107 protein-coding genes, 2 tRNA genes, 2 pseudogenes and 1 riboswitch are annotated in these 115,343 nt (G+C 53.0%); of the genes and pseudogenes, 57 read left to right on the top strand and 54 right to left on the bottom strand.

The features are described 5' to 3' along the window. Positions 1-72: 72 nt before the first annotated feature. Together rhaI and BM025_RS06015 are read right to left on the bottom strand one after the other, a co-directional pair. Complete coding sequence (rhaI, locus tag BM025_RS06020) at positions 73-1,347, bottom strand: L-rhamnose catabolism isomerase (protein WP_085848843.1); 1,275 nt, start codon at positions 1,345-1,347, stop codon at positions 73-75. A gap of 12 nt (positions 1,348-1,359) precedes the next feature. Continuing rightward, positions 1,360-3,462, bottom strand: a complete 2,103-nt coding sequence (locus BM025_RS06015) for a bifunctional rhamnulose-1-phosphate aldolase/short-chain dehydrogenase (RefSeq protein ID WP_085848841.1) — start codon at positions 3,460-3,462, stop codon at positions 1,360-1,362. A 186-nt stretch (positions 3,463-3,648) separates the two neighbouring features. Between BM025_RS06015 and BM025_RS06010 the strand changes: the two genes are divergently transcribed. The 8 genes from BM025_RS06010 to BM025_RS19125 all read left to right on the top strand — a co-directional run bounded on the left by BM025_RS06010 (position 3,649) and on the right by BM025_RS19125 (position 11,256). Beyond that, the gene (locus BM025_RS06010; protein ID WP_085848839.1) at positions 3,649-4,452 is read left to right on the top strand and encodes a DeoR/GlpR family DNA-binding transcription regulator; all 804 of its coding nucleotides are present in this window, start codon (positions 3,649-3,651) and stop codon (positions 4,450-4,452) included. A 36-nt stretch (positions 4,453-4,488) separates the two neighbouring features. After that, positions 4,489-5,484: a rhamnose ABC transporter substrate-binding protein gene (rhaS, locus tag BM025_RS06005; RefSeq protein WP_085848837.1), complete on the top strand. Its 996-nt coding sequence runs from the start codon at positions 4,489-4,491 to the stop codon at positions 5,482-5,484. An 80-nt stretch (positions 5,485-5,564) separates the two neighbouring features. Continuing rightward, positions 5,565-7,100 carry a sugar ABC transporter ATP-binding protein gene (locus BM025_RS06000; protein ID WP_085848836.1) on the top strand — a complete coding sequence of 512 codons (1,536 nt, stop codon included), beginning with the start codon at positions 5,565-5,567 and terminating at the stop codon, positions 7,098-7,100. A gap of 3 nt (positions 7,101-7,103) precedes the next feature. Continuing rightward, on the top strand, positions 7,104-8,087 hold the full coding sequence (locus BM025_RS05995; protein ID WP_085848834.1) for an ABC transporter permease: 984 nt from the start codon (positions 7,104-7,106) through the stop codon (positions 8,085-8,087). Next, the gene (locus BM025_RS05990; RefSeq protein WP_085848832.1) at positions 8,084-9,088 is read left to right on the top strand and encodes an ABC transporter permease; all 1,005 of its coding nucleotides are present in this window, start codon (positions 8,084-8,086) and stop codon (positions 9,086-9,088) included. The genes BM025_RS05995 and BM025_RS05990 overlap by 4 nt, the downstream gene beginning before the upstream one ends. Continuing rightward, entirely contained in the window at positions 9,085-9,402 is a 318-nt protein-coding gene (locus BM025_RS05985) for an L-rhamnose mutarotase (RefSeq protein ID WP_085848831.1), read from the top strand. Before BM025_RS05990 ends, BM025_RS05985 begins: the two co-directional genes overlap by 4 nt. Beyond that, positions 9,399-10,775 (top strand): FGGY-family carbohydrate kinase, encoded by a 1,377-nt coding sequence (locus BM025_RS05980; protein WP_085848829.1) that lies wholly within the window; start codon positions 9,399-9,401, stop codon positions 10,773-10,775. Before BM025_RS05985 ends, BM025_RS05980 begins: the two co-directional genes overlap by 4 nt. Positions 10,776-11,100: 325 nt before the next feature. After that, on the top strand, positions 11,101-11,256 hold the full coding sequence (locus BM025_RS19125; RefSeq protein WP_170842129.1) for a hypothetical protein: 156 nt from the start codon (positions 11,101-11,103) through the stop codon (positions 11,254-11,256). Between the two features lie 386 nt (positions 11,257-11,642). Here the strand turns inward: BM025_RS19125 and BM025_RS05970 are convergent, their stop codons facing one another. The 10 genes and pseudogenes from BM025_RS05970 to BM025_RS05930 all read right to left on the bottom strand — a co-directional run bounded on the left by BM025_RS05970 (position 11,643) and on the right by BM025_RS05930 (position 21,015). Beyond that, the gene (locus BM025_RS05970; RefSeq protein WP_085848825.1) at positions 11,643-12,341 is read right to left on the bottom strand and encodes a FadR/GntR family transcriptional regulator; all 699 of its coding nucleotides are present in this window, start codon (positions 12,339-12,341) and stop codon (positions 11,643-11,645) included. Positions 12,342-12,512: 171 nt separating this feature from the next. Next, on the bottom strand, positions 12,513-14,042 hold the full coding sequence (locus BM025_RS05965) for a tripartite tricarboxylate transporter permease (RefSeq protein ID WP_085848823.1): 1,530 nt from the start codon (positions 14,040-14,042) through the stop codon (positions 12,513-12,515). Between the two features lie 3 nt (positions 14,043-14,045). Then, complete coding sequence (locus BM025_RS05960; protein WP_085848820.1) at positions 14,046-14,495, bottom strand: tripartite tricarboxylate transporter TctB family protein; 450 nt, start codon at positions 14,493-14,495, stop codon at positions 14,046-14,048. Between the two features lie 179 nt (positions 14,496-14,674). After that, on the bottom strand, positions 14,675-15,640 hold the full coding sequence (locus tag BM025_RS05955) for a Bug family tripartite tricarboxylate transporter substrate binding protein (RefSeq protein WP_085848816.1): 966 nt from the start codon (positions 15,638-15,640) through the stop codon (positions 14,675-14,677). A 626-nt stretch (positions 15,641-16,266) separates the two neighbouring features. Further along, positions 16,267-16,344, bottom strand: a pseudogene (locus BM025_RS19455) (aldehyde dehydrogenase family protein); the annotation flags it as partial. Positions 16,345-16,355: 11 nt separating this feature from the next. Further along, positions 16,356-17,081: a ribonuclease activity regulator RraA gene (locus tag BM025_RS05950; protein WP_085848814.1), complete on the bottom strand. Its 726-nt coding sequence runs from the start codon at positions 17,079-17,081 to the stop codon at positions 16,356-16,358. Between the two features lie 828 nt (positions 17,082-17,909). Further along, a complete protein-coding gene (locus tag BM025_RS05945) occupies positions 17,910-18,827 on the bottom strand; it encodes an MYG1 family protein (protein WP_085848811.1) in 918 nt (305 codons plus the stop codon). A 387-nt stretch (positions 18,828-19,214) separates the two neighbouring features. Then, entirely contained in the window at positions 19,215-19,760 is a 546-nt protein-coding gene (locus BM025_RS05940) for a YaeQ family protein (protein WP_085848808.1), read from the bottom strand. Between the two features lie 131 nt (positions 19,761-19,891). After that, positions 19,892-19,968 (bottom strand) — tRNA-Arg (locus BM025_RS05935). A 159-nt stretch (positions 19,969-20,127) separates the two neighbouring features. Beyond that, positions 20,128-21,015: a hydrogen peroxide-inducible genes activator gene (locus BM025_RS05930; protein WP_085848806.1), complete on the bottom strand. Its 888-nt coding sequence runs from the start codon at positions 21,013-21,015 to the stop codon at positions 20,128-20,130. 137 nt (positions 21,016-21,152) lie between these two features. On the opposite strand from BM025_RS05930, the gene katG reads away from it, so the two are divergent. From katG to BM025_RS05890, 8 genes are all read left to right on the top strand, one after another. Beyond that, on the top strand, positions 21,153-23,330 hold the full coding sequence (katG, locus tag BM025_RS05925; protein ID WP_085848802.1) for a catalase/peroxidase HPI: 2,178 nt from the start codon (positions 21,153-21,155) through the stop codon (positions 23,328-23,330). Between the two features lie 254 nt (positions 23,331-23,584). Next, positions 23,585-24,928: an ABC transporter substrate-binding protein gene (locus tag BM025_RS05920; RefSeq protein ID WP_085848799.1), complete on the top strand. Its 1,344-nt coding sequence runs from the start codon at positions 23,585-23,587 to the stop codon at positions 24,926-24,928. A gap of 106 nt (positions 24,929-25,034) precedes the next feature. After that, positions 25,035-26,336 (top strand): carbohydrate ABC transporter permease, encoded by a 1,302-nt coding sequence (locus BM025_RS05915; RefSeq protein ID WP_085848796.1) that lies wholly within the window; start codon positions 25,035-25,037, stop codon positions 26,334-26,336. After that, positions 26,333-27,157, top strand: a complete 825-nt coding sequence (locus BM025_RS05910; protein ID WP_085848791.1) for a carbohydrate ABC transporter permease — start codon at positions 26,333-26,335, stop codon at positions 27,155-27,157. The genes BM025_RS05915 and BM025_RS05910 overlap by 4 nt, the downstream gene beginning before the upstream one ends. Next, positions 27,157-28,203 (top strand): ABC transporter ATP-binding protein, encoded by a 1,047-nt coding sequence (locus BM025_RS05905; RefSeq protein ID WP_085848788.1) that lies wholly within the window; start codon positions 27,157-27,159, stop codon positions 28,201-28,203. Before BM025_RS05910 ends, BM025_RS05905 begins: the two co-directional genes overlap by 1 nt. Beyond that, positions 28,200-29,630 (top strand): glycerophosphodiester phosphodiesterase, encoded by a 1,431-nt coding sequence (locus BM025_RS05900; RefSeq protein ID WP_211753570.1) that lies wholly within the window; start codon positions 28,200-28,202, stop codon positions 29,628-29,630. Before BM025_RS05905 ends, BM025_RS05900 begins: the two co-directional genes overlap by 4 nt. Further along, positions 29,623-30,624, top strand: coding sequence for a LacI family DNA-binding transcriptional regulator (locus tag BM025_RS05895; RefSeq protein ID WP_085848782.1), 1,002 nt, complete (start codon positions 29,623-29,625; stop codon positions 30,622-30,624). Before BM025_RS05900 ends, BM025_RS05895 begins: the two co-directional genes overlap by 8 nt. Before the next feature lie 21 nt (positions 30,625-30,645). Then, positions 30,646-31,434 carry an inositol monophosphatase family protein gene (locus tag BM025_RS05890; RefSeq protein WP_085848780.1) on the top strand — a complete coding sequence of 263 codons (789 nt, stop codon included), beginning with the start codon at positions 30,646-30,648 and terminating at the stop codon, positions 31,432-31,434. A gap of 68 nt (positions 31,435-31,502) precedes the next feature. On the opposite strand, the gene arsB is transcribed toward BM025_RS05890, so the two are convergent. The 3 genes from arsB to BM025_RS05875 form a co-directional block, all read right to left on the bottom strand. After that, the gene (arsB, locus tag BM025_RS05885; protein WP_085848777.1) at positions 31,503-32,570 is read right to left on the bottom strand and encodes an ACR3 family arsenite efflux transporter; all 1,068 of its coding nucleotides are present in this window, start codon (positions 32,568-32,570) and stop codon (positions 31,503-31,505) included. Positions 32,571-32,673: 103 nt separating this feature from the next. Continuing rightward, positions 32,674-33,006, bottom strand: a complete 333-nt coding sequence (locus BM025_RS05880) for an ArsR/SmtB family transcription factor (protein ID WP_085848774.1) — start codon at positions 33,004-33,006, stop codon at positions 32,674-32,676. 190 nt (positions 33,007-33,196) lie between these two features. Further along, on the bottom strand, positions 33,197-33,508 hold the full coding sequence (locus BM025_RS05875; RefSeq protein WP_085848771.1) for an ETC complex I subunit: 312 nt from the start codon (positions 33,506-33,508) through the stop codon (positions 33,197-33,199). A 562-nt stretch (positions 33,509-34,070) separates the two neighbouring features. Here BM025_RS05875 and uvrB point away from each other — a divergent pair. Both uvrB and BM025_RS05865 read left to right on the top strand, forming a co-directional pair. Continuing rightward, positions 34,071-36,284: an excinuclease ABC subunit UvrB gene (gene uvrB, locus BM025_RS05870; RefSeq protein WP_085848768.1), complete on the top strand. Its 2,214-nt coding sequence runs from the start codon at positions 34,071-34,073 to the stop codon at positions 36,282-36,284. A 221-nt stretch (positions 36,285-36,505) separates the two neighbouring features. Continuing rightward, positions 36,506-37,186 carry an abortive infection family protein gene (locus tag BM025_RS05865; protein ID WP_139204534.1) on the top strand — a complete coding sequence of 227 codons (681 nt, stop codon included), beginning with the start codon at positions 36,506-36,508 and terminating at the stop codon, positions 37,184-37,186. A 13-nt stretch (positions 37,187-37,199) separates the two neighbouring features. Here the strand turns inward: BM025_RS05865 and BM025_RS05860 are convergent, their stop codons facing one another. After that, positions 37,200-37,811: a rhodanese-like domain-containing protein gene (locus BM025_RS05860; protein ID WP_085848762.1), complete on the bottom strand. Its 612-nt coding sequence runs from the start codon at positions 37,809-37,811 to the stop codon at positions 37,200-37,202. Between the two features lie 183 nt (positions 37,812-37,994). Between BM025_RS05860 and BM025_RS05855 the strand changes: the two genes are divergently transcribed. Further along, entirely contained in the window at positions 37,995-38,495 is a 501-nt protein-coding gene (locus tag BM025_RS05855; protein WP_085848978.1) for a HugZ family pyridoxamine 5'-phosphate oxidase, read from the top strand. A gap of 62 nt (positions 38,496-38,557) precedes the next feature. Here BM025_RS05855 and BM025_RS05850 read toward each other — a convergent pair whose 3' ends face one another. Beyond that, complete coding sequence (locus BM025_RS05850; RefSeq protein ID WP_085848759.1) at positions 38,558-40,849, bottom strand: hypothetical protein; 2,292 nt, start codon at positions 40,847-40,849, stop codon at positions 38,558-38,560. Between the two features lie 297 nt (positions 40,850-41,146). After that, positions 41,147-42,790 (bottom strand): lysine--tRNA ligase, encoded by a 1,644-nt coding sequence (locus tag BM025_RS05845; RefSeq protein WP_085848757.1) that lies wholly within the window; start codon positions 42,788-42,790, stop codon positions 41,147-41,149. A gap of 179 nt (positions 42,791-42,969) precedes the next feature. Between BM025_RS05845 and BM025_RS05840 the strand changes: the two genes are divergently transcribed. Beyond that, positions 42,970-43,392, top strand: coding sequence for a tellurite resistance TerB family protein (locus tag BM025_RS05840; protein WP_085848754.1), 423 nt, complete (start codon positions 42,970-42,972; stop codon positions 43,390-43,392). Between the two features lie 13 nt (positions 43,393-43,405). Here BM025_RS05840 and dacB read toward each other — a convergent pair whose 3' ends face one another. Together dacB and BM025_RS05830 are read right to left on the bottom strand one after the other, a co-directional pair. Continuing rightward, positions 43,406-44,950 carry a D-alanyl-D-alanine carboxypeptidase/D-alanyl-D-alanine endopeptidase gene (gene dacB / locus BM025_RS05835; RefSeq protein WP_085848751.1) on the bottom strand — a complete coding sequence of 515 codons (1,545 nt, stop codon included), beginning with the start codon at positions 44,948-44,950 and terminating at the stop codon, positions 43,406-43,408. 67 nt (positions 44,951-45,017) lie between these two features. Beyond that, the gene (locus tag BM025_RS05830; RefSeq protein ID WP_085848748.1) at positions 45,018-45,623 is read right to left on the bottom strand and encodes a nicotinate-nucleotide adenylyltransferase; all 606 of its coding nucleotides are present in this window, start codon (positions 45,621-45,623) and stop codon (positions 45,018-45,020) included. A 167-nt stretch (positions 45,624-45,790) separates the two neighbouring features. Between BM025_RS05830 and BM025_RS05825 the strand changes: the two genes are divergently transcribed. From BM025_RS05825 to BM025_RS05815, 3 genes are all read left to right on the top strand, one after another. Then, positions 45,791-46,864 (top strand): DUF4062 domain-containing protein, encoded by a 1,074-nt coding sequence (locus tag BM025_RS05825; protein ID WP_085848745.1) that lies wholly within the window; start codon positions 45,791-45,793, stop codon positions 46,862-46,864. Between the two features lie 84 nt (positions 46,865-46,948). Then, positions 46,949-48,607 carry an energy-dependent translational throttle protein EttA gene (ettA, locus tag BM025_RS05820; RefSeq protein ID WP_085848743.1) on the top strand — a complete coding sequence of 553 codons (1,659 nt, stop codon included), beginning with the start codon at positions 46,949-46,951 and terminating at the stop codon, positions 48,605-48,607. 152 nt (positions 48,608-48,759) lie between these two features. Beyond that, a complete protein-coding gene (locus BM025_RS05815; protein ID WP_085848741.1) occupies positions 48,760-49,413 on the top strand; it encodes a hypothetical protein in 654 nt (217 codons plus the stop codon). Positions 49,414-49,530: 117 nt separating this feature from the next. Here the strand turns inward: BM025_RS05815 and BM025_RS05810 are convergent, their stop codons facing one another. Both BM025_RS05810 and BM025_RS05805 read right to left on the bottom strand, forming a co-directional pair. Then, on the bottom strand, positions 49,531-49,917 hold the full coding sequence (locus BM025_RS05810; RefSeq protein ID WP_085848738.1) for a BrnA antitoxin family protein: 387 nt from the start codon (positions 49,915-49,917) through the stop codon (positions 49,531-49,533). Positions 49,918-50,135: 218 nt separating this feature from the next. Beyond that, positions 50,136-50,615, bottom strand: coding sequence for a DUF2938 domain-containing protein (locus BM025_RS05805; RefSeq protein ID WP_085848735.1), 480 nt, complete (start codon positions 50,613-50,615; stop codon positions 50,136-50,138). Between the two features lie 274 nt (positions 50,616-50,889). Between BM025_RS05805 and BM025_RS05800 the strand changes: the two genes are divergently transcribed. Next, positions 50,890-51,096 (top strand): cold-shock protein, encoded by a 207-nt coding sequence (locus BM025_RS05800; protein ID WP_085848732.1) that lies wholly within the window; start codon positions 50,890-50,892, stop codon positions 51,094-51,096. A gap of 131 nt (positions 51,097-51,227) precedes the next feature. Here BM025_RS05800 and BM025_RS05795 read toward each other — a convergent pair whose 3' ends face one another. Further along, positions 51,228-51,737: a PhnA domain-containing protein gene (locus BM025_RS05795; protein WP_085848729.1), complete on the bottom strand. Its 510-nt coding sequence runs from the start codon at positions 51,735-51,737 to the stop codon at positions 51,228-51,230. 150 nt (positions 51,738-51,887) lie between these two features. On the opposite strand from BM025_RS05795, the gene BM025_RS05790 reads away from it, so the two are divergent. Further along, complete coding sequence (locus BM025_RS05790; protein WP_085848727.1) at positions 51,888-53,669, top strand: autotransporter assembly complex protein TamA; 1,782 nt, start codon at positions 51,888-51,890, stop codon at positions 53,667-53,669. Further along, positions 53,666-57,001, top strand: a complete 3,336-nt coding sequence (locus BM025_RS05785) for a translocation/assembly module TamB domain-containing protein (protein WP_085848725.1) — start codon at positions 53,666-53,668, stop codon at positions 56,999-57,001. The genes BM025_RS05790 and BM025_RS05785 overlap by 4 nt, the downstream gene beginning before the upstream one ends. Before the next feature lie 43 nt (positions 57,002-57,044). Here the strand turns inward: BM025_RS05785 and BM025_RS05780 are convergent, their stop codons facing one another. From BM025_RS05780 to gltX, 5 genes are all read right to left on the bottom strand, one after another. Then, positions 57,045-57,491: a thioredoxin family protein gene (locus tag BM025_RS05780; RefSeq protein ID WP_085848723.1), complete on the bottom strand. Its 447-nt coding sequence runs from the start codon at positions 57,489-57,491 to the stop codon at positions 57,045-57,047. Positions 57,492-57,581: 90 nt separating this feature from the next. Further along, on the bottom strand, positions 57,582-60,428 hold the full coding sequence (gcvP, locus tag BM025_RS05775; RefSeq protein ID WP_085848722.1) for an aminomethyl-transferring glycine dehydrogenase: 2,847 nt from the start codon (positions 60,426-60,428) through the stop codon (positions 57,582-57,584). A gap of 80 nt (positions 60,429-60,508) precedes the next feature. After that, on the bottom strand, positions 60,509-60,868 hold the full coding sequence (gcvH, locus tag BM025_RS05770) for a glycine cleavage system protein GcvH (protein WP_085848721.1): 360 nt from the start codon (positions 60,866-60,868) through the stop codon (positions 60,509-60,511). A 21-nt stretch (positions 60,869-60,889) separates the two neighbouring features. Then, complete coding sequence (gcvT, locus tag BM025_RS05765) at positions 60,890-62,017, bottom strand: glycine cleavage system aminomethyltransferase GcvT (RefSeq protein WP_085848975.1); 1,128 nt, start codon at positions 62,015-62,017, stop codon at positions 60,890-60,892. Between the two features lie 158 nt (positions 62,018-62,175). Continuing rightward, positions 62,176-62,273, bottom strand: a riboswitch (glycine riboswitch). Between the two features lie 129 nt (positions 62,274-62,402). Then, a complete protein-coding gene (gltX, locus tag BM025_RS05760) occupies positions 62,403-63,725 on the bottom strand; it encodes a glutamate--tRNA ligase (protein ID WP_085848972.1) in 1,323 nt (440 codons plus the stop codon). A 109-nt stretch (positions 63,726-63,834) separates the two neighbouring features. Between gltX and BM025_RS05755 the strand changes: the two genes are divergently transcribed. Beyond that, the gene (locus BM025_RS05755; RefSeq protein WP_085848720.1) at positions 63,835-64,248 is read left to right on the top strand and encodes a metallopeptidase family protein; all 414 of its coding nucleotides are present in this window, start codon (positions 63,835-63,837) and stop codon (positions 64,246-64,248) included. Here BM025_RS05755 and BM025_RS05750 read toward each other — a convergent pair. Together BM025_RS05750 and BM025_RS05745 are read right to left on the bottom strand one after the other, a co-directional pair. Next, positions 64,245-65,495, bottom strand: coding sequence for an Hsp70 family protein (locus BM025_RS05750; protein WP_085848718.1), 1,251 nt, complete (start codon positions 65,493-65,495; stop codon positions 64,245-64,247). The two genes, BM025_RS05755 and BM025_RS05750, sit on opposite strands and share 4 nt — an antisense overlap. Positions 65,496-65,632: 137 nt before the next feature. Beyond that, complete coding sequence (locus BM025_RS05745) at positions 65,633-67,291, bottom strand: NAD+ synthase (protein WP_085848716.1); 1,659 nt, start codon at positions 67,289-67,291, stop codon at positions 65,633-65,635. A gap of 248 nt (positions 67,292-67,539) precedes the next feature. Between BM025_RS05745 and BM025_RS05740 the strand changes: the two genes are divergently transcribed. Continuing rightward, positions 67,540-68,922, top strand: coding sequence for an MORN repeat-containing protein (locus tag BM025_RS05740; RefSeq protein WP_090875286.1), 1,383 nt, complete (start codon positions 67,540-67,542; stop codon positions 68,920-68,922). 25 nt (positions 68,923-68,947) lie between these two features. On the opposite strand, the gene BM025_RS05735 is transcribed toward BM025_RS05740, so the two are convergent. Then, entirely contained in the window at positions 68,948-69,610 is a 663-nt protein-coding gene (locus BM025_RS05735) for an SDR family NAD(P)-dependent oxidoreductase (RefSeq protein WP_306455983.1), read from the bottom strand. A gap of 268 nt (positions 69,611-69,878) precedes the next feature. Between BM025_RS05735 and BM025_RS05730 the strand changes: the two genes are divergently transcribed. From BM025_RS05730 to BM025_RS05700, 7 genes are all read left to right on the top strand, one after another. Next, complete coding sequence (locus BM025_RS05730) at positions 69,879-71,456, top strand: 2-isopropylmalate synthase (RefSeq protein ID WP_085848710.1); 1,578 nt, start codon at positions 69,879-69,881, stop codon at positions 71,454-71,456. A gap of 289 nt (positions 71,457-71,745) precedes the next feature. Beyond that, positions 71,746-72,783 (top strand): rod shape-determining protein, encoded by a 1,038-nt coding sequence (locus tag BM025_RS05725; RefSeq protein ID WP_085848708.1) that lies wholly within the window; start codon positions 71,746-71,748, stop codon positions 72,781-72,783. A gap of 60 nt (positions 72,784-72,843) precedes the next feature. Continuing rightward, positions 72,844-73,776: a rod shape-determining protein MreC gene (gene mreC / locus BM025_RS05720; RefSeq protein WP_085848706.1), complete on the top strand. Its 933-nt coding sequence runs from the start codon at positions 72,844-72,846 to the stop codon at positions 73,774-73,776. Continuing rightward, entirely contained in the window at positions 73,769-74,308 is a 540-nt protein-coding gene (locus tag BM025_RS05715; protein WP_085848704.1) for a rod shape-determining protein MreD, read from the top strand. Before mreC ends, BM025_RS05715 begins: the two co-directional genes overlap by 8 nt. Continuing rightward, the gene (gene mrdA, locus BM025_RS05710) at positions 74,305-76,224 is read left to right on the top strand and encodes a penicillin-binding protein 2 (protein WP_085848702.1); all 1,920 of its coding nucleotides are present in this window, start codon (positions 74,305-74,307) and stop codon (positions 76,222-76,224) included. Before BM025_RS05715 ends, mrdA begins: the two co-directional genes overlap by 4 nt. Further along, positions 76,221-77,369: a rod shape-determining protein RodA gene (gene rodA, locus BM025_RS05705; RefSeq protein WP_085848699.1), complete on the top strand. Its 1,149-nt coding sequence runs from the start codon at positions 76,221-76,223 to the stop codon at positions 77,367-77,369. The genes mrdA and rodA overlap by 4 nt, the downstream gene beginning before the upstream one ends. Before the next feature lie 15 nt (positions 77,370-77,384). Then, positions 77,385-78,317, top strand: coding sequence for a 2-hydroxyacid dehydrogenase (locus BM025_RS05700; protein WP_085848696.1), 933 nt, complete (start codon positions 77,385-77,387; stop codon positions 78,315-78,317). 49 nt (positions 78,318-78,366) lie between these two features. Here BM025_RS05700 and BM025_RS05695 read toward each other — a convergent pair whose 3' ends face one another. Both BM025_RS05695 and BM025_RS05690 read right to left on the bottom strand, forming a co-directional pair. Next, positions 78,367-79,170 (bottom strand): SseB family protein, encoded by an 804-nt coding sequence (locus BM025_RS05695; protein WP_085848694.1) that lies wholly within the window; start codon positions 79,168-79,170, stop codon positions 78,367-78,369. Then, positions 79,167-79,751 carry a uracil-DNA glycosylase family protein gene (locus BM025_RS05690; RefSeq protein ID WP_085848676.1) on the bottom strand — a complete coding sequence of 195 codons (585 nt, stop codon included), beginning with the start codon at positions 79,749-79,751 and terminating at the stop codon, positions 79,167-79,169. Before BM025_RS05690 ends, BM025_RS05695 begins: the two co-directional genes overlap by 4 nt. Before the next feature lie 154 nt (positions 79,752-79,905). Between BM025_RS05690 and BM025_RS05685 the strand changes: the two genes are divergently transcribed. The 4 genes from BM025_RS05685 (at position 79,906) to BM025_RS05670 (ending at position 84,093) form a co-directional block, all read left to right on the top strand. Then, complete coding sequence (locus BM025_RS05685) at positions 79,906-81,186, top strand: Na+/H+ antiporter NhaA (protein WP_085848673.1); 1,281 nt, start codon at positions 79,906-79,908, stop codon at positions 81,184-81,186. 199 nt (positions 81,187-81,385) lie between these two features. Then, a complete protein-coding gene (locus BM025_RS05680) occupies positions 81,386-82,039 on the top strand; it encodes an ABC transporter ATP-binding protein (RefSeq protein ID WP_085848670.1) in 654 nt (217 codons plus the stop codon). Next, a complete protein-coding gene (locus BM025_RS05675) occupies positions 82,023-83,858 on the top strand; it encodes a KpsE/RkpR family capsule polysaccharide export protein (protein WP_085848667.1) in 1,836 nt (611 codons plus the stop codon). The genes BM025_RS05680 and BM025_RS05675 overlap by 17 nt, the downstream gene beginning before the upstream one ends. A gap of 160 nt (positions 83,859-84,018) precedes the next feature. Further along, a tRNA-Gln gene (locus tag BM025_RS05670) sits at positions 84,019-84,093 on the top strand. Positions 84,094-84,709: 616 nt separating this feature from the next. Here the strand turns inward: BM025_RS05670 and BM025_RS19355 are convergent. From BM025_RS19355 to BM025_RS05630, 10 genes are read right to left on the bottom strand one after another with little or no spacing between them, the layout of a single operon-like run. After that, a complete protein-coding gene (locus tag BM025_RS19355) occupies positions 84,710-85,297 on the bottom strand; it encodes a hypothetical protein (protein WP_211753569.1) in 588 nt (195 codons plus the stop codon). Beyond that, positions 85,279-85,956, bottom strand: coding sequence for a hypothetical protein (locus tag BM025_RS19350; RefSeq protein ID WP_211753568.1), 678 nt, complete (start codon positions 85,954-85,956; stop codon positions 85,279-85,281). The genes BM025_RS19355 and BM025_RS19350 overlap by 19 nt, the downstream gene beginning before the upstream one ends. A gap of 18 nt (positions 85,957-85,974) precedes the next feature. Next, positions 85,975-86,208, bottom strand: coding sequence for a hypothetical protein (locus tag BM025_RS19345; protein ID WP_211753567.1), 234 nt, complete (start codon positions 86,206-86,208; stop codon positions 85,975-85,977). After that, the gene (locus BM025_RS19605) at positions 86,205-86,543 is read right to left on the bottom strand and encodes an FGGY-family carbohydrate kinase (protein WP_342027543.1); all 339 of its coding nucleotides are present in this window, start codon (positions 86,541-86,543) and stop codon (positions 86,205-86,207) included. The genes BM025_RS19345 and BM025_RS19605 overlap by 4 nt, the downstream gene beginning before the upstream one ends. A gap of 20 nt (positions 86,544-86,563) precedes the next feature. Beyond that, complete coding sequence (locus BM025_RS19600) at positions 86,564-87,241, bottom strand: FGGY-family carbohydrate kinase (RefSeq protein ID WP_280139338.1); 678 nt, start codon at positions 87,239-87,241, stop codon at positions 86,564-86,566. 22 nt (positions 87,242-87,263) lie between these two features. Then, entirely contained in the window at positions 87,264-87,647 is a 384-nt protein-coding gene (locus BM025_RS19330) for an FGGY family carbohydrate kinase (protein ID WP_211753565.1), read from the bottom strand. 4 nt (positions 87,648-87,651) lie between these two features. Next, positions 87,652-88,470 carry an SDR family oxidoreductase gene (locus tag BM025_RS05645; RefSeq protein WP_085848654.1) on the bottom strand — a complete coding sequence of 273 codons (819 nt, stop codon included), beginning with the start codon at positions 88,468-88,470 and terminating at the stop codon, positions 87,652-87,654. Then, positions 88,467-90,017, bottom strand: a complete 1,551-nt coding sequence (locus BM025_RS05640) for a tripartite tricarboxylate transporter permease (RefSeq protein WP_085848969.1) — start codon at positions 90,015-90,017, stop codon at positions 88,467-88,469. The genes BM025_RS05645 and BM025_RS05640 overlap by 4 nt, the downstream gene beginning before the upstream one ends. Further along, positions 90,017-90,481, bottom strand: a complete 465-nt coding sequence (locus tag BM025_RS05635; RefSeq protein ID WP_085848653.1) for a tripartite tricarboxylate transporter TctB family protein — start codon at positions 90,479-90,481, stop codon at positions 90,017-90,019. Before BM025_RS05635 ends, BM025_RS05640 begins: the two co-directional genes overlap by 1 nt. A 10-nt stretch (positions 90,482-90,491) precedes the next feature. After that, positions 90,492-91,475, bottom strand: a complete 984-nt coding sequence (locus tag BM025_RS05630; RefSeq protein WP_085848650.1) for a tripartite tricarboxylate transporter substrate binding protein — start codon at positions 91,473-91,475, stop codon at positions 90,492-90,494. A 153-nt stretch (positions 91,476-91,628) separates the two neighbouring features. On the opposite strand from BM025_RS05630, the gene BM025_RS05625 reads away from it, so the two are divergent. The 3 genes from BM025_RS05625 to BM025_RS05615 all read left to right on the top strand — a co-directional run bounded on the left by BM025_RS05625 (position 91,629) and on the right by BM025_RS05615 (position 93,406). Next, a complete protein-coding gene (locus BM025_RS05625) occupies positions 91,629-92,399 on the top strand; it encodes a FadR/GntR family transcriptional regulator (RefSeq protein WP_085848647.1) in 771 nt (256 codons plus the stop codon). Between the two features lie 2 nt (positions 92,400-92,401). After that, complete coding sequence (locus BM025_RS05620; protein WP_085848644.1) at positions 92,402-93,061, top strand: RraA family protein; 660 nt, start codon at positions 92,402-92,404, stop codon at positions 93,059-93,061. Positions 93,062-93,232: 171 nt separating this feature from the next. Then, positions 93,233-93,406 carry a hypothetical protein gene (locus tag BM025_RS05615; RefSeq protein WP_176225708.1) on the top strand — a complete coding sequence of 58 codons (174 nt, stop codon included), beginning with the start codon at positions 93,233-93,235 and terminating at the stop codon, positions 93,404-93,406. A 6-nt stretch (positions 93,407-93,412) separates the two neighbouring features. Here BM025_RS05615 and BM025_RS05610 read toward each other — a convergent pair whose 3' ends face one another. Continuing rightward, positions 93,413-94,306 (bottom strand): LysR family transcriptional regulator, encoded by an 894-nt coding sequence (locus BM025_RS05610; protein WP_085848639.1) that lies wholly within the window; start codon positions 94,304-94,306, stop codon positions 93,413-93,415. A gap of 94 nt (positions 94,307-94,400) precedes the next feature. Here BM025_RS05610 and BM025_RS05605 point away from each other — a divergent pair, with 94 nt between their 5' ends. The 10 genes from BM025_RS05605 to BM025_RS05565 all read left to right on the top strand — a co-directional run bounded on the left by BM025_RS05605 (position 94,401) and on the right by BM025_RS05565 (position 100,885). Continuing rightward, positions 94,401-94,694, top strand: coding sequence for a DUF2218 domain-containing protein (locus BM025_RS05605; protein WP_085848636.1), 294 nt, complete (start codon positions 94,401-94,403; stop codon positions 94,692-94,694). A gap of 38 nt (positions 94,695-94,732) precedes the next feature. Then, positions 94,733-95,203: an ester cyclase gene (locus BM025_RS05600; RefSeq protein WP_085848633.1), complete on the top strand. Its 471-nt coding sequence runs from the start codon at positions 94,733-94,735 to the stop codon at positions 95,201-95,203. A 54-nt stretch (positions 95,204-95,257) separates the two neighbouring features. Beyond that, positions 95,258-95,749 carry a nuclear transport factor 2 family protein gene (locus BM025_RS05595; protein ID WP_170842128.1) on the top strand — a complete coding sequence of 164 codons (492 nt, stop codon included), beginning with the start codon at positions 95,258-95,260 and terminating at the stop codon, positions 95,747-95,749. Positions 95,750-95,806: 57 nt separating this feature from the next. Beyond that, positions 95,807-96,433: an NAD(P)H-binding protein gene (locus tag BM025_RS05590; RefSeq protein WP_244515499.1), complete on the top strand. Its 627-nt coding sequence runs from the start codon at positions 95,807-95,809 to the stop codon at positions 96,431-96,433. Further along, complete coding sequence (locus tag BM025_RS19445) at positions 96,391-96,651, top strand: Rossmann-fold NAD(P)-binding domain-containing protein (RefSeq protein ID WP_244515498.1); 261 nt, start codon at positions 96,391-96,393, stop codon at positions 96,649-96,651. Before BM025_RS05590 ends, BM025_RS19445 begins: the two co-directional genes overlap by 43 nt. Positions 96,652-96,719: 68 nt before the next feature. Continuing rightward, positions 96,720-97,328, top strand: coding sequence for a protein-methionine-sulfoxide reductase heme-binding subunit MsrQ (locus BM025_RS05585; RefSeq protein WP_170842127.1), 609 nt, complete (start codon positions 96,720-96,722; stop codon positions 97,326-97,328). A gap of 107 nt (positions 97,329-97,435) precedes the next feature. Beyond that, positions 97,436-97,714, top strand: coding sequence for a TonB-dependent receptor domain-containing protein (locus BM025_RS05580; RefSeq protein ID WP_085848630.1), 279 nt, complete (start codon positions 97,436-97,438; stop codon positions 97,712-97,714). Between the two features lie 344 nt (positions 97,715-98,058). Next, positions 98,059-99,075, top strand: a complete 1,017-nt coding sequence (locus BM025_RS05575; protein ID WP_085848628.1) for a TRAP transporter substrate-binding protein — start codon at positions 98,059-98,061, stop codon at positions 99,073-99,075. Between the two features lie 79 nt (positions 99,076-99,154). After that, on the top strand, positions 99,155-100,120 hold the full coding sequence (gene denD, locus BM025_RS05570) for a D-erythronate dehydrogenase (RefSeq protein ID WP_085848625.1): 966 nt from the start codon (positions 99,155-99,157) through the stop codon (positions 100,118-100,120). 9 nt (positions 100,121-100,129) lie between these two features. Next, complete coding sequence (locus BM025_RS05565) at positions 100,130-100,885, top strand: FadR/GntR family transcriptional regulator (RefSeq protein ID WP_085848622.1); 756 nt, start codon at positions 100,130-100,132, stop codon at positions 100,883-100,885. Positions 100,886-101,070: 185 nt separating this feature from the next. Here the strand turns inward: BM025_RS05565 and BM025_RS05560 are convergent, their stop codons facing one another. Then, positions 101,071-101,571: an LLM class flavin-dependent oxidoreductase gene (locus BM025_RS05560; protein WP_211753564.1), complete on the bottom strand. Its 501-nt coding sequence runs from the start codon at positions 101,569-101,571 to the stop codon at positions 101,071-101,073. Between the two features lie 98 nt (positions 101,572-101,669). After that, entirely contained in the window at positions 101,670-102,851 is a 1,182-nt protein-coding gene (locus BM025_RS05555) for an MFS transporter (protein ID WP_085848619.1), read from the bottom strand. Between the two features lie 84 nt (positions 102,852-102,935). On the opposite strand from BM025_RS05555, the gene BM025_RS05550 reads away from it, so the two are divergent. Both BM025_RS05550 and BM025_RS05545 read left to right on the top strand, forming a co-directional pair. Continuing rightward, positions 102,936-103,832, top strand: a complete 897-nt coding sequence (locus BM025_RS05550; RefSeq protein WP_085848961.1) for a LysR family transcriptional regulator — start codon at positions 102,936-102,938, stop codon at positions 103,830-103,832. A 395-nt stretch (positions 103,833-104,227) separates the two neighbouring features. Then, entirely contained in the window at positions 104,228-104,467 is a 240-nt protein-coding gene (locus tag BM025_RS05545) for a LysR substrate-binding domain-containing protein (protein ID WP_085848616.1), read from the top strand. 6 nt (positions 104,468-104,473) lie between these two features. On the opposite strand, the gene BM025_RS05540 is transcribed toward BM025_RS05545, so the two are convergent. The 4 genes from BM025_RS05540 to BM025_RS05525 are packed head-to-tail and all read right to left on the bottom strand — an operon-like array spanning position 104,474 to position 107,626. Further along, complete coding sequence (locus BM025_RS05540; protein WP_085848613.1) at positions 104,474-105,265, bottom strand: SDR family NAD(P)-dependent oxidoreductase; 792 nt, start codon at positions 105,263-105,265, stop codon at positions 104,474-104,476. A 10-nt stretch (positions 105,266-105,275) separates the two neighbouring features. Next, positions 105,276-106,238 (bottom strand): LLM class oxidoreductase, encoded by a 963-nt coding sequence (locus BM025_RS05535; RefSeq protein ID WP_085848610.1) that lies wholly within the window; start codon positions 106,236-106,238, stop codon positions 105,276-105,278. 52 nt (positions 106,239-106,290) lie between these two features. Beyond that, entirely contained in the window at positions 106,291-106,593 is a 303-nt protein-coding gene (locus BM025_RS05530) for a DUF1330 domain-containing protein (protein WP_085848608.1), read from the bottom strand. Positions 106,594-106,615: 22 nt separating this feature from the next. Further along, positions 106,616-107,626 carry a zinc-binding alcohol dehydrogenase family protein gene (locus BM025_RS05525; RefSeq protein ID WP_085848606.1) on the bottom strand — a complete coding sequence of 337 codons (1,011 nt, stop codon included), beginning with the start codon at positions 107,624-107,626 and terminating at the stop codon, positions 106,616-106,618. Between the two features lie 108 nt (positions 107,627-107,734). Between BM025_RS05525 and BM025_RS05520 the strand changes: the two genes are divergently transcribed. After that, positions 107,735-108,619, top strand: coding sequence for a LysR family transcriptional regulator (locus BM025_RS05520; RefSeq protein ID WP_085848603.1), 885 nt, complete (start codon positions 107,735-107,737; stop codon positions 108,617-108,619). A gap of 192 nt (positions 108,620-108,811) precedes the next feature. Continuing rightward, positions 108,812-109,153 (top strand): annotated as a pseudogene (locus BM025_RS05515) (transposase); the annotation flags it as partial. Positions 109,154-109,437: 284 nt separating this feature from the next. On the opposite strand, the gene BM025_RS05510 reads toward BM025_RS05515, so the two are convergent. Both BM025_RS05510 and BM025_RS05505 read right to left on the bottom strand, forming a co-directional pair. Further along, positions 109,438-110,331: an MBL fold metallo-hydrolase gene (locus tag BM025_RS05510; RefSeq protein ID WP_085848600.1), complete on the bottom strand. Its 894-nt coding sequence runs from the start codon at positions 110,329-110,331 to the stop codon at positions 109,438-109,440. Positions 110,332-110,352: 21 nt separating this feature from the next. After that, complete coding sequence (locus BM025_RS05505; protein ID WP_085848599.1) at positions 110,353-110,994, bottom strand: DsbA family protein; 642 nt, start codon at positions 110,992-110,994, stop codon at positions 110,353-110,355. Between the two features lie 96 nt (positions 110,995-111,090). On the opposite strand from BM025_RS05505, the gene BM025_RS05500 reads away from it, so the two are divergent. Beyond that, positions 111,091-111,978: a LysR family transcriptional regulator gene (locus BM025_RS05500; protein ID WP_085848959.1), complete on the top strand. Its 888-nt coding sequence runs from the start codon at positions 111,091-111,093 to the stop codon at positions 111,976-111,978. Here the strand turns inward: BM025_RS05500 and BM025_RS05495 are convergent. Next, the gene (locus tag BM025_RS05495; protein ID WP_085848597.1) at positions 111,944-112,678 is read right to left on the bottom strand and encodes a hypothetical protein; all 735 of its coding nucleotides are present in this window, start codon (positions 112,676-112,678) and stop codon (positions 111,944-111,946) included. The genes BM025_RS05500 and BM025_RS05495 overlap by 35 nt on opposite strands. Positions 112,679-113,006: 328 nt before the next feature. Beyond that, positions 113,007-115,283, bottom strand: a complete 2,277-nt coding sequence (locus tag BM025_RS05490; protein WP_085848595.1) for an adenosylcobalamin-dependent ribonucleoside-diphosphate reductase — start codon at positions 115,281-115,283, stop codon at positions 113,007-113,009. Positions 115,284-115,343 lie beyond the last annotated feature (60 nt).

Genomic DNA, 115,343 nt, shown 5'->3' with positions numbered 1-115,343 from the left:
ATCTCACATAAAAGCCGCTGCAAATCCAATGTCTGCAGCGGCTTTATTGTGTCTTAGTCAGGCTAGATCGACTTAAACAATGCCGCCGCCAACGCCGCTCACCGCAGGGCGTTCAGACGCCACTTTGGCACGATAACCTGAGGCGCGGTAAGCTGCGACAGGATCAATCGCACCGCCAGATTCAAACCGTGCCATGGCCAAAATGGGCTCCACATCTGTGCGAAATCCATGCTTTAGCGTTGTTGTCGCCATCAATGCATCATTGGTGTCTTGAAACCCTTCAAGCGCAGTACGGTCGACCAAAAGCGCTTGTGCATAAGCCCGTTGGACTTCGGTCGCGGACACCATCAAGCTTTCAATCGGGTCCGTCACATTATGACTTTGGTCCAACATATGCATTGGATTGAAATCAGGGTTGCTTTCCGCCTCTACCAATTCGTTGAACACCAAGAACAAGCGGTATGGATCAATGCTGCCGGTATCGAGATCATCATCGCCATACTTGCTGTCATTGAAATGAAAGCCGCCAAGTTTGCCGAACTGGGTCAAGCGTGCCACGATCATTTCGATGTTTACATTTGGCGCATGGTGACCCAAATCCACAAGGCATTTCGCCTTGTCGCCCATTTGCTGCGCAATCAACAGGTTTGTGCCCCAGTCTTGGACAACTGTAGAATAAAACGCGGGTTCGTACATCTTATGTTCAGTAAGCAACGTCCAATCGTCAGGCAGAGCAGTGTAGACCTGTTTGGCCGCATCCAAATAGCGTTCAAATTGGCGAGTAAAATTGGTTTGACCCGGAAAATTAGACCCATCGCCCACCCAAATTGTAAGCGCTTTTGATCCAATCGCTTGTCCAAGTTCAATACACGCGATGTTGTGATCCACGGCTTGTTGACGCGTCGCGGCATCGGTGTGTGACAGCGATCCGAATTTGTAGCTATGTTCCTGATCTAACTGATCTTGAAACGTGTTCGAATTCATCGTGTCAAAAACCAATCCGACCTCTTCAGCTTTACTGTTTAGATCGGCTGCGGGCTGCGTGTCCCACGGGATATGCAGCGATACAGACGGCGTGGCACGGGTCAATTGTTGGATCACACCACAGTCGTCAAGCTTGTCGAAAACATGACGCGGTTCGCCCGCACCTGGGAAGCGCGCAAAGCGTGTGCCCCCCGTGCCAACGCCCCAACTGGGCACCGCAACGCCGTATTTGGCAACCTTTGTCTTGATCGCGGCAATGTCGATACCGCGCCGATCCAAATGCGCCCCCAGTTGATCGTAGTCCGCGTTGAGCTTGGCGGATGCGGCATCGTTGGCCTGCGCAATGATGTCAGATTTGATCATGAAACAGATCCTTTAGCGGGTGAACGCTTGGACATTGCCAGCGTCTACGTTGATGATATTGCCTGTCGATTTCGCTGACAGATCAGAGGCCAAGAAATACGCCGCTTCTGCGATGTCTTCGGGCAACACAGAGCGTTTAAGCAAGGAGCGTTCGCGATACATTTCCTCAAGCCCCTCTTTATCGGTGCCATAGGTGCCAGCGCGTTGATCCAACCATTCGCCCTGCCAAATTTTCGACCCCTTGAGCACGGCGTCAGGATTGACCACATTGACCCGCACGCCCATGGGCGCGCCTTCCAAGGCCAAACACCGCGCAAGATGAATTTCAGAAGCCTTTGCTGTGCAATATGCCGATGCATTTGGCGAGGCAGCAAGACCATTTTTAGAGGCAACAAACACAACGGCGCCCCCCATGTCTTGGGTTTTGAACAGCTTGAACGCCTCACGGCTAACCAAGAAATACCCCGTCGACAAAATCGCCATATTTTTGTTCCACAGATCAAGGCTTGTGTCCTCAATCGGGGCCGAACTGGCGATGCCCGCGTTGGACACCAAAATATCCACGCCGCCAAATTCGGCTGCGATGTTGGCGTAAGAAGCGATAACAGCATCTTCATCGGTGACATTCATGTTCACCGTGCGCACCATGTCGGATGAATAGCGCGCGGCAAGGTTTTTGGCAGTCTCAGCCAAAGCCGCATCATCGATATCGGCCAGCATCACACAGGCCCCTTCGCGCAAGTACCGCTCGGCTGTCGCTGACCCAATTCCACCAGCGCCACCTGTGACAAGCGCCACACGACCGGCCATGGATTTAGGTGCAGGCATGCGTTGCAATTTGGCTTCTTCAAGCAACCAGTATTCAATATCGAATGCTTCTTGCTCTGGCAGACCTTGGTACTCAGACACTGCATCCGCACCGCGCATCACGTTGATCGCGTTGACGTAAAATTCGCCAGAAATCCGCGCTGTCGCTTTATCTTTGGCAAAGGTGATCATCCCAACGCCGGGCACCAAATACACCACTGCGTTCGGATCGCGAATGGCGGGACTGTCATCACGTTTGCAACGATCATAGTAAGCTTGGTATCCGGTGCGGTAGGTCGCCACGGCATCGGCCAGTCCCGCCAATGTTGCGTCAACATCAGGGTTTTCAGGATCAAAATCGACCACCAAAGGGCAAATTTTCGTGCGCAAGAAATGGTCTGGACAGGATGTGCCGAGCGCTGCGAGACGCTCCATATCTTTTGCGTTTACAAATTCTAATACCGCGTCGCTGTCGTCAAAATGGCCAACCATATGTTGCTGGCCAGACACCATGCCGCGAATGGCAGGCATCAAACGCGCTGCGGCTGCGCGGCGCGCATCAGCAGGTAAACTGTCATGAACCGCGCCCCCAAATGCAGTTTTACCCGCCGTTTCAGTTGCAAACCAATCCATTGCAGTTTGAATGATCTCAAGTGTCAAAGCATAGCAATCTTCGGCATCGTCGGCCCATGTAAACAAGCCATGACTTTCCAAAACCACACCTTTGGCATCCGGATTTTTGGCACAAAAATCAGACAACCACAGTCCCAGTTCGTACCCCGGTTTTTTCCAAGGCAGCCACCCAATGGTGTCGCCAAAGATTTTCTGCGTCAGCGCTTTGCTGTCTTTAGCGGCTGCGATCGCTATGATTGCATCTGGGTGCATGTGGTCCACATGTTTGGCTGGCACATAGGCGTGCAGCGGCGTGTCGATGCTGGCCGCGCGCGGATTGAGATTAAAGGTGCAATGGGGCAAATAGCCAACCATTTCATCCTCGAATTCTACCCCGCGATAAATCCCGCGCAATGCGTTCAACTTGTCCATATACAGCGTAGAAAAGCCATCCATCTTGATTGAGCCAACGTCCCCGCCAGACCCTTTGACCCAGAGAACGTCGACCATGTTTCCTGTCAGCGGATCTTTTTGCGTCACTTTTGCAGAGGTATTGCCGCCGCCATAATTCGTGATTCTTTTGTCGGACCCCAAAAGATTAGAGCGGTAGAGCAGTTTTTCAGGCTCGTCCATGTCCTGCGCCAAGGCAGAATTCCATTTATTTTCAAGGCGCGCTGCGGCGTTTGCTGTGGTCATTGTGGTCTCCATGGACGACGGATAGATTTAAATTACTCATGCCTAAGCTGCCGTTCTGCATCGCTCAAGTCAATCACTTTCAATCACGTTCAATCATACTGCACTGCAGCATGATTGTTTATGACAATTTATGATTGACAAGAATCAGCAACTTGCGTCATCGTTGGCCAATCAAAAGGGAAAACCATGCACGAGAAAGACCGCCATCGCGTTATTTTGTCAGCCGTTCAGGACCGCTCTGTGGTCACGGTCATCGATCTGTGCGCTCTCACTGGCGCATCAGAGGCGACCGTTCGCCGTGACATCAATACGCTTGACGAACAAAAACGCCTGCGCCGAGTGCGCGGCGGGGCAGAAGCCCTGACCACCGCCCCGTTTGTTGGGTTGTCTGGACGCCCTTTTTCTGTGAATGAAACACTGCACATCGCTGAAAAACAGGCCATTGCCGCCGCAGCCGTGGCCATGTGCCAAGACGGCGAACCGATTATTATCAATGGCGGCACCACGACCTTTCAAATGGTGCACCTTTTGGCCTCGCGCCAATTGCAGGTTTTTACCAACTCGTTTCCCATCGCAGAGCATTTGTTGAAAAACTCCAGCAACACAGTCTTGCTGTCTGGTGGCATCATTTACCGCGAGCAAAACATCGTTTTGTCCCCGTTTGAAAATGATGTAACCCGCAATTTCTATGCAAAACGCGTGTTTATGGGCGCGCAAGGCATCGGTCCGCTGGGTTTGATGGAACAAGACCCGCTGCTGATCCAAGCCGAACAAAAATTGATTGGACAGGCCGAAGAACTCATCGTTCTGGTCGACAGTTCAAAATTTGCAAATCGCTCAAGCTTGATCCTGTGCGCCTTGGACCGGATCGACACAATTATCACCGACGAAGGCATCGATGACCGCACTGCGGCGATGCTTGAGGCGGCCGATATTACGCTGACCGTGGTGCCATCCAGCGCTGCGCCGAAATCAGAGGTGGCATCATAAGCCAGTCAATTCGAAATGCTCGTTAGGGAGGAAACCATGAGTGTATTTACGAAACTACTAGCCACAGCAGCCGTCGCGGGTGCTATGTTTGCAAGCCCCGCGCTTGCCCAAGACAATGTCCGCGTGGCATTGGTCGTCAAGGCGCTGGGGATCGGTTTTTTTGAAGCCGCAGCAAAAGGCGCAGAAGAAGCCGCCGCAGAACTTGGCAACGTCGAAGTGATCTACACAGGTCCGACAGACACCACAGCCGAAGGTCAGATCGAAGTGATCAACGCTTTGATCGCGCAAAAAGTCGACGCAATTGCGATCTCTGCGAATGACACAGACGCCTTGGTGCCAGCGCTAAAACGCGCTATGCAGCGCGGCATTACAGTGATCAGCTGGGATTCCGGCGTGGCCCCCGAAGGGCGTCAATTGCACCTGAACCCATCCTCCAACCCATTGATCGGTAATATGATCATCAAATTGGCGGCAGACCATTTGCCAGATGGCGGTCAGGTGGCTTTGCTGTCCGCGACCACCACATCCACCAACCAGAACATCTGGATGGAAGAGATGAACAAAGTGATGGGCAACTACCCCGGCGTCGAAGTTGTAGCGACTGTTTACGGTGATGATTTGGCAGACAAATCTTACCGCGAAGCCACTGGCTTGATGCAATCATACCCTGATCTTGACGCTATTATTGCCCCAACATCTGTTGGCATCGTGGCAGCGGCACAAGCTGTTGTTGATGCTGGAAAAGTGGGTCAAGTGAATGTCACAGGTCTTGGTTTGCCATCTGAAATGGCAGGCGCGATTGAAAGCGGTGCATCGCAATCCTTTGCGATTTGGAACCCGATTGATCTTGGGTATTCCGCGACAATGCTGGCCTATGAGTTAAGCCAAAATGGAATTGAGGCTGCCCCTGGCGCTGAGATTCCAATGGGTCGCATGGGGACACTGACGCTTGATGAGAAAAACGAGGGCGCGATGGCTGATCCATTCGTCTACGACTCAAGCAACATCGACGCTTTCAAGTCGATTTTCTAAACCTCTCACGCTTGGTCCGGTGCTGCAACGCATCGGGCCAAACGCATGCTTCAATCCCCCCTCATTAAAAGAGCCTTGCGATGCCTCAGTCAGCCACGCCAGTACAAACGCCTGTCGTTTCCATGGATGCCATCACCAAGACCTTTCCTGGGGTGACAGCGCTAGACCAAGTCAAACTTGATCTTTATCCAGGTCAAGTCACTGCTTTGGTTGGGGAAAATGGTGCAGGAAAATCGACCACAGTCAAGGTTTTGACAGGCATTTATCAACCCAACGGCGGCACCATTCGTATCGACGGCACGCCTATTGCCTTTGGCAATCCAAATGCTGCGTCTGACGCGGGCATCACCGCCATTCATCAAGAAACCGTATTATTTGATGAGTTGTGCGTCGCAGAAAACATCTTTATCGGCCACGCCCCACGCAACAAACTGGGACTGATTGACACCCGCGAAATGCACCGCGCCGCACAGGTTTTGCTCGATGAAATCGGCGCGCCCTTTAGCACACACGCCCAACTGCGCGACCTTGGTATTGCCAACAAGCACCTTGTCGCCATCGCCCGCGCTTTGTCTGTTGATGCCCGTGTTGTGATCATGGATGAACCCACTGCAGCGCTGTCTCATAAAGAGATCGAAGAACTTTACACACTGGTCGAAACGCTCAAAGCGCAGGGCAAAGCGATCTTGTTCATCAGCCACAAGTTCGACGAAATCTTTCGGATCGCTGACCGCTATACCGTCTTTCGCGATGGGGCCTTTGTCGGTGATGGTTTGATTGCTGATATAGACGAAAATGCACTGGTGAAAATGATGGTGGGCCGCGCGGTCGATCAAATATTTCCAACACGCACGCCAAACTTGGGCGAAGATGTGTTGCAAGTCGTCGGCTATGATCACCCCACTGAATTCGCCGATATCAACTTTACCTTAAAGCGCGGCGAAATTCTTGGATTTTACGGCCTTGTCGGCGCAGGCAGATCCGAATTTATGCAATCCTTGTTTGGGATAACGAGACCTTCCAAAGGTGCGTGTAAAATCAACGGAAAGATCCGCATCATCCGCTCGCCCGCTGACGCTGTGGCCAATGGTATCGTCTACGTGCCCGAAGACAGAGGCAAACAAGGCGCGGTGATCGGGCTGCCGATTTTCCAAAATATCACCCTGCCCTCGCTCAAACGCACATCGCGCTCTGGCTTTTTACAGTTGGCCGAAGAATTCAAACTGGCGCGTGAATATGCACAGCGCCTTGATTTACGCGCCGCATCGCTGGACCAAGATGTCGGCAACCTGTCTGGCGGCAATCAACAAAAAGTTGTCATCGCCAAATGGTTGGCCACCCAACCGCAAGTGATCATTCTGGACGAACCAACCAAAGGCATCGACATCGGGTCCAAAGCTGCCGTGCATGAATTTATGACCGAACTGGCCAGCCAAGGTCTGTCCGTGATCATGGTCAGTTCAGAAATTCCCGAAGTCATCGGCATGTCCGATCGTGTTATCGTGATGCGCGACGGACGTATCGCAGCCGAATTGTCAGGTGATGACCTGCGCCCAGAAACGCTGGTGCGCCATGCAGCAGATATCACAACCGCCCCCAAACGACAGGAGGCATAAGATATGCTATCCCGATTATTCCCCGCCCGTGAAACCATTTTGGCCAGTGCGATTATGCTGTTGCTTGTGATTGTTGCATCGCGATTTCATGGATTTGTAGCCCCGTCAAACCTTGCAAATGTGTTCAATGACACGGCCCCTTTGATCATCTTGGCCCTTGGCCAAACCGTGGTGATTTTGACGCGTTGTATTGATCTCTCTGTTGCTGCCAATCTGGCGTTGACGGGCATGGCCACCGCCATGATCAATGTCGCACTGCCCGGCTTGCCCATCCCTGTGATCATCGCGATTGCTGTGATGCTTGGGGCGATTATGGGCGCGATCAATGGTGTTTTGGTTTGGAAACTCGCGATCCCGCCTATCGTCGTGACCTTGGGTACAATGACAATTTTTCGCGGCATCATCTTTTTGATTTCCGACGGTAAATGGGTCAACTCACACGAAATGAGTGCGGCCTTTACCGGCTTTCCTCGCGCCGCATTTCTAGGGTTACCAGTGCTGTCATGGACAGCCATCGCTACGGTGATTATTTTCGCAATCATGATGGCCCGCACCCCACTGGGTCGCTCCATTTTCGCAGTGGGCGGCAATCCCCATGCTGCGGTCTACACGGGCATCAATGTCGGCAAAACACAGTTTTTCGCTTTCGTGATTTCCGGCGCATTGGCGGGGTTAACTGGCTATCTTTGGGTGGCACGCTACGCCGTGGCCTATGTTGATATTGCTGGAGGATTTGAGTTGGAAGTCGTAGCGGCATGCGTCATTGGCGGTATTTCTATTGCAGGGGGTGCAGGCTCGGTCGGGGGCGCAGTTTTGGGCGCAATCTTTTTAGGTGTCGTGAAAAATGCTTTGCCCGTCGTCAATATTTCTCCCTTTTGGCAACTTGCGATTTCTGGCAGCGCGATCTTGATCGCTGTCGCCTTTAACGCCCGCGCAGGGCGCGCCAAAGGGCGGATTATTTTGAAAACGACAGAGGCAAACTCATGAGCGATACAGCCGCACAGACCCGCCATATCCCAGATCGGTTGAACAGCCGCGCCTTTCGCATTCTGCGCAGTTGGGAAACGCTTTTGCTTGGGGTCGCCATCGCCATATTCGTCATCAACACGTTCACCTCGCCCTATTTTTTAAACGCGTGGAATCTTAGCGATGCGACGTTTAATTTTACCGAAAAAGCGATGATCGCCTTTGCCATGGCATTGCTGATCATCTCTGGTGAAATCGATTTGTCAGTCGCTTCAATCATCGCGCTGGCCAGCACCGCGATGGGTTTAGCTGTGCAATACGGCGCGGGCACGCCAGAATTGGTTTTGATTGGCCTTGGTGTCGGATTATTGTGCGGGGCATTTAATGCGGTCTTTGTCACCATCTTGGGCCTACCGTCAATCGTGGTGACCATCGGCACCATGAGCCTGTTTCGTGGGATCAGTTACATCATTTTAGGCGACAACGCCTTTCGCGGATACCCCGACAGCTTTGCGTGGTTTGGCCAGGGCTATCTTTACTGGGTGTTCACCGTTGAGATGCTATTTTTCGTTGTGATTGCAATTTTTTATGGTGTTTTACTGCACAAAACCAACTTTGGTCGCGCGGTTTACGCCATCGGCAACAACCCAACGGCAGCGCTGTTCAGCGGCATTCGCGTGCAACGAGTCAAATTCATTTTGTTCTTACTCACAGGCTTGATGTCAGGCGTCGCAGCGATCTGTTTGACCTCACGGTTGGGATCAACACGCCCCAGCATTGCCACAGGGATGGAACTAGAAGTCGTCACGATGGTGGTGCTCGGCGGCATCAACATCTTGGGTGGATCAGGGTCAATTCCTGGCGTGGTTATCGCAGCTTTTGTCATGGGGCTAGTAACATTTGGCTTGGGGCTGTTGAATGTACCGGGGATCGTTATGTCCATTTTCATCGGCTTGCTTTTGATCGGCGTCATCGCACTGCCACGGCTTTGGTCGATGTTTACAGCACGGAGAGCCTCATGACCGAACGCTACGTGTTTCGCATGCAGTTAAACGATGGGATGGCAGAGGAATACCAGCGCCGTCACGATGCGATCTGGCCTGAACTGGCGGCGTTGATCAAAGATGCTGGGGTCAGCGACTATTCAATTCATTTAGACCAAGACACAGGTCTATTGATTGGTATTTTAACCCGCACAAATGATCACGGTATGGATGATCTGCCCGATCATCCCGTGATGCAACGATGGTGGGCGCATATGGCAGATATCATGCAAACCACAGGCGACAACGCACCAGTTGCAGTGCCTTTGCCACGTGTTTTTCATCTGCTATGACACGGACTGTGCCACACCATATTGCCGTCATAGACATCGGTAAAACCAACGCCAAATTGGCATTGGTAGACCGTTCCACATTGACAGAAATTGCAGTTGTGACGCGCCCGAATACAGTCTTACAAGGGCCGCCATGGCCGCATTTTGATCTTGAAGGGCATTGGGCATTTTTGCTGGATGCGTTGGGAAAATTTCACCGCGCGCACCGTGTGGATGCCATTTCAGTGACAACGCATGGGGCCTGCGCGGTTTTGCTAGATGCAAATGAAAAACTGGCAGCGCCGTGTCTTGATTATGAACATATCGGGCCAAATGAAGTCGCCGATCTTTACGATACAATCAGGCCACCTTTTGCCCAAACAGGATCGCCTAGATTGTCGGGTGGTTTGAACCTTGGGGCGCAATTGCACTGGCAGTTTCACCAAGACCCCAGCCTGCGAAAGCGCACTGCACATATCGTCACCTATCCGCAATACTGGGGACACAGATTGACAGGTGCGCTTGCTTGCGACGTAACTTCAATCGGCTGCCACACAGATTTGTGGTGCCCCAACACTGGTACGTTTTCGGACCTCGCTAAGACATTGGGCATCGCAGACAAGCTTGCTCCAGTGCGTAAATCGAATGATATCCTTGGGGTCATTTTACCCGAGATAGCCCAAAGCACAGGCTTGCCCAAAGACACACCTGTGGCGGTCGGAATCCACGATTCCAACGCATCCCTTTACCCGCACATCCTGTCGCAAAAAGGCCCGTTTTCGGTTGTTTCATCAGGCACTTGGGTCATCGTCATGACTGTAGACGGACAAGCCCAAGTATTAGACCCTGCACGCGATACGGTGATGAATGTGAATGCTTTGGGCCACCCTGTGCCATCCGCGCGGTTTATGGGCGGGCGTGAATATGAGATCATCCAAGCGGGACAAGGCATAGACCCCGCGCCCGAAGATGTCGCACATGTTCTTGCAAACTCTTTGATGATTTTGCCCGCCATTGAGCCGCTCACAGGGCCGTTTCAAAACCACACAATGCGCTGGACAGGACAAAAGCCAGCCAAAGGCACAGGTATACGGTCCGCCGCATTGTCATTTTATCTCGCCATGATGACCAGCACCTGCCTAGAGCTTACAGCTGCGGATGGCCCCACAATTGTAGAAGGGCCATTTGCCCGCAATATGCAGTTCATGACGATGCTTTCGGCTGCCACTCAACGCCCAGTGCTGCAAAGCCAAGGGGCCACGGGCACCAGCATTGGCGCGGCTCTTTTGTTTGGCAATGAAAGCTCACTACCAGCGCCCAAAGCAGTTGGTTTTGATGCAAAGGCACATGCGAAAGCCAATTATGCAGCACAGTGGCGGCGCAAGTGTATATAAACAACGATCGATTAAGACTTCGCGCAACCAACAACAAGGCCACAAACCCATTGAAACGGTCAAACACGCGCGAACTTTGATCGTCCTTTACAAGATGTCACGATGTCGTTGTTGCGGCTATGATCGCGCAAATGTGTGTGGCGGCCCAAGAAACCCTTGCCGCAGCTTTGAAATCTGAACGGGCTCCAAAAAACGCCAAAGTGGTGATCAAAACGGGTCCGATCATGGACACTATTGTCGCCTTTGCAAAAAGCATGGGCCCTGATCTTGTCGTGTTAGGCACCCTTAAACCCCGTATTTTTTTGATATGTACACGGGGACAACCGTGGAACGTATCGTGCGCATCTTGGAATATCCCGTGCTTTTGGTTAGTCATCCCGTCACGGGTCCGTATCAATCAATTTTGTGCGGCCTTGATTTATCGCCATCTTGTCTTGCTGCAGGGCGCACTGCGATGAGCCTGAGCCAGATGCACCAGTGACCACATTTCACGCGGTTCACGTCCCTTATCGCGGGATGATCGCGCCTCGCGCATCGACAAAACAGACGCCCCCTTTCCTCAACGCGGCAAACAATCGATTGACGCAGTGGTGGGATAAAAATGACATCCCCAAGGGCATGTCAAAACCTGAGGTAAGCTAACAGTGTGAGTCTGGCATTTGAACACGCGCGCACACCTGTCACAGATGTGTTGATTGTGCGCGACTAATGAACGGCGAAGCACCGAACACACGCGGGTAAAAATATGCTGACAACAGCACTTTTTATATCGTGCACTTGGTCGGTGTCACCCGCTCTTGCCAAGTCTATTTTATCGACAGGATCTGCCGCCTTACGACAGTTCCTGTCCGATAACTGGGGCGAAACTCATTCCTGAGTGCCAACAAACATTCGGTCTTTTGCGGCCGTGATGTGATACCGCATGGTGGCCGCTGCGACCTCGGGTTGCCTCAAACGGATGGCTTCTAACACAGCACGGTGTTCGGCCAACACAAGCTCTTGGCGCGCAGGCGTATCCAATAATGTCAAAGACCGCGACAGCTTGACCCCAAAAGCGATCTGTTCGCCCAGAGATTCAAGCACGGACGCGAAGAATGGATTTTTTGACGCCCGCGCCACAGCGAGATGAAGCATCTGATCCGCTTCGACAGCAAGTTCGTTTTCTTGGTAGCCCTGTTCCATGACCTGATAGGCATGTTCCATTGCAGAGAGATCTTCGTCGTCTCTGCGTTTCGCTGCCCATGCCGCTGCAGAACCTTCCACGTCGATGCGAAATTCGTAACACCGCTGGACGTCAGAGATCGATTCAAGGGGGACAAAACTGATCAATTGGCGGTCGGGGCGTCGCAGAACATAACTGCCAGAACCGCGGCGAGATTGAACGATCCCATCATCGCGCAAACGCGAAAGAGCCGCCCGCACGATCGGACGGGACACACCGAAATTTTGCGCAAGAACATCTTCAGCCGGAAGCCGACTATTCACCGGATATCCCTCTTCGAGAATTTCCACCATCAGTTGGTCGTAAACTTGGTCGGCCAATGAGGGACGTCGTGCCTCTGACATCTGGATCTCCTTTGCTTCAAATTCCGCCTGATCTATTCTTTTGATCAATCACGTTTTACTTTTCAGTCGCCTTGCGCCAGCAGCCCCCAAAGGCGGGGGTACCTACGAAAAGACCGCCCTTATGACACCTGATAGGTAGCCATAGGGGCGGTTCCATTTCTCAATCACAGCTCAGGATTTGCTGCGACTTGCCGCCGTTTTTTGCACTGGCTTTCTAATGACTAGAAAGTAGATAAAGACAAAAGTCAGCAGAACAAAGAACAAGCTGTCCATATTTGTCACAAAGGTTGTCGGATTGCCATTAGATAAAGCCAGAGACCTCCGCAGGAATTCCTCAAGGTTCGGGCCTAAAATATATCCGAGCAACATGGTGATCACAGGAAAACCATTGCGCCGCAAATAAAAGGCAAGAACCCCCATCGCCAGCGCCATGAACATCTGGAACGTCGAATAGGTTGCAACAAAACTGCCGACAATCGCCAAGAGTGCAATCACCGCGTAGAGCACATCCTTGCGAATGGTCACCATCTTGATGAAATAAGGCCCAAGCAAATAGAGCGTCAAAGGGATGAGAACGACCGCACTGAACAGCAAAGCTGCCAGCATCGGCGCAATCAAACCGGCTTGATCCGTCATCAACTGCGGCCCAGGTTGGACACCGTTGATCACCAGAACCCCAAGCATAATCGCAGTGATCGGATCGCCTGGAATGCCAAAGGTCAACATTGGCACCATAGCCCCGCCACAGACGGCATTGTTGGCGCTTTCAGAGGCGACAATGCCTTTCGGATTGCCTTTACCAAAGGTTTCTGGCTCATCAGATGTTCGCACGGCCTCTGTATAGGCCAAAAATGACCCCATCGACCCGCCTGCCCCTGGCAATGTTCCGACAAAATAACCAATCAGGCAGGATTTGAAATAGCATTTAAAACCGATTTTACGGATATCAGACCACGGCGGAATAAAATCCCGACGTCGGATTTTAACTTGTTCGGCAGCCGCTTTCACAGCCAGATCATCCGATGGTGAGCACGCTTGCATTAGAACTTCGGCGATGGCGAATGTCCCGATAATAACGGGCATAAGCGCAATCCCTGCCGTCAGATTGCTATCGCCATAGGTAAAGCGTGTGATCGGCTCCATTGCATCCAGACCGACAGTCGCCAACATCAACCCAATACAAGCAGCCAAGCCAGCTTGGGGAATACGCCCGCGCTGTGCAATCACCACAACAATGATCGCGAATGCCAGCAAAGAAAACTTGCCCGTCGTTTTGACGAGCAACGAAAGCTCGGCCACAAAAGGAGCGACGGCAATCAAAAGCAACGCCCCAACAGCACCGCCAAACATGGACCCCAAAGCCGCATGGCCAAGCGCCAGTGCGCCTTTGCCCTGCTGCTGCATGGGGTATCCGTCCAAAGCGGTCATCATTGACGACGGCGCACCGGGGATATTGATTGTGGTCGCTGTGATGCTGCCCCCACACATGCCAGCCATGTAGATACTAGCACAGGCCATAAGCGCGGTTTCAACGCTCAACGTGTAAGTCAGCGGCAACAACAAGGCCATCGCCAAGGTCGCCGTCAGGCCAGGAATGGCCGCAAAGATGGTACCGACAAGAAACCCAAGCACGACATAGGTCAGGTTGAACGGGTCCATCAGCAAAGAAAAACTATTAATGACGAGAAGTATAAAATCCATGGTTCAACCCCACAGTGTCGGGAGGCGGACCCCGAACAATTTCTGGAACATGACATAGCAAATTGCGACGACCAGAACCGAGATCCCCGCCTTCAGCAAAAACTTCTCCAAGGGAGAGAAAATCATGATGAGCGCAAAGACAAACAGGCTTGAGGAAATGAAATATCCAATTTGCCGGAACGCCACGATGTAGACAAAGATGGCTGCAACAACCCACAGATGCGTATAATTGCGTGGCTCATCCGACGCTCTTTCTTCAGGTGGATTTCGCAGACTTTGCGTGATGAGCACTGTGGAAAAAAGGATAGCTACTGCCCCCACAACAATGGGAAAGAACGATGGCGTCAAACCGTTATCAACGATAGGTGCGCCGAGGCTCATTGCCGAGATAAGATATCCGACAGACACGACGAGAATGAAGTAAAGAAATGCGTTTTGCCTGTGTATGAACATCGTTTTCTCCCGATATGAGGCTGGGTCTTTGACGCAATCGGCAGATATCAGAAATCCACTCGATTTTGCGCCAGTCGCTTGTAACGGTTTTAGTTAAAACCAAGTTATTCTTGGCCCCTTAAGTCCAGTGCCAAGACGATGCCCCCAACGCAACGCTGGGGGCATGTTTATTTTATAGATTACAGGTTCAGATCATCCATGAGAGAGAATGTCTTTTCCTGAAGTCCTTCAACCCAGCCGTTCACTTCGTCAGAGCCGAGCCAATCAGGTGTCACACCAATTTGTGCGAGCCAGCCTTGGAACTCTTCGCTGTCATAAGCCGCTTTAAAGGCGCTCTCGATCACGTCGACTGCTTCATCCGGTGTGTTTTTCGGAGCCGCAAGAACAATAAAGCTACCTGTTTGCAGATCAAAGCCTTTTGAGCTGATTGTCGGTACATCAGTGTAGGTCAAGTTCTGCACAGATGTCAGTTCGATCACGCCCTTAGCGTCGCCGGATTCGATGATCCCGCTAAAGTCACCAAGGCTAGAGATCGCAGCGTCCAATTCACCAGACAAAAGCGCTTCAGCTTCGGCGCTAGAAGAACCAGCATAGGTGATCACGTTGAAATCAACGTCCAACAAAGTTTCAAGCTGGATGACAGACAAATACGGACCAGACCCTTTTGGAGCGACGCCAACGCGCACTTTACCAGGGTTTTCCTTGGCTTTTTCGACCAATTCTTCAAAGCTGTTGATGCCAGAGTGTTTAGACACAACGATTGCGTCCGCTTCACTGGTGATGCGCGCGATCAAAGACATGTTTTCCAACCCGTAGCCTGGAACCATTTGGCCGCGAGGCAACGTGATGACGCTATCATATGTCAAAACGCCAACTGTGTGGCCGTCTGGACGCGCACTGGTCATCTGGATCAGACCCGTCGCCGTCACCGCACCAGCGATATTTTCAACGTAGATCGACTTTGGTAATTCTTGCTCTGCAAGGTTGCTGATCTTGCGCGAAATGGCATCAGCGCCGCCGCCAGCAGGCCACGGAACGATAAGACGAATGTCGCGAGTCGGGAAATCAGCCGCGGCAACAGATGTGCCAACAACACAGGCGCCGAGCGCCAAAATGATGCTTTTTTTCAAGCCTTTCGAAAACATAGATTATTCCTCCTTTTTAGACTTCTTAGATATTATTATTCAGATACGTCTGGCAGAGCAGATCGTTGAACCAGCGTGGGATCAGGAGCGCCTTGTAGAGCACAAGCAAAACTTTCAAACGATTTGAACCTTGCTTGTGATGTAGGAAAACTGAACACGATCAAACAGAAAAGCGTGCTGCCGTCTGGCCAAAATGTGCATTTTATGATGCATCACATACCCGCATCACTGGCGCGAGCACATAATCCTCCCCCTACTTCGAGCCGAAGCTCCCCCATCCATGCGTGCAATCTTGCACCCCATAAACCCTAACTCACTCTACAAGACTTATTTTACAAATCAACAATAAAAATTACCTATTATTACAATTATACCGGATTTTACCCTGTATATTTGAGGAATAAGCTAAATTATGACGAAGTAAGCGGAAATTTCTTCATATTTGCCAAAATAAGTAAATATTATACTCAAAGTGAACCTGAGCGAATCTATCGCAGCAAAACCACATCCATCCGAAATTAAAAAAGGCCCGCCATCACAAGAAAGCGCGACAGCGGACCCAAGAAGAGGACAAATGACAGCTAAGCTGTCAAGCGGCCCTCAGGGAGGAGAGCATCAGAGAGGCCTTAATAACAAACAGGGCGCAAGAAGCGGCGGATCGACAGGGGGCCGACAGACGTCACGCCAAAGTTCATGCTGGCAGGACAGCTAATCATTAACGACCATTTTCTTCGCGCCAAGCCTTGTATTTCACGATATTTTCTTCGTCAGTGGCGGGGTAAAGCCCGATAATTCCCGCGCCTTGGTTGACCTGCTCCAGAACAAAATCCTCATAGGATTCCATTCCCATGCATTCTTCTGCGATTTCATCGGCAAGATGCGCTGGGATCACCATCACACCATCGCCATCCCCCAGCATCACATCGCCCGGAAAGACAGGCGCATCGCCGCAAGAGATCGGCACATTTATGTCAATCGCTTCATGCAGCGTCAGGTTCGTCGGCGCCGATGCGCAGGCGAAATAAGCGGGCATATTAAGTGCTCCAATACCTGCCGCATCCCGCACGCCCCCGTCAGAAACCACACCCGCTACGCCGCGCTGAGCAAGCCGCGTGACAAGGATAGAACCGGCCGTGGCCGCACGACTATCTTTACGCGCATCCATCACCAACACCTGCCCCTCTGGACAAGTCTCTACCGCGACGCGTTGTTTGTGGTCACGCTCGCGAAAAACAGTGATCGGATTGCGATCCTCACGCGCTGGAATGTAGCGCAGAGTGAAGGCCTGGCCGACCATTGTCACAGGCTTGTGCCCGATCGGAACCACGCCCTGCACGAACTGATTGCGCAATCCGCGCTTGTAGAGCGCAGTGGCTACTGAAGCTGTGGAAACCTGCTTTAACTTCTCGCGCGTTTCATTCGATAAAATATAATCGCTCATGATTTTCTCCTCACGTACAGCCCTACTCGGCCACTGTTGTCCTACACTGAGCCTTCCCAGAGAAAACTCACCTCAAAGCATCATTACCTGCCGATTTCAGAGGGGCCACTTGATGATCCGCAAGGAGGGCGCAAATAACCCACCAAACTGTTCAACACATGGAATCCACCCAAACCACATCGATAGCGTTGGGGAATTAGTATTCGTATTTGCAATATTTGTCCATAGTTGTTAATTTAATTTTATAAAAATGACAATTTTTTGGGTATTTTCCAAAATAATCAAAACTAAATTTACAAATATATAGGTAGTTATTCTTAACCACAGCTTTTGTTGTGGAGGCCGCGAGGATTCAGAGCATATAAACAAAGAATAATAAGTCATAGAGACGTCTGCATCTTGCAGTTGGCGCGGATTAAAAATCCTCCAATTTATGTCCATCGCTACTTCGGCAGACGCGAGATATATAATCGTGTGCGCCGCGCGGGTATGAGGAACAGCATATTGGCTCTGGAAACTGCGCGTTATTCCATCAAGAACGGCGACATTCTCAACCAGTGATCGCAACTCTCTAAACTTTAGGAAAAGGTGAGGCGATCAGGCGAACTCATCGATTTATTTCTTTAGAAAAGATCGCCTGCCTTCAGCCACTATGATAAAAAATCGTTTTCGATCCATTGTCAAACAGGGCTGTTTACACCTCAAAAAGTGCCATTGCCGCTTTGAATTTGTCTGACAAACTGCGAGTCATTTTCGTACCCTATCGTCGTTGTTGGATACGCCTTAACACCCTGTCCAGTTTTGTCGGGCCACTTCAATCCAGCCAGTCTACAAAGCTTCTTGTACTGCAATTCTTGCCATTTCAAGGATCGCTTCACGGGTGCTAGCAACAGCAATAAAGCGCGCGTTATGACAAAACTTAGCGCCCTTGACCCCGCTAGCCTCTTCCAATGCAGCATCCGTCAATCCAGCCCAAGCAGCGGGCAAATCGGCGCGCTGTTCAAAGGTGTCATTTGACAACTTAATACCGCCCAGCATCCAATCGTCACCGCGCGGATTAACCACAAACAAGATATGGTCAGCCTCGGCCTTATCCAGCGCTGAGCGATATGGCATCCCCATAGGAAGCTCAAGAATAGGTGATGTACCGGCCGCGGCAATGGCATCGATCACGATGCTTTGCGCACGAGATTTTGCTGCAAAGTTGCGGATTTGAGCTTCAACAAAACTGCGAGCAATGGGCAAGGCAGTCAAAAAAGCATCGTCGTCTGCCGTTGGTGACATGTCATCAAAGACAGGTTTCAAACTGCCCAAAAGTGCAGGTAACGTCAAGATCGACAGCGGCCCTGCCACAGCTGGCTCTATTGCGCCGTTGTCCAATAGGTCAATCGGCAACACAAATTTAGCATCAAACTTGGCATGGATGGCTTCGACATCATCCTGTGGCACATCCATCGCAGCCAGATATGCGCGTCCATATTGTGCCCAGATCAACCCAAAAGAGCTGTACGGCTGCCCATCCTCACGCAGCGGGCCGGGGCGTTGATGGTGATCAAATATCTGGGCATCGCAATCATATGCGCCCCCCACATCGTAAATGATTTTATCAGCCGCAGGTGTGATCCATTCTCGGTCCCGTGTGCGCAATATCTTGGCCTGAGGGTACAAGCGTGTGAGCACGACAGAAGACAACAATTCGTCCGCATGGAAGCCGCCAGAATGGGTCACAAGATGAGAGATGGTCATGGGCACGCTCCAAAAATTGGGTCAACTGAAAAAGGCAAGCAACAGATCGCCCTTTCATAGGATAAGCACCTCATTTCAGATGAAAGCACGCAGATCAAGGTCTGGAATGACATTCCGATATGCACGCGTGCATTTCAGGATACATGTTTGTCAAAACAGACATCTAGTAAATGAATCATCCACACATCAGATGGCCTAAAAGCGAAAGGCTGCCCAATTACGCATACTTTCCGCCCGAAATGTCGCCCGAAGAGAACAGCCCATAGCCGCCGCTGGTCTTCGGAAACCGCGCTGCGGCTTACCCCGTGCGGACATTGGAGAGTCACACCTGACTTAGATGGCCACCATTTAGCAACTCAAGTCTGTCTTTGCGGAAGCAACCGTGAATTACGCAGCGCTCTTCCACTTTACGGGAGTCACGTAAACGATGTTATCATCAACACTGACCATCACATCGCCGTCCTGAATATTGATCTGAAGTTTCATCGCGCGACTTGCCAATTTTCCCAGTGCGCCTGTGTCAGTCTCGGAAAAATTTATCACCTGAAGGTTATCAAAACGGGTGGTGCTGTTTTTGATTTTGTCCCACCACATTTCGGCAGTCCTGCCGCCATAGGGGTAAACGATCACTTTGTCGGCTTTGCCACAGGATTGACGTACAACCTTTTCACTCGGAAGACCCAGAGCCACCCACACATCAAGCTCTCCGCCCAAGCTTTTCTGCCAAATGTCTGGCTCATCATCCGTTGAAAGGCCCTTTGTCATCTCTAAACGCTCGTGAGCATTTAATGCAAAAGCGAGAATGCGCACCATCAACCGTTCATCCGTCTCTGAAGGATGCTTGGCCACGGTCAATTTGTGGGTCTCATAATAGTGACGGTCCATGTCGCAGACTGAGAGTTCAACTTTATGAATGGTGGCTTTTTGCGCCATGATTTGTTCCAAGCCTTCAAAGATTTGGATACCTACTCGGTCTAGGGGGCTTTGAAAAGCAGATACCAAGGCAACGCACAAAGGGGTAAAAGAGGTGTTGCTAAGTTGTGTGACCTGACTTTTTACACAAATGGCGATCCCTTGAGGACTCGAACCTCAAACCTGCTGCTTAGAAGGCAGCTGCTCTATCCAGTTGAGCTAAGGGACCGTTGCATGTGTTTTGCGCGAGTGACGCGGGATTTTCAAGCCAAAAGCATCATAAATATACGGCAGGATGATTAAGACAATTTCAACCACATAAGTCGCGTGGAACATTTAAAAGAAAAATTCCACAATCCTGCAAATCTTGCCGCGCCCCAAGGCCCGATCAGGCCGAAAGGCCTCTGACGATTTGGGACAAAGACATGAGATGATCCGACAACAGGCTGTTCTTGCGCCAAACCATACCGATAGATCGTGTCGGACGTGGGTGCGCAAATCGCGCGACACACACCGGTGCGCATTGGGTATCGATGGCAATGGCCATCTCAGGGATCAGCGTGACACCGATGCCCGCACCGACCATTTGCACCAAGGTCGACAGCGAACTGCCCTCCATCAACTCGCGCGGAGTCGCTGCGGATATATTGCAAAAAGACAGCGCCTGATCGCGAAAACAATGCCCCTCTTCGAGCAGTAACAATCGCATGTCCCGCAGCATATCCGCGTTGGGCACAGGCTTATCGGCGTCATGTTGTGGACGCACCAAAACGAATTCTTCTTCGAACAGCGGCTCTTCGTGCAAGGTTGGCTCAGAAACGGGCAACGCGACGATGGCCGCATCTAATTTCGCATCCAGAAGATCTTGGATCAGATGTTGTGTGACCGCTTCACGGGGCCGAATATCCAAGTCTGGGTATTTAACATTCAAGGTTCGGATCACCGCAGGTAAAAAATACGGCGCGATTGTGGGAATGACCCCAAGACGCAGGCGGCCAATGAGCGGATTGTTCGAGGCACGTGCCAGATCACCAAGTTCCTCGACCGACCGCAAGATTTCGCGCGCTCTGTGCGCGACCTCTTCGCCCAATCCCGTGACCCGAATGCTTTTGGGGCCGCGTTCCACCAATGGCGCGCCCAGCATCGCTTCTAAATCTTTGATCTGCACCGACAGAGCGGGTTGAGAGATGGCGCAGTCTTCCGCCGCGCGACCAAAATGCCCAAGTCGCGCAAGGGCTTCAAAATAGCGCAGGTGTTTGATCGAGATATTTATCATAAGATTTTCCTATCACATCGATTGAAAAATGCAAATTTATCTTATCGAACTACTTCGATACTCTTTTTACGAGACAGGCTGGAATCAATCTCAGCCCCAGAAATTTACGTAGCTGATTGCCACGAAAGGGAGAAACTATGACCGATCAATTCACACCGACAGGCGGTAAATGCCCCATCATGCATGGTGCCAATACTGTGACCGAAAAAAGCGTTCAGGCATGGTGGCCCAATAGTTTGAACTTGGACATTTTGCACCAGCATGACACGAAAACGAACCCGCTTGATGCGGATTTCGATTATCGCACAGCGGTGAAAACGCTGGATGTGGACGCTGTGAAAGCTGATGTTCGCGCGCTGATGACCGACAGCCAAGACTGGTGGCCTGCCGATTGGGGTCACTACGGCGGCTTGATGGTGCGCATGGCGTGGCATTCTGCGGGGTCCTACCGATTGGCCGATGGGCGTGGCGGGGCCGGTTGCGGCAACATGCGCTTTGCGCCACTCAATTCATGGCCAGACAACGTCAGCTTGGACAAAGCGCGCCGCCTGTTGTGGCCGGTTAAAAAGAAGTACGGCAACAAGTTGAGCTGGGCAGATTTGATCATCTTGACGGGCACCATTGCCTATGAATCGATGGGGCTTGAGACATTCGGCTTTGCCTTTGGCCGCGAAGACATCTGGCACCCTGAGACAGACACTTATTGGGGCGCCGAAAAAGAATGGTTGGCCGACAGCGATAGCCGCTACGGCGATATCAACGATGCCACGTCGATGGAGAACCCATTGGCAGCGGTGCAAATGGGCCTGATTTACGTCAATCCAGAGGGCGTAAACGGTCAATCTGATCCCGCACGAACAGCTTTGCATGTGCGCGAAACCTTTGCACGTATGGCGATGAATGACGAAGAAACCGCAGCCTTGACCGCAGGCGGACACACAGTTGGCAAAGCCCACGGCAATGGCGACGCCAGCCTGCTTGGTCGTGAACCCGAAGTTGGTGATGTCGAGAACCAAGGCTTTGGGTGGGGCAATCCATCTGGAAAGGGCATGGGCCGCGACACTGTTTCAAGTGGCATTGAAGGCGCATGGACCACCAATCCCACGCAATGGGATATGGGTTATTTCAAACTGCTGTTCGGATATGACTGGGAACTCACCAAAAGCCCCGCTGGTGCCACACAATGGCAGCCGATCAACATCAAAGAAGAGGATAAGCCCGTCGATGTGGAAGACCCCTCTATCCGTTTGATGCCGATGATGACCGACGCGGATATGGCGATGAAAGTCGATCCTATTTACCGCGCTATTTGTGAAAAATTCATGGCAGACCCTGCCTATTTCACAGACACATTCGCGCGGGCTTGGTTCAAATTAACCCACCGCGATATGGGGCCAAAAGTGCGCTACATCGGCCCAGACGCCCCAGCAGAGGATTTGATCTGGCAAGATCCCATTCCAGCAGGGCCAACCAACTATGATCTAGCAACAGTCAAATCGAGCATCGCAAATAGCGAACTTTCAGCCAGTGAGATGATTTGTACAGCATGGGACAGCGCTCGCACGTTCCGTGGCTCAGATTTGCGCGGTGGTGCCAATGGCGCGCGGATTCGACTTGCCCCGCAAAAAGACTGGGCGGGCAATGAACCAGGGCGGCTTACAAAGGTGCTTAGCGTGCTGGAACCTATCGCGGCTCAAACAGGTGCAAGCATTGCGGATGTGATCGTGATTGCTGGCAACTATGGTGTCGAACAAGCTGCCAAGGCCGCTGGGTTTGATGTGCAGGTACCCTTTGATGCTGGGCGCGGAGATGCCACAGACGAAATGACTGATGCGGATTCGTTTGCCGCGCTTGAACCGCTCGCTGACGGGTTTCGCAATTGGCAAAAGCACAACTATACTGTGAGCCCAGAAGAAATGTTGCTCGACCGCGCGCAATTGATGGGTTTAACAGCCCCTGAGATGGCCGTTTTGATCGGTGGGATGCGCGTTCTGGACACGAACCATGGCGGATTAAAGCATGGTGTCTTCACCAGTCGGGTCGGAGAACTGACACCTGATTTCTTTGTGAATCTCACAGATATGGCCAACTCGTGGCACCCTGTGGATGGTGGCATCTATGAAATTCGTGACCGCAGAACTGGCGCTGTCAAATGGACAGCCACCCGCACCGATCTGGTCTTTGGGTCGAATTCTATCTTGCGATCCTATGCAGAGGTCTATGCGCAAGACGACAATGCTGGGAAATTCGTTAAAGATTTCGTCGCGGCTTGGACCAAAGTGATGAACGCGGATCGTTTCGACCTGCGAAGCTAAACCACACATACGAAACCATGCTAGTATAACTGATCTGGGGCGCTCATTTGGGCGCCCCAGATTTATGTTTGAGGGATAGCGCCCTAACGGCGCCCCAAACTTTAGATTTTTGGCGATACAGGCCAGAAACCTACAGCTTTCACAAATATGAAACATATCTGAAGTTCCCGCGTTACATCCAACACTCATGAATTGCACACGTGTGCGGTCGATTCACTGTCGCACCTTTTTCTTTCGCTCGGAGAACATGATTCATGAAGACACTGACATGCAAATTGGCGCTGATCACTGCTTTGGCAGCGGGTCCAGCTTTCGCTGAAGACATCACAATCAACGTGTGGGCTGGCGGCTCTAACGATGCGGACAGCTACCGTCTCGACAATATTTCAATTGCAGCTGACCTGTTGGAGCGCGAAGCCGCGATCCGCGGTGAAGAGCTAAATATCACCGTTGAAGGCAAACGTGACTTTGACGGCTGGGATGGTTTCAAACAAGCCGTCACTCTCAGCGCCGAAGCAGGCAACGCGCCTCAAATCGTCGTTACCTCTCACCTCGACATCGCGCCTTGGGCCAGCGCAGGTTACATCGTACCCGTTGAAGATTATGTCGATCTAGACGCATGGCCGCTTTCAAACGTCTATAGCAACCTGATGGAAATCGCTCAGTACGACGACATGCAATGGGGTGTGCCTCAAGATGCGGAAAGCCGTCCTTTCTTTTTCTGGAAAGAAACATTCCTGAAACTCGGCCACACCGAAGAAGATATCGCCGCAATGCCTGCCCGCGTGCGTGCTGGTGAATACACGTTGCGCGACATGTTGGCTGATGCGACAAAAGCCGTTGAAATGGGTCTTGTCGAAGAAGGCTATGGTTTCTACCCACGCGTTTCAAACGGTCCTGATTATGCACAGTTCTATCAGTCCTTTGGCGGTGAATTGATCGACCCAGAAACAGGCAAACTGTTGTTTGACCGGACTGCAATGACTGAAATGTATCAGTTCTTTGTGGATGCGGTGGACGCAAAAGTTCTACGCAAAAACCACATCGGCACAGATTGGGACCAGTGGTATTCGGAAGTTGCTACAGGCAAAGCTGCGTTTTGGCACGGTGGCACATGGCACTATGGCCGCTACACAGGCAAAGAAGGCAATGAAGATTTCTTTGGTTCCATTGGCTTTACATTGATCCCAGCGGGCAATGACGCAGGGCGCGCTAACACAATCACGCACCCGCTCGTTTACTTGATCACAAACCAAGAAGATGACCGCGTAGAAGAGATTGCGGCGCAATTGGTATCCATCGCCAGCGAACCACGCCTTAACACGTTGCACGCGATCCAATCTTCACACCTTGCGATCGGCAAAGCAGAATCTGGGGTTGATCTGTATTCCAACAACCGCTGGGCTGCAGAAGCGACAGAAGTGCTTTTGCCCTACGCAAATGCGCAACCTAACCACCCAAGCTACGGTGCCTTTTCAGAAGCTATGTTCAAAGGTCTCGAAGCCGCGTGGACAGGCGTTCAAACCCCTGAACAAGCCGTTGCTGAAGTTGAAGCACAGCTCAGCGTGACTTTGGGCGATGATCTGATCATTCGCTAAACCGACCAATCATCTCAATACAGCTCAGACCCTTGTTGGGGTCTGAGCACCTTTTACAGTGCCGCCTTTTGGGGGCCTCCTATTTCTTCTCTTGATGAGGGCTCAAATGAACAAACAAAAGCTGCTCGGCGCTGCCTTTATCAGCCCTGCCTTGATCGCGGTTATCGTCTTTTTTCTAGTCCCTGTGATCCTGACAGTCGTGTTTTCCTTTACGAATATGAGCACATCTACGGGCATTCTTGGCGGTGAATATCAGCTCACCCAAAGCGATCTAGATGACTTGTCTGGCGCGGGGGTTAGCGACGAAGCCATCACCCTTTTGCAAGGCGCGGGATATGCGATGACAGACGAAAGCCTGACCGCGTTCGAAACCGAATTTGGCAAGACCCGCGCAGATGAATTGGCTCAGAAATTTCCGGATGCAACCTTTGACAGTCGCCGCGACATGGAACGCGCGCTCAAAGAATTGCGCACCGATCCCTTGCGCAGCACACGCGAGCGCAAAGCCGCCGCAGAGCTGTTTCGCCAGTCTATTTTGGGTCAGCGGTATGAAACGAAAGACGACTTTGCCAATGCCGTCAGCGCGCTGAATATTTCCGCCGCTGACACGCAGCCACTCACCGAAGTTGCCTATACGGGCTGGACCTTTACGACCCAGAATTTTGAATTGCTTTGGCAGCTGCCCGCCACATGGCGCTACGCTATAAACACAGTGATCTACGTATCCTTGACGCTGGTTTTCAACGTAACTTTGGGGCTATTCCTTGCGCTGTCGACCTTTTTCTTGCCAGATCGGATCGCGCAAACCTTTCGCACCATATGGTTTTTGCCGCGCATCCTGCCGCCTGTTCTCTACGTGATGATGTGGCAATGGATGACATGGGATCAGGGGTTTATTTCCTCTTTGCTTGCCCCTTTGGGCGTGGACCGGATCGACTGGATGCGCCACAGCGCGGTGCATGGTTGGACTGTTTTAGTTCTGATCAACGGCTTTGTCGGCGCGTCTTTGGGCATGATCTTGTTTTCATCATCTCTGCGCGCCATTCCGCAAACACAGTTTTACGCCGCGCAAGTGGATGGTGCGGGCCGCTGGCAGCAAATTCGCTATGTGATTTTGCCACAAATGCGATGGCCGATCTTGTTCATCACCTCATATCAGACCCTCTCTTTACTCACCTCGTTTGAATATATTCTACTCTCCACCGATGGCGGGCCGGGGCGCCAAACCGAGGTCTGGGCACTGGCCGCTTATCACACGGCTTTGTCCAATTATGGCGGCAATCTCGAATATGGTTTGGGGGCGGCTTATGCGCTGGCTCTGGTGATCATCGGGATCATTCTTTCCGCCATTTACTTGCGTTTCTTCAACTTCCGCGAACTTGTCGCCAAACCGAGGATTGAACAATGAGATCCCGCTCAAACCTCTTTCTCATCGCTATTTTAGCGCTGATTTCTACACCGCTGGTGATCATGTATGTGTTTCAACTGATCGACAGCGTATCGCGGCCTGCGCTTGGGGGATTTTTACCCCAAACATGGGAATTGGGGAATTGGCGCTTTCTTTGGGAAACCATCGACAGTGCGCGTCCGTCTATTTGGCGTGTGACATTCAACACATTCGTCTTTGCGGCCTCTACGGCGCTGCTGGTCTGCGCCTTTTCCATCACCGCAGCCTATGCGCTGTCACGGCTTAACTTTCCAGCGCGGCGTTTCTTTTTGGCGGGGTTGATCATGCTGCATGCCTTTCCGACGATCACCTTGATTATCGCCATCTTCATCGTGCTGCAATTCTTGGGGCTTTATGACAGTCTCATCGGTGTGATCCTTGTGAAAGCCGCACTTGAATTGCCCTTTGGCATTTGGATCATGAAAGGGTTTTACGACTCTGTACCATGGGAAATCGAAATGGCTGGCGTGCAAGATGGCGCCTCACGGTTTCGCGTTTGGCGTGAGCTGATTTTGCCCCAAGTCAAACCGGGTCTGGCCGCGTTGTTGATCTTTTCTTTCTTGGCTGGATGGTCTGAATTCATCTTGCCCTTGGTGTTGGCCCCCGGCGCAGATGCGCAGGTGCTTGCCACGTATATGAACGCCGTGATCGCGGACGACATGCGCCCCGATTATGGACTATTTAAGGCGATCGGCGTGTTTTACGCGCTGCCTGTGATCGCCGTTTACCTGCTGTTCCAAAAGCAACTCATGAACATTTATGGCGGAGGCACGAAAGGCTGATGCGGATACACCTGCAAAACTTCAAAAAGACCTTCGGTGACACAACCGTCATCGAAGACATGAACCTGACTGTTGAGGATGGCGAAATGATCGCCCTGCTTGGGCCATCTGGCTGCGGCAAATCCACCACGCTTTTTGCCATCAGCGGCATCCATAAAATCAACGGCGGAACGTTGCATTTTGGCGATAAAGACGTCACCAATTTGCCCGCTCAAGAACGCTCTGTCGGTGTGGTGTTTCAAAACTATGCGCTCTACCCGCATATGTCTGTGGCGCAAAACATCGGCTTTCCACTGAAAGTGCAAAAGCTCAAAACCGCTGAAATCAATGCTCGCGTCGGCGAGATTGCAGAGCTTGTGCAAATCGGAAATTTGTTAGACCGCAAACCGATGCAGCTGTCGGGTGGGCAACAACAACGTGTCGCTCTTGCGCGTGCTTTGATCCGCAAACCTGACGTGTTGCTGTTGGACGAACCCCTCGCCAATCTCGACGCCAAGCTGCGCCTTGAAATGCGGTCTGAAATTCGTCGTTTGCAGCGTGAAACAGGTATCACAGCCATCCTTGTGACTCATGATCAAATCGAAGCCATGTCGATGTGTGACCGCATAGCGTTGATGAAAGACGGACGCATAGAACAGATCAGCACGCCCACGCAAATGTATGAAAGCCCCGCCAGCCATTATGTGGCCAGCTTTCTGGGCAACCCGCCGATCTCTTTCTTGCAAGCAAAAGCTGACGCTTCGCTTGATTTGGGGCATGGGAATGCATTGCCTTTGCCGATCGGGAAAGCCGTGCAAGGAGAACTAACTCTCGGTATCCGCCCTGAACATTTCGGCCCTCAACATGATGGCCCCAAAATCAGCGGACAGATCAGCTTTATCGAACCCCAAGGGCGCGAAGATTTGATTGATGTTATGCTGCCGTGCGGGCAAAAACTGCGCGCCATTGCGCCATCAGGGCATGGGCTGAAACTTGAGCAAGACATCTCATGGGGCACGCAGATGGACCGGCTGCATATCTTTGGCGCGGATGGGACACGTCTATGACCGATTGGACCCAGCCCGCCCGCCCCTATGCCATCGCCCATCGCGGCGCGTCTGCCTATGCGCCCGACAATACGCTTGCCGCCTTTGCCCTTGCCAGCCGTTTGGGCGCGGATATGTGGGAAGTGGACATTCGCGTGAGCCGTGATGGGAAAGTCATCGCCTTTCACGACAAAATCCTGTCGGATGGGCGCAAGATTGTCGATCTTGATTACAAAGACATTCTCGCCCACACAACGGCTGAGCTGCGCCCCTGTCCATTGCTCGACGATGTGATCGCTTTGGCCGCGACGCTTGGCACTGGAATTTATGCCGACATCAAAGACAATGCGGCCACGTTGCCCACGCTCAACGCCTTAAAACACCATGAAATTCACCACGCTATTTTGGGCGCGTTTGATCCTGAGGCTGCTAAAATACTGGAAGAGGCAGACAGTCCCTATCCTCGTTCCGTGCTTGTTCCGCTTGGCGCCGAACCGTTTGACTATGCCAAGGGCACGGATGTGATCCACCTGTGTTGGGAACGCATGGAGCGCCCACAAGACACGCTGACGCCTGAAATGTTTGAACGGGCTTTTGCCGCAAACCAACGCATCGCCATTTGGCATGAAGAAGACCCCATTCGCATGGCCGCGATCCGCACCAAACCCGTGATTGGTATTTGTTCGGATCGCCCCGAGATGGTGAACCCTATGGGCAAAGATCTGCCATTCGAGGTTGTGTGCCATCGCGGGGCCAATCAGGTTGCCCCCGAAAACACGTTGCCTGCGTTGGAATGTGCGTTGGCGGCGGGATTTGGTTTCATAGAAGTAGATTTACACATAACTGCCGATGACGAAATCGTAGTGTTTCATGATCCCACGCTGGAACGCACCACAAATGGGTTTGGGGCTGTGACCTCTCAAACCCTAGCTCAGCTGCGGGGCCTGGATGCAGGCGGTTGGTTTTCGCGGCATTTCATCGGCACGCAAATACCAACGTTGGGCGAGACCCTTGAGCTTTTACATAAGTATAACGCGAAGGCCTATCTCGAATTGAAATCCGCACCGCCTTTACCGGTTTGGCAAGCGGTTCAAGCCGCAGGGCTGGAAGATCGCGTGTTTTTCTGGTCCTTCAACACAGATGCCATTCGCGAGATGCGCCAGATCGCACCCAAAGCGCAACTGATGGCACGGCGGCAAGATTATCCAAGCCTTGCGACCACATTTGCCGACTATGATCCGCAGATTATCGAGTTCACTTTGACCGAGGGTACAGATGATTTCGCGGCCACCCGCGCAGATGGGCGTCGCGTCATGGTCGCGACACAAAAACGTGACACGGATACGCTTACCCAAGTGATCCATGCCGCGCCTGATATGGCCAATATTGACGCGCCTTTTGAAATCGCCACCCTTATAGCAAGCCTACGGGCAGACTGTCATGACTGACCATAAACGCCCAACGTCTTTTGATGTCGCTCGCGTGGCTGGCGTGTCGCGCTCGGCCGTGTCGCGTGCCTTTACGCCAGGGGCAAGCATCAATGCACAAACCCGCGAAAAGATCATCGCAGCAGCGCAAGACATTGGCTACCGCGTCAATACATTGGCCCGAAATTTGCAAACCCAAGAATCCCAACTTGTTGCTGTTTTGGCCTCGCGGATGGATTCGCCAGTGCGCGCACGTCAGGTTAAATTGTTGACGCATGCCTTGATCAAAGAAGGTTATCGTCCGTTGTTGTTGACGGCTGAATCCGCGTCGGATGTGCCGCGATTGCTGTCGTCGATGTTGGACTATTGTCTGTCTGGCATGATCGTTACATCGGACAGCCCCCCAGACGCTCTTATCGAAGAATGCGCAAAGTTGCAGGTGCCTGTGGTGTTGATCAACCGCGACCCATCGCTTGCGGGCGGGGACCGCGTTCAAATCGATCCCAAAGCCGCAGGACACTTGGCGTTTGACACGTTGCGCGCTGCTGGCGTCCAACGCTTTGCTGCGATCTTGCCGCAAGATAAAACCTATTCTGTGGCGGGGCGTGTTCTTGCGTTTCAAGCTGCAGCCCTGCACGCTGGCTTTGACTGTGTATTGATCCCAAGCGAAGGCCAAAGCTACGACGCTGGACGCCAAGCCGTCATCAAGCATTGGGATCAAATTTCGCACTGCGATGGAATTTTCGGCGCGACCGATCTTGCGACGTGTGGCGTGCTTGATGCCCTGCGCCACGACTTGGGCCGCAGTGTTCCAAGCGATATACAAGTGCTTGGCTTTGATGACATCGAACAGGCCAGCTGGGGCTCTTATAATATGAGCAGCATCAAGCAGGACCTAGAGGGGCAAGTATCTATGGCTGTCGCAGCCATGCGTCAGCGCCTCACCGATCCAGACACACCCGCCTCACTTCAATACCAAACTCTCACGCCGGTTTTACGCGGCACGACCAAATAATAGAAAATAGTTAGAACGCTTATGTCCCTATCAGATCGATTGCTGTTCGCCGCCCGCACCGCCCGTGAGGCGGGAAAACTGGCCCAAACCATGCGCAAAAATCCAAACGCATTGAACATTGCTGAAAAAGGTCACCAAGACTTTGTCACGGCGGCAGACACAGCGGTCGAAGATTTGATCCGCCTGCGTATTCGCGAGGCTTTCGGCGACGATGCTGTGCTTGGCGAAGAAGGTGGTTTGCAAGGCACCAACACGCATTTGTGGATTATCGATCCCATCGACGGGACGACCAATTTCATGCGCGGTCTGCCGGATTGGGCCGTTTCAATCGCTTACTGTCATGACGGCGAGATTGTTCTGGGTGTGATTTTTGCCCCTGATCTTGATCTCATGGCCCAAGGTCACAGTGGCGTCGGCGGATCGGCCCAACTCAATGGCGTGCCGATGGCCGTTTCAAAGGCGCGTGCGGCCAACACTGCTTTGGTCACTGTTGGCTGGTCGCCACGCACAGAATTTAGCGCGCATGCTGCGCTGCTGGGGGATTTGATCGCAAAAGGCGCAGAGTATCGCCGCCCTGGGGCCGCGACCATAGGGTTGCTCAGCGTCGCGGCGGGGTGGACGGATGCATATGTTGAGAAACATTTAAATGTTTGGGACGCGGCGGCAGGCATTGCTTTGATCAGGTCCGCAGGTGGCACGGTCAAAATGCCCCCGCTTGAACACTACTTGCAACACGGCGCATCCCTTTGTGCCCTTTGCAGCGAAGAACACGAGCTTTCCGCCTTGCTGCAAAACTATCACGCGTCATAAACCTAAGCACGCGCCTGCCACTGTGACAGGCGCGTCACGGGCGCACAAAGATTAATGGATTTCAACGGTTACGCTGAGCCGTCCTTGGAGGGAAACCAGTGCTGCGTTCTATTTGCAAAGGCCACGAGAGACAACATGACAGGCACCTCAACCAGCACCCCAACAACAGTCGCCAGTGCCGCCCCAGACCCTAGCCCGAACAGGCTAATCGCGACCGCCACAGCAAGTTCAAAAAAATTGGATGTGCCGATCAAAGCGCAAGGGGCCGCAACATTGAACGGAATACCCCATGCTCTTGCAGCGCCATAAGCCAAAAAGAAGATGCCATAGGATTGGATCAGCAAAGGCACGGCAATCAGGGCAATGACCATTGGGCGATCAAGGATCACTTCACCCTGAAAGGCAAAGAGCAGCACGACTGTGACCAACAACCCGATAATCGAAAAAGGCTGCACGTGGGATTTAAACGCATCCACAGCCGCTTCGCCGCCTTTGGCGATCAGATTGCGTCGGGTCAGATAACCGACAAACAGTGGCAACATAACGTACAACCCCACGGACAACATCAGCGTGTCCCAAGGCACCACGATGTTCGTAGCCCCCAACAAAAAGGCGACGATAGGCGCAAAAGCGAACACCATAACCACATCATTCAAGCTGACTTGCACCAACGTATAGGTCGCATCGCCACGTGTCAGATTAGACCAAACAAACACCATCGCCGTGCAAGGCGCGGCCCCCAATAAAATCACGCCCGCCAGATAGGCTTGCGCGTCTTCGGGTGGGATCAAACCTGCAAAAACGTATTTGAAAAACAGCACACCAAGCGCTGCCATCGTGAAAGGCTTGATCAGCCAATTCACCACCAATGTCACCACAAGACCTTTTGGTTTGTCGCCCACCTGACGCAGCGCGCCAAAATCCACCCCGACCATCATCGGATAGACCATAGCCCAGATCAGCACCGCAACCGGCAAGTTGACCGAGGCCACTTCCAGCCCAGCAAGAGCGGCAAAGAAGCTTGGAAAGAGATTACCCAGTAGCAATCCTGCCCCAATGGCAAGTGCCACCCAAACAGAAAGCCAGCGTTCAAAGGTTCCGAGGCCAGCGGCGGCGGCACGTGATGTATCTGTCATGTCGATCTTTCGAAAATTAGAGGTCAAACTGTTTGGGCTGTCGTCGTGCGGTGCTTACCAGTGCAAAGCAACAAAATGATGTGGGTGTCTTTGGCGAGATGCCCTAACACACGCAGGCGAGTTCATTGATGACGGGCTGACACAGCTCTGGCTGTCCGCCGCAGCAATCTTCCATCAAAAACGCCAACAGGCCGCGCATCCCATCCATATCTGCAAGGTAACGAATGCTGCGCCCTTCGCGCTTACTGCGGATCAATCCCGACCGCGCCAAGATAGCCAGATTGGCCGACATCGTATTTTGGCGCACCCCAAGAGTGTCGCCAATATCGCCCGCCGACATCCCCGTCTCACCCGCTTTGACGAGCAGACGGAACACATCGAGACGCGTTTCTTGGCTGAGTGCAGAAAAGGCGGTGAGAGCGTTATTTTTATCCATACATCAAGAACTATTGATATAATAAACGCGAGTCAACACTGTTTCGATCATGCAACCAATCACTATAATGACCGCATAAAAAAAGACGACCCATAGGTCGTCCTTGAAATATATCTTGCCTTGCGCACTCCAACACTCTGGCCAAGCCGCAATCCAACTCTGGCTTAATTTAAGTCAGACTTACAAAGACTTAGTGCGTCCAAATGGTGCGGCGATTTGTGGCAAAGTTATCGCCGTAACCACCTTTACGCACGTTATGAGCGCGCTTGTGCGGCAAGTTCACGATGTACTCCATGCCTTTCTCTTCGGCATAGGCAATCGCCGCTTCTTTGCTGTCAAACTTCAAACGTACTTGCGCTTGGGTGTCTGCACTAGAAGTCCACCCCATCAGCGGATCAATATCGCGGCTGGTGGCTGGCGCAAAATCCAAAATCCAATCTTTGGTCTTAGCTTGACCAGATTGCATTGCGTTGCGGGCAGGCTGATAAATACGGGCGCGCATAGGAGACTCCTTCGTTTGATAGCGCTGCTTATCTGCTTTTCTGCAGTGCAGTTCAAGTTAAACCGCATCTATAGGCTGGCAAAATAGGCCAAATGCGCGACAGATTGCACCGCTTGAACACGGCACACACAGCACACCATCATTATGAAAGTGCAAGATAACAATGAAATGCAAAACGGGGGGGGATAAAAGCGAAATGCAAAATCGACGGCCCGATCTTGAATGTGGAGCGAGGGGTGGGGTGGGGTACATCCAAGATCAGGCAATCAATTTAGATGGCTTGCAGGATTAAACTAGAATGCAAAATAGTTTCACGCAAGAAAAAATATCGCTTAAGTTGCATAAATAGTAAAAATACTCCCCCTACGGTAGATATCCATTCTCAGTAAATCTCGACCTGCCCCCCAAAAATGCCGCCCCGAACGCACATGTTTGAGCTTCCCCCCTCAGGCACGCCGTCTTTTTATCCCCAATATGCTCTCAGCTGACAGGAACTGTCAGTACAAGCCTTGAACCTTTGGGCTGCGAGCGCAAATATATGGCAACCGCAAAGGACTGCCTCATGCCCTACGCCCATAACAACAAACGCCCAATCGATGACAGTGTCACCCTAGCCCACCCTGCCCCCGATGTCAGTGCACGCCCCAAACTTGAAGGCGGGCGAAGGTTTATCATGCACTCGACCTTTGAACCCGCAGGCGATCAACCGACAGCGATCAAAGAAATTTCAAGCGCCATCAAAGACGGCGAGCATGATCAGGTTTTGCTCGGTGCAACAGGTACGGGCAAAACATTCACCATGGCGAAAGTCATTGAAGAAACCCAGCGCCCTGCGATCATTCTAGCGCCCAACAAAACGTTGGCAGCCCAGCTTTACGGCGAATTCAAAGGGTTCTTTCCCGAAAACGCCGTCGAATATTTCGTGTCCTATTACGACTACTACCAACCAGAAGCCTACGTCGCGCGCTCAGACACGTTTATTGAAAAAGAAAGCCAGATCAACGAACAGATCGACCGCATGCGCCACTCCGCGACCCGCGCTTTGTTGGAACGTGATGACGTGATCATCGTTGCCTCGGTGTCTTGTATTTACGGCATCGGATCGGCAGAAACTTACGGCGCGATGACACAAGATTTGCATGTCGGTGGTGAATACGACCAACGCCAAGTCATCGCCGATCTCATTGCCCAGCAATACAAACGCAACGATCATGGGTTTCAACGCGGCACATTTCGCGTCCGGGGCGACAGCTTGGAAATCTGGCCTGCCCACTTGGATGACCGCGCTTGGAAACTGTCTTTCTTTGGCGAAGAATTGGAAAGCATCACCGAATTTGACCCGCTTACTGGCGCCAAAACCGACACCTTTAAACAGGTGCGCGTCTACGCGAATTCGCATTATGTGACGCCACAAAAGACCATCAAACAAGCGATTGTCAGCATCAAAAAAGAACTGAAAATGCGCCTTGATCAGTTCAACAACGAAGGCAAATTGTTAGAAGCACAGCGCCTTGAACAGCGCACCAATTTTGATCTTGAAATGCTTGAGGCGACGGGCGTGTGCAACGGGATCGAAAACTATTCGCGCTATCTGACGGGCCGTGCCCCGGGCGAACCGCCGCCCACATTATTTGAATTTATCCCCGACAATGCCATCGTTTTTGCCGATGAATCCCACGTGTCTGTGCCCCAGATAGGCGGCATGTACAAAGGTGACTTTAGACGCAAAACAACGCTGGCCGAACACGGGTTCCGCCTGCCCTCATGCATGGACAACCGTCCGCTAAAATTCGAGGAATGGGATGCGATGCGCCCGCAATCTGTGTTCGTGTCCGCCACGCCTGCCCAGTGGGAACTTGAGCAAACGGGGGGCGTATTCACCGAACAAATCATTCGCCCCACGGGACTTTTGGACCCTGTGATTGAAATCCGCCCAGTGGACACACAGGTCGATGATTTGCTGGATGAGGTGCGCAAACAAGCCGCCAACAATTCCCGTGTTTTGGTCACTACGCTGACCAAACGCATGTCCGAAGACCTGACAGAATACCTGCATGAACAAGGGGTGCGGGTGCGGTATATGCACTCTGAAATCGACACAATCGAACGTATCGAGATTTTGCGCGATCTGCGCCTTGGCGCGTTTGATGTGCTGATCGGGATCAACCTTTTGCGCGAAGGATTGGACATTCCCGAATGTGGATTGGTCGCCATTTTGGATGCCGATAAAGAGGGCTTTTTGCGCTCGGAAACCTCATTGATTCAAACCATCGGCCGTGCCGCGCGCAACGCTGAGGGCCGCGTAATTTTGTACGCTGATAAAATCACCGGATCGATGGAACGCGCCATGGGCGAGACCTCGCGCCGCCGCGAACGTCAGATGGCCTATAACGTTGAACACGGCATCACACCGCAGACGGTGAAAAAGAACGTCGAAGATATTTTGGCGGGGCTCTACAAAGGCGATGTGGACATGAACCGCGTCACCGCCACCATCGACGCGCCGTTCGCAGGGGGCAATCTTGCGACCGTTCTGGAAGGTCTGCGCACCGACATGCGCAAAGCCGCCGAGAACCTAGAGTTCGAGGAAGCCGCCCGCCTGCGCGACGAAGTCAAACGACTGGAAGCCGTGGAACTGGCCGTGGCCGAAGACCCTCTGGCGAAACAAGCGGATGTTGAGAAGGCCGTGACGGATGCCAAGACGGCGTCGGGGCGCTCTACGGGTGGCCGAGGTGGTATGCGTGGCGGGAATTCTGGACGTCGGGGGAAGAGGTAGGATGGCAAAAATAAAGCACTACCAGAAAGATCAAATCAGAGACTGGTTCTGTCCCCAACCTGGTTATGTATTAGATTTTTCAAATAGGACATTTGAAGAATTTTTCGAAGATCATTTTGAAACAAACATTTACGCTGACGCATTTAGCGAAAAAGGCACCTCCAAATTCAATAGACTTCTTTCATTTGTAGAGCTATCCCCCCCCACACTTGGTAATCGAGTTGCTCCAGCTACTTTGGTCTAAGCGCAACTCGGAACGGAATTCTGAACTAGAAGAGGCGCAACGCCAAATTGACTCAGACGTTTGGAATATCTCTCTTGAATATGTCTCGGCGCTGTACGACCAAGCATCAATTGAAGATTTGCCATTTGAGAAGTTGGTGGGGGAAATTGCAACTCAACCAAGCCACACAGCAGCCCCGCATCTAATGAAGATTAGTTCAGAGTGGACACTTGATACTGTCGAACGTGAGTTCTCGCGTGCGTTCGACAACCTCGAGACAGACCCAGAAGCTGCGGTTACAGCCGCGTGCTCAATGCTAGAAAGTGTATTTCGTTCGATCATCAATGCGAGACCCGAAATTGACATGCCTAGATCCATGGAAATAAAGGTCCTCTACAAAGCGATACGAGACCCTCTCGGCCTATCCCCATCAAAAGATGTCCAAGAATCTGAGATTCAGGCAGACGTTCGAACAATCTTAAGTGCGCTTAGTAATGCCATACAAGGAATTGGCGCTTTGCGTTCACATTCAGGAACAGCGCACGGAAGAGAAAGAGGATTTCAGAGATTAGACCCAAGGATTGCAAGGTTAGCCGTAGGTTCGGCTTCAACTCTAGCTCTATTTCTCATTGAAACATGGGAACGCAAGTTTCCTGAGGACAAGCTTCTAGCTTCATAACCCGAAGCCCCCCCTACTCCGTCACCGTCAGCCCCAGCATCCGCCAGACTTGCATACCGCCGCGGTAGTATGAAATTTTCTCAGCCGGAAAGCCTGCTGCGATCATGCGGCGGGCGGCGGTGGGGGATTGGCCGCACCATGGCCCGTTGCAATACAGCGCCACAGGTTTGACAGCATCGCCTGTACAAATGAACCCGTCGAAATCCAGTTCACATCCCAGCTCATCCAGACGATCTGCGGCTTGGGTGTAGGGAATGTTCACCGCACCGGGGATAGCGCCACCTTCAAAATTTGCGACAACCCGACTGTCGATCACCATTGCATTCGGGTCTTGCAGCATCGCGATCAATTCTAATTCGCCGATGGTCGTCACCCCGTCAGCAGGTTGCATCGGTTGGATGCAAAAATTCGGACAGGGCCGCGAGGTGCGCGCCCATTCGCCACTGACCACATTGGCTTCGTCTTGATTGCGCGAGATGGTTTGAACACCTGCGTCGGTTTGTATTTCAAACACCCCCGTTTCGGGCGTGATATTAACGGTGCCGTCTGCATGGGCCTGTGCGGCCATAGCGGTGATGAAAACGGTGCAATACAGGGTGGCGGCAAAACGCAGTGGACGTGTCATGGCATAGTCCTTTTTTGTCAAAGCAAGCGCATGAGCGCCGCGACGTGAATGATGCACACACTATGCGAAATGGCGCAGCAGCACGTCAAGGCACTCGTATTTTTCCAACAGTTTTTGCTCACAAACCGCCCAACAAAACTGAAGCGCATTGATGCTGACGCAAGGGTTGGCTACGGTGCAAGAATGAATGATGAAACAGCAACACAACCCTCTTTTCCATTGCGCGAAACCGATGACGACGCGCGCCAGCTTGCGCGTCAATTGATCGGGGATGTGCGCCATGCCGCATTGGCGGTTTTGGATGAAAACGGCGCGCCCGCAGTGACACGCATCGCATTTGGCGTAGAATCTGATGGCACGATGGTGTCGCTTATTTCCGATTTATCAGCCCATGCTAAACGGCTAAAAGCGCACCCACGTTGCGGGCTTTTGATTGGTGATCCACCGCAAAAAGGCGACCCTTTGGCGTTTCCACGTCTGTCCCTTGCTGCAGAGGTACGGTTTTTGTCACGCGATGATCCCAGCCATAGCGCGCGCCGCGACGAGTGGTTGAAAACGCATCCAAAATCAGCGCTCTACATCGACTTTTCCGACTTTAATTTCATAGCATTCACGCCTTTACATGGCGATCTGAATGGTGGGTTTGGCAAGGCTTACCACCTCACACGCGCAGATTTGATCTAGACACACCAAAGCACCGAACAGCCTGCGCCGCTCGGTGCTAAGAGTTTTAAAAGGGCCCTAAATTAAACTGGATTGTCCATGCGCACGCTCAAGCGCACTTTGCCTTTCGTGGCCTGCGGGAATGTCAGGCGCACTTGGTCGGAATTGCTGCCGTAATTGACGGTCGCATATGGAATTGTACCCACCTGACTGCCAGAGCTGTTGGTCAAGGCATCGACAAAGACCATGGATTCAACAGTCCGCGCCCAGCCGCCAAACGGTAGATAATTGCTGGGGTCCAACGTCCACTGTGACGACGCAGTAGATTGGGTGAATTCCAAGGACACAGGGTTGAAGCACGGATCAGAGATCGCGTTGAACGTATTGCCCTCAAAGACGATATTACGCATCCGCGACATGTTGAGTGTTGCAAAGCTTGTATCTATTTTTTCAATTCGATCGATGTTACCGTTGATCGCTTTGAATGTGTTGCCCTGCACCGAAAGACCTTGGATAAAGTGCCCCGCACCATAGGGTTTCACCACGATATAGCTGAACCAATCAGCGCTATCGATTGACATGAAAATGTTGCCGGTGATGGTCAAGGCGCCAAACGAAAACTCGGTGCCAAAATCTGGCGCGGCATCGTGTTCGTTGTTCATCTCAATAGACGCGTTGTCGATGTAGTTGCCCGTGACGATGGATTTCACATTGGGATAGGTAAAGATCAATCCCCCAACGCGCGGACTACTGTTAAAGTTATCACCTTGGAACAAATGGTTGCCCACGAACAAATGCCCTGTCCCGCACAAGATCCCCGTGTGGCCAAATCGTTGGAACCGACTGTCACGCACCTTGGAATCGTTGGCATTCACGTTGAACGCGATGGATTGGCGATCTTCTGAACGCTCGCTTTGCTCATTGGATACAAAGAAACAGCGGTCAATCACCAAGTCTTGGCACCCACGCCCCGTTGATGTAATCCCGCGATGGCTTGGCGATTTGAAATGGCAGTCTTTGATTTGAAAGACCGAGCCTTCTTTGGGCAGGTTAATGCCCGACCCATGCCCGTTGCATAAGAATTCGACATCAGAGATGACGAACTGCGACATCTTACTGAAGCCACTGAAATCCAGAGCATATTTAAATCGCGTAAAGGTGTATGTTTGGTTCGAGCTTGGCCCATACAGCGGCTGGCTGAGCTCCACCGTTTGCGCCCCGACATTCACAGATCGCACGTAAACTTCACGGCCGACACCATTGCCTGAAACATGACTGCCAGTGATGATATTTGCAACGTTTGACACATTGCTCAGCGTCTTGCCGTTGGCGGCAGAATACGACGCAGAAGATGTCGTGGTTTCCACATCCCAATCACTTGATGCTTGGAAGTTGAATTGCCCATTGCGGATCATACGACGCACTTCAAAGGTCGTTTTATTTTCAGCCGCAGCTTGTAAATCAATCGGCCCCGGCAACTCGATGCGACGCCCACACATATCCAAACTGTCGTGGTCGGTGTAGTTCACCAGCGCTTGGAACGCTTTTTTGAACGCCAAAACTTCGTCACCGAACGCGTCGATATACGAGTTCAGATGAAACCCACGACGCAAGGCAAGGCGCACATGATCATCCATAACCATCGTGCCTTCGAAAATAGGCTCGTGGATAAAGGTGAAGTTGCTGGTCAAACGATACGTGCCCTCAGGCACCAAAACTTTGCGACCATTGGCAGCGGCATCTGCGGCCCCGAACGCTGCATTGCACGATGTGGTGCCATCCCCAATCGCACCGAAATCACGCACATCAATAACGCCGACACTGTCAGCCAGAAAATACGAAGACACGTCTTCTATTTTAAGATCATCGATCCGCACAGAGCCACCATTGGCCCCCGTCAAATCAAGACCGAAATGGCCATAAACAGTTTCAAGACCCCACGGCATATCCACACCACCACGCGCGCCGACACCAACGATGGCAGAGATTTCGACAACCTCACCATAGGCGGTCAAAGGCACCGCAGCAGCGATTTCAGTGACGCCGCTGACATGGGTCAAAGACGCATTGCCCGCCCAGCCCGCGATCCGCACAGACGGCAGATTGCCAGACACCGCTTTCACCCGTGCCGTGACCTGTAAATACATGCCAGGCCGCAAAGGCGTCTCACCCATGTAACGCAATTTGGTTGTGGTATTTTGCTTGTAGATTTCCAGCGCACCGCCAAAATCAGCATCCGCCGCGACAAACGCCGCATTGCCCGCCCCCGCATAGGTCGCCGACCCCGGCGTTCCGTCTTCGCTGGACCATACGCCCAAACCGCTCGCGAACGCTGGCGGCATCAGCACCAGCCCTTCAGTAATGGCCTTGTTCATCCGAACCCCTTTCACACATCTCTTAGGTCACATGCGCAGTTGGAGCGACGAACACATCGTCGACCCAAACAAAGGTCTTTCAACTGGAAAGCCGTGGCAGCGCATGCCCAGACACCGAGAGTTCTAGCCCAAGGGGATAACAACGCGCTTAAGCGGGCGTGCGCAGCCACAGCGCAGCGCGCAACACCAAGCCCATCGGAACACGACATTTTTGCATAAAAAAAACCTCCGACACGTCAAACGCGCCGAAGGTAAAATGTCATAGATAACTTATAGCCGCTCAGGGTGCGGGCGGACTTAAGACAGCTCTCCGTCCAAGCCCTGCTGGATCAATGCGATGCTTTCTGGCACGCCGTACAGCGCCACAAACCCACCGAAACGTGGTCCTTGGGATGCCCCTAAAAGCACTTCGTACAGCGCCTTGAACCAATCTCGCAGGTTTTCAAACCCGTGATTTTTGCCGACAGCAAAGACAATAGACTGCAAGAAATCTGCATCCGTCATGTTCGCTTCTGGCAAAGCATCGTCATTGCCCATCGCCGCGTTTTTCTTGGCAATCGCAGCCAAGGCAACCTCAGGTGACGCCAATGCAGCTTTCAAATCAACCAAGGCCGCACGTTCTTGATCGTTTGGCGCACGGAAGGTTTTTTCAGGTTTCACAAAGTCATTGTAATAGGCCACAGCATAGCCCGCTGCGGCATCCAAACCGGGGTGGGTTTCAGGCGATGCATCTGGCGCATAGCGCTGCATAAAGCCCCACATTTGATCTTTTTCTTCAGCATTGGCGACAGACGCCAAGTTGAGCAGCATCGAAAACGGCACCACCATGTCTGAAGCAGGCACGTCTTTGCCATGAATGTGGAACACAGGGTTCGCCGCTTGCTGATCGACCGTTTGCGTTGGATAGGCGCGCAATTGTTGATGATACTCATCCATCGCCCGCGGGATCACATCGAAATGCATCCGTTTCGCGGTCTTTGGTTTTTGGAACATGAAGTAGCTCAAGCTTTCCGTTGACGCATAGGTCAGCCACTCATCAATCGACAAGCCGTTGCCTTTGGATTTCGAAATCTTTTCACCATTTGAATCCAAGAACAATTCGTAGCTAAAGTTCTCGGGGCGCGTGCCACCCAAGATGTCACAGATGCGGCCATAGATTGGCGCATTGGTCGAGTGGTCTTTGCCAAACATCTCGAAATCCACACCCAAGGCCGCCCAGCGTGCGCCAAAGTCAGGCTTCCACTGCAATTTCACATTGCCGCCAGTCACAGGCAGGGTCCATTCTTTGCCGTCTTCGTCGTCAAAGGTGATGGTGTAATCGTCTTTGTTGACCGACTTAATCGGCACGTACAAAACGCGACCCGTTTCTGGGTGGATCGGCAAGAAAATCGAATAGCTCGCCGCGCGTTCTTCGCGCAGGGATTTCAACATGACTTTCATCACGTCGTCATATTTGTCGACAGCGCGCTTGAGCACCTCGTCAAATTTGCCGGTTTTGTAGTAATCCGTGGCAGAATAGAATTCGTAATCAAACCCGAACGTATCCAAGAAACGACGCAGCATTGCGTTGTTGTGATCGCCAAAGCTTGCGTGCGTGCCAAATGGATCGGGCACAGCCGTCAGGGGCAATTGCTCTGCTGCTTTCATCATCTCTTGGTTTGGCACATTCGAGGGCACTTTGCGCATCCCGTCCATGTCGTCAGAGAAACAAATCAAACGGGTTGGAATGTCTGAGATCACCTCAAAAGCGCGGCGGATCATCGTGGTGCGCAACACTTCACCAAAGGTGCCAAGGTGCGGCAAACCAGATGGGCCATACCCTGTCTCGAAAAGCACATAGCCTTTCTTGTCCTTGGATTGCTCATACCGTTTGAGAACTTTGCGGGCCTCTTCAAAAGGCCAGGCTTTGGAGCTCATACCAGCAGTGCGCAGGTCAGTCATGATAGCAATCCTTGAAATCAATTGGTGCGACCCCCGTGGCCGCAAGTGCCTCATGTATTGCGCATGCGGGCTTTGGTCAACAATATCTGCGCCAAAAGACCCGCTAAATCCGCCACGGTGCTTGAATGAGCCCCCCCATCCGCATATCTTAAAGACACCCCAGCCCCAAAGGACAACTCATGACAGACGCTCCACATTCTATGACCGAACAAGATTGTCTTGTGGCCATCATGGTCGCTGTGTCTGTATCCGATGAAAATATCCGCACCTCGGAACTGATGACGATCGAAACCATCGTCAATCATTTGCCTGTTTTTGCCAAATACGATGCGGACCGGATCAAAACGGTCTCTTCGACTGTCTTTGATCTGTTTTCCGAAGAAGACGGTCTGGATGCGCTGTTTGGCCTTGTGCGAGACAACCTGCCAGAGCGCCTTTTCGAGACCGCCTATGCGCTGGCCTGTGACGTGGCAGCATCCGATGGCAGAACCCGCGAAGCAGAACTGCGCTTGCTCGAAGAAATCCGGTACGAACTTGATCTGGATCGCCTGCACGCCGCCGCCATCGAACGTGGCGCTCGCGCGCGTTACATCACGCTATAATCAACTCAAGCCACTAGCTGCCATACACCACGGCCCAGCGCGCGATCAGCGCTTGGTGCAACCGTTTGGCACGGGCATTAAACGTGCGCGCCCCGCGTGGCACCTCAAGCCCCAGCGCTTTGGCCTGCACCCGCGCGGGCACATCCGCCGCGAAACTGGCAAAGGCAAGCCGCGTGCCATCTGGTGCGGTGATATACCCCGCCAAAGTCGATACAAAATCCAGCGTGCCGGTTTTGGCGTCGATGCCAAAGCTCGGCGTCTTGATCACCTCATAGGCATCATCTCGCGGCGCGATGGGTTTCAACAACGGCCCGATCAAAGCCTCCACGCCTGACGCAGACAAAAGCCGCACCATATCCGTCGTGCTCACCAAAGATGCGCCGCCCAATCCGGAATGATCGACAAACGCCAAATGACGCGTGCCAAGCCGCGTTTGCGCCCACGTAGACATCGCCTGTGCCGAGCTTTTCAAATCTTTCGGGTCCAATCCGCGGGCTCGACTGGCCGCCAGACCCAAAATTTCCGCCGTCAAATTGGTGGAGTATTTCAACATATCGCGCACAAGATCAGTCAAAGCCGCGCTGTCGTGACGGGCAATTTCCGTCAACGGCACGGCACTGTCCCCGCGTGCCACAATCGGCTGCGCTTTAGGCAACAGCACCCCTTGCGCCTGCGCCACAGCGGCAAAAACTTCGCCCGCGTACAGCACTGGCAAACGCACCGGCAACCACCGCGCACCGCCATTGCCCAACGCAGACCGCGCCACGCTCCAATCATCGCGCCCCTGCCCCGCCACATGATCGAACACTGGCAGACCCCGATCCGCAATCGTCATCGATGCAATCTTCACATCCGGCGCAAATCTTTTGGCCCGCGCATCCATCTTTAACGCAAACCCATCGCCCTGCTTTTTCCATTCGAAATGCACGCGATTGTAGTTCACATTCAGCCCCGTAATCGTCGGATTATATCCCGCGTATTCGGTCTGCTCGTTGTCTATAATCTCGATGCGCGGCAACGCTGTACCATCTACATAAAACCCGCCCGTGATGCCCGTTACCCCCTGCGCGGCCAACTGCCCCGCCAAGTCGCCCAACATATCGGTATCCAACGTGGGATCGCCGCTGCCTTGCAAAATCAAATCGCCCACGATCTTGCCGTCGACGACTGGCCCCGCTGCGATCACCTTGGTTTGAAAGGTAAAATCAGGCCCCAAATGCTCTAGCGCATAAATCGATGTGGTGACTTTCGCGACTGATGCTGGCGGCATCCGCAACACTGGCCCGCGTGTCTCTAAAATCTCGCCCGCAGTCTCGCCATGCAACGTGGCCACCGCATAAGACACCGCGCCAGACACGCCTGCCTGCGCCACCAAATCTGCACCCGATGGCACAGCACGCTTGTGCAGTCCCTCAGGGCGCGCTTTGGGAAAGGGCGAGCGATCAACAGACGGCACGGTTTGCGCCATCGCCGCCCCCGCCACACCGCCAAACATCAAGCCCAGCGCGGTGCGGCGCGTCAAAACAGTCGTAGATCTGGTGTGGTTCTTATTCAACATGCGCGGAGTAAACCTTGATCTCAGGGCGGCTGCAAGTCGGCAGGATGGTAAAATCGTGCTTCATCGCTCAGCCGCGTTGCCAATCGCCCGCGTTGCGAATTTCAGTCGATGACGCGTCATTCATCGGCACATTCACAAAACACCACGCAGGCGTGCCCACTTGGCCCAACAAATGCGATGCTCGTGCTGGCAGCCTTGCACATTCAAAAATACTCGCCGCCACTGACGTGCGCGCCGCAACGCGCTGACCGGGGCGCGCAATCACACCAATAGGTGTCGTCGCCAAAATACCGCGCCAGTTTTGCCAACGATGAAATTGCTTTAAATTATCTGCACCCATAAGCCAAACAAACGTCACTCCGGGATACATCTGATGCAGCTTGTCCAGCATCTGCGCCGTATACCGCGTGCCCAATTGGCTTTCCAAATCGGTCACTTCAACCCGAGGATGATCCATCACCGCCCGCGCGCGCTGCAACCGTTTTTCAATCGGCGCTGGGCCGACGGATTTGAGCGGATTGGCAGGGCTGACCAGCCACCACACACGGTCCAAATCAAACCGTTTGAGCGCTGCTTTGGTGATATGCACATGGCCCTCATGCGCGGGATCAAAAGACCCCCCGAGCAAACCGATCACCTGACCAGCACGAGCATATGGCAAAGCATGACGCATGAGCGCAGGTTGTGGTGGGGAAATGCTTTTGTGTCAATTGGCTAAACACGCTGGGCGTGGTGTGGGGTTGCCAATGCGAGGGCATTCTTCTGCTAAGGCCCCTATTGCTTAATCAACAACTCTGGTTCACGTTCTTTAACAAACGTATATATGGCCAGATTTTAATTATGACTGACAAAAGATACCAAGTATTTATTAGTTCTACCTACGAAGACCTCAAAGAAGAACGGCGAGCGGTCCAAGACACTTTGATCAGCATGGGAGACTTCCCTGTTCAAATGGAGTCCTTTCCAGCTTCTGACGAAGAGCAACTCGAATACATCAAACCGCTTATTGAGGCCTGTGACTATTACATTTTAATCATTGGCGGCCGATACGGATCAATTACCTCAGATGGACAAAGCTATACCGAAAAAGAGTTTCATCATGCCGTTGAAACAGGCGTGCCTGTTATTGTTCTTGTGCACTCAAATCCAGAAGAATTGCCGCGCAACAAAACTGAGGAAACCTCAGAAGGACACGAAAAGCTTAAGACATTCACAGCATTGGCATCGGACGGTCGCATTAGAAAAAGTTGGGACACGACAGACGGACTAAAGCTATGTGTTCGAGAAGCCGTTGATCACGCAAAAAAGACCAAAAAACGCACCGGATGGGTAAAGGGCGATACAATTGCCAGCACCGCAGCGCTTCAAGAACTTGAAGCGCTGCGTAAAGAAAACAAAAAATTGGAAATTTTCAAACATCCCGCATTTGAAACATCGAGCTTGCCTGAACTTCCTGATTTACAAGATACTGTCGAAGTTCAAATTCACACACACGCGAATATCGGCGGTTATGATAACAACGATTTGCTCGCAAGTATCAGTGGGACTTGGCTTTCATTTTTCATAGCATTTCATCGCAGTGCTCAAATCTCATATAACGATTGGAATGACGAAGAATACTTTGTGCTTGATAAGACCGCTACACGCGAGACAATGGGTCAACTACTAGCCGTCGTATGTGAAAAAAATGCTCTGAATGGACACAGCGTGACTTCGGAATCTTTTGACCTTCTGTGGTGCTATTTTATTGAAGCAGGTCTGTTCTACGAAGAAGGAAATGTACCATTTGCTGATCTAGCAAGAAAAATCATTAGACGACTGACGATTGCAGGTTTGCATACCAAAAGTTTGAAAGTTACATCCGGAAAAATCCGCACAAGTATCCGAATGGACGACGAAGAAATTCCTTTCTAGTAAACATCTTTGACCGCCCCTTCCCCTTCTCGCTCACACACGGTAAACCGTCTCAAATCGTTATTCTCCAAAGGAGCGCGGCTCATGGCAGCTAATAAATTCGTTTACTTCATGGACGGCGTGTCCAAAACCTACCCCGGCGGGAAAAAGGTGTTTGAAAACATCCGCCTCAACTTCCTCCCCGGTGTGAAAATCGGTGTGGTCGGCGTCAACGGCACGGGTAAATCCACGCTGATGCGCATCATGGCTGGCATGGATAAAGAATTCCAAGGCGAAGCTTGGGCGGCCGAGGGCGCGAAAGTCGGCTACCTGCCGCAAGAACCCACATTGGACGAAACTCTATCCGTGCGCGAAAACGTGATGCTGGGCGTGGCCGAAAAGAAAGCCATTCTCGATCGCTACAACGAACTCGCGATGAACTATTCCGATGAAACCGCCGACGAAATGGCCAAGCTGCAAGACGAGATCGACGCACAAAACCTGTGGGATCTCGACAGCCAAGTTGACGTGTCGATGGAAGCCCTGCGTTGCCCTGCCGATGACGCCGATGTCGCCAATCTGTCCGGTGGTGAAAAGCGTCGCGTGGCCCTGTGCAAACTCTTGCTCGAAGCGCCCGATATGTTGCTGCTCGATGAGCCGACCAACCACCTTGACGCTGAAACAATCGCTTGGCTGCAACAGCACTTGATCGACTACAAAGGCACCATCCTTATCGTCACCCACGACCGCTACTTCCTTGATGACATCACCAGCTGGATCTTGGAACTCGACCGTGGCGCGGGCGTCCCTTGGGAAGGCAACTATTCCTCATGGCTTGAACAAAAAGCCAAACGCCTGTCCCAAGAATCCCGTGAAGATAAGTCAAAACAAAAGACCCTTGAACGCGAACTTGAATGGATGCGTCAGTCGCCCAAAGCGCGCCAAGCCAAACAAAAAGCGCGGATCAATTCCTACAACGAACTTGCAGGACAATCCGAGCGTGACAAAGTGGGCCGCGCCCAAATCGTCATCCCCAACGGCCCGCGCCTTGGCAATAAAGTGATCGAAGTCAACGGCTTGAAAAAAGCCATGGGCGATAAGCTTTTGGTCGAAGACCTTGAATTCTCTTTGCCACCCGGTGGCATTGTGGGCGTGATCGGCCCCAACGGCGCGGGTAAGACCACGCTGTTCCGTATGCTCACGGGCCAAGAACAACCCGATGAAGGCACCGTGGAATACGGCGACACCGTCAAACTGTCATACGTCGATCAATCCCGCGATGACCTAGACGCCAACGCCACCGTGTTCGAAGCCATTTCCGATGGCCAAGACATCATCATGCTGGGCGATGCCGAGGTCAACGGCCGCGCATATTGTTCGACCTTTAACTTCAAAGGCGGCGATCAACAGAAAAAAGTCGGTATCCTGTCAGGCGGCGAACGCAACCGCGTTCACATGGCACGCTTGCTGCGCGCTGGCGGCAACGTTTTGTTGCTCGATGAGCCGACCAATGACCTTGATGTCGATACACTGCGCGCCCTCGAAGATGCCCTGACAGATTTCTCAGGCTGTGCTGTCGTGATCTCGCACGATCGCTTCTTCCTTGACCGCATCTGTACCCACATTCTGGCGTTCGAAGGCGATGCCCACGTCGAATGGTTCGAAGGCAACTTTGAAGACTATGAGGAAGACAAAAAACGTCGCCTCGGCGCAGACGCCCTTGAGCCAAAACGCTTGAAGCACAAAAAGTTTGTTCGGTCCTAAAACGCAAAGCGTTTATTACGAGGGGGCGAGACAGTTCACTGAGCGCTCGCTCCTCCTTTCGACCCACATGTGATGCTTGCCTCAAGCGCAACTGAGTGCTCATATAAAAAGGCCCCGTCTACTGGCGGGGCTTTTTTATTGGGAAACATTGAATGACAAATACAATTTCACATCCAGATAGCACAATTCTCAAAAAAGCCACCGATGATGCTGCGACCAACTGGGAATGGTGGGAAGACGACTACCTATATAAAGGCGACTTTGGCGCACTACCTATTCTACAAACCTTTTCTCGATTTAGAGGATTTGGCGCCGACTACTCGGTTACACGCGGCCTTAATTCACGCGAATGCGATGAGATGCGTAAATGGCTAACCACTTTTGTACCAGCTACCGAGCTTGGTCGCGACCAAGATGAATTTAACGCTCAATTCGTCGGATTTCACGAAAAATGTAAAGTAATCGAAGACAATATAAGAAACGAGCTTACAACTCAAAAACGCGTATCCCTATTCAGCAAGCTTTTAGGACATTGGAAACCCAATGAGTTTGCAATGTGGGATCAATACGCTCGCATTGGTCTGCGAAGAATAGTCGGGGGAAACCACTATACACAGTACAAGCACTACTGTCGGTTTAATACCGACTTTCACAATCTTAAAAGGGCATGGTCCGGTGAGCTAAGCAAAATTTCAGAAGAGCGCTGGGCATCACAAACTTCTGATAAAGATAAAATTCAGGAACGAATTGAACTCTTCATGCCACGTATTCTGGATAATTATCTGGTAGAATTAGGACGAAGTTAAGCCTCCAGCGACTGCCCCGAGGAGGTGTGCGTGAAACGCGCAGACCCGTGGGGGCGGGTCAGACGCGTCAAAGATGCAAGCATCTTTGAAAAGTAGAGACCGTAAACGGCTCAGGGCTCACTCCTTCACATCAACAGGCGGTGCGCCGTGGATATCTTCGGTGTCGGGATCAATCCCCATGCGCAGTGATTTTCGATAGGCGGCGACCTTGGCGTTTCGTGTCTCGATCTGCCCGATCCGCAATTGCGCATAGGTCGCCAGCACGCGGTTGATCCGCGCTTGATAACCGGGGCCCGTGGCGCGGTAAAAGTCGACCACGCTTTCATCCAAGCGCAGCGTCACCTTCACCTTGTTTTCCGTTGCGGGCATATCTTGGTCCAACGTGAACCACGCCTTGGGGACTATTTCTTTGATGTCTTGAAAGCTGTACAAATCATCGCGCAACTCAGAAGCGCGATTGTAAAAACGGTCAACGGCAAATTGTTCGGTTTTGGTGCGGCGCATGGCGAACCTCGTAGGACAATGGGATCAGTGTCCCAGTCTCGCGCCAAAAGGTTAACGTCACTTTTGCCCATCGCGCGCCGCCCGACACACCGCAGACAGGTGCCATACGACAGCCATACACAAAGCAGACGGAGTGCAGACGGGGCAAATCCGCCCTGTTGTGTCGTTAACATTTATGCGTTTTATGTCGTGTGATGCGCCGCGCGCTTCGCGTCGTTTTAGGCCAAAATAACAGCCGTAATCCACAGACCAAACCCAAACGCAGTGTGCGCCAAAAGTCCCATGCCACGGGCCTTCCAAGGGGTCGCGGTTTTGGACGCGGCGATGCCCACGCCCAAGCCCGGTTGCAAGATAAACCACCCCGCGCCGATGGTCACAATGGCGAATATCCATGCGGGTAAAAACGTGGGGGATGCAAGCCAATCCGCGCCCATTATCACTGCCAAAACAACGCCATATGCCAATCCGACCGCGTAGTGGAACAGCCAGCCGATGGTGGTTTCGTTGTGCACCGGCGCGGCATTTGAGATGTTATCGTGAAACATCGTGCCACGGCCCAGATGCACCACCCAACGGCCTACGTTGCCCCAGTTTGACAGGCCCACGCCGAACACCCGATTCAGGGCGAGCGCCCAGAGATCCATTGCGATTGTCGCGCCAAGGCCCATTAAGAGCCCGGAGAGCAAAATAGTTGTCATGGTAAATATGTCCTTAACACCCATCTATAGTGGGCTATGCCGTTGGTTTCACAAAATATAGCATGGCGGGTTGAAAAAGGTCAGCGGGAATATGATCAAATGTGCTGTGCATTAAAATTTCCTTTGCATAGGGCGAAAAATGTGCTCTATGGGCCTTGCGACGTTATCTCTATCGACCCTTCTGTTTTCCCTTATCCGGCACTCAGTCTTCGATCAGACCCCTGACACGCCGATCTGCCGCAATATCGTGGGCAGTGATTAAGGAGAAAATACAATGGCTAATGGTACAGTAAAATGGTTCAATTCCACTAAAGGTTTCGGTTTTATCGAGCCAGAAGGTGGCAACAAAGACGTGTTCGTTCACATCTCTGCTGTTGAACGTTCCGGCCTTACAGGTCTTCGCGACGGTGCGAAAGTTACTTTCGACATCGAAGCTGGCCGTGACGGTCGCGAATCTGCGATTAACTTGACTGTAGAATAATCTACACTCTCGTTTGAGATAACGCTCGGTGCTTTCGCATCGAGCGTTTTTTTATGTTTGATCAATGGTTTGATGTAAAAATGGCGCGAGGTTCCCCCCGCGCCTTTTGTCGTTTTATCGCTGTATCGCCTTTATTTCTTTTTGACGAATTCAGTCAAAATCACGATCCGTTGGCTTTCGACGCGGCCTTCAATATGCCCAGCATTATCGGCCACCAATGAAATTCCGCGCACGGCGGTTCCGCGTTTGGCCGTAAATCCACCGCCTTTAACAGGCAAATCTTTGATCAACACAACGGTATCGCCCGCCGACAAAACAGCGCCATTGCTATCGCGGTGGATCACATCAGGACCGCCAGACTTGGCCCACTCTTCAACATCAGGTTCAAGGTAGAGCATATCAAGCGCATCTGCGGCCCATGATTCCTCGGCATGGCGCATCAAAAGTCGCCAAGACAAAACTTTTACGGCATCTGATTCTGACCACATCGACGTCGAAAGCGCATTCCAATGCCCCTCAGGCACAACCTCGCCTTTAAGGCCGTCCGCACAGGTGTCACACAAGGCCACGGCATCGGGGCGCGGGGCCACAGATACTTCGGTCAATGTGCCTGACGCACCACAAATTTCACAATCGGCCATAACGCCCTCCATTTTCTGAGCGGACCCTAGGCCTGCACCCAAAACAGAGCAAGCAACAAACCGCCCCGTTATGCGGTTCTTGCTGGAAACCACATGTGAAACAGACCATATTTACTCAATGTGTCGCGCGCAAAAAATGGACCAACCACAATGACGTTTCGAAGCATACTAATCGCAACAGCTTTATGGGCAGGTCTGTCCGTACCAGCATTTGGGTTTGAGGCCACTTTGACCACAACCGCGTCAGGAAGTGTACGCAATCGGTTGTCTGCGGCGTCTAGCGTTTTAGAGGCCGAACGTGATGAGATTACGCAACCTTCCGATATCATTGCGGCGGTGCAATCTGACTATCGCAGCTTACTTGGAGCACTATACAAATCAGGCTATTACGCCCCTGTTGTGCGTATTTCCGTCGATGGGCGCGAGGGCAGCACGCTGTCTTTGATCACCCTACCAGAACGAATTTCCAAGGTTGTTATATCGGTCGACACAGGTCCTAAATTCACTTTTGGCACGGCAAAAATCGCTCCAGTGACGCCCGAAACGCTTGTGCCTTTAGAGTTTTCAACAGGTAAAACAGCACGCTCGGGTGCAGTTGGCACAGCCAAAGATGCCGCGATTGATGGATGGCGCGCTGCGGGCCACCCAAAGGCCACTTTGACCGATCAGTCCATCGTCGCGGATCACAACACCAACACCTTAAATGTGGATTTGGGCATAGGGCCTGGCCCCAAGGCAACGTTTGGGGAATTGCGCTTTGCTGGCACCAAACGTGTCTCGCCAAAGCGTTTGGAAAAGATCACAGGCGCGATCACGGGCAAAACTTTCGACCCTGAATTGCTTGATACAGCAGCAGCGCGTTTGCGTCGCACAGGGGCATTTCGATCCGTGTCGATCACCGAAGCAGACAGTTTGAATGCGGATGACAGTCTAGATATTCTCGCAACAGTTACCGACGCAGCACCACGCCGTCTGGGGTTTGGCGCTGAAATCGATTCGCTCGAAGGCGGCACACTATCCGCGTATTGGCTGCACCGTAACATTTCAGGCAAAGCGGATCGGCTGCGCTTTGATGCGGAAATTGGCGGATTAGGATCATCCACAGGCGTGGACTATTCGATCAAGGCCAACTACCGCCGCCCCGCTCTTACACGCCCTGCTTTGACGTTGATCGCGGAAGCCGAAGTGTCTCATTTGGACGAACCAAACTACCTGTCTGATCTGACAAAATTGATGGTGGTTGCAGAAAAAATAATTTCAGAGCACAGCTATTTCAATGGCGGGATCGGCTTTCGCTATTCCGATGTGACGGACGATGTAGGCCAGCGTAACTTTTCACACGTTATCTTTCCAATAGAAGGCGAACGCGACTACAGAGACAACGTTATGTCCCCCACATCTGGGACGTATTTTTACGCGCAAATCATGCCCTACCTGGGCTTAAGCGGCTCGGAAAGTGGTGCACGTTTTTATGCCGATGGGCGTGGTTATCTGGGCTTTGGCAATGATGATCGCTTTGTGTTTGCCGCACGTATTTTGGCAGGGTCCATCGTCGGCAGTGACACGACAACCACACCGCCTGATTTATTGTTCTACTCTGGCGGCGGCGGCACCGTGCGCGGGCAACCCTATCAATCTTTGAATGTTGATTTGGGCGGCGGAACCGAAACTGGCGGAACAAGTTTTGTTGGCCTGTCCACAGAATTGCGCGCGGGAATTAATGAAAAACTATCGTTGGTTGGTTTTGCCGATCTTGGGGGCATTGGCGCAAATGCGATCCCCGATGACACGATGAACTGGCACGCAGGTGCGGGGTTGGGCTTGCGCTATGACACCGGATTTGGCCCTATCAGGCTTGATATCGCGGCCCCAGTGTCGGGCTCAACCGGCGACGGCGTACAAATCTATGTTGGGATTGGACAAGCGTTTTGAACAAGCGAATTCGCCTTTTCGCGGCCCTGTGTTTGCCCTTGGCCATATTGGTCCAAACAGCGGCACAGGCCCAAACACAAGACACGTCAGAGCGCGATCGTTCTTTGATTGTCGGGTTTCTTGAAGACAATCTATCGGGGGCGGGTCGCAATATTCGCATCGATGGCTTCAAGGGGCTTTTGTCATCTGAGGCAACGTTGGAGAGTCTAACGATTTCTGACGACCAAGGCGTATGGCTGACGCTCACCGATGCGGTTCTGGATTGGAACCGATCTGCGCTGTTGTCCGGACGTCTTGAGGTTGAAAAATTATCTGCGGCGTCGATTGAACTCATTCGGCGACCTGAAACTGCCGCGACGACAACCACTCCCGAAGCCTCAGTTTTTTCCTTGCCTGAACTGCCCGTGAGCATAGATATAGGCGCGTTTTCAGTGGACGAAGTTCACCTAGGCCCCGAAATTATCGGCACGCAGGATCCAATTTTACTATCGGTGTTTGGCACAGCCTCGCTTAAGGATGGAAACGGCGCGGCCACGCTAGAAATTGACAGGTTGCAAGGGCCGGTTGGCAGCTTTCGCCTAGACACCGCCTATAGCAATGCAGATGCAAACCTTGATCTAGACCTGTCGCTCACCGAAGGCCAAAATGGTTTGGTGGCCACAATGATCGGCCTGCCTGGCACGCCAGATTTGTCCCTGACCGCCAAAGGATCAGGACCGCTTGATACGTTTATAGCCGATATTGAGTTGGCCACACTTGGGCAACCACGGCTCGCGGGGCGCGTCGGAGTGTCTACGATTGTGGACCCAAGCGAACTGCAAGAAACCGATGAGGGTGCGCAAACCGCAACGTCTGTACCCCAACCCAAAACACGTTCGTTTTTTGCCGATATCAGAGGGGATGTGACGCCTCTGTTTGATCCAGAATACGCCGCGTTTTTTGGCGCATCCACTCAGCTGACCGTAAATGGCGTGTCTTATCCAGATGGCCGCATGACACTTGATGACTTTTCCTTGGGCACCGATGCCTTGTCGCTTAGCGGTGCATTGGCCATTGGCACAGATGCCTTGCCAACGTCTTTTGACATCTCGGGCACCATACAAACCAAAGACGGCACGCCAACATTGCTGCCCCTTGCAGGGGACAAGCGCTTTATCGACCGCGCCGAAATATCAGCTCAATATGATGCCACACGTGGCGAAGTCTGGAGTGCAAAAGCACAACTGTCTGGTTTTGACCAAACCGATCTCACCATCAAAGATGTGTCTGTGACCGCCAAAGGACTTATTTCGCGCAAACGACACGCAGAATTGTCACAGATATTGCGTGCGCTAGAAGCCAACATCCAAATCATGGCATCTGGCATCGCATTTACAGACCCAGCCCTGCAAACAGCTGTTGGGCCAGAACTGGCAGCAGATACACAATTGACGTGGCGCGACGATGGCAAGCTTGTCATCAGTGATTTCATAGTCTTGTCACAAGACACCAAATTGAATGCCGCAGGAACTGTTTCAGGGTTGGACAGCGGCTTTACATTCAAAGGCAACGTCGCCTTGGACACGCCTCGTCTGTCCCGCTTTGCGCCTCTCGCTGGTCGCCCACTCAAAGGGGCCGTAAACGCGACAGCCCAAGGCGTATTCACCCCGCTTGGCGGTGGGTTTGACGCCCAAATCACAGGGTTGGGGCAAAACCTAGAAATGGGCATTCCCAAAGTAGATGCGCTTATAAATGGCCGCAGTGAATTCGCACTGACTGCGCGGCGCGATGAAACGGGACTGAACTTTGACTCACTCACATTGCAAACGCCTGCCATCACAGCACAAGGCAGCGGGACGCTGACAGGCGAAAGCTCTAATCTCGAACTTGCAGTGCGTCTTGATGATACCGCGCGCCTGAACGCAGGCGTCAGCGGGCCGTTATCGGTGGACGCAAATGTTTCGCAATCGACACCAACAGGGCCATGGCAAACCACGGCCACCATGACCGGCCCCGGCGGATCACAAGCAAACCTTTCAGGATCCATTGCCAACACATTCAACACGGCTGCGCTGCAACTTGTGGGAACGGCCCCATTAGGGTTGGCCAATAACATGACCACTGCCGCTCTTGTTCAGGGAACCGCAGCGTTTAATTTGCGTCTTGATGGGCCGCTGGCGTTGTCTTCTGTGTCTGGAACGATCACAACCCAAGAGGGCGCACGCGCGGTGCTGCCCGCGACAGGGTTATCACTGTCTTTTGAAAAATTCGAAGCCCGCCTCGACAATGACAATGCCCAAATTTCTGCCATTGCACGTGCGGACACTGGTGGACGACTGACAGCCGAGGGGCGCATTGGTGTGACCTCAGGTTTGCAAACAGATTTGCGAGTGATTGTGAATAATCTGACAGTTAGCGATCCAGACCTTTACAGCACGACGGTGAATGGCAACATCGCCATCACAGGGGCGCTTTTAACAGGGCCCAAAATTGTTGGCGCATTGACACTTGGGCAAACCGACGTGCGTGTGGCCTCAGTGGCATTAGGCGCAGGCGGTGACATTCTACCCATAACGCACCTGTCGGAACCAAGTGACGTCAGACAAACCCGCGCCCGTGCAGGGGTGCTTGCCACAGACAGCAATGACAGTGCTGCATATGGTGTCCAGCTGGATGTAACAGTCGATGCACCGAACCAAGTGTTCGTACGCGGACGCGGGCTGGACGCCGAACTGGGCGGCAGATTGCGCCTGACTGGATCAACGCAAAACATCGTGCCTATCGGTCAGTTTTCTCTGATACGCGGTCGTCTTAGCCTACTTGGAAATCGGATCGAGCTGACAGAGGGGGAACTTTATCTGCAAGGCAGCTTTGACCCAAGTTTTAAGCTTGTCGCGGAAACCAATACGGATGACATGACCATTCAAGTCACCACATCCGGCAGTGTCAGCGCGCCTGCGGTAGACCTAACATCATCACCTGAACTGCCTGAGGACGAAATTCTAGCCCAGCTTTTATTTGGCCGTGCCTTGACCGAGATTTCGGCATTTCAAGCCGCCCAAATGGCTGCTGCGGTTGCGACATTAACTGGGGGCGGCAACGGCATTGTTGGTTCGATCCGCGACTCTATCGGGGTAGACGATTTGGATGTCACAACATCTGACGAAGGCGACACGGCCTTGCGCGTGGGCAAATACCTGTCTGACGATGTTTATACAGATGTCACCATCGACAGCAGCGGCAAGTCTGTGATCAACCTAAACTTGGATGCCTCTGATACGGTGACGTTCAAAGGGTCTATGTCACCCAGCGGTGCCACAAGTCTTGGGGTGTTTTTCGAAAAAGATTACTGAAGCGCATCATATGGACCTGACGGCAGATTAGGCCTCATAGATGTTAACTCAGCGGTTTGGCGTTTTGCTGTACAAAGCGTGCAATGTCCCGCGCAGGGCGAGCCCCAGCCAGACGAGCCACCTCTTTGCCGCCTTGATACAAAATCAATGCAGGGATGCCGCGAATGTTGTTCTTTTGGGATACGACAGGAAAGTCCTGTGTGTTGATTTTAGCAAAGCGCGCACGGCCTTTTAAAGCAATCGCAGCCTTGGCAAAATCAGGGGCCATCTGGCGGCACGGTCCACACCACGGGGCCCAAAAATCCACCAACAAAGGCATGTCATCCAGCTTGGCGGCCTTTGCCAAAGACGTTGGGTTCAACTCAGCGACTTTATCGCTGACCAGCGCTCCACCACATGTCCCACATTTAGGTGATGAAATCAACTTTTCAGCGGGCACACGATTGGCCTGTCCACATTTGAGGCAAGCAATTTTAACGGGGTAACTCATCGTGTGATCCACTTGAAATTCAGCCTACTGAATATATCGCCCCATGCAGGGTAAAATTCAAGGCCCCGATCCAACGATCAGGGCCCAAAATTAGTCAGCAGCTTCAACGTAGTTTTCAATCGGCGGACATTGGCAGATCAAATTGCGATCACCATGCACATTGTCGATGCGCCCAACAGGAGGCCAGTATTTGTCGACGCGGAACGATCCGGGAGGAAAACAACCCTGTTCACGGCTGTAAGGCCGATCCCAATCCGCAACCAAATCATTGACCGTATGCGGTGCATGTTTCAACGGATTGTTGTCCACTGGCAGCTCACCGCTTTCAATCTGAGCAATCTCTGAACGGATCGACAACATAGCCTCAATAAAGCGATCCAACTCAGCTTTGGTCTCAGATTCAGTTGGCTCAATCATCAAAGTGCCAGCAACGGGAAAAGACATGGTGGGCGGGTGAAATCCGCTGTCCATCAGGCGCTTGGCAATATCATCAACGTTGACATCCACACTGTCATCAAAGGCCCGTGGGTCGATGATACATTCATGGGCCACACGTCCCTGCTTGCCCTTGTAAAGCACAGGAAAAGCAGCATCCAAACGCGCAGCAATATAGTTGGCATTCAAGATCGCAGCCTTTGTCGCCTGCGCCAATCCTTTACCCCCCATAAGCATGCAGTATGCCCAAGAGATCGGCAGGATCGATGCAGACCCATAAGGTGCTGCAGAAACTGGCCCAGTTTCGCCACCCGTTTCAGGATGCCCAGGCAAAAAGCGTTCAAGGTGCGCTTTCACTCCAATCGGTCCCATGCCGGGGCCACCGCCACCATGCGGAATGCAAAAGGTTTTGTGCAGGTTCAAGTGGCTCACATCTGATCCAATTTCACCCGGCTTGGCCAAGCCAACCATCGCATTCAAATTTGCACCATCAAGATACACCTGACCGCCAAATTCGTGGGTGATGTTGCACACCTCTTTGACCGATTCCTCGAACACGCCGTGGGTGGATGGGTAGGTGATCATACACGCTGCCAGCTTGTCGCCTGCTGCTTGCGCTTTGGCACGGAAATCATCGATATCGATGTCGCCATTTTCAGCCGTTTTAACCACAACCACCTTCATACCACACATGTGTGCAGAAGCAGGATTGGTGCCATGTGCAGAACGCGGGATCAAGCAGATATCGCGACCGCCCTGCCCGTTGGATCGGTGATAGGCCATAATAGCCAACAGGCCCGCGTACTCGCCTTGAGCGCCCGAATTTGGCTGCATAGACATGGCGTCATAGCCTGTGATTTCGCACAGTTTGGCTGACAAATCTTTGATCATCTCAGCATAGCCAGTTGACTGATCAACAGGCGCAAAGGGGTGGATCATGTTGAATTCAGGCCATGTGACAGGCATCATTTCCACAGCCGCGTTCAGCTTCATCGTGCATGACCCCAGTGGGATCATCGTGCGATCCAGCGCCAAATCTCGATCAGCCAAACGACGCATGTAACGCATCATTTCGCCTTCGGCACGGTTCATGCCAAAGATCGGATGGGTCAGATAATCACTGCTGCGGATCAGCGTATCGTCAAAGCCCAAAGCCGTTGGTTCAGTGCCCGCTTCGGCCTCATGCCCAAAGGCACGCCAGACTTTTGCAATGATTTCAGCGTCGACCATTTCATCAACAGAAATGCCGATTTTGTCAGCGCCGACAGCGCGCAAGTTGATGCCCTCAGCCACGGCAGATCGCAAGATCACACCTTGCATCGGGCCCACATCGACGGTGAAAGTGTCGTAGAAATTGTCTGGTGCAATTTTAAAGCCTGATGCTTTTAAACCTTCCGCCAAACGTACTGCATTGAAATGGATGCGTTCACCAATGGCACGCAGCCCTTGTGGGCCGTGGAACACAGCATAAAACGACGCCATCACAGCCAGCAAAGCTTGCGCCGTACAGACATTTGAGGTCGCTTTCTCGCGGCGGATGTGTTGCTCGCGGGTTTGCAGTGACAATCGGTACGCCCGTCCGCCATTGGCATCAACAGACACACCAACAATGCGTCCCGGCATAGAGCGTTTCATCGCGTCTTTGCACGACATAAACGCAGCATGCGGCCCGCCAAATCCCATAGGAACGCCAAAACGCTGCGCGGATCCGACAGCAATATCGGCATCCATTGCACCCGGATCTTTGAGCAGCGTCAATGCCATCAAATCAGTCGCCATAATAGCAACAGCTTTGGCCGCGTGCAGAGTTTCGATGTCTGCCGTATAATCACGCACATTGCCATCGGAGCCCGGATATTGGAAAATCGCGCCAAACACCTTGCTGGCATCCATGTCTTTTGGATCGCCAATGATCACGTCGATATCGAGCGGCGCAGCGCGGGTTTTCATCACTTCGATGTTCTGCGGATGGCAGTTCTCATCGATGAAAAACCCCTTGGCTTTGGATTTAGAAACACGCTGCGCCATGGTCATAGCTTCCGCACAGGCAGAGGATTCATCCAGCAAAGATGCGTTGGCAACGGGAAGACCCGTCATGTCCGACACCATGGTTTGGTAGTTCAAAAGCGCTTCTAGACGGCCTTGGGCGATCTCGGGTTGGTAGGGTGTGTAGGCCGTATACCAAGCTGGATTTTCCAAGATATTGCGCTGGATCGCGGGGGGCGTCGCGGTGCCGTAATACCCCTGCCCGATCAACGATGTCATAACCTTGTTTTTGCCAGCGACTTTGCGCATTGCATCCAACACTTCGTGTTCGGTCATTGGGCCCCAGCTGAGCGGTTCAAGTTGGCGAATGCCCATGGGCACAGTTTGATCAATCAGCGCATCCAAAGAGGACGCACCAATCACATCCAGCATGTCTTTCATCTCTTGAGGCGATGGACCAATGTGGCGGCGATTGGCAAAATCATAAGGATTATAAGTAGATGGGGTATAGGCCACGGAACGTTCCTTGTATGCGAGCTAGCACAGGGCATGCAGCAAAAGGGCCAAACCGCAGCTGCGTTTTGACCCCGAAAATGTTAGCCGATAAGGGCTTTGTATTCGGCTTCTGACATGAAGTCATCGAGCACAGACAGGTCTTCGATCTTCATCTTAAAGAACCAAGCATCGCCGATTGCGTCCTCATTCACTTTGGATGGTTCATCCACAAGCAAGCTGTTCACTTCAACAATTTCGCCATCAAGTGGTGCCAAAATATCTGAAGCTGCTTTGACGCTTTCAATGACACAAATCTCTTCGTCTTTGGTCACTGTAATGCCTTCATCAGGCAATTCGATAAACACAACATCGCCAAGCTGCGCGGCGGCGTGTTCGGTGATGCCAACGACAACCAGATCGTCTTCAACGCGGAGCCATTCGTGTTCTTCAGTGAATTTCATAGGTCTGTTCCTTGGAGTGTTTTAGCGTTTGTATGTTGAGGGGCGAAACGGCATGGGCGCGACAGTCACGGGCAATCGCTTGCCGCGCAGTTCTGCGAAAATCTCGGTGCCGTCTTGTGAAAACTTTGTTGGGACATAGCCCATAGCAATCGGGCGCTCGACCGAGGGGCCAAAACCGCCAGATGTGATTGCGCCGATCTGATCTGTGCTATCGACCGTGGCGAACAAAGGCGTGCCTTCGCGCATCGGCGCGCGGCCTTGGGGCAAAAGCCCAACCCGCAATTTATCCGCGCCATTGTCAAATTCAGAAAGAATGCGGTCTGCACCGGGGAAACCGCCAGCACGCGCGCCGCCCGTTTTACGGATGCCTTGGATCGCCCAAGCGATGTTGCCCTGAACGGGCGACGTGGTGGTGTCGATGTCGTGACCGTACAGGCACAGACCCGCTTCAAGCCGCAAACTGTCGCGCGCGCCAAGACCGATCAATTCAACCTCATCCATCGCCTCCAATTGCGCGGCGACATCAGTGGCGATATCTGCAGGGATAGAAATTTCAAACCCATCTTCGCCAGTGTAACCAGAGCGCGAAATCCACCATTCAACGCCGTTCACATCGACACGGTGACTGTCCATAAACCGCATGGACGTGACGTGCGGCACGAGGCGCGCAAGGGCGTCTTCGGCTTTGGGGCCTTGCAATGCCAGCAATGCACGATCGGTGATTTCCGTGACGGTCACGTGGTCTGGCAGATTGGCTTGCATATGCGCGATGTCTTGGGCTTTGCAGGCAGCATTGACCACTAGAAACAAATGGTCACCCGTGTTGGCAATCATCAAATCATCCAAAATGCCGCCAGTGTCGTTGGTGAAAATCCCGTAGCGTTGACGATCGGCTTTCAGACCAGCAACAGAGACAGGCACCAAAGTTTCCAGCGCCAACATCGCGCCCTCAAGCCCTTGCGATGACTTCAATTCCACCTGCCCCATGTGCGAAACGTCAAACAGGCCTGCAGATGTACGCGTTTGCAAGTGTTCTTTCATCACGCCAGCGGGGTATTGCACGGGCATATCATAGCCTGCGAAAGGCACCATTTTGCCGCCATGGGCCACGTGAAAATCGTAAAGGGGCGTGCGCTGTAGATCCGTCATCTTGTCCTTTCCAAGCGCGCAATCCGCACGCCGAGCATCAAAACCGGAAAATCCCGGCACCACGACAAAGCAATCCTTTGCCTGATGCCCCCTCTGTCCTTGCGCCTGAGATCGTTATCCCTTCGGCGGGCGTATCCACGCCACTCTCCAGAGTTTTATGATCTTCGAAGGTCCGTTTGCCTGAGAGTTTACCGGGGCGGTTGCTCCTTCGGCACGGGTACACAAACTGTATGCCCCGTTCTCCCAACGAAGATGTTGAAAATACGTTATGCGAGGCAACTGATTCAGGCAAGAGGCCCCACACTAAGAATGTTATGGGCTGCATAAAAAACCCGCCAAAGCGCATAGGCTTGGCGGGTTTTCAAACACTCAAATTGATCTGCGCTTACAAAGCGGGCGCTTTTTGCAACAGTGGCATCACGTTGGACATGTCTGGCCCACGTTCCAACCCTGTGACGGCTTTACGCAGCGGCATAAACAACCCTTTGCCTTTACGGCCAGTTGCGTCTTTCACAGCTGTTGTCCACTCTTTCCAAGTGTCCTGCGTGTAGGGCGGCTGGGGCATCATGGCGAAAGCCTCAGCCACGAAATCTTTGTCTTCGTCGGCAACAAGCGGCGTTGCGCCATCGCGGAACAGCGTCCACCAGCCAGCCATGTCAGCTTTCACAGTGATGTTTTCACGCACAACACTCCAAAACAATTCGGCTTTGTCAGCAGGCACACCCAAGGCGGAAATCTCGTCTGCCACATCGGCGAATGGCCGCGCGATGTTCACTTGAGCCGTCAATGGGAACAAATCTTTTTCGTCGAACTTTGTCGGAGCAGAACCAAAGGTCGAAATGTCGAACCCTTCGATCAGTTCTTGCATAGTAGAACGCACTTCGACAGGTTGCGACGACCCTGTGCGGGCCATCAAAGACATCAGCGCCATTGGTTCGATCCCTTGTGCGCGCAAATCACGCAAAGACAAAACACCAAGACGCTTGGACAATGCTTCGCCTTGTGAGCCTGTCAGCAAAGAGTGGTGCGCAAATGTTGGCACTGTGCCGCCCAAAGCCTTGATGATTTGGATTTGAGTCGCAGTATTTGTCACGTGGTCAGAGCCGCGCACAACATGGGTGATGCCATAGTCGATATCGTCGCACACAGATGCTGGCGTGTACAAAAATTGCCCATCCGCTTTGACCAAAACCGGATCAGAAACAGAAGCGCAATCAATAGAAATATCGCCCAAGATGCCGTCAGTCCACTCGACACGCTCAAGATCAAGCTTGAAGCGCCAGTGACCATCACCGCGTTCCGCACGCAGCGCGTCTTTTTCAGCATCCGTCAGGTTCAAACCCGCGCGGTCATACACAGGCGGCTTGCCCATGTTGAGTTGTTTTTTACGCTTGAGATCAAGCTCTACTGGCGTCTCGAAACATTCGTACAAACGCCCCGCAGCTTTCAAATCTTCCATCGCGGCATTGTAACGGTCCAAGCGATCAGACTGACGCTCTGTACGATCCCACGTCAGGCCAAGCCATGTCAGATCTTCTTTCAAAGCGTCAATGTATTCTTGTTTTGAACGCACAGGATCGGTGTCATCGATGCGCAAAATAAACTGACCGCCAGCTTTGCGTGTGATCAGGTAATTGAAAAGCGCCGTGCGAAGGTTGCCGACGTGGATATAGCCTGTGGGGCTTGGTGCAAAACGTGTGACGGTCATGGTGATCTCCTGTTGCGCTTGCTCTTTCATATTGTGGCCAAAGAGTCCATATGTGAGCGCGCGCATACCGCATGACACATGAACGCGCACCGCCGCATTGGAGCCAGACATGACAGCCAACTTAATGAACGCCACCGCCCCTGACCTGGACATGATCGAACAGATCGCGCTCGCGACGATTGCGCAATTGCCCGCAGCGCACCGCGTGTTGGCCGCCTCAATTGGTGTCACAGTGATGGATTTTGTGCCCGAAGATTTGATGGCTGAAATCGGACTGGATGATCCATTTGCGCTGACGGGGCTTTATACAGGCATTCCGATGCCCGAAAAATCAACCATGGATCAGGCCACAACCCCCGACACAATATGGTTATTTCGCCGCCCTATCTTGGACGAATGGTGTCTGCGCGGCGACGTGACGTTGCTGCAAATGGTCGCCCATGTCACCGTTCACGAATTGGCGCATCACTTTGGGTGGTCAGATGATGACATCGCCAAAATCGACAAATGGTGGGAATACTAGGCGCTTTGCGCCAGTTGCTTTTGCCCAGCCGCAATCGCCAAGCCATCGACCACGGCGGTAAAGGCCTCTGACTTGATCGACCGCGCATTTGGGATCACATCTTTTATCGCGTCTGGTACGATCGACATCAAACTGGTGCCGCCGACATAAACGACAGCGCCGATGGCATCAGCTTTCACGCCGGCCAATTTTAATGTCTCGGTCGTGGCCTCTGAAAGCTCAGTTTTGAACCGCGCCAAAGACGCGCTCATCGAAACCTCATCCAAAGATGCGCTTAGACCTTTTTCAACAAGCCCAAGTTCAATCACACCCTGCCCATCTGTGTTGACCGCGATTTTACCCGCTTCAACGGCAAAGGCCACATCATGGCCCAGCTCGGCTTCGATCACTTCAAACAAGCGCGCAAGTTTGTCTGGCTCAACAGCATGACGCTGCAAATCTTTCACCAAACGTTCGGTGTCTTTGGTGTAAAGAAACGGTATTTTTTGCCACGTGGCCAAGTCGTTGAACAACGTCGCAGGCACGGGCAATAGCCCATCTGCCAAAGCACGGCGCACTTGGGTGCCAGCGCCAAACAACGGCATCACATGGTCCAGCGACAAAGCGCGATCCAAATGCGTTCCGCCAAGCCGCACACCGTAAGAGGCCAAAACATCAGCCTTGCCATCAGATTTGCGAAACACTGTGAAATCTGACGTACCGCCGCCGATATCCACGACCAAGCCAATCTCGCCCGCCGCCAAATCTTGCGCGGCCAAAGCGGCTGCTTCGGGTTCGGGCAGAAAGTCGATGTGCTTGAAACCAGCGCGCGTGTAAGCTTCGGTCAGGTCAATCAACGCCTGCGCATTGGCTTTATCGTTTTGGGAATGAAATCGCACAGGGCGACCGGACACAACGCCTGTCACAGACTGGCGCACTTGCGCTTCGGTGCGCAGGCGCAGTTCTGATAGGAATTGAGTGATCACATCCAAAAGGCTTTGTCGCTTGGGGCCAATCATCCGCGCTTCGCGCAGCAAAGGTGTGCCCAAAACTGATTTCAAAGCGCGCATATAGCGGCCTTCATCGCCGGAAATCAAAGCACGGTTGGCAGCAGATCCAAGACGCAAATTGCCCCGTGCATCGAAAAACACTGCCGTGGGCAATGTCTTTGATCCCTCTTCGATATCCACAAGCCAAGGCTGACCATTCACAGCCAAGCCAACCGCAGAGTTGGAGGTTCCGAAATCAATACCAACGGTCAGCTCCATGGGGCGCTCCTAAGACAGAAAAACGCTGTCCTAGCCAAGACGCCGCAAGGGTGCAAGACCCCGCGTGACGCCTTGGGCCAAATTTAGAGAAAAGCCTAAAGTCTGATCCCTCACGCAGCGCCCCATGACAGCCGTGCTCAGTCGGTGTCACGCCAGCGGTTTGCAATCGGGTAACGCCGATCCAACCAAAATGCGCGCGGTGTCAGGCGCGTCCCTGGGGCAGATTGGAAACGCTTGTATTCAGAAATATAAAGCAGATGTTCAACACGTTTCACCGTAGCCTGCTCAAACCCTGCATCGACCAATTCGGCGACGCTTTGTTCATGATCCACCAGCCCTTCAAGAATGGCATCCAGCACCTCATAAGGCGGCAAACTGTCGTCATCACGTTGATCGGGGCGCAACTCAGCTGACGGTGGTTTGTCGATGATCGACACAGGAATCACTTCACCCGCAGCCCCCATCATCCAAGGGCGATGATTGGCATTGCGCCAGCGACATTGTTCGAACACGCGGGTTTTATACATGTCTTTGATCGGATTGTAGCCGCCGTTCATGTCGCCATAGATCGTGCAATAGCCCACGGCCACTTCGGATTTGTTGCCGGTGGTCAAAAGCATTTCGCCAAATTTATTAGACAAAGCCATCAACAAAAGACCGCGCAGACGCGATTGCACGTTTTCTTCTGTGGTGTCTTCTTTGAAGCCTTCAAACAACGGCGCTAGCGTATCAGTGATCGCGTCACGCCCCGCTTTGATCGGCACAAAATCATAGTGACAGCCCAAACGATTGGCGATGTCTTTGGCGTCATCCAGCGAGCTTTGGGATGTGTATTCACTTGGCAACATCACACAGCGCACGTTTTCAGGGCCCAAAGCATCGGCGGCAATCGTCGCGACAATCGCGGAATCAATCCCGCCAGACAGACCAAGTAGCACCTTTTTGAAACCAGTTTTGCGCATATAGTCCCGCAGGCTTTCGACCATGGCGCGGTAATCTTGTTCCCACTCATCAGGATGATGCGTGATGTCACCGCTTTCGGCGACCCAGCCTTCATCGGTTTTAACGAAATCCACATGACGCAGATGTTCATCGAACACAGGCAATTGATGCGCAATTTTACCGTGACGGTTGAGCACGAATGAGCCGCCATCAAACACCTGATCGTCTTGGCCGCCAACCATGTTTAAATAGACCAGCGGCAAATTGGTTTCTGTCACGCGGGCAACCATATGCGCCAAACGGCGATTGTATTTGTTGCGGTAATAAGGAGACCCATTGGGAACAAGCAAGATTTCAGCACCCGTTTCCGCCAAAGCCTCAGACACATCAGGATGCCACGCATCTTCGCAAATCGGCGTTCCAATGCGGATAGGGCCAACACGGTACGGTCCATGTACATCACCGCTTTCAAACAAACGCACTTCATCAAACACGGTTTCATTAGGTCGATGATGTTTCAAAACGACGGTCTGCACCTTGCCTTTGGCCAAAATCCAATAGCCATTGTACAGCTTATCACCATACGCATAAGGTCCGCCGATCCCAATCGCAGGACCATCTTCGGTGAGCGGCGCAAGCGCTTTGATTGCACGCATGGCATGGGCCGAAAACGCAGGCTTCATCACTAAATCTTGAGTTTGATACCCCGTCGAAAACATCTCGGGAAAGGCGATCATATCTGCGCCAGCGGCCTGCGCTTTGGCGTAAGCGGCACGCGCAGCATCGCAATTGGCGTCAATCGCGCCAACAGTAGGGTTCAATTGGGCCAGTGTCAGGCGGAAGGTATCAGTCATATCGCGGACCTTTCAGACTTTGAAGAAGGTTTAGCAGACTGAGCAGCAAGGGAAAGCCGATCCCGACAAAAACATTTGCACGCACAGACGAGACTGCTAGGTTACCGCCAACAGTTGGCCGCTCAAGGCCATATATTTAGGGCCGTTGGATGGCAGTGTCGCTGGCAGCTCACCGCAATAGGAAAACCAAAGTGACCAATTTCAAACTTAGCGTCGCCTTGTGCGTGGCAACCAGCCTTGCAATCCCGATGGCCCTTTTGGCCCAAGATGGCAAAGTCCAAACCCGTCAATATGACGAAGGCGGCATCTACGAGGGCACCTTTACAGACGGTCAGCAAGACGGCACAGGCACCTACAGCTTGCCCAACGGCTTTGAATACACCGGCGACTGGGTCATGGGCGAAATCAAAGGCCAAGGCGTCGCACGCTACCCCGATGGATCGGTCTATGAGGGTGCCTTTGAACAGGGCAAACAGCACGGATTTGGCAAAATCACCTATGCAGATGGTGGCACATACGAGGGCGATTGGGAAAACGGCGCGATCACCGGATCAGGCGCTGCGGTTTATGCCAGTGGCATCACCTATGAAGGCGGTTTCCTAGCCAACAACCATCACGGCATGGGCCGCTTGGAAAGCCCAACTGGGTATGTCTATGAAGGCGCTTGGGTGAATGGCGTCAAAGAAGGCAAAGGCACGATCACCTACCCCGAAGGCGCGACATACGTGGGCATGATGGCCCGCGATGACCGCCACGGCATGGGCGTTTTGACCCTCGCAGACGGTTTGATCCTAAACTGCCAATGGGTGACAGGCCAATGCAACGGCGAAGGCACGATCACCCAGCCCAATGGCGATGTCTACACGGGGATGTTGGTCGGTGGCAAACGCCAAGGCACAGGCAAAGTCGTTTACGGCAACGGTGATGTCTACTCCGGCGATTTTGACGACGACAAACGTCATGGCACAGGAACATTCACTGGCACTGATGGCTATCTCTACACAGGCGCATGGGCCAATGGGCGCATCGAAGGCATCGGGCAAGTGACCTATCCTGACGGATCGGTCTATGTCGGTGAATTCTTGAATGACCTCGCCCACGGCACAGGCAAAATCACCTATCCTGGCGGAACCACTTATGAAGGCGCGTGGAAAGATGGCGTGATCGACGGTATGGGCCGCGCGGAATACGCCAACGGGCTGGTCTATGAAGGCATGTTTAAGAACGCGCAAAACCACGGCAAAGGCAAGATGACTTACACCGATGGGTTCGTCTATGACGGGGACTGGATCAATGGCCAACGCGAAGGCAAAGGCATGGCGACCTACGCCGATGGCACGACCTATCAGGGCGACTTTGCCAAAGGTAAACGAGACGGTACAGGCACATTGATCATGCCAACTGGTTATAAATATGTCGGCGAATGGAAAGACGGCGAAATCAACGGGCGCGGGATCGCAACCTATGAAAATGGTGACATCTATGATGGCTTGTTTGAAGGCGGCAAACGTCACGGACGCGGCTCGATCACTTATGCGTCAGGGGAAACTGCGTCAGGCGATTGGTCTGAGGGCGCTTTGATCACCAAGACTGAACCGGAAACACCTGCATCCGACACTGCCGCGCAATAGCGGCTATTTCAGGCGCGCTCACAGATCACCAGACCACAGGGGCCCCGCGCCAATCAAAAAAATTCCCTGTGTCTGAGGGCGTCATCCCATCCAAAACAGCAAGCATGTTGTGCGCCGCGTCTTGTGCGCCAACAGTCTTGTTGTTGCCTTGATGCTGAGCTGTGAATGGCGTCGCCACAGTGCCCGGATGATAGGCAATAATGCACGACAGCTTGTGGGACCGCGACAGTTCAATTGCAGCGGAATGTACCACTTGGTTTGTCGCAGCCTTGGCAGCCCGATAGCTGTACCATCCGCCCATTTTGTTGTCCCCAATTGATCCAACCCGTGCGCTTAAAACAGCCACAGTACAAGGCCTGTCTTTTGGCAAAAGGCGCGGCAGTTGGCGCAAAATCAGAGCAGGGCCGATGGTGTTGACGGCAAACTGATCGGCCATCGCGTCATAGGTCAACGCTTTGAGTGATTTTTCAGGTTTGCGCCCTGCGCCGTCCAATTGCCCTGTCGCAACAATCACCAAATCAAACTGGCCCGACACGGCCGCGAACACAGCTTCAATACTTTCAGGGTTACGCAAATCTAGCCCATGTGTGCTGCGAGACACCCCTACCACATCGACGCCCCGCTTGCCCAAAGCGCTTGCCACGGCACTGCCAATGCCACCCGTATGTCCGATTATGAGTGCTCGCATTTGCATTTCCTTTTTTATGACTACGTATGAAATCGAAAAAAGTTCACATTTTGGGGTTTTCTTTACGGGTTCCGTGATTATAGTCGCGTCCATGTTGATGACTGATCATAAAACGACCTCTGACCGCGCACCACTTGCGCGCAGCCGTCGTGCGCTCCTACTTCTTAGCTGCTTCTGAGCGTGCCTTTGGCGCGACGCTCAGAAGTGACATTTGCGCCAGATCACACATATCCAACCACCCAAAGCTAAGATTATCGAGAGTATTCCTATGACATCTGTATCCGACAAAAACCGCGTTCTGATTTTTGACACCACACTGCGCGATGGCGAACAATCTCCGGGCGCCACAATGTCCCACAATGAAAAACTCGAAATCGCCAGCCTTTTGGATGAAATGGGCGTCGATATTATCGAAGCCGGTTTTCCGATTGCTTCACAAGGCGACTTTGATGCCGTGTCTGAAATCGCCAAGAATTCGAAAAACTCTGTCATTTGTGGCTTGGCACGCGCCAGCTTTGGCGACATTGATCGTTGCATGGAGGCGGTGAAACACGCAGCCCAACCGCGCATTCACACCTTTATCGGCACATCGCCCCTGCACCGCGACATTACTGCGCTGACGATGGATGAGATGGCGGACAAAATCCACGAGACCGTCACCCATGCGCGCAATCTGTGTGACAATGTGCAATGGTCACCGATGGATGCGATCCGCACGGAACATGATTACCTGTGCCGCACCGTTGAAATCGCGATCAAAGCGGGTGCGACGACAATCAACATCCCTGACACCGTAGGCTACACCATTCCGCGTGAAAGCTCTGACATCATCAAGATGCTTTTGGAACGCGTCCCTGGTGCTGATGACATCATTTTCGCCACCCATTGTCACAACGATCTGGGCATGGCGACAGCCAACTCTTTGGCCGCTGTTGAAGCTGGGGCACGCCAAATCGAATGTACGATTAACGGTCTGGGCGAACGCGCGGGCAATACAGCACTGGAAGAGGTCGTGATGGCGCTCAAAGTGCGCAACGACATCATGCCGTACAACACCAAAATCGACACCACCAAGATCATGAACATCTCGCGTCGTGTGTCTCAGGTGTCTGGTTTTGTCGTGCAACCGAACAAAGCCATCGTGGGTAAAAACGCTTTCGCGCATGAATCTGGCATTCACCAAGACGGCATGCTGAAAAATGCCGAAACGTTTGAGATTATGCGCCCTGCCGATGTGGGCCTGTCAGGCACATCGCTGCCATTGGGCAAACATTCTGGCCGCGCCGCTTTGCGTGCGAAATTGGAAGAACTGGGTTACGAGCTGGGCGACAACCAGTTGAAAGACGTATTTGTACGCTTCAAAGAACTGGCAGATCGCAAGAAAGAAGTGCTTGACGATGATGTCGTCGCGTTGATGCAAGACACAGGGTCTGAGAGTCAAAACGAGTACATCAAGATCAAACATCTGCGTGTAGTTTGCGGATCAGAAGCCCCTCAAACTGCTGATATTATCCTTGAAATCGACGGCGAGGAAAAGCACTGCACAGCGCAAGGCGACGGGCCTGTGGATGCAGCTTTCAAGGCCATCAAAGAGCTGTACCCAACTCAAGCGCGTTTGCAAATCTACCAAGTGAATGCGGTGACCGAAGGCACAGATGCGCAAGCGACAGTTTCCGTGCGTTTGGAAGAAGACGGGCGCATCGCAACGGGGCAAAGTTCAGACACAGATACGGTGTTTGCCTCAGCAAAAGCCTATGTGAACGCGGTCAATCGTTTGATCGTCCGTCGGACCAAATCAGCCCCCGGCGCGGACACCAAAGAAGTCAGCTACAAAGACGCGGGCTAATCACCTCACTCAAATGTGACAGGGCGTGCAAAATTGCGCGCCCTTTTGCGTTCTAGCCGCCCCCCCGTATGGCGCAAAGCCCAATCCGCGTACCAAAGCCAGAATAAACCTGCCGATTTGGGTTATATCACTCATTCTAAAGTTCACACAAACGTCCAATGTCGGTGCTCAAACAGCGAGACTTTGCCTTACACCCCGCTCCCCCCTTTCCCACGGGCCGCGTGCGCCCTATAAGCGCCTCTATGGTGGGATTCTCCCCTTTGTGGGTTTGACGGAGATTGAGCAGACTATGGCATTATTTAAGGGACTTTTTTCTGCTGATATGGCGATTGACCTAGGGACAGCGAACACGCTGGTCTACGTCAAGGGCAAAGGCATTATCTTAAACGAGCCATCAGTCGTGGCCTATCACGTCAAAGACGGGCGCAAACAAGTTTTGGCCGTAGGCGAAGATGCAAAACACATGCTTGGTAAAACACCAGGGTCTATCGAAGCCATCCGCCCGATGCGCGATGGTGTGATTGCTGACTTTGACACAGCCGAAGAAATGATCAAACATTTCATCCGCAAAGTGCACCGCCGTACATTATTTCCCAAACCCAAAATCATCGTCTGTGTGCCTCATGGCGCGACGCCTGTTGAAAAACGTGCGATCCGCAATTCGGTTCTCTCAGCAGGCGCTGGCCGCGCTGGTTTGATCGCAGAACCGATTGCAGCCGCCATTGGCGCGGGCATGCCGATCACTGATCCGACTGGCAACATGGTTGTCGACATTGGCGGCGGCACCACCGAGGTGGCTGTGCTTTCGCTTGGCGACATCGTGTATGCGCGTTCTGTGCGTGTCGGTGGTGATCGCATGGATGACGCCATCATCGCCTATTTGCGCCGCCAGCAAAACTTGCTCATCGGCGAAGGCACGGCAGAACGGATCAAGACCACAGTCGGTACAGCGCGGATGCCCGATGATGGACGCGGCGCGGCCATGACCATTCGAGGCCGCGATCTGTTGAACGGTGTGCCAAAAGAAATCGAAATTTCACAAGCCCAAGTGGCCGAAGCTTTGTCCGAGCCTGTACAGCAAATTTGCGAAGCTGTGATGGCCGCACTGGAAACCACGCCACCCGATTTGGCCGCAGACATTGTGGACCGTGGTGTGATGTTGACCGGGGGTGGTGCTTTGCTGGCCGATCTTGATTTGGCTTTGCGCGAGCAAACCGGCCTGTCTATCTCGGTCGCAGATGAGCCGCTCAATTGTGTGGCTTTGGGCACAGGCAAAGCGTTGGAGTATGAAAAACAACTCCGTCATGTGATTGATTACGATAGCTGATCGCCTGCCGCGCGCGCACTTCGCGCTATCGCCTGCGATCCTTAAAGGGTCAGAGTAACCGTGGCAAAAGACACATCTGATGACTTCATCCGCCCATTGCGCAGACTTTTGTCTGCGCTTTTGGTGTTTGTGCTTTTTGGTATCTTTGTTCTTTGGCGTATAGACAGCCCTCGGGTCGAACGTATACGGGCACAAATGGTTGACCGTATTGTGCCATCCTTTGAATGGGCTCTCCTGCCCGTGACAAAGACCGTGGATATGGTCGAGAATTTCCAAAGCTACAGCCGTATTTACGAACAAAACCAAGAGTTGCGCCGCGAACTGCGCCAGATGCAAGCATGGAAAGAAGCCGCCCTGCAGCTGGAACAAAAAAACGCCAAGCTTTTGGATCTCAACAATGTGCAACTTGACCCCAAATACACCTATATAACGGGGGTTGTGATGGCCGACAGCGGGTCGCCTTTTCGCCAATCTGTGCTTTTGAATGTCGGATCGCGAGATGGCATCGTTGATGGCTGGGCGACGATGGACGGGATCGGACTTGTCGGGCGCATTTCTGGACTGGGCGCGAACACGGCCCGCGTTGTTTTGCTAACAGACAGCAATTCGCGCTTGCCCGTCACCATTCAGCCCTCTGGGCAACGTGCTATTTTGTCCGGCAACAATACAGCCCGCCCGCCGCTTGAGTTTATTGAAAGTCCGGAATTGGTCCGCCCCGGTGACAGGGTTGTGTCCTCGGGCGATGGCGGGATTTTCCCACCCGGTTTGTTGATTGGCCAAGTGGCCCTTGGGCCAGATCGCAGATTGCGCGTGGTTTTGGCCGCCGACTATGAGCGGCTTGATTATTTGCGGGTTTTGCGCAGCCTGAAAGGCGAACGGATCGTTGACCCGGGGTCGCTCATCTTGCCCAATGCGCCGATTACATCCCCCGTTACCCCCGACGCAGGTACGCCAACTGAGGCAGAGACCGCGGCGGAGGGCACCGATGATTGAACCTCGGGTCGTCAAAAACTGGCTGTATCGCGGTGGCTTTGCGCTGGTCTTTATGACCGTGCTGTTCTTTTCCATTTTGCCGCTTGAAGTGGGTTCAGGGCGTTGGCCCGGCCCTGATCTGGTACTTGCCTTTGCTTTTGCTTGGGTGCTGCGCCGTCCGTCTTATGTGCCCCTTTTCTGGGTGGGCTGTCTCTTTTTAATTGGCGATTTTGTTTACATGCGGCCGCCCGGTCTTTGGGCCGGCTTGAGCGTGCTTGCCCTAGAATTCTTGCGCGACCGCGAAGGCACGTCGCGCGACATGCCTTTTTTGGTCGAGTGGGCCACCGTGGGCGTTGTGATGCTTGGGCTTGCCGTGCTTTACCGCCTGACTTTGGGTATTTTCATGGTCGAGCAAACTTCACTTGGTTTGGTAATTTTACAGCAGATATCCACATTTTGCGCCTATCCTTTCGTCGTGTTGATTTCGGTAAAACTTATGGGAGTGACGAAAATTTCCACTGCCGAAGCTGAGTTGATTGGACAAACCCGATGAGACGTTCCCCCGCAGACACCGCTGAAAGCGCAAAAAAACTCACGCGACGTACGCTGTTTTTAGGCGGGTCGCAGCTTGTCTTTATGGGCGCTTTGGGGTTGCGCATGCGCTATATGCAGGTGGATCAAGCAGAAGAGTTCCGGCTTTTGGCCGATGAAAACCGTCTAAAAATCCATCTTTTACCCCCTGCACGCGGATTGATTTACGACCGCTCAGGCACCGTGATTGCCGAAAATGAACAAACCTTTCGGATCGTGATCCGTAAAGAGGATGCAAGCCAACTGGATATGGTTCTGGCCGAGCTTGAGACGTTGATTGGCTTAACCCAAGACGACCAAGATCGCGTCCGCAAGGAACTTAAAAATGCGGGGCCTTCTGCACCTGTAACCATTTTAGACCGTCTCACATGGGAAGCTTTTTCCACTGTGGCGGCCAATGCCCCCGCGTTGCCGGGCGTGTCGCCCGAGGTTGGCCTGTCTCGTGATTATCCTCTCAAAGACGATTTTGCCCATCTCATTGGGTATGTCGGCCCCGTGTCGAGTTATGATCTATCGCGTATGGATCACATTGATCCCTTAATGCGCATTCCCAAATTTCCCATCGGCAAGTCCGGTGTGGAAAAAATGATGGAAGACACGTTGCGCGGCAATGCTGGCACGGTGCGGGTTGAACAAAACGTACACGGTCGGATCATTCGCGAGCTTGAACGCAAAGAAGGGATCGCAGGCAACAATCTGCAATTGACCCTTGATCACCAGTTGCAAAACTTTGTGCAAGCGCGGCTTGCTGGCGAAAGCGCATCAGCGGTCATTATGGATGTCGAAACAGGCGATATTTTGGCCGCAGGATCAACACCCGCCTTTGACCCAAATCTGTTTGTGCGCGGTATTTCTATCATCAATTACAATGCCTTGCTTGAAAACATTTATAGACCCTTGCCATCGAAGTCTGTCCAAGGTGCCTATCCACCCGGTTCAACCTTTAAAATGGTGACCGCGCTGGCCGCGTTGGAAGCGGGCGTTGTGACCCCTGATGAAACAGTGCGCTGCATGGGCCATACAGAGGTCGGCGGCCGCCGGTTTCACTGTTGGAAAAGAGCGGGGCACGGCAACATCAATCTCACTGGCTCGCTCAGACATTCTTGCGACGTCTATTACTACGAAATGGCCCAACGTGCGGGCATTGAAAATATTGCCGCAATGGGTCGAAGACTGGGCTTGGGCGAAGAATACGATCTGCCGCTTCCTGGCATGTCGTCGGGTTTGATGCCCGACAAACAATGGAAACGTGACAATCGCGGTGCGGATTGGGTGATCGGTGACAGTTTGAATGCGTCAATTGGCCAAGGCTTTGTGCTGACAACGCCAATGCAGCTTGCCGTGATGACATCTCGATTGGCAACAGGGCGTGAAATTGTTCCGCGCCTGATCAAATCCATTGATGGGGTAGAACAGCCAATCAAAAGCGGCGGGCCGTTAAATATCAACGAAAATATGCTTAGGTCCGTGCGCCAAGGCATGTATGAAGTATCCAACAGTAATCGCGGGACGGCCTATAGTTCGCGCATCGTTACAGATGGAATGCGGCTGGCGGGCAAGACGGGCACCAGTCAAACGCGCAACGCTGTTGTGAACAACAAAAACGTCCCTTGGGAAGAACGCGACCACGCGCTTTTTGTGGCCTTTGCCCCCCATGATGCACCTAAATACGCTGTGTCTGTGGTGATTGAACATGGCGGCGGCGGATCAACGGCCGCAGCCCCTGTTGCGCGCGATTTGATGCTTTTTGCCCTGCATGGCGCGGTGCCACCTTTGGCCTCATATCCGCAATCGCAGCGCGGGACGATCAAGACGCTTCTTGATGCCTTGCCACTGCGCACGGATGGCGACAATGCCACAAAAAGGAGCAATGCGTGAGCTATTTAGAGCACAATCTCAAGACCGTCCCCACAGGCCTGTCAAAAATTTTGTTCGTGAATTGGGCTTTGGTTGTTCTTTTAACAGCGGTGGCCTGCATCGGTTTTATCATGCTCTATTCCAATGCTGGCGGCGCGTTCAATCCATGGGCTGCCCCGCAAATGAAACGGTTCGGTGTGGGTTTGGGATTGATGCTGATGATCGGCATGGTGCCCATTTGGTTTTGGCGCAATATGGCGGGCGTGGGCTATGTGTTGTCGCTGGTCTTGCTGCTTGTGGTCGAATTTTTCGGTGATGTCGGCATGGGCGCCCAGCGCTGGATCGATCTTGGCTTTATGCGATTGCAACCGTCAGAGTTGATGAAAATCACACTCGTGATGCTGCTTGCAGGCTATTATGACTGGCTGGACATCAAAAAAGTATCACACCCTTTGTGGGTGGCGATCCCTGTGTTTTTGATCTTGCTGCCCACGGCTTTGGTGCTCAAACAACCCGATCTTGGCACCTCGCTTTTGCTGGTGTTCGGTGGCGCAATTGTGATGTTTGCTGCAGGTGTCAGTTGGTGGTATTTTGGCGCGATTGCCGCCATGGGCGGCACGTTGGTGACCTTTGTCTTTTCCTCACGCGGCACGCCGTGGCAATTGTTGAAAGACTATCAATACCGCCGCATCGACACCTTTCTTGATCCGTCAAGCGATCCATTGGGCGCGGGGTATCACATCACACAATCCAAAATCGCCTTGGGGTCGGGCGGCTGGACAGGGCGCGGATTTATGCAAGGCACACAGTCGCGATTGAACTTTTTACCAGAAAAACACACCGACTTCATTTTCACCACGCTCGCCGAAGAGTTTGGCTTTTTAGGCGGTATTTCACTACTCATGCTCTACGCGGGGATCGTGATCTTTTGTTTGATTTCCGCGATGAACAACAAAGATCGCTTTGGTGCTTTGGTGACCATTGGTATCGCGGCCACGTTCTTTTTGTTTTTCGCTGTTAACATGTCGATGGTGATGGGCCTTGCGCCGGTTGTGGGCGTACCGTTGCCTATGGTGTCCTATGGTGGGTCCGCCATGCTGGTGTTGATGGTCGCCTTTGGCATCGTGCAATCGGCGCACATCCACCGTCCACGTACAAAATCCTAACACTTGAGGCACAGCATGACGTTGAACATTCTTTTCTCTGCACCACCGAAACTTTGGGACAGATACAAAGGCGCACTGCACCAAGCGCTTACAGAGTGTGGTATTGAGGCGCAGGTCAGCCCCGACATGCCTGCGCAAGACACCGATTATATTGTCTATGCCCCGAACCCATCTTTAACGGATTTCACCCCCTTCACGCGCACAAAAGCTGTTTTAAGTTTGTGGGCTGGGGTCGAAACCATTGTATCAAACACCACTTTAACGCAGCCCTTGTGCCGTATGGTCGATGACGGATTGCAGTTGGGCATGACCGAATGGGTTGTCGGGCATGTCATGCGGCACCATCTGGGGATGGACCGCCACATTCACGGGTTGCGCGGCGTGTGGGATCAAACCACGCCACCGTTGGCGCGCGACCGACATATCACAATTTTGGGTTTGGGCATGCTTGGGGCCGCAGCAGCGCAGGCTTTGGCGCAGTTGGGATTTAACGTCACGGGGTGGTCACGCAGCGCCAAGACGATCCAAGGCATCACGTGTGAACATGGTCCTGACGGATTGCAGCGCGCGCTGGCGACCGCAGAAATTTGTGTGCTATTGCTACCAAACACCATGGCAACACAAAACACTCTCAACGCGCAAACTTTGGCGCTGATGCCCAAAGGCGCGGTGATCCTAAATCCGGGGCGTGGAGCGTTGATTGATGATGATGCGCTTTTGTCAGCCTTGGACACAGGCCAGATTGGCCATGCCACGCTGGATGTATTTCGCATCGAACCTTTGCCCCAAGATCACCCGTTTTGGCACCGCCCTAACGTCACGGTCACGCCGCATATTGCAGCAGAAACGCGGGCTGATACCGCATCTCAAGTGATCGCAGACAATATAAAACGCGGCGAGACAGGCCAGCCATTGCGGCATCTTGTTGACCGCACCACGGGCTATTAACTCCACTGGTTATTAAACTCAACCGCGTTGATTTTGCACGACTTTAAACTTAGCGTAAAATAGGCGGTTTGTTCGGATCCATTCCGGGGGCAGACGGGCCAGTGGACTGCGATTCTGGTACTGGCAAATCAAAGCGCAATCCGTGCCGCGCAAGCTTTGCACACATCGGATCACTTGGTGCGAAAAACGCCACATCCAAAGCGCCCGCCTCAATACCTGAAAAGGTCAGCGATTCCGCGACCAGTTGCGCCAGCGCGCCTTCAGACCCTGGCATGTGATCGACATAGGCCAAAAGATGTGATTTCGCGCCGCCTTCATAAGTGACGCCCGCCAAGTAAGCGACCCGTGCAAGCCCCCCTGCAATCGCGAGCTTTGCATCCAAAGCCGTGATCAATTGTTCGGGCAAGCCATGCGGCGGAGTGATTTCTTCGGGTTTGGCTTCGGCTTCGGTGGGGGCATGCGCCAACGTGTCTTTGAGCCAATCCATAGCCTCGGGCGGCAGCAACAGTTCCGAGGGCGCAACCGTCAGGTTCACCCCTAAACCAATGCCCTGCCCCGCAAGCATCTGCGCCAACACACGACCAGACAAAGCGGCATAGGGCGCAGAGCCCGCAAATTCTGCCAAGCGTTGCTCGCGGTCAAACACCAAAACGTAGTTTTGATCCTCGACTGGGAACACGCGCGGTTCAATCGGTCCATCCCCTATCGGTTCAGCGTCTAACAGCAAAAACAACTCGCCATCCGCCAGACGTTCAAAAAATCGCAAGCGCTGTGCGTCGTCGTTGGGGGCGGCTTCCATCGCGGCGTGGGCCAGATCAATGGGGGTGGCATCAGATGGTATTTGGTCAGTCATAAAAGCTCCTCAACCCGCTGACGTAAGCTCGGTAGCAACTCGGCCTCGAACCACGGGTGTTTCTTAATCCAACCCGTATTGCGCCACGATGGATGAGGCAAGGGAAAGGCGCGCGGAGCATAAGTTTTCCATGCGGCCACTGTGTCTGTCAGGTTTGTCTTTGCCCCCAGATGATACTTTTGCGCAAACAGCCCAACAGGCAGCACCAATTGCACATGCGGCAAAGACTGCATCACCTGAGCATGCCATGTCGCACGGCACAGAGGCGGTGGCGGCAGGTCTGATCCCTTGGTGTCATAGCCGGGAAAACAAAACGCCATCGGCACAATCGCAATACGGTTTTGATCATAAAATGTATCTTCGTCCACCCCAAGCCATACCCGCAACCTATCGCCGGATCGATCCACAAAAGGGCGTCCGCTGGGATGGGCTTGCACCCGCGCGCCCGGAGCTTGACCTGCGATCAAAATACGCGCGGTCGGCTGAAACCACGGCACTGGTCGTGGCGCATGCGCCGTCTGCGTGGCGGCAAAGCGACCCGCACATAAGGTACAGTTTTGTATGTCTTGAAGCAGTTGCATCACAGGTAAATTAGGTCAAAATCATCAAAATACCAAGCGATTAGCGTATACCAAGCCACATCTTGAGGGCATCATCTCTTGCACGGCCTAGCCCCGTGTCGTATTTGAGGCAGAACAAAATAAGTGAACCCCAATAGGGTCTGGAGGTCTAAAAATGTACAGAGTGTGGAATTTTGTAACCGGCTATTCATTGCTGTTGATTATCGGCGCGATAATTGCGCTGGTCTGGGCAAACGTTGACGTCAATTCCTATCATGCGATGGTGGATTTCGTCATCGTTGATGATTTTTTCATCGGCCACCCGCATCTGGATGACACGGGACATGTTCATCGCACTTTGACGCTCCATTACCTGTTTAACGATCTCTTGATGGCGTTTTTCTTTGCCATTGCTGCCAAAGAAGTTTGGGAAGCCGTGATTTTGAAAAACGGCTCTCTGCGGGGTAAAAAAGCGGCCACACCTCTGGTTGCGACCTTTGGCGGTATGGTCGGTCCGATCCTTGTGTATCTCGGCCTTGCTGCGGTGCTTGGGTCTGACACCTATGATGCAGTGAAAAACGGCTGGGCTGTGCCTGTCGCAACAGACATCGCATTCGCATATCTCGTTGGACGCATCGTCTTTGGTGCTGGTCACCCTGCCATTCGGTTCTTGTTGTTGCTTGCCATCGCAGATGACGCAGCGGGCCTTGTGATTTTGGCTATCTTCTATCCAAGCTCTGAATTGGCTGTCGAATGGTTGCTTTTATCTGCCTTTGCCGCTTTGACCGTGTTTTTCTTGGCCAATTGGTTGCCACGCAAATTAGACCGCGGCAATGAATTGCGCGCGAACTCTACTTGGGTCCGTCAAAAACTGCATTTCTGGCCTTACCTCGTTGCGGCCTGCCTGTCTTGGTACGGCTTTATGATGGCGGGTATTCACCCTGCTTTGGGTCTGCTTCCCATCGTACCAACGATCCCACATGCGGACCGTGCGTTCGGTATTTTTGCTGCTGCAGAAGAGCACCTAAGCGATCTGTTGAACGACATCGAGCACAAGCTCAAGGTGCCTGTTGAAATTATCTTGTTCTTCTTTGGCCTTTTGAATGCTGGCGTTGAATTTAACGCGATCGGCGAACCAACTTGGTTGGTGCTAGCGGGTCTTTTAATCGGAAAACCATTGGGTATTCTATTGATGGGCGCACTTGCGGCCCATGTGTTCAAACTCGGGCTTCCAGCAGGGATGCGCACCATAGATTTGTTCGTCATCGGCTGTGTGGCGGCGATCGGGTTTACCGTATCGTTGTTTATTGCCTCAGTCGCCTTTGACAGTTCAACAATGCTGCACGGCGCGCCGGTACAAGACGCTGCAAAAATGGGTGCATTATTCTCATTCGCTGCGGCAGGGATATCGATCATCGCGGGCAAACTGTGCCGCGTTCAAAAGCAATCCTACTAAACCACCTGCGCTTCTGTCGCATTCCCTATCAAATGAGGTCAAATTCTTGCGAGTTTGGCCTCATTTTTGTATCAGAGCCGCTGTCGCAGGTGGATTAAACGCTCTGTTAAAGTCATAATGTCGTCTCATTTAATAAGTAGCATTCTCATCTATAAAAGTCCGTTAAGGATAAATGAGAAAGCAGTTTCGAGGCGAATCCATGCTCGAGTTTGATAATGTCAGCAAGTCCTTTTGGACGGGCACACAGCGCAAGGTGATCCTTGACCAAGCATCCTTTCGGGTGGAGCTTGGCAATTCGCTTGGCATTTTGGCCCCCAACGGCACGGGCAAAACCACAATTATCAATATGATGAGCGGCTTGGAAAAACCCGACGAAGGCGAAATTCGCCGCGGGGCGCGCGTGTCATTTCCATTGGGGTTCATGGGCGGGCTGATCGGCAAACATACGGGCCGTGAAAATGTGCGCTTTATCGCACAGCTCTACGATCTTGATCCAGATTACGTCGAAGCATTTTGCCGCTGGTTGTGTGGAATCGATGAGTATTTCGATATGCCTGTGGGTACCTATTCATCGGGGATGCGGGCACGATTGTCGTTTGCGCTACTATTGGCGCTCGATTTTGATATCTACTTGATCGACGAAGGCATGCCCTCTACCGCTGATGTGGAATTTAACCGTAAAGCTGGCGCAATCTTGCGTGAAAGATTAGAGAAAGCAACAATCATTGTTGTGTCCCATCAGGCATCCACTTTGGAAAAGTTTTGTAGGTCAGCGGCCGTCCTGCGCAAAGGAAAACTGCATATGTTTGATACATTAGAAGAGGCAAAGGTGCTGTATGACTACCAAGCCTAAAGCACAAAAATTTCGGGTCCGTCGGTCCCCTCGCGCGGCACATGTGTCTGCTGCTGCCGCGCAAGCCGGGGCAGCAGACGCAACCCCAAACCAAAGCGCAGCACCTGTTGCGCCCGTCCAAACGGATGCACAAACAACACCAAATAACGCGCCACCTTCCTCCCAAAAACCCGCAATCGACGACTCGCGTTTGTTCGACAATGGCGGCGACGATGATGGGTTTGGCGACACCCCATTTCCTGGGGCTGCCGCATCTGAGGCCACGCCTGTTGCAGCTGTTCAGCGTCGTACGTCACGTGGTGCCATTTCCGACACCCTCGCGCAGGGCGCATCAAAATCCCCTGCTCCAGACAGTGCCAATGCACCAGCACCTGCGAGCAAAGAATCCCCAGATCAAGAAATAGACAAGATCAAACGCGAAGGGCTGACAGGCCGCCAATTGCGCATGGCGCGGCGCATGGCTCAAAAGCACAATATTGCACCAACCTCAGATTTCGACGCGGTGCGCTTGTTGCGCCAAAAAGGTATAGATCCGTTTCAACGCTCCGCCATGCTCGATATGGTCACGACCGAAGATGACAACACCAATTTGCCCGCCACAACAGGTAACAAGCTGCCCAAAACGGTAGACCCCGCACAGATGCCGTCCCCTGAACTTATGGAACGGCTGTCACGGGAAAACGATATTTCGCAAATTCAGCGCGACATCGCCAAACGGCGTCGACGCAAAACTATGTTGCTGATCTCGCGGCTCGCCGTGTTTGTGGGCGTTCCTACGCTCTTTGCCGGCATCTATTTTTACACCATCGCAACACCAATGTACGCGACCCATTCCGCCTTTGTGATCCAGCAAGCCGATTCAGCAAGTGCGGGGTCTGGTGGCGGATTGTTTTCTGGTTCGCCGCTAGGAGGGTCGCAAGATTCGATCACGGTACAGGATTATCTTGAAAGCCGTGATGCGATGTTGCGCCTTGATGCAGACGTTGGATTTAAAAGTCACTTTTCCTCACCGGCTATCGATGCCATTCAGCGCCTCCCCGAAAACCCTTCGAATGAAAAAGCCTATAAAGTATACTCGGATCGCGTGACCATTGGGTATGATCCGACAGAAGGGCTTTTGAAAATGGAGGTGGTTGCGGCCGATCCTGAGGTGTCCAGACAATTTAGCGATAAGTTGATTAAATACGCCGAAGAACGTGTGGACAATCTGACCCAGCGCAAGCGCGAAGACCAAATGAAGGGCGCACGCGAAAGCTTGGAAGACGCCGAAACCAAGATGAAACTCGCGCAGGAAAGCGTTGTGACTCTGCAAGAGCAACTTGGCATCATTTCCCCCGAGGCTGAAACCGGCGCGTTGATGGGGCAGATCACGACCTTTGAAACCCAGTTGCAACAGAAAAACCTGCAACTGCAACAGTTGCTCGACAACAGCAGTCCAAACCAAGCACGCGTAGAAGGCACACAAGGCGATATTGGACGTCTCGAAAACATCGTCGCCAATCTACGCTCACAAATGACCCAAGCCTCTGGTTCCTCTGGATCTTTGGCACGCATATCGGCTGAATTGCGGATGGCAGAAGTTGACCTTCAGACCCGCCAAATGATGATGCAACAGGCCATTCAATCACTGGAAATCGCGCGTATCGAAGCCGGTAGACAAACACGCTATCTGTCAACAAGCTCAAGTCCGGTGGCCCCAGACGAGGCAACCTATCCGCGCAAATTTGAAAATACTGTGCTGGCATTTTTGCTTTTCTCGGGCATCTATCTTTTGGCATCCTTGACTGCCGCAGTGCTGCGCGAACAGATTTCAGGATAAAATGCATGGGGCACTCATTAACAAAACATCCAACACAGCGTGTTGTGCCCCATCAAAACCATGCGCTCTGAAAACTTTAAAAAATTCTCCATCAACTGACCGATTTTCGACAAAAAGGGGTTGCGCCCCCCGCAATGAAGGACTAATCAACGCTCCAAGTTGGGGTGTAGCCAAGCGGTAAGGCAATGCTTTTTGGTAGCATGTACCGTAGGTTCGAATCCTACCACCCCAGCCATTACACACACAAATCATACTCCCCAATGGGGTAGCCGTTGATCAAGCGGGCACTCTCTCGTCGCCACCTCGAGGTGGTTCACAAACTGGTTCACATAGACCCGTACGTGGGTCACGTGTCTCAGGTAGAAGGTGTGGTTTGCACCTTGTTCGAAGAAACGGTGTGTTCTATTTTCGACGGCGCTGGCCCGAAAAAATTAGATGTTTCGGTGCCCTGAATTTCTCTTCATTTACCTTCGTACCCAAATTCTCTCCGAAGCAGTAAAGCAGTCGGCCGCTCTGGAAGCAGGAAAAAAAACATGCTGATGGAACTTCCGGAGGCGGCTTCACTCGTCGATCATTGGCTTGAGCGCTATAAGCCAGAAAGATTTTAAAAACTTTCAAAAGGCCCCACCACTTAAAAACAGAGCAACTCGTCAAATGCTTTAGAATGCGCACGAGTAAACTTGAAGAGATCAAAAAAATGCGGTCAGCCATCGCAAAGGATAAGCTGGCCGCATGGCCGCAAACCGGGGAAGGAGCCTACATAAAGGAGGTCGATCCATTCGATGCCGGTGATGAGTTTCTGAGGCCTTAGAGTAGTGGTTTAGCTGGTGTGTTCGACCAAGCGATCAGAATTATACTCCGCAAATCGTAACTTGCATTCCCAACTCCTGCGCAAGTTTAGCGCGTGCGTACATAGCTCGGTCTGCATCCTTAGCTGAATGCGCATAGACAACTTGAATATGGTTTGCCTTATGTCGCGCCATCATTTGGTTCCGACTTACCCCTGTCAACACAGCATTCATCATAGGCCATTCTTTATTAGTCCCATCCGCACGAGCTCGCTCTTCTGCCTCAGACAGACGCACAGCCTGTCCGCGCCCAATGTCCATATGCAAAGCACCATTTGAAACAAAAATCCGCGACCAGATAATGTCACCTGCTTTAGCCACTCCACGCAAAGTTCCTCCACCAAAAGGGAAAAACATCGGCGGCTGGCGTAGGCTTTCTGAGCCTGCCCATCCATCTTCATGATGAGCGGGCGGCGCCGCACCAGAGATTTCAAACAACCAGACGAAATCCTCTCCATCCGCATGGCGGGCCACACTGCCCCACCACAAATCATGCAAGGTATTTTCCACAGGTTGGCCTAAGGCACCGTGCAAGCGTTGTATCAAAATACCGTCGAGCGCCGCACATTCGTCTACTTCATTGAAATGCACGATTGCTTGCCCATCCCTGATAATAGACCCGTCCGCGCGCCTAACTGGGGGCGGTCTTCGTTGTTGAGCATGCCCTCGACAAGATCAGAAGCAGGCAGCAGATCTTTTAGGCCTTGCTGATACTGAATCCCAATCGCCTCACAACCAAAGTCATCGGCCATCCGTACGGCTGCAATATACATGCGGCACTGATCAATGACCTGCACCTCAGTTAAATCTTTTGCGGGATCAGTCCCAAGATGGAACATCATTCCGCGCGCAAGCATCCAATCATAGACCACGCGACCGTCTGTTTCAGGGATCTGTTGAATGGCAAAATACAAGGCAGATTGTGACAGGCGCTCTTTGAATACTCCCATGGGCATTAAAAGTTCATCAGGGATGATTGCATTGTACATCCCCATGCAGCCCTCATCGAAGACACCTAAAATCGGCTTATTATGCCGTAGATCTTGCGCGATGCGCATCGCAATAGCGGTATCGTCGGCGGGCACTGACTGTGGATCGAAGGCACGCAGGTGATGCGCGTCATGGTCAATTTTACCAACGGACAACCATTGTTTCAGCCCATCGATGAAAAAATCATCGTCGAAAATCTCACTCCAAAGAGACGCGTAATCCACCCCCGCTTTGGTTAAAGACCCATTGAGGTTCAACAACCCAACAAGGCCTGGCCATTATCCGGACCAATTCGCAACGGTCAAGATAGGCCCACGGTGCGAGATCAAGCCTGCAAGAACGTGATGTGAGTATTGCCAGACAGCTTCAGCAACGATCAATGGTTCATCGGGGTCAAGCGCTGCAAATATATCCATGCCTTCACGCTGTGAAGCAATGAACCCATGTCCCTGTGGTTTGACGGGATGCACCCTGACCAATTCATGGCCCAAATTCGCCACTTGCGCGGTCAAGAAATTTTCCATCGCTTTTGGGGCGGGCCAGCATTGTACAGCAGTGGCATCTGCATTTTCGCGTTGAAAAAGCGTGTTTCGGACCAAGCCTCCACTGAGCACAAGCGTCTCAATCTGTACCCTTTTGCGCGCAGAACCTCTATAATGTGACGCGTACCGTATGCCAGAGCCTGCACTGTAGCGAGATAATCGCAGGCCAAATCATCAAGCCCAACATTCAAAGTTAGCCCGCTGATAGCGCCCTTGCGCGATGGTTCCGCCAAAGGAGCACGATTGCCTTGAAAGTCAGGTTGCACATGTCGATCATGGGTGAGAATGGCCGTTTCTTGTGCCATTGTCTCAAGGTGCGCCTCGATTAAATCGCTGACACGTTGCCCTGTTTCCAAGGCTCGTCGTACAAAGGCACGGAAGCAGAGTGCCGTGCAATGACGGCATCCAAAAGGGCTCCTGCAGCTGACTGACCGCCTTCCAGCGCCCATAGGTCGGGCAATATCACACCAAAATATGGTCCCCAAATACCAGGAACGAAGATCGGCGAAGACGTGAGCGCAATGTGACAACTGGATGTGCCAGCAATTAATGCAAGGCGTTGATCTAGGCCGTTTTCTGGCAGGTCGGCCCCAAGTGCTCCAAGTGCCCCAGCATGCGCATCGATCAAACTTGTCGAGACGGGTGTCCCAACCGGTAATCCCAGCTCTTTCGCAGCCAATCGTGTCAAACCGCCAGCCTTTACTCCAGGAGGTGCTAGAGCAGCACCGAGGGCGGCGGCGTCATTGCGCGTTAAATCATCAAGACCGATTGCCTTGAGAAAATCGCCATCCCACCCTTCACCATTTTGGCCTTTGTGGCCAAGATAGGTCCACTTGCACACAGTCGAACAAAGCGAACGTAGCTCGTCGCCTGTTGCGCGGTGAACCAACCAATCAGGTAGGTCCCAAAAACGGTCAGTCGCCTTCCAGACATCAGGAAGCTCACGTTTTAGCCACCGGAGCTTCGGCAACTCCATCTCTGGTGAGATGCCGCCCACCGACATGTTCAAGGTGCGCGCCGCCGATTTAATTGATTGCCTCGGCATCCTTTTGCGCACGATGATCCATCCACAAGATGACATCCTGCGTTGCACCAGAAGAGCCGACCGACCCTGCAGGATCAATACTCAACCCAACACTTTGCGGGTCACCAGTTACGACAAGAGAGCACTTAGCATCAAAGCCAATCCCAGACACGGCGGCGGGATCAATTCCCGCCGCACTCACAGCTCCGTTCACAGCATCCACAACAGCATCCCAAATTTCAGTAGACGCCTGTTGTGCGAACCCAGATTTCGGACGGTACGTTTCCAGCTCTTTGGCATATGTGCCGAGCAAAGTACCTTTGGCGTCAAAAACGCCTGCTCGCGCGCTGCCTGTGCCGACATCAACTCCTAAGAAAAAGCTCATGCTATCACCACGCAGTAAAGCCGCCATCGAGCACTAAATTTGCACCGGTCATGTAACTGGAAGCTTCAGACCCCAAGAACTGAACGATTGGGCCAAATTCTTCGATCTCTGCTTGGCGCCCCATTGGTACCCGCTCCAAAAATGCATCAATAAACTCTTTGTCGAAGCTACCAGTTTTCACACCGCCAAAAGTAACAAGGTTCACCCGCACACCTTTTTGAGCCCAGTAGGTCGCAAGATACCGCGTCATGTTCAACAAGCCAGATTTGGATGCCGCATAAGAAATTGCTTTGACAAATGGTTTTCCATCGCGCTCTTCGCGATATGCGTAAAGCGCTTGGTTGGGGGAAACCATGCCATACATAGAGCCAACCATAATGATTGATCCGCGCCCCGCCTCAGCCATTTTCGACCCTAAAACCTGTGAGGTTAGCATCACCCCTGTGAGATTGGTGTCGATCACTTCATCCCAGTATTTTTGTGGGTAATCTTCAAAAGGTGCATTTTGGTCCGCATTGCCATCAGGCTTACTGTCGATGCCAGCGTTGTTGATCAAAATATGTGGCACGCCCCAATCCTCGATCAATTGTGCAGTGGCGGCTTCCAGTGCTGCTTTGTCTGTGACGCTTGCAACATAAACCCGAATGCGGTCCGTATGCTCCGGGAATTTTTCGGCGATTTGCGCGGCACTAAAAGGACGACGACTAAAGATAGCAACCTTCGCGCCTTCTGCGGCGAGTGTTTTGGTAAACTGAGTACCAATCTGGCCTAGTCCACCCGTGACGACGGCAACACGATCTTGAACAGAAAATTGAGATGTCATTTGGAAGATCCTTTTGTAGGTAGAGAAATATCGGAAGCAACGACTTCAGGTATCGTCAGCTTCGGCTTGCGCATTAAGCTGCGCACGAGAGTCAAAATTACGATTGAACACACAATCAAACCGAGTACGGCCGAAACCGGCCGCTCAAAAAAGCCTAAAAGATCGCCATGAGAAATCTGCATAGACATGATGAAGTTACGTTCCAAAACGGGGCCAAGAACCAGCCCAAGGATAACCGGTGCAATTGGATATTGGTTTCGCTCCATCACGTAACCAATCACGCCTGCAATCAGCATTGTCCAAACCCCAAACATGGTGTTGTTGACCGCAAATGAACCAATAAAGCAGCATACAAGGATCATCGGTACGATGACTGCGCGAGGCACCGAAAGAACATGGCGCGCAGCCTTGATCGCGATGTAACCCAATGGAAACAGCAATAGGTTTGCTAAGAAAAAGCACAAAATTATAGCCGTAGGCATGGATGGGTTTTCTACGAATAATCGCGGCCCCGGCGCGACGCCTTTCATGAAAAGCACGCCCACCGCGATGGCGGTCACTGCATCGCCTGGAATTCCAAAGACAAGCGCTGGGATCCATGCGCTCGATAGACCTGAGTTGTTAGATGACGTCGCCTCTATCAACCCTTCAGGGTGGCCTGTTCCAAACTTTTCAGGTGTACGGGAAAACCGACGGCTCACACCATACGCGATCCACGCCGCAAGGTCCCCGCCCACACCAGGCAAAGCACCAATAGCTGCGCCTAAGGATGTGCCGCGCAAGATACTAAGGGGGTAGCGCTTTACCAATGAAAACATGCCACGATACGGGTGGTACACTTCACCCTTGGGCGGGTGTGGTATGACCTCTGCACGACCTGAAAATCCACGCAGAACTTCAGAAACTGCAAACATTCCAATCATGACAGGGATAAAGCTAATCCCACCGAAAAGCTCGACACTGCCAAATGTGAAACGCGGTTGGCCTGTGGTAATGTCCAACCCTACAGTTGACACTAAAAGCCCCAATGTCAGCGATACACCGCCTTTGGCCGGGGTCGAACTGCTCACAAGCGCACAGGTCAAAAGGCCTAAACATGCGAGCCAAAAGAACTCAAAACTGGAAAAGTTGAGCGACACTCGCGCCAAGAGCGGACCTGTGATTAACAATACCATTGCTCCGACCAACCCACCAATGGCTGAAAAGAAAAACCCAAGCGAAAGCACTTCACTTGCCTTGCCTTTGCGGGTCATTGCATAAGCTTCATCCGTATAAGCCGCAGAGGCCGGTGTTCCGGGAATACGCAACAATGCCCCCGGAATATCACCTGCGGTTATTGCCATCGCCGTGGATGACACAATCAGCGCGACAGCAGGCAGCGGATCAAGGTAAAATGTCACAGGGACCAACAACGCAGTTGCCATGGTTGCTGTAAGTCCAGGCAATGCCCCAACAAACAGTCCATAAGACGCTCCAAGAAAAATAGCCGTCAGCACGCCAAGCTGCATGACGTTTCCGAGAGCTTGCATCAAAACTTCAAAGCTCATCATAACACCCCCTCCAAAATACCTGCGGGTAAATCCACAAACATGACGCGGGTGAAAAGTAAGTGCAGAGCAATAACGAAGACTGGTCCAGTAAGCGCCACAACAATTCCGCGTGCGCCCATCAGCAGCATCAAACCTGCCATAAATACGACACCAAAGACCACAAAACCAAGAGCCTCAAACAAAAGCCCACCAGCGACAAGCCCGCCGATGGCCCAAAGCGCAGCAAGAAGTTGGGGCAAAGGAACGCGCCATTCTGCGATAGAGACCGTGGGGCCTGCATCACGCAGGCCCGCACGGGTGATCACGACTCCAAAAAGTATCAACATTACACCACATATTGTCGGCATAAGGTCCGCACCAAAACGCACCCCCGGAACATCGGAAAGACGCGAAGCGGCATAGATAACCCCTGCCCCTGCCGCGATAAGTACGGGGCCGATAAGTCGATCACTCAGTTTCATATTATTCGCCCTATTGTCCGAGGCCCGCGGCTTTCATTGCCACACCAAGGCTGCTTCCCGCAGTGTGAACGGTTTGGGAAAAGGTTGCAGCATCCTGATAAGCAACGGAAAAACCACGCGAAGACATCATTTCCAAGAATTCTGGATCTTCAGTAATCTCTTTCAGGGCGATACTGACCTTTTCAGTCACATCTGCTGGCATGTCCTTTGGTCCAGCTAAGCCGCGAAATGGCAAAGGCGACCATTCTATGCCGAAACTTTCATCTGTCGTTGGAAGATCAGGATAAAGGCTGCTGCGTTCGCCAGAGATCAACGCGAGTGTTTTGGCTTCGCCCGCTTCAACCAACGCGCGCGCTTCTGCTGGCGACGTGGAAACCACTTCGATTGCTCCAGACGCAAGCTGTTGTAACGCTGGGGCAGATCCATCGGATGCAACCCAATTAATCTGTGCTGGATCGATATCAACTGCGCTCAATAATCCAACCCATGCCAGATGCGAAAGCCCACCGCGGTTCGCGCCCGATGCTGCAAGCGCCGAAGGATCGGATTTCACCGCCTCGACGAGACCCTGCACATCATCATAGGGCGCATCTGCACGCACGTTGACTGCGATCGGGTCGGCATTAAAGCGCCCGATATAGGTGAAGTCTTCAGGCGTCACTCCTGGCAACCCTTGTAACGCATACATGGCACTTTCGATCGTAATCACCCCAAGTGTATAGCCATCGGGTTTTCCCTGCACGATTGCAGTGTGCCCAACCAGCCCACCGCCTCCGGTACGGTTAACGACATTGAACGGCTGACCAAAGCGCGCCTCCAACCCTTCTGCCACAGCACGCGCAGTGGCATCGGTCCCGCCACCAGCAGACCATGGAACAACAAGTGTCACAGCTTTTTCTGGCCAATCGGCCAGCGCAGTCGTTGCGCTAAGTGTAAGTACAGCACCAGCATAGCCCAGAATTCGGCCTGCATTTTTTGCAAAATTGAACGTCATGAAACCCTCCCTTGGTTTTGAAAAGTTGCGCTGATATTCCTCCTAGCGCAACTCTTGACATATGACTTATGTCATAAGTAAGGTAGGCGAGAGAAAGCAAAGTCGTCAACAGGTCACGTACTATTTTTTTGACAGCTTCGCTAAAAATCGAAAATGATTAGGGAAATCAAGACATTGGAATCCGCAGCTCAAAATACTCCGACCGTTCAGCGCGATCGCCTGCACGCTACAGTCTCCGCAGCCTTGGAAGCACGTATCCTAAGCGGTGATTTGAAAATCGGCGACAAATTGGAGTCAGAAAGCGCCATCGCGAAAGGATTTGGCGTTTCCACGCGTGCGGTCCGTGAAGCAATTCAAACGTTGGAAACAAAAGGATTAGTCATGCGCCGCCACGGCGGGCGCACAACTGTTGTGCGTGAAGATGTAAGCGAATTTCTCGACACGCTGGCAATAACTGTACGACAAAGATTGTCGTCAGACCCAACCTATCTCGAAGAACTGATGGCTGCACGCCGCATGATTGAAACAGAGGTTATAGAGCTTCTGTGCCAAGGAACCGAATCGATCGCGGCTCCTGTAACGCAAGCGCTAGAACAAATGAAGGAAGCACGTGATGCGGGTGACTTTGCAAGCTTCGTCGATGCGGATGCCGCATTTCATCTAGCGCTCGTACACTCAGCTCAAAATGGCATCATCTCAATTATTTACGATAATTTTGCGGGTCTAATTAATGAGGTGATCCAACTTACAAGTCGCGTTCCTACAAAATCGCTTGAAGCGGCTTATGAAGAACACGCGGAAATATATGGCCGCATTTGTCGCAAAGACGAAGCCCAAGCAAAAGCACTAATGCGATCTCAAATCGATAACAGTGCTGACTATTTACGAATCGCAATTGAAAAAAACCTGGGAGAGGAAACTTAAAAATGGCTGACTACAACTATACGGATACGGATTGGGAGGCCATCAAGCGGCTGTCGAAATGGTACTCTGGCGACGTCCATGACAGTATGGAGGCATTGGGCCTCTGGGGCCATCTTGACGGCATCCGCCTGTTGGGCGCCTTAGATGACGGAAAAGTAGTATGTGGCCCTGCGGTGACTGTTCTGTTTGGCCTCTCTGACCGTAAAGGCGAGCCACAAGATATCTACCATGGCGCTGTAGACAAAGCACCAGAAGGCGGCATTTTAGTTTGCGAAGCATCTTGCGCAGCAGGCTCATGTTCAGGCGAACTCATGAGCAGTGGTGCCAAAACACGAGGAGCCGCCGCAACTATTGTCAACAGTACCGTTCGTGATTTGGCTCAAGTGCGCGCACTCGGGTACCCGCTGTTTGGCACGGAACCAAGTCCTGTTGGTGTCACCGGCAAGAAAGAACCTATCGCCGCACAGGTCCCCGTCACCTTTGGACGAGTGACAATCCGGCCTGGTGATGTGATCTTCGGAGATATCGATGGGGTTGTTTGCATTCCCAAAGAACACCTGAGCGCCGTTGCAGATCAAGCCGATGAACTCGGCAAAGATGAAGCGGCTGCACGAGATCGCATTCTTGCTGGTGAAAAACTTCAATCAATCTGGCCAGTATAAAGAAACAAAGCATCGGGGCGATGTCTAAAAATATGTGGCGCCTGTCGCCCCTCACCAGCAGCTATCGCACGCGAAAACGGCCAAATATGGGACTGTTCAAACCTTTGCTTTGCCATTGCATCGCGTGAACATATTGCATCGCCTTTGTCAGACTTTCTGGCTGGAAGCCCTGTGTCGCATGCTGCATCACCCCGACGGACCGCTGTCGGTCGCCGTGAATCCGGGGGCTCTATTGGCCACGAAGATGGTGCATTTGCGGCGCCACATCCCAATGCGGCTGATGCGGACAAAGTCGCAAAGGTTATTGCCGCGATTGATGGACAGATTAACGGCGCGCTTACATAGGGGCGGCTACAACATCAAATCAGAACGATGCGCGGTGAAGTGGTCAATAAGGCGTCGGGTCAGCGCTTTTTGCGGTCCGATGTCTGGCCAAACCGCGTAAATGCCCAATGTGGGCAAGTTCCAATCTGGTAGAACGCGCTGCAATTGCCCACTTTCCATTTCGTGTTCGATCACGCTTCGCGGCAGATGCCAGATACCAAGCCCAGACAGCACGGCAGCCTTGGCGGCATTTACAGTGTTCACCTCAATACGCATGTTGGTCGGGGCAATGCTCACTGATTGCTCTTTGCGTTCCAACGTCATCAAGGATGGAATTTGCGTCACGGCGATAAAGTCATGCGCCTCAAGATCTTGCGGCGTCACAATTGGTGCGCACGTGGACAGATAGTCTGGTGAGGCGACCAGCAAGCGTTCAAAATCGGCAATGCGGCGGCTTTTCAAGTTGCTGCTGCGCAATGTGCCCAAGCGGATCGCAAGATCGTAACCATCCTTCACCAAATCAGTCGATATGTCGCTGCACTGGAGTGAGATTGCGACCATCGGATGCATTTGTGCAAAATCCCACAGCGCCTGATGCAGTTTACTTTGCTCACCAAAAGCAGGCATCGCCACACGAAGCGCCCCGACGGGTTCCTCGTTTCCTGCATGAATCGCATCCAAGGCCTCCTCACCTGCGGCGACCATTCGGCGGGCGGGATCAAGCGCGATTTGGCCTTCGGGCGTCAATGACATGGACCGCGTCGAACGAAAGAACAGCGTCACACCCTGACGTTCTTCCAACCGCGACAGATGGTGGCTGATGACAGATGTTGACAGTTTGAGCCGCCGACCCGCAGCACTCAGGCTCCCCGTGTCAGCGATGGCCACAAAAACGGCGAGGCTACGATAGTCTTCGATCATCTTTCTAATTCCTGTAAAAATGATTTCTTAACATGTGGGATAATCATAAAGCCGCGTTCTGTCTATTTCTGTCTTCAACACACAGGAGACAGCAATGTTCACAAGCAATGCAAAATTCACAACAGAACGGGCCAGCGGGTACTTGCAACAACTGTGCAAGCACTTCGGGCACAAGATCGAGGTGCAGTTTGGCCCTAAATTCGGTCTGATCACTTTCCCTTTTGGGCAATGTGCCTTGGCCGCTGAGCAAGACATTTTGGACCTGACTGTAAATGCCGAAACCCAAGCCGACCTGACCAAAGCATGTCGCGTGATCGGCAGTCATCTGGAACGGTTCGCATTCCGCGAAAGCCCGCGGATTGAATGGCAGCCCGTCGTATCCGCCTAACCCTTTACCCTCCCCTTAATCAAAGACTGGAAAATATCATGACACTTAAGACTCTTTTTGCATCCGCAGCCCTTGCCACACTCGCAACTGGCGCATTCGCTGATGATACTGCCACGGTGACAACATTCTACGATCTGCTTAGCAACCCGGGTTCCGCAGAATACGTCTCCGCGTTTGAGGCAGCAACATCTGAAGACTGGACCAGCATGGGCGATTATTCAGGCAACAACAAAACCCGCGAAGCGTTCCTCGGTCAAGTGGGTGGTTTTGGACAACTGATGCCAGACCTGAACTGGGCGATCCAAGACATGCACCAAGACGGTAACACTGTCATTGTGCGCAGCCGTGCAACTGGCACGCCTGTAGCGCCATTCTTTGGTGTTGATGGTGAAGGTCGCAGCTTTGACATCATGACCATCGACATCCACGAGTTGGAAGATGGCGTCATCACACAAACTTACCACGTCGAAGACTGGGCAGGCGCGCTTCAACAGCTTTCAGGTCAATAACTCAATAAGTAATGGCCCAGAGAAATCTGGGCCAACACCCCGCAGGAGGACATTATGCATCGCAGAACTTTACTCACAACGTCCCTTGGCGCGGCGCTTGCGCTGATGCTTGGGACACAGGCAGAAGCGCAGAACATGGACGAAACAACACAAGCCAGCTTTGACACTGTCATGGCCTTTATGGGCGCGATGGGCAGCGGAGACATGGAAACCATGGGTAGTCTAATGGCTGATGATATGGTCTGGCACACCGAAGGCGACACATCATTGCCTTGGATTGGCGAGACTGTTGGCAAAGAAGCCATCTTTGAATTCCTTGGCGTTTTTGCAGCCAACTTTCAGACAACCAAATGGGAAAACACCGACGCCTTCGCCTCTGGAGATACGGTTGCCGTGTTTGGCCGTATGAATGGCGTCACGACCCACAGCGGTAAAGAAATCGGTGAATTCACATTTGCTCTGCGTGCTAAAGTGCGTGATGGTCAGGTGGTTCTGTGGAACTGGTTTGAAGACAGCTTTGCGATCAGCCAAGCCTACCACGGCTAAGAGATTAATCAGATGGGCGCATCCTGCGCCCATCTGCCGCAATGAAGGAACCCCACAATGACAATCGCGATTACAGCCGTATCAGGCCAACTTGGCGGAGCAATTGCCCGCAATCTGATCGAAACCGCAGATGGCGAAACCATCATCGGCCTTGCCCGCACCCCTGCGAACGCAAAAGATCTTGGTATTGAAATCCGCGCTGGCGATTACGGGCAACCGGAGCAGTTGCGAGCGTCTTTAGCGGGCGTTGATACCTTGTTGCTGGTGTCCGGCATGGATGCCCCTGACGCCCGCATTCAGCAGCACCGCAACGTCATTGAGGCAGCAAAGGCCGCCGGCGTGCAAAAGATCGTTTACACCAGTATTCAAGGGGTTGAAGAAGGCACAGCCTTTTCCCCCGTTGTGCAAAGCAACCGCCAGACCGAAGCCGACGTGCGCGACAGCGGGCTTGCCTATGCTATCGGGCGCAACGGCATCTATATCGAACCGGACGTGGAATATATCGAAAGCTACAAAGCCAAAGGCGAAATCGCCAACAGCGCCGGTGCGGGCAAATGCGGCTACACGACTCGTTCTGAGTTGGCCCATGCCTATGCCTGCTTGTTAAGAAACGACACCTTAAACGGCCAGACGTTTAACCTATGGGCACTCCCATCAGTCAAACCGAGCTTACCGATTACTTGAACGGTGCATTCGGCACGTCGCTGACCTATCGCGAGATGTCTCCAGAAGAGTACGTCGCGGATCGCACAGCCGAACTGGGCGATTTCATAGGCCCAATCATCGGCGGTATATATGAAGGCATTCGTCGTGGTATTTACGATGCACCCAGCGATTTTGCAGCCGCAGCAGGCCGACCCCACCAAAGCTGGGCCGATTATTTCGGATCGCTCGCAGGTTGAGAACCCCTTTTTGCGTTGCTGCTTGAGTGCCCTATTCAGCCAAACGCCACGACATGAAAGTAACTTCAATGTCCTTAATAAAATCGTTTTTCAATTCACCCTATACCTTTTGGGGCATCCTGACGCTGCCTGCCATTCCAATGGTGATCGGCCTGACCTCTGGCGATCCTGAAGCAGTCCATCAACTGCTGCACCCAACCGGTGAATTTGCGGCAAGGTTCATGATCATCGCGATGATGATCACGCCATTGATGATGCTGTTCAAAGGTTGGCGTGGACCACGCTGGCTGATGAAGCGGCGGCGTTATCTTGGCGTTGCTGCATTCGGTTATGCTTTGGCACATACAATCCTATACCTTGTTGACGAAGGTGCAGTCGCCTTTTCGGGCGGCGAAATGTCCAAACTCTACATCTGGAGCGGTTGGCTTGCCTTCCTGATCTTCTTGCCCTTGGCTGTCACATCGACAGACGGCTGGGTTCGCAAACTGGGCCCTCGCTGGAAAACCCTCCAGCGGGGCGTTTATGGGGCAGCGGTGCTGACGCTTTTGCATTGGGCAGCGCTGCATGATTGGGGCGGGGTTGGTGCCGCGATGGTGCATTTTGTACCGCTGATTGCGCTGGAGACCTATCGGCTGGTTTACAATGTGCGCCGTCGACGTGTCCGGGTGTCAATTTGAAGTGCTGACAAACAAATATAGGGCTGGCGCGGGCGGGCAGTAATAACCAAAGAATTACGCGGCAGGCGCTTCGCGCACGCGATGTTGTCTTTTCGATAAAAAGCCTTGTGGGTGCTGTTGGAATTGTTCCCGATGGGTATGGCGAGGTGAAATCTCAAGGGATCGAACTTGAGGCGCGCGGGCGCCTGACAGACACGCTTCAGGGTGTGGCAAGCTACACCTATCTTGAAACTGAAATCACCGAGTCCTCTGACAGCTCGCTCATCGGCAATGAAAATGCCTTTGCGCCGAACCATCAGGCCTCGCTCTGCCTCGATTATGATGGCTACGGTTGTTCCAAAGGCGAAGGGCGTGTCGTATCGCTTGCTCTAAGCCGAGAATTCTAATCGGCGGTCAGACACTATAGGGCGACCGGGCAAAAATGCTTGGTCGGCCCATCCGATCGTCCAGAACGGCATCATCTGTGATCGTGATGTAATAGCTGTATCGCGCGCAATCTTCAAATGTCTGATAATGGTCAGCGAATGGGGACTACCTCACTCGTTTGATTCAGATCGACCAAGACAAATCTTCAAATTAGACGAATCTTCTTCGTCATACGCCGAGCGTCACAGTATGAACTGCGCGCACTGATTGAATTTGAATTGAGAACTGTATTGTATAATTGTCTGGCAATATGGCAAAGCTTAGTTATAGTACCCGTGTTGATGAAACATATTTGGGGGACATAATGTCGAAATTACTCACCGCTCTTCTTGCAAGCTCTGTGCTTTTAGCCGGAGGCGCATCCGCGCAGACCACCCTACGCATTCAAACGCACCAGTCACCAGAATCCACTTCTGGCCAACTTGTGAAAGAGTTCGTGAATCAGGTCGAAGCCATGTCGAATGGATCGCTTGACATCGAAATGTTTTACAGTTCTGCAATCGTCGCCTCAGCCGAGACCTTTTCTGCGGCGTCCAACGGCGTTCTTGACTGCGACATGACCAACCCAAGCTATCAGACGGGCATTAACCCAGCCTATCAGTTCGCGGCAGACACGATGGGTGGCTATGACACACCGGTTGAGTTTCTGACGTGGATTTCCTACGGCGGTGGTCGTGAAGCCATGAACGAATTGTACCACGCAAGCGGCATGGAATTTGTCGGTTCCTATCTAGGCGGGCAGGAATCGATGAACTCTTCCAAGCCCTTGAACGGGATCGAAGACCTCAAGGGATGGAAATTCCGTTCACCTCCAGGCATGGAAACTGAAATCTTTGCAGAGCTTGGTTCCGCGCCTGTGGTCATGGACTTCACCGAGATTTTCACAGCACTTGAAACTGGCATCATCGATGGGGCAGACGCGTCTACACTGGCCAATAACGTGGGTTTAGGCATCTACGATGTCGTCAAACACACCACCTACCCTGGCTTTCATTCCATGAGCTCGGATCACCTAGCGTGTAACAAAACCGTTTGGGATGGATTGGATCCAGCGCAGCAGATGATCTTGAAAACTGCGATGGACTCACTTGCGTTGAACCTGATGATGCGGACAACCGTCGAAAATGGCGAAGCATTGACGCAACTGCCTGAACTCGGTGTGACCTTTTATGATTGGTCCGCAGAAGACCGCGCCGCGTTCCGTAAGGCCGCGATCAGCCGTTGGGATATCTGGGGTGCAAAGACACCTGAAGCGCAGGTAATGGTCGATAGCCACAAGGCATTCTTAGCGCGCATCGGTCTTGGCCCGCAGGCCGAATAACTAACTTGGGGCCGCCGCTGCGATCGGCGGCTCCTCTTCCCATCTCTCCTCCCTTCCCATACCTAGGAAAACGATCAAAATGCATGTAACGATCATCGGCGGCGGCGGCTTTATTGGCCGCAAAACGGCACAAAGCCTTGCGGAAAAAGGCAGCCTACGCGGACAAACCATTCAATCTCTGACGCTTGCTGACATTGCCGCACCCGACACTCTTGATGCGCCTTTTGCTGTCCATACAACGGCCTGCGACATCACCGACCGCGCATCCGTCGATCAACTGATCACCACCGACACGGACGTGATTTTCCACTTTGCGGCTGTCGTGTCCTCTCATGCAGAAGAAGATTTTGAAGTCGGGATGAAAGTTAATCTCGACGGGACACTCAACATACTTGAGCGGTGCCGCATGCTCGGCACATGTCCCGTTGTTGTCTTCACCTCATCACTTGCTGTTTTCGGTGGCGAGGTACCTGACCCAATCACCGATCACACGATCCCCAATCCGCAAACCAGTTACGGCATGCAAAAGGCCATCGGCGAGCTGTTGCTGAACGACTATTCCCGCAAAGGCTATGTCGACGGGCGTGGGTTCCGTCTTCCGACGATTTCCGTGCGGCCAGGCAAGCCCAATCGCGCGGCGTCTTCCTTTATGTCGTCCATCATCCGCGAGCCATTGAATGGCGAACCTGCGATCTGTCCTGTCGATGAGGATCAAGAACATTTCTACCTATCGCCTCGCCGTTGCGTCGAAAACTTGATTAAAGGAGCAGAGCTAAACGCCCCAGACTTGGGTCAACAGCGCTGTATGACCTTGCCAGGTCAGCGCCTGTCGATACGGCAGATGATTGACGCGCTGACAGCCGTCGCTGGACCAAAACCGGCGAAACTGATTAAATGGGAAGCACAACCAGACATTGCCGCTATCGTTCGCGGCTGGCGCTTTGACTACCGGTTTGACAAGGCATTGGCACTCGGGTTGAAAGCGGATACCAGCTTTGAGGACAATGTCCGTTACTATATGGAAGACGATCTTCCAAACACCTAAGGCGCATATATGCTGAACCCTATCGTCCAAACGCCCCGCTATCGCCTTGTAGCAGACGAGATCGCCGCGCGTATTCGCGCTGGCGATCTTCCACTTGATAGCAAAATGCCGGCGGACAAGGATCTTGTTGAACAACTTGGTGTCAGCCGCACCACGGTGCGCGAGGCAATGATTGCGCTAGAATTGATGGGCTATGTTGTCACCCGATATGGGGCTGGGGCTTTTGTTACGCGCACTCTGCCCGACACTCAGATCGAAACATCTGGCCTGCCTGGCTATTTTGAACTGGTCGAAGCACGCTTTGTAATCGAACCGGAAATTGCATCAATCGCCGCAGCGCTGATCACCCCAGCCGAAATCGCCCAACTTGAACGCTGCGTCGAGGGAATGTGCGCCACGACCGTCAGCCTTGACCAGATTGAAGCTTTCGACAGCGAATTTCACCTGACCGTTGCGCGCTCAACTGGTAATACGGTCTTTGTTTCTGTCGTCAAAGACTTTTGGCGCGTGCGCCAGCGCTATCCCGAATGGACGCGGTTGAACAACCGACAAAGCCCCGATGACATCGCGCAGTTTTCGCGCGGCGAACACATGGCCATCGTGAACGCACTTGCGGCACACGACGCCAAAGGTGCGCGCGCTGCGATGGCATTACATTGTCGCAATTCCGGGCGACCACTGCTTGAACGTTGGCAGCTGCTTGAGGGAGAAAGCGGGACTGAGGACGTTTTCAAACGCCTGAGGCAACGCGCCAGAGAAGACTAAATCGGTTTTACTTTGCAGCGCCAGTACACTTGAGCCTCCCCTATAGCTAGGAAAGCGGAGGACCAACAATGGCCATTAAGAGACCCATGCCCGAAGAGATTGTCGTGAAGTTACGCGAAGCTGACTTTGCACGGAGTGCGCGGCGCACTTTCATCCAGTCATGGAAATGCAATCCGCCGAAACGGTCATAAATCGACGACACGACCTGCCATTTCCCTTCCAGATAAGGGCGCACGGTGACTGGGCATGCGCAAGGTGGCTCCGCGGGCCTCGTAGTCGAAACCCATAAGGGGGTATTCCACCGGACGGTCCCCCGATGCGATCCCAAGGATAAAGCGCCCTTCAGAAAGATGATGTAGGCTGGCCGTCATCTTGGCCAGCATGATCGGATCGCGCAACGGCAAGACGATACCCGCAGTGCCAAGCGCAATGCGACGGGTGCAGCCTGCAAGAAAGCCAAGATAAGGAAACGGGTCGAAGATCTGCGCTGCATCCCCGAAGCTTGGATCGTGAACCGGCACGTCACGCAGCCAGACCGCATCGAAGCCAAGGCTCTCGGCCAGCTCCACGCCCTTGGCGGGGTTTGAGATGTCCGGCACGCCAAAGGGGCGACCCTCGATACGGGCAAGACGTTGGACGGCTTCGGTCCAGTCGCGGTCCAGCGGCAATTCAATGCCAAAAGTCATGCGGTCTTTCTAGATTAGATCTAGGGCAGACATGATACGAAGCTCCATTTGATTGGTTTGCCCCCCCGCACCACAAAGATACGGCGGGGCAAGTGAGGTTATTCGGCAGCAACAGCTTGGGGTGCTGTTGCGTTCAAGCGACCAGACAGGCGCACCAGAACGATCCCGACAACCACCACACCAGCGGCGATGTAAGGCGCAGCGGCAAGGCCGATGCCTTCCACCACAAGTCCACCAGCCCATGCGCCGCCAGCAATGCCGAGGTTGAACGCACCGATGTTCAGACCGGACGCCACATCAACCGCGCCCGGCGAGACTTCGCGTGCGATTTGCACGACGTAAGACTGCAGCGGCGGCACGTTGGCGAAGGCAAAACCGCCCCAGAAAGCCGCAACCGCGATGGCTGCAATCGGATGTGTAAGGAACGCACCAAGTGCGACCAGTGATATCGCAAGACCAGCAAAGATCACCGTCAGGGACGCTACTGGACCGATACGGTCAGCCAGTTTGCCGCCGGCGATATTCCCCACGGCGACAGATGCACCGTAGAGCAATAGCACAAGACTAACCGCGCCTGCGGACAGGCCCGTGACTTCGTTCAGCATCGGCGCGAGGAAAGTAAAGGCGATGAAGTTGCCACCATAGCCGACAGCCGTGATCAGATAGACCAGCAGAAGGCGCGGCGAAGTCAGCACCTGTAGTTGGGCTTTGATCCCCGCTGATGCGGTCTTGGTCAGATTGGCGGGCAACAAGATGGCAGAAGCGATGAAACCGATCACGCCAAGCGCGACAACGCCAAGAAAAGTTGACTGCCAGCCGAAGTTTTGGCCGATGAACGTCCCCAAGGGCACACCCGTCACAAGCGCGACAGTCAAACCAAGGAAAACCAGCGCAATGGCTGAGCTTTCCTTTTCAGGTTCTACAAGATCGGTCGCGATGGTCGAGGCGATTGCAAAGAACACGCCGTGAGCGAGACCAGTAATAAAGCGCGCAGCGACAAGGCTGCCGTAATCCGGCGCAAAGGCGGCATAAGCATTGCCGAGCGTGAACAGCGCCAGCAAGAGAAGTAACAGCGTTTTGCGCGGCACACGGTCGGCCATGGCGGTCAGCACTGGCGCGCCAATGGTCACGCCAAGCGCATAGAGGCTGACCAAAAGGCCTGCAGAAGGAATTGAAACGCCAAGATCGGCGGCGATGGTGGGAAGCAAGCCGACGATAACGAACTCGGTCGTTCCGACGGCGAAAGCGCTGATGGTCAGCGCCCAAAGGGCAAGTGGCATCGGTGTTCTCCAATAAATTTGATGTCGACGCCGTATATGCCAGCCGCTATCTATTGCGAGAACAGGCAAGTTTGGAATGGATCATTGCAAAAACTGCACGAATTACTGCGCATGGGAGACTTGGCCGCGTTTGTCGGGATCGTCGATGATGGGGGCTTTGCTGAATCTGCACGGCGCAGAGGGGTGTCTGCCTCTACGCTCAGCCGGTCGGTCACGCGACTGGAAGAGCAGTTGAAGGTCACATTGCTTCGCCGCACCACGCGGTCTATCGAGATCACCCCCGAAGGCGCCGCTGTTGTGGCAGAAGCGCGTGAAATTCTGGACCGGAGCGAAGCCCTGCAAGAGATAGCAACCAGCGGACAGGCCCCCGCCGGGCCGCTGCGGGTGAACGCGCCTGTGCCGTATGTTTTACACGTCCTCGCACCGCGTCTGGCCGAGTTTCACGCGCAATACCCCGACATCCAACTGTCTATCGACATGACAGACACGCTGGTGGATCTGATCGGCAGTCACGCGGACGTTGCCATCAGGCTGGGAAAGTTGCCTGACAGCGACATGTTGCACCGCCCCTTGGGACGCACGGACTGGAAGTTGGTGGCGACCCCGGAATATCTCGACCGAAACGGCTGGCCCAAAACACCAGCCGACCTCGCACAGCTGGAGCAAGTTCGGTTCGCGGCACCAGATCATATCAATACGCTGCGCTTCGCCGGTCTGGCCTCCCCAGTATCGGTGCCGTCCGCCGTGACCGCAGGCAATGGAGAGGCCGTGCGCCAGATGGTATTAGGCGGTCTGGGTATCGCGCGATTTTCTGATTTCATGATCGCAGAAGACATCCAAGCTGGGCGTTTGATTGATCTGTTCCCCGGCCAGCTCGACGCCGCCCCTTTGAATATCTCAGCGCTCTACCTTACCCGCGCCTCGGGCCTTCGCCGGTTGAGCGTTTTTCTGGACTGGTTGGGGACCATTAGCGAAGGCTGAGTTATTCACCCGAGCTTTCAGTATGCATAACGATTCCGAGCAAAGCGTGGCCTCAAAAGGTTACTGTCCGTCAGTCTTTTATCGACATATTTTTAGATGATCGCTTCCTGGAAGCTACACCGCAGCGGCGCGATCCCTTGCGAACGGCTGGTATCCGTTGCGCGATTTGCACGCAGCGCAGAAAGCATTTCTGGAAAAATCGCACATGGGCAAGATCGGAGTAGCGATTGCAGGCTGACAGTCACAGGGATGAGGTCGGAGGCTTCGACAAAAGACACGGCCTAGGCAAAAAAACTTGAACCCGACCTTCGCAACTTGCTGCGTCAAGGTCCGCTGTGTGGGGCGAAGCTGCCATTCGTTCACATTCGTGAACGTCCGGCTCCCCCCCAACCAACATGCGTATTGAGGTAAATGCCGCCAAGGCTGCCGTGCTGGCTGGGCTTGGTATCTGGCATCTGCCGCGAAGCGTGATCGAACACGAAATAGAAAGTGGACAATTGCAGCGCGTTCTACCTGACTGGAACTTGCCCACATTGGGCATTTACGCGGTTTGGCCAGACATCGGACCGCAAAAAGCGCTGACCCGACGCCTTATTGACCACTTCACCGCGCATCGTTCTGATTTGATGTTGTAGCCGCCCCTATGTAAGCGCGCCGTTAATCTGTCTATCAATCGCGGCAACAACCTTTGCGACTTTGTCCGCATCAGCCGCATCGGGATGTAGCGCCGCAAATGCACCAGAATCATTGTCAAAATACCGACCCGACGCATCTAAAAACTCATCCGAAAGCGCCGCACGGGTCAGGATATCAACGCCGATATTCAGATCATTTCCTGCGGTGCCAAAGCCCTCACGCACCATCTTCGTGGCCAGTAGAGACCCCGGGTTCACGGCGACCGACAGTGGTCCGTCGGGGTGATGTGCTGCGAAATCCTGGCTCCACATAGTCAGCGCCAGTTTGCTTTGCGCATAGGCCCCCATGTCGTTCAGCCGGCGCTTGCCCTCCATCGCATCAATGTCGACGGGTGCTTGCGCGGCTGACGACAAATGCACCAACCGTCCGTCGTTCGGCATGATGGACAGCAAGAGGTTAGAGAGGAGTGCAGGCGCGTATGTGTTCACTACAAATCGGACATCCAAACCATCACGCGTAAGCGGTTCGGGGACTTTGAACACGCCCGCGTTGTTGATCACAACGTCGATCCTATCGTTGCTGTTCTTGAGGTCGCGCGCCATTTCGGCGACCTGCGATAGATCCGACATATCGGCCTGAACAGTCGTGGCATCGCCGCCAATCTCTTGCACCAAAGCATTCAGTTTCTCAGCACTGCGCCCATGAACGATCATGCGGTGCCCTTGAGCTGCAAGGGCCAAAGCGGTGGCACGGCCAATACCGTCGGTTGCGCCGGTAATCAGGATGGTTTTTGTCATTTTAGCTTCCTTAACTGAAAGTTGGCAAAACATGCTCGGCAAGTTGAACGAGCGTATCTTTAATGGGGCCGGTGCTAAACCGTAGGTTCAGAGCGACGTGGTTTACGCCGATCTCTTCGAGTTGCTTTAAGTAGCGCGTCAGCGGGCGATGGCCGGATCGAAAACCGAGGTGGATCGGGCTCGGGGCCTCATCAGGGTCTTCGGCCAAATCGATATATAGTGGTTGCAATACCGGCTTCGATGGCTGCCCGAGTCGTAACAAGGTTTCGCGCCAGTCTTGCAGAACGCGGTCTTGCGCCACGCCGGGGCGTGGGTAAGTCATCCAGCCGTCGCCATTCTTTGCAATCCAGTCGGGGGATTGGCGGCTTGATCCTGTGATTAAAAGTGGCAGTTTTGTTCCGGTAGGTTTTGGTAGCATATCGACGGACGCGTTTACCGAACCAAAGCCGTTGCTGACCTGCGGAACCGTTTGGCCCATGGCGCGGATGTATTCAAAGCTCTCACGAAAAGCATCGCCGCGTGCATCGAAGTTTTCGTTCATGGCTGGATATTCTTCAGGGCGATCACCAGAGGCCACGCCGAGGATCAAGCGTCCGCCTGACAGCACATCGGCACTCGCAGCGGATTTGGCCACGTGCGCGGGGTGGCGCAGGGGCAGGACAATGCTGGCAACGCCCAAGGCAATGTTCGAGGTTTGCCCCGCCAGAAACCCCAAATAGGTGAACGGATCAAAGAGCTGCCCTGCGTCCCCAAAGGTGGGCACATTGAACGGGACGTCGCGCAACCAGACAGCCTTGAAGCCAAGCGTCTCGGCTTGTTGCACACGGCGCAGGTGGTCAGACATATCCGGCACGGGGCTTTGCCCGTATTGTGCGATCGGCACGACCAGACCGAGGCTGAGTTGACCGTTCTGAAACGTCGCATCAAAGCCGCGATTGATTTGCGGAAAGGGGGTATTGGTCTCGTCGCGCACTTGAGGTCTCCTGTGATGTGCGCCGCCCCTTTGACGGGGCGACGCAGCGGTATTAGGCAAGGTCGTCTTTGCCCGCGATCAGGTAATGATGGCTGACAGAACCTTTGCTCCGCTCCGCGAGGTGCGGCGCATATTCGTCGTCCGCCATAAAGGCCTCTGCGGCGTCTTTGGATGGCCATTCGATGATGATACGCAGTCCAGCCTCTTGGGGTGAGCCTTCGACTTGTTCGTGACTGGCTGTGCGGGCGATGTAGCGCCCGCCGTGGGCTGCTACACGAGCATTTGCCGCCGGCAGGTAGTCAGGAATCCAGTCTTCGCTGGTGGGGGTCACATCAAGTACTGAGTAGTAAGTCATAATTACTTCCTTCCTTTCAAAGTTATGCGGACAAACCAGGAAGAACCTGCTTGCCGATCACGCGGCCGCTTTCTTGGCGTTTGTGCGCGTCAGTCAGCGTCTCAATTGTCAGCACATCGGCGCGTTCCGTAACGGTGGATTGCAGTGTTCCGGCATCAATCATGTCGGACACGCGGTTCAAAAGATCACGTTGCACAGCGATGTCAGTGGTGTTGAACATCGACCGTGTGAACATGAATTCCCACGAAATCGTCAACGCCTTTGGCTTTGCATCCGTGATGTTTATGTTCTGTGGATCGTCGATCAACGCGATGTGTCCACGTGGGGCAATCAGGTTCATGATCGCAGACCAGTGCTGATCAGTAGCCGTTAATGCCGCGACATATGTTGGCGTCAGGCTGAGGTCATTCAGCTGCGCCGCCAAATCGCCACGGTGATCAATCACATGGTCGGCACCCATTTTACGCACCCAGTCTTGGGTCTCAGGGCGGGAGGCTGTCGCGATGACGGTCAGATTGGTTAGCGTTTTGGCCAGCTGGATCAGCATTGAGCCCACACCACCAGCACCGCCAATAATCAATAGGCTTTGGCCTGCGCCACCGCCTTCGGTCACACGAAAGGCATCGAATAGCATTTCCCAAGCGGTGATGGACGTTAGGGGAAGGCCCGCACTTTCGGTGAAATCAAGCGCAGACGGCTTTTTGCCAACGATACGTTCATCCACGGCATGGAGTTCGGCGTTCGTGCCTGCGCGTGTCACATCGCCTGCGTAAAATACATCATCGCCAACCGCATAGCCCGTCACGTCAGAACCGATTTCGACAACGGTTCCTGCGGCGTCATATCCCAACACACTCGTTGGGCCTTCAGGTGGGCGAACTTCGCGCAGCTTTACGTCAACGGGGTTCATCGAGATGCCTTTGACCGCAACCAAAAGGTCGTGCGGACCGACTTGCGGCTTGGCAACATCCATCATTTGTAACGCGCCATTGCCATCGATTGGGCCAGCTTGCGTATATCCGATTGCTTTCATTGTCCTGCTCCTATGTGCGGTTTCAGTAGCTTAAATACCATCACTAAAAATTATAGAAACAGCGTATATTTTGTTTCATAATTCCGATTTTCAATATAATTAGGTGACATGGATACAGACACCCTTCGCCTTTTTGTCGCCGCTGCCGAACGGCTCAACATCACTGCGGCAGGCCGCGACCTTGGCCTTGCGCCTGCCATGTCCAGCAATCGCCTGGCAAAGCTTGAAAAGGAGTTGGGGGTCGAACTGCTTCACAGAACAACGCGTAAGGTGTCGCTGAGCCAAGACGGGGCCGCGTTTCTGCCCTATGCCCGCGAAATAATAGCACAGGCAGAGGCTGGTCGGGCCGCTTTGGGGGAGGATACGCTCAACCCAAGTGGCATTTTGCGGTTTGCAGCCCCCAGCAGCTTTGCACAACTCCATATCATTCCGCTGTTGCCCGAATTTCAAAATCGTTACCCGGATATTACGCTGGATTTACGGCTTTCTGACAAACGCTTCGACATTATCGACGGAAGTTTTGATCTTGCCCTGCGCAATGCGCCGCTGAAAGACAGCAGCCTTTTGGGACGAAAGCTGTCTGACGACAGTCGTGTGCTTTGCGCGTCTCCGGCTTATCTGGATCGGTTTGGCGTGCCAACAACTCCAGAAGATTTGAAGGGCCACCGGTTTTTAGCCTGGTCGGACATGGCTGCCCGCGAGATCGTGCACCAAGACGGTCAAAGGGCGATCCTCGATCCTGAAAAAATGACCTGCCGAACGGTGCTTGATGACGGGACATCGCAACGCCTCGCAACACTCGCGGGGATGGGTATTTCAATAAACTCACTTTGGAGCGTCGCCCATGATCTCGCAGCTGGAACGTTGATGCAAACCCTTCCCGAATGGCGTCTGAACGATCAATCAGTGCTGTGGCTCATCTATCCGAAATCCAACGTTCTGACCCCGAAAGTTAGGTGCTTTATGGATTTTCTTGTCGATCGATTATCGTAAGGTCAGCTTATGCAGAGGCTATGGGCCATTCTTGTCGATCAGATCGGATTTGTTTGTGGATTGCCGCAAGACCGAGAACAGCAGCTACGAGCCTCATTTTATCCAATGCCGTCTTAGGTCAGTGGATTTCACCCAGAGCTACCGAGGGAGGGCTCGCCCGACAAAATGTCCGTCCACTCTTTTCCCTTCCTGATTACCGGCAAGGGCGTCGCCAAGTATCAGACATTGAAACACACCTGTCAGGCCTGCTCATCAAAAATGAAATGCTGCCCAAAGGTTGATGCGCGAAGAACACGAAGACGCCCGTCTGGTCGCCCGCGACATTGCCAAAACCAAACAGTATGTGATCTCGATGCGGCTCCGAAAGAAGGCGGAAATGCTCTTTGCCCACCTCAACGTATTCTTGGGCTGGGGCGACTCCGATTTCGTGATCCAAATGGTGCCAATGACGAATTTTTACTCGTTGCCACAGCCCAAAACCTCCGCAAACTAGCCAAGATCTGTCCTGCACCGCAGCAAACGTGCAAAGCCTGATAAGAAAGGTGCTCACGCCACATTTGAAGCGATACTTTCTACACCAGCAACACGGTGCTTTCCCACAGAATCGGCGGCAACCAGACTTTCGCTGCGGTTTGCACATAGCTCAGCTATGCGGGACGAAGCGAGCTTTCGCCAATGGCTACTATGACTTCGGGTCTGGCGGCGAGCTTTGATATTGTTGAAACTCGCCACCGGATTATAGTACGCATCGGAGTCAGTGCTTAAGGGCGTGCGCTATTGAGAATAAAACACCTATCCGAAATGGATTTGGGTTCTATCTAGCCCCATTTCATCTCGCCTGTCAGAACCTTTGCGCCGATGTCCAAGGCCATGCCCATTCCCAATTCGGGATAGCGGGCGCGCATTGCCGCATTCAGGTCTTCGGATGTTGTGGCTTTTGCCAACTCGTCCTCTACAGCCAGTAGATAGGCTTTGGTGAACGCGACAGCGTCAAAACCAAGCGGTGCGTCAGGTGTCATGTGCCCCGGCACCACAACCTTTGGCGCAAGCGCGATGATGGCGTCCAAGTTGGCAATCCATGCTGCACGCTCTTCTTTGGTTTGCGTGTCTGCCACCCAAACATGGGTGCCGGAAAAGACCATCACACCGCCAAAGACAGCCTGCAGGTCTTCGCTCCAGATGTAGCGACGATTGGCCAAACCTGTCGCAGGAACGATGTCGAGCACATAGCCATCCACGGTCAAGATTGCGCTGTCGTCAACTTCTGCCATGGCCACTTCTTCAACAGATTGCGGGCCATTTTCGCCTAGCTGTGGCCCCCAGGTTTCAACCTTCTTGGCGACATTTGCGTTGATCGCAGCAACGGTTTCGCTGGCAGCGATGACGCGCGCCTCAGGAAAGGCCTCTACGATGGGGCGCAGGCTAAAGTAAAAATCAGGGTCGCTTTGGCTGACATAGATTGTGGTCAATGTTTTGCCAGTGGATTTGATCGCATCGGCCAAGGCTTGGCCGTCTGACAATGTAAACCCGCCGTCAATCAGAACGGCTTCAGACGGGCCGGACACCAAGACAGGGGCGCGATAAAAGCCGTTTTCCCCGGCTGGAAAGTGAGTCCAGCTCAGGCCGTCTTCGTTTGCCAGCGACACTTTGGGCGCGACAAGGGCAGCAACGCCAGCGGCTACGGTCATTTTGAGGGCTGTTCTACGGTTCATTTTGAAATCCTTGTGAAATGGTTAGGCCAGCTTGAGAGCGGCCAAGATGTTGTCAGGTCCGGAATAAAGCGCATTGGCGTCCAAGATGCTCAACTCACCGTTGATGGTTGCGATCAGGGACGGAACGCCTTGCAACCCGTAGGCGTTCATCAGATCGCGGGCCGCAGCTGTGCGGGTGTTGACAAAGTTCAACAGGGCGTCATCCGCCGCAAAAAAACGCGCGCTGGCGTCCGTTAGACCCAGATCGGTCAAAATACCCGCAACAACAACGGCCGAAGTCACATCTTTGCCGTCTTTGTATCGCGCCGATTGAATGGCGGCGAGGGCTTCGATCACGCGATCAGGGGCGCTTGCGGAAACTGCGGCTACGGCACGTGTTGCGACCGTTGAATCCAGCAATGCACCCTCTGCGCCTAGTACATTGGTGCGATAGTCTTCGCTGAAGGGCTGACCGCTGAGCGCGCCGATACGTTGATCCATGGCCCAAGCTTGCGCGGCAAAGCTCTTCATCGGGCGCGCACCTGTGCCAGAAAACAGGCCAGTCGCCATGGGCTGCAGATCAATTTCCAGGTGTTTAGACAAAGCTTTGATCGAGGCAGAGGCACCATAGCACCAACCGCACAACGGATCGAAGAGGTATTGCAAAGTCACTGTCTGTGTCATGTTTCGTCTCCTTTGAAGGGTATATGCGCCTCTTAATTGCCAATGATAAGGCAAACGATTTTGACAATGTGTCTGTAAAAAGCTAACAGTTGTATGATGTCAAAAGCACGTAATCTAAACAGGCTGGCCTATTTCGCGGCGGTGGTGGAAACGGGATCGTTTACACGGGCCGCTGAACGGTTGGGGGTGACCAAAGCTGTGGTCAGCTCGCAAGTAACGCAATTGGAACAGGAGCTAAAAACAACCCTGTTGGTGCGTAACACGCGCAAGGTCAGCACGACCGAAGCCGGGCTGGCATTTTACACCCGCTGCGCGTCAATCCTGCATGATGCTGATGATGCGTTTAGCGAGCTGTCGCAACTGTCAGACCGACCTTTGGGCACTTTACGCATGACCGCACCCCATGACTATGGCACCGTCATTGTGACCCCCGTGGTCGCCGATTTTCGGTGTAAATACCCGGAGTGCAAGGTTGAACTGCATCTCGGTGACAGCCACAGCGACCTGATGTCAGGTGATCTTGATTTGGCCATTCGAGTGGGCTGGCTGCGGGATTCTGGTTTGATTGCCCGCAAAATTAGCGGCTTTCAACAGCTGTTAGTAGGGGCGACCAAAGATAAGGCTCGGCTTGACGCTATCGCACACCCGGATGATCTGAAGTCTCTGGATTTCATTGCAAACATGTCCCTGTCTGATCCCTTGCAATGGACGTTTGAAAACGAAGCAAAGCAAAGCGTGTCTGTGAAACTGGCAAACACTCTCGCCATCGACAGCGCACCCGCAATTCTGGAAGCGGTTAAAGGCGGTGCAGGGGTTGCGATATTGCCCGACTTCTTGGTGCGCAAGGATTTGCAGGGCGGCAAGCTGACACAGATTTTGCCGCAATGGTCTTTGCCCGAGGGTGGCATATTTGCTGTCTACCCCGCCGCCAAATTCCGCCCCGTCAAGGTCACCGCTTTTGTCGACATGTTGCGCGACGCATGACGCTGTAGAACGAAATGGAGGAGCGGTCAGAAACCCATTCAAGCTGTTCGCCGTCATCACCCAAGTGATCCACGACAATCGGATTGGCGATGCTGTGCGCGATGATCGTTTGTAGCGGCTTACCTGGCTCACAACTCGCCCAGCCGCGTTGACTGCCCGTGATCGAGAAACTTGCAGGCTCATTCGTGGCTTCAATCACCGTGGTCGGGACGTGCATCAGATCGCCAAGCAATCTGGCCCAATGACTGTTGCCGATTCCCGGAGGCCCCACCAACAGCAATGGCGCAATCTGCGGGGCTGGATCACCCCGCCGAACCGAGCTGCGCATGCCTTGCCAGAGCTTTTCAGTGGCCTGCGCCATCCATGGCATATCAGTGTGTAAAGCGCTCGCGATCTCATCAGCGCGATGTTCGGTTTCAACAGCAACAAGTTCTGCGCCACCTCGGAAAACCTCCAAGGCTGCTCGGTCATTTTTATCAAGGTGGCTCATTCCTGACGCTCGGCTGGTCGCAGCGATATAGGCCTCGGAACGGCGTTGGATAGTCGCCCGATCCCTTTCGGTCACAGGATACACATTGCCCAAGGCGCAGGCATTTTTACGGTAATCGACAATGAACTGCTTCAGTCGGTTCTCGATTTCATATCGTGTGGAAGCCCCCTGATTTGGGAACGTGACGTCGGCGAATGGAATGCGTGGCATTGGATGTCCTCTCTGAGCCAGCACGCCAATAGTATGGCGGCCAGCATCTGGCAGCGTGTGCCTGCCATGTTTCAACAAGAGGATCCGGATCCTTGAGAACGTAATGAGAACATTTAGCACAGTACGTCAATGGCTGCGCTCAGGCTCAGCCATCGGCGGTCACATGAACGAAGGGCAACACCAAAAAAAGCCATAAGGTATTGAAATAAAAAGAAACCACCGGAAACTTACGTTCCCGATGGTCATTTGATCTGTGTCAGAATGGACAAATAACCCCTAAAATGGACATTTATTCATGGGTCTGACAGCTGAAGGCTCCAAATTCATCTCAGCCACATTTAGAGTGACCGCATGACGAACAGGTCATGCACCCTTCAACCATGCGCAGCGTGTATTGACCGCAGGATGAGCAGGCTTTGCCTTTGGGTTTGCCTTGACTTGCGTCCATAGCAACGACTTCAGCGTGCGGGTCAGATTTGAGCCCCATGCCTTCGCCTTCGATAAAGCCCGTCTCAATAAGGTGCGTTTCGATAACACCACCGATGGCGGCCAAAATTGATGGAATGTATTTGCCTTGGATCCAAGCACCGCCACGTGGGTCAAACACCGCTTTGAGTTCTTCAACGACGAAAGACACATTACCGCCACGACGGAACACAGCGGAAATCATCCGGGTCAGCGCCACAGTCCACGCGAAGTGTTCCATGTTTTTCGAGTTGATGAAAATCTCGAACGGGCGACGATGACCGCCATGAATGGTGTCGTTGATGGTAACGTAGATCGCGTGCTCAGAGTCTGGCCATTTGAGTTTGTAAGTGTTGCCTTCAAGCTGCTGAGGGCGCTCAAGTGGCTCGGCCAAGTACACAACTTCCGCACCAGTTTCGGCTTCTGGTGTTTTCTCAGATGTCTCGGATACAGACAAAACAGACCCCGTCACATCGTTGGGGCGGTATGTTGTACAGCCTTTACAGCCTTGATCCCAAGCGGCCATGTAGACCTCTTTGAAATCGTCGAATGAAATGTCTTCGGGGCAGTTGATCGTTTTGGAAATCGAGCTGTCGACCCATTTTTGGGCTGCCGCCTGCATGCGCACGTGATCAAGCGGGGCCAGCGTTTGTGCGTTGACGAAATGCTCGGGCAATTCTGCGTCTGCGCCGAACTTGTCGCGGTACATTTTTACAGCATAATCAACGACTTCTTCTTCGGTACGCGATCCATCTTTTTGCAAAACTTTGCGCGTGTACGCATATGCAAACACCGGTTCGATGCCAGATGAGACGTTGCCAGCATAGAGTGAAATCGTGCCCGTTGGCGCGATGGATGTCAGCAAAGCGTTGCGGATGCCGTGTTCTGCGATCGCGTCTTTGACGTCTTGATCCATGTCCACCAACGACCCTGAGGCAAGGTATTTGTCTTTATCAAAGAGCGGGAATGCGCCCTTTTCTTTCGCCAACAAAGCAGAGCCCATGTAGGATGCACGCGCGATCATTTTGAGCCATTTTTCACAAGTGGCAGCCGCTTCGACAGAGCCATAGCGCTGACCCACCATCAACAATGCATCCGCAAGACCCGTCACACCAAGACCGATCCGGCGCTTGGCTAAGGCTTCTTGACGTTGTGCTTCCAATGGGAAACGTGACGCATCAACAACGTTGTCCATCATGCGCACAGCGGTGCCCACAAGGTCATACAAAGCGTCCTCATCCATCGCAGCACCCGCTTCAAACGGGTCTTTGACCAACGTCGCGAGGTTGATCGAACCAAGCAAACATGCCCCATAGGGTGGAAGCGGTTGTTCACCACAAGGGTTGGTCGCCGCAATGGTCTCAACGTAGTTCAAGTTGTTGAGTTTGTTGATCCGGTCGATGAAAATCACACCAGGCTCGGCATAGTCATAAGTGCCCTTCATGATCTTATTCCAAAGATCGAGCGCATCCACAGTATGATAGATTTTTCCATCAAATTTGAGATCCCATGACCCGCCCGCTTTGACAGCTTCCATGAAATCGTCTGTGATCAATACGGACAGGTTGAACATGCGCAAACGTGCAGAATCTTGTTTGGCTTCGATAAAGTTCATCACATCTGGGTGGTCACACCGCATGGTCGCCATCATCGCACCACGGCGTGAACCTGCGGACATAATGGTGCGACACATCGCGTCCCACACATCCATGAATGACAACGGGCCAGAGGCATCCGCCGCCACGCCAGACACGCCCGCGCCTTTGGGGCGGATGGTGGAAAAATCGTATCCGATGCCGCCGCCTTGCTGCATTGTGAGCGCGGCCTCTTTGAGCATGTCGAAAATGCCGCCCATAGAATCAGGTACAGTGCCCATGACAAAACAGTTGAACAACGTGACAGCACGGCCTGTGCCAGCGCCCGCCAAAATACGGCCTGCAGGCAGATATTTGAACCCTTCAAGCGCATCGTAGAATTTTGCTTCCCAAGCATCGCTGTCTTTTTCAACCGCGGCCAAAGCACGTGCAACACGACGCCAGCTATCTTCAACACTTTGATCAACGACGGTCCCGTCTGCGTCTTTCAGACGGTATTTCATATCCCAGATTTGTTCAGCGATGGGGGCAGCAAAGCGCGTCATATTGGTCGGTCCGATCTTGTGCGAGTCATGTTTAGAAGGTCTGTGAAATAACGCGCCACA

It is taken from the genome of Pacificibacter marinus (assembly GCF_900109555.1).
Taxonomy (GTDB): Bacteria; Pseudomonadota; Alphaproteobacteria; order Rhodobacterales; family Rhodobacteraceae; genus Celeribacter; species Celeribacter marinus_C.
The sequence above is the reverse complement of the archived record's forward strand: the minus strand, read 5'-3'. Positions and strand labels throughout refer to the sequence as shown.

Excerpts from the sequence above, each read along its gene's own strand:
- BM025_RS05990 (WP_085848832.1), top strand. The coding sequence starts at position 8,084 with ATGAGCGATACAGCCGCACAGACCCGCCATATCCCAGATCGGTTGAAC.
- BM025_RS05590 (WP_244515499.1), top strand. The coding sequence starts at position 95,807 with ATGACAATCGCGATTACAGCCGTATCAGGCCAACTTGGCGGAGCAATT.
- BM025_RS19330 (WP_211753565.1), bottom strand. The coding sequence starts at position 87,647 with ATGAGCTTTTTCTTAGGAGTTGATGTCGGCACAGGCAGCGCGCGAGCA.
- BM025_RS05600 (WP_085848633.1), top strand. The coding sequence starts at position 94,733 with ATGACACTTAAGACTCTTTTTGCATCCGCAGCCCTTGCCACACTCGCA.
- BM025_RS05755 (WP_085848720.1), top strand. The coding sequence starts at position 63,835 with ATGACAGCCAACTTAATGAACGCCACCGCCCCTGACCTGGACATGATC.
- BM025_RS05880 (WP_085848774.1), bottom strand. The coding sequence starts at position 33,006 with ATGGATAAAAATAACGCTCTCACCGCCTTTTCTGCACTCAGCCAAGAA.
- BM025_RS05645 (WP_085848654.1), bottom strand. The coding sequence starts at position 88,470 with ATGACATCTCAATTTTCTGTTCAAGATCGTGTTGCCGTCGTCACGGGT.
- BM025_RS05525 (WP_085848606.1), bottom strand. The coding sequence starts at position 107,626 with ATGAAAGCAATCGGATATACGCAAGCTGGCCCAATCGATGGCAATGGC.
- BM025_RS05745 (WP_085848716.1), bottom strand. The coding sequence starts at position 67,291 with ATGACTGATACCTTCCGCCTGACACTGGCCCAATTGAACCCTACTGTT.
- BM025_RS05495 (WP_085848597.1), bottom strand. The coding sequence starts at position 112,678 with ATGCCACGCATTCCATTCGCCGACGTCACGTTCCCAAATCAGGGGGCT.
- BM025_RS05910 (WP_085848791.1), top strand. The coding sequence starts at position 26,333 with ATGAGATCCCGCTCAAACCTCTTTCTCATCGCTATTTTAGCGCTGATT.
- BM025_RS05805 (WP_085848735.1), bottom strand. The coding sequence starts at position 50,615 with ATGACAACTATTTTGCTCTCCGGGCTCTTAATGGGCCTTGGCGCGACA.
- katG (WP_085848802.1), top strand. The coding sequence starts at position 21,153 with ATGACCGATCAATTCACACCGACAGGCGGTAAATGCCCCATCATGCAT.
- BM025_RS05620 (WP_085848644.1), top strand. The coding sequence starts at position 92,402 with ATGGCTGACTACAACTATACGGATACGGATTGGGAGGCCATCAAGCGG.
- BM025_RS05635 (WP_085848653.1), bottom strand. The coding sequence starts at position 90,481 with ATGAAACTGAGTGATCGACTTATCGGCCCCGTACTTATCGCGGCAGGG.
- BM025_RS05750 (WP_085848718.1), bottom strand. The coding sequence starts at position 65,495 with ATGGAGCTGACCGTTGGTATTGATTTCGGAACCTCCAACTCTGCGGTT.
- BM025_RS05905 (WP_085848788.1), top strand. The coding sequence starts at position 27,157 with ATGCGGATACACCTGCAAAACTTCAAAAAGACCTTCGGTGACACAACC.
- BM025_RS05920 (WP_085848799.1), top strand. The coding sequence starts at position 23,585 with ATGAAGACACTGACATGCAAATTGGCGCTGATCACTGCTTTGGCAGCG.
- BM025_RS06010 (WP_085848839.1), top strand. The coding sequence starts at position 3,649 with ATGCACGAGAAAGACCGCCATCGCGTTATTTTGTCAGCCGTTCAGGAC.
- BM025_RS05520 (WP_085848603.1), top strand. The coding sequence starts at position 107,735 with ATGGATACAGACACCCTTCGCCTTTTTGTCGCCGCTGCCGAACGGCTC.
- BM025_RS06015 (WP_085848841.1), bottom strand. The coding sequence starts at position 3,462 with ATGACCACAGCAAACGCCGCAGCGCGCCTTGAAAATAAATGGAATTCT.
- gcvT (WP_085848975.1), bottom strand. The coding sequence starts at position 62,017 with ATGACGGATCTACAGCGCACGCCCCTTTACGATTTTCACGTGGCCCAT.
- BM025_RS05695 (WP_085848694.1), bottom strand. The coding sequence starts at position 79,170 with ATGACTGACCAAATACCATCTGATGCCACCCCCATTGATCTGGCCCAC.
- dacB (WP_085848751.1), bottom strand. The coding sequence starts at position 44,950 with ATGTTGAATAAGAACCACACCAGATCTACGACTGTTTTGACGCGCCGC.
- BM025_RS05980 (WP_085848829.1), top strand. The coding sequence starts at position 9,399 with ATGACACGGACTGTGCCACACCATATTGCCGTCATAGACATCGGTAAA.
- BM025_RS05855 (WP_085848978.1), top strand. The coding sequence starts at position 37,995 with ATGAATGATGAAACAGCAACACAACCCTCTTTTCCATTGCGCGAAACC.
- BM025_RS05675 (WP_085848667.1), top strand. The coding sequence starts at position 82,023 with ATGACTACCAAGCCTAAAGCACAAAAATTTCGGGTCCGTCGGTCCCCT.
- BM025_RS05860 (WP_085848762.1), bottom strand. The coding sequence starts at position 37,811 with ATGACACGTCCACTGCGTTTTGCCGCCACCCTGTATTGCACCGTTTTC.
- BM025_RS05845 (WP_085848757.1), bottom strand. The coding sequence starts at position 42,790 with ATGACTGACCTGCGCACTGCTGGTATGAGCTCCAAAGCCTGGCCTTTT.
- BM025_RS05965 (WP_085848823.1), bottom strand. The coding sequence starts at position 14,042 with ATGGATTTTATACTTCTCGTCATTAATAGTTTTTCTTTGCTGATGGAC.
- BM025_RS05605 (WP_085848636.1), top strand. The coding sequence starts at position 94,401 with ATGTTCACAAGCAATGCAAAATTCACAACAGAACGGGCCAGCGGGTAC.
- gltX (WP_085848972.1), bottom strand. The coding sequence starts at position 63,725 with ATGACCGTCACACGTTTTGCACCAAGCCCCACAGGCTATATCCACGTC.
- BM025_RS05840 (WP_085848754.1), top strand. The coding sequence starts at position 42,970 with ATGACAGACGCTCCACATTCTATGACCGAACAAGATTGTCTTGTGGCC.
- BM025_RS05815 (WP_085848741.1), top strand. The coding sequence starts at position 48,760 with ATGACAAATACAATTTCACATCCAGATAGCACAATTCTCAAAAAAGCC.
- BM025_RS05545 (WP_085848616.1), top strand. The coding sequence starts at position 104,228 with ATGCGTATTGAGGTAAATGCCGCCAAGGCTGCCGTGCTGGCTGGGCTT.
- BM025_RS05735 (WP_306455983.1), bottom strand. The coding sequence starts at position 69,610 with ATGCGAGCACTCATAATCGGACATACGGGTGGCATTGGCAGTGCCGTG.
- BM025_RS19600 (WP_280139338.1), bottom strand. The coding sequence starts at position 87,241 with ATGTCGGTGGGCGGCATCTCACCAGAGATGGAGTTGCCGAAGCTCCGG.
- BM025_RS05510 (WP_085848600.1), bottom strand. The coding sequence starts at position 110,331 with ATGAACCGTAGAACAGCCCTCAAAATGACCGTAGCCGCTGGCGTTGCT.
- BM025_RS05955 (WP_085848816.1), bottom strand. The coding sequence starts at position 15,640 with ATGTTTTCGAAAGGCTTGAAAAAAAGCATCATTTTGGCGCTCGGCGCC.
- BM025_RS05575 (WP_085848628.1), top strand. The coding sequence starts at position 98,059 with ATGTCGAAATTACTCACCGCTCTTCTTGCAAGCTCTGTGCTTTTAGCC.
- BM025_RS05730 (WP_085848710.1), top strand. The coding sequence starts at position 69,879 with ATGACATCTGTATCCGACAAAAACCGCGTTCTGATTTTTGACACCACA.
- BM025_RS05505 (WP_085848599.1), bottom strand. The coding sequence starts at position 110,994 with ATGACACAGACAGTGACTTTGCAATACCTCTTCGATCCGTTGTGCGGT.
- BM025_RS05890 (WP_085848780.1), top strand. The coding sequence starts at position 30,646 with ATGTCCCTATCAGATCGATTGCTGTTCGCCGCCCGCACCGCCCGTGAG.
- BM025_RS05585 (WP_170842127.1), top strand. The coding sequence starts at position 96,720 with ATGTCCTTAATAAAATCGTTTTTCAATTCACCCTATACCTTTTGGGGC.
- BM025_RS05850 (WP_085848759.1), bottom strand. The coding sequence starts at position 40,849 with ATGAACAAGGCCATTACTGAAGGGCTGGTGCTGATGCCGCCAGCGTTC.
- BM025_RS05985 (WP_085848831.1), top strand. The coding sequence starts at position 9,085 with ATGACCGAACGCTACGTGTTTCGCATGCAGTTAAACGATGGGATGGCA.
- BM025_RS05530 (WP_085848608.1), bottom strand. The coding sequence starts at position 106,593 with ATGACTTACTACTCAGTACTTGATGTGACCCCCACCAGCGAAGACTGG.
- BM025_RS05830 (WP_085848748.1), bottom strand. The coding sequence starts at position 45,623 with ATGCGTCATGCTTTGCCATATGCTCGTGCTGGTCAGGTGATCGGTTTG.
- BM025_RS05500 (WP_085848959.1), top strand. The coding sequence starts at position 111,091 with ATGTCAAAAGCACGTAATCTAAACAGGCTGGCCTATTTCGCGGCGGTG.
- BM025_RS05640 (WP_085848969.1), bottom strand. The coding sequence starts at position 90,017 with ATGAGCTTTGAAGTTTTGATGCAAGCTCTCGGAAACGTCATGCAGCTT.
- BM025_RS05560 (WP_211753564.1), bottom strand. The coding sequence starts at position 101,571 with ATGACTTTTGGCATTGAATTGCCGCTGGACCGCGACTGGACCGAAGCC.
- BM025_RS05780 (WP_085848723.1), bottom strand. The coding sequence starts at position 57,491 with ATGAGTTACCCCGTTAAAATTGCTTGCCTCAAATGTGGACAGGCCAAT.
- BM025_RS05900 (WP_211753570.1), top strand. The coding sequence starts at position 28,200 with ATGACCGATTGGACCCAGCCCGCCCGCCCCTATGCCATCGCCCATCGC.
- BM025_RS05565 (WP_085848622.1), top strand. The coding sequence starts at position 100,130 with ATGCTGAACCCTATCGTCCAAACGCCCCGCTATCGCCTTGTAGCAGAC.
- BM025_RS05825 (WP_085848745.1), top strand. The coding sequence starts at position 45,791 with ATGACTGACAAAAGATACCAAGTATTTATTAGTTCTACCTACGAAGAC.
- BM025_RS05915 (WP_085848796.1), top strand. The coding sequence starts at position 25,035 with ATGAACAAACAAAAGCTGCTCGGCGCTGCCTTTATCAGCCCTGCCTTG.
- BM025_RS05540 (WP_085848613.1), bottom strand. The coding sequence starts at position 105,265 with ATGACAAAAACCATCCTGATTACCGGCGCAACCGACGGTATTGGCCGT.
- BM025_RS05700 (WP_085848696.1), top strand. The coding sequence starts at position 77,385 with ATGACGTTGAACATTCTTTTCTCTGCACCACCGAAACTTTGGGACAGA.
- BM025_RS05790 (WP_085848727.1), top strand. The coding sequence starts at position 51,888 with ATGACGTTTCGAAGCATACTAATCGCAACAGCTTTATGGGCAGGTCTG.
- BM025_RS05630 (WP_085848650.1), bottom strand. The coding sequence starts at position 91,475 with ATGACGTTCAATTTTGCAAAAAATGCAGGCCGAATTCTGGGCTATGCT.
- BM025_RS05490 (WP_085848595.1), bottom strand. The coding sequence starts at position 115,283 with ATGACGCGCTTTGCTGCCCCCATCGCTGAACAAATCTGGGATATGAAA.
- BM025_RS05795 (WP_085848729.1), bottom strand. The coding sequence starts at position 51,737 with ATGGCCGATTGTGAAATTTGTGGTGCGTCAGGCACATTGACCGAAGTA.
- BM025_RS05930 (WP_085848806.1), bottom strand. The coding sequence starts at position 21,015 with ATGATAAATATCTCGATCAAACACCTGCGCTATTTTGAAGCCCTTGCG.
- BM025_RS05555 (WP_085848619.1), bottom strand. The coding sequence starts at position 102,851 with ATGCCACTTGCCCTTTGGGCGCTGACCATCAGCGCTTTCGCCGTCGGA.
- BM025_RS05960 (WP_085848820.1), bottom strand. The coding sequence starts at position 14,495 with ATGTTCATACACAGGCAAAACGCATTTCTTTACTTCATTCTCGTCGTG.
- ettA (WP_085848743.1), top strand. The coding sequence starts at position 46,949 with ATGGCAGCTAATAAATTCGTTTACTTCATGGACGGCGTGTCCAAAACC.
- denD (WP_085848625.1), top strand. The coding sequence starts at position 99,155 with ATGCATGTAACGATCATCGGCGGCGGCGGCTTTATTGGCCGCAAAACG.
- rhaI (WP_085848843.1), bottom strand. The coding sequence starts at position 1,347 with ATGATCAAATCTGACATCATTGCGCAGGCCAACGATGCCGCATCCGCC.
- rhaS (WP_085848837.1), top strand. The coding sequence starts at position 4,489 with ATGAGTGTATTTACGAAACTACTAGCCACAGCAGCCGTCGCGGGTGCT.
- BM025_RS05715 (WP_085848704.1), top strand. The coding sequence starts at position 73,769 with ATGATTGAACCTCGGGTCGTCAAAAACTGGCTGTATCGCGGTGGCTTT.
- BM025_RS05595 (WP_170842128.1), top strand. The coding sequence starts at position 95,258 with ATGCATCGCAGAACTTTACTCACAACGTCCCTTGGCGCGGCGCTTGCG.
- BM025_RS19605 (WP_342027543.1), bottom strand. The coding sequence starts at position 86,543 with ATGGCACAAGAAACGGCCATTCTCACCCATGATCGACATGTGCAACCT.
- gcvH (WP_085848721.1), bottom strand. The coding sequence starts at position 60,868 with ATGAAATTCACTGAAGAACACGAATGGCTCCGCGTTGAAGACGATCTG.
- BM025_RS05875 (WP_085848771.1), bottom strand. The coding sequence starts at position 33,508 with ATGCGCGCCCGTATTTATCAGCCTGCCCGCAACGCAATGCAATCTGGT.
- BM025_RS05995 (WP_085848834.1), top strand. The coding sequence starts at position 7,104 with ATGCTATCCCGATTATTCCCCGCCCGTGAAACCATTTTGGCCAGTGCG.
- BM025_RS06000 (WP_085848836.1), top strand. The coding sequence starts at position 5,565 with ATGCCTCAGTCAGCCACGCCAGTACAAACGCCTGTCGTTTCCATGGAT.
- BM025_RS05800 (WP_085848732.1), top strand. The coding sequence starts at position 50,890 with ATGGCTAATGGTACAGTAAAATGGTTCAATTCCACTAAAGGTTTCGGT.
- BM025_RS05950 (WP_085848814.1), bottom strand. The coding sequence starts at position 17,081 with ATGAGCGATTATATTTTATCGAATGAAACGCGCGAGAAGTTAAAGCAG.
- uvrB (WP_085848768.1), top strand. The coding sequence starts at position 34,071 with ATGCCCTACGCCCATAACAACAAACGCCCAATCGATGACAGTGTCACC.
- BM025_RS05970 (WP_085848825.1), bottom strand. The coding sequence starts at position 12,341 with ATGTCAGAGGCACGACGTCCCTCATTGGCCGACCAAGTTTACGACCAA.
- BM025_RS05945 (WP_085848811.1), bottom strand. The coding sequence starts at position 18,827 with ATGACCATCTCTCATCTTGTGACCCATTCTGGCGGCTTCCATGCGGAC.
- arsB (WP_085848777.1), bottom strand. The coding sequence starts at position 32,570 with ATGACAGATACATCACGTGCCGCCGCCGCTGGCCTCGGAACCTTTGAA.
- BM025_RS05690 (WP_085848676.1), bottom strand. The coding sequence starts at position 79,751 with ATGCAACTGCTTCAAGACATACAAAACTGTACCTTATGTGCGGGTCGC.
- BM025_RS05680 (WP_085848670.1), top strand. The coding sequence starts at position 81,386 with ATGCTCGAGTTTGATAATGTCAGCAAGTCCTTTTGGACGGGCACACAG.
- BM025_RS05810 (WP_085848738.1), bottom strand. The coding sequence starts at position 49,917 with ATGCGCCGCACCAAAACCGAACAATTTGCCGTTGACCGTTTTTACAAT.
- BM025_RS05895 (WP_085848782.1), top strand. The coding sequence starts at position 29,623 with ATGACTGACCATAAACGCCCAACGTCTTTTGATGTCGCTCGCGTGGCT.
- BM025_RS05740 (WP_090875286.1), top strand. The coding sequence starts at position 67,540 with ATGGCCCTTTTGGCCCAAGATGGCAAAGTCCAAACCCGTCAATATGAC.
- BM025_RS05625 (WP_085848647.1), top strand. The coding sequence starts at position 91,629 with ATGATTAGGGAAATCAAGACATTGGAATCCGCAGCTCAAAATACTCCG.
- BM025_RS05725 (WP_085848708.1), top strand. The coding sequence starts at position 71,746 with ATGGCATTATTTAAGGGACTTTTTTCTGCTGATATGGCGATTGACCTA.
- BM025_RS05940 (WP_085848808.1), bottom strand. The coding sequence starts at position 19,760 with ATGGCGCAAAAAGCCACCATTCATAAAGTTGAACTCTCAGTCTGCGAC.
- BM025_RS05610 (WP_085848639.1), bottom strand. The coding sequence starts at position 94,306 with ATGATCGAAGACTATCGTAGCCTCGCCGTTTTTGTGGCCATCGCTGAC.
- BM025_RS19445 (WP_244515498.1), top strand. The coding sequence starts at position 96,391 with ATGGGCACTCCCATCAGTCAAACCGAGCTTACCGATTACTTGAACGGT.
- BM025_RS05685 (WP_085848673.1), top strand. The coding sequence starts at position 79,906 with ATGTACAGAGTGTGGAATTTTGTAACCGGCTATTCATTGCTGTTGATT.
- mrdA (WP_085848702.1), top strand. The coding sequence starts at position 74,305 with ATGAGACGTTCCCCCGCAGACACCGCTGAAAGCGCAAAAAAACTCACG.